The sequence below is a fragment of the Ancylobacter oerskovii genome (genome assembly GCF_018390555.1).
In the GTDB taxonomy this organism is placed as follows: Bacteria; Pseudomonadota; Alphaproteobacteria; order Rhizobiales; family Xanthobacteraceae; genus Ancylobacter; species Ancylobacter oerskovii.
Window position 1 is genome coordinate 452201 of sequence record NZ_JAHBGB010000006.1, and the last position, 102245, is coordinate 554445.

General features: G+C 67.5%; 68 protein-coding genes and 2 pseudogenes (1 of these 70 cut by a window edge). 37 read left to right on the forward strand and 33 right to left on the reverse strand.

From position 1 onward, the window contains the following. The 3 genes in view from KHC19_RS07265 to KHC19_RS07275 are tightly spaced (at most 21 nt apart) and all read right to left on the reverse strand, a layout consistent with a single transcriptional unit that may run on beyond the window. Positions 1-703, reverse strand: the 5' portion of a protein-coding gene (locus KHC19_RS07265; protein WP_281418544.1) for an amino acid ABC transporter ATP-binding protein. It extends 77 nt beyond the left edge of the window; the window shows 703 of its 780 coding nt (coding positions 1-703); its start codon is at positions 701-703; its stop codon lies beyond the left edge, outside the window. Beyond that, entirely contained in the window at positions 700-1416 is a 717-nt protein-coding gene (locus KHC19_RS07270; protein WP_213351671.1) for an amino acid ABC transporter permease, read from the reverse strand. Before KHC19_RS07270 ends, KHC19_RS07265 begins: the two co-directional genes overlap by 4 nt. A gap of 21 nt (positions 1417-1437) precedes the next feature. Beyond that, the gene (locus KHC19_RS07275) at positions 1438-2295 is read right to left on the reverse strand and encodes a substrate-binding periplasmic protein (protein WP_213351672.1); all 858 of its coding nucleotides are present in this window, start codon (positions 2293-2295) and stop codon (positions 1438-1440) included. A 368-nt stretch (positions 2296-2663) separates the two neighbouring features. Between KHC19_RS07275 and KHC19_RS07280 the strand changes: the two genes are divergently transcribed. The 3 genes from KHC19_RS07280 to KHC19_RS07290 all read left to right on the forward strand — a co-directional run bounded on the left by KHC19_RS07280 (position 2664) and on the right by KHC19_RS07290 (position 7034). Continuing rightward, positions 2664-4040 (forward strand): LLM class flavin-dependent oxidoreductase, encoded by a 1377-nt coding sequence (locus KHC19_RS07280; protein ID WP_246548334.1) that lies wholly within the window; start codon positions 2664-2666, stop codon positions 4038-4040. 144 nt (positions 4041-4184) lie between these two features. Beyond that, entirely contained in the window at positions 4185-5495 is a 1311-nt protein-coding gene (locus KHC19_RS07285; RefSeq protein ID WP_246548336.1) for an NtaA/DmoA family FMN-dependent monooxygenase, read from the forward strand. Positions 5496-5597: 102 nt separating this feature from the next. Next, the gene (locus KHC19_RS07290) at positions 5598-7034 is read left to right on the forward strand and encodes a UbiD family decarboxylase (protein ID WP_213351673.1); all 1437 of its coding nucleotides are present in this window, start codon (positions 5598-5600) and stop codon (positions 7032-7034) included. 50 nt (positions 7035-7084) lie between these two features. On the opposite strand, the gene KHC19_RS07295 is transcribed toward KHC19_RS07290, so the two are convergent. From KHC19_RS07295 to KHC19_RS26310, 3 genes are all read right to left on the reverse strand, one after another. Continuing rightward, complete coding sequence (locus tag KHC19_RS07295; RefSeq protein WP_213351674.1) at positions 7085-8563, reverse strand: phosphohexomutase domain-containing protein; 1479 nt, start codon at positions 8561-8563, stop codon at positions 7085-7087. Then, complete coding sequence (locus tag KHC19_RS07300; RefSeq protein ID WP_281418545.1) at positions 8544-10019, reverse strand: mannose-1-phosphate guanylyltransferase/mannose-6-phosphate isomerase; 1476 nt, start codon at positions 10017-10019, stop codon at positions 8544-8546. Before KHC19_RS07300 ends, KHC19_RS07295 begins: the two co-directional genes overlap by 20 nt. Positions 10020-10252: 233 nt before the next feature. Further along, the gene (locus KHC19_RS26310) at positions 10253-10798 is read right to left on the reverse strand and encodes a VanZ family protein (RefSeq protein WP_213351675.1); all 546 of its coding nucleotides are present in this window, start codon (positions 10796-10798) and stop codon (positions 10253-10255) included. 239 nt (positions 10799-11037) lie between these two features. Here KHC19_RS26310 and KHC19_RS07310 point away from each other — a divergent pair, with 239 nt between their 5' ends. Further along, entirely contained in the window at positions 11038-12930 is a 1893-nt protein-coding gene (locus KHC19_RS07310; RefSeq protein WP_213351676.1) for a GumC family protein, read from the forward strand. 519 nt (positions 12931-13449) lie between these two features. On the opposite strand, the gene rfbF is transcribed toward KHC19_RS07310, so the two are convergent. Then, on the reverse strand, positions 13450-14268 hold the full coding sequence (rfbF, locus tag KHC19_RS07315; RefSeq protein WP_213351677.1) for a glucose-1-phosphate cytidylyltransferase: 819 nt from the start codon (positions 14266-14268) through the stop codon (positions 13450-13452). 747 nt (positions 14269-15015) lie between these two features. Next, positions 15016-15819: a response regulator transcription factor gene (locus KHC19_RS07320; RefSeq protein WP_213351678.1), complete on the reverse strand. Its 804-nt coding sequence runs from the start codon at positions 15817-15819 to the stop codon at positions 15016-15018. 945 nt (positions 15820-16764) lie between these two features. Between KHC19_RS07320 and KHC19_RS07325 the strand changes: the two genes are divergently transcribed. After that, complete coding sequence (locus tag KHC19_RS07325; protein WP_213351679.1) at positions 16765-17457, forward strand: 4'-phosphopantetheinyl transferase family protein; 693 nt, start codon at positions 16765-16767, stop codon at positions 17455-17457. Here KHC19_RS07325 and KHC19_RS07330 read toward each other — a convergent pair. The 4 genes from KHC19_RS07330 to KHC19_RS07345 form a co-directional block, all read right to left on the reverse strand. Beyond that, positions 17382-18479 (reverse strand): alpha/beta hydrolase, encoded by a 1098-nt coding sequence (locus KHC19_RS07330; RefSeq protein ID WP_213351680.1) that lies wholly within the window; start codon positions 18477-18479, stop codon positions 17382-17384. The two genes, KHC19_RS07325 and KHC19_RS07330, sit on opposite strands and share 76 nt — an antisense overlap. A gap of 91 nt (positions 18480-18570) precedes the next feature. Next, the gene (locus tag KHC19_RS07335) at positions 18571-21120 is read right to left on the reverse strand and encodes a condensation domain-containing protein (protein WP_213351681.1); all 2550 of its coding nucleotides are present in this window, start codon (positions 21118-21120) and stop codon (positions 18571-18573) included. A gap of 25 nt (positions 21121-21145) precedes the next feature. Further along, entirely contained in the window at positions 21146-29218 is an 8073-nt protein-coding gene (locus KHC19_RS07340) for a non-ribosomal peptide synthetase/type I polyketide synthase (RefSeq protein ID WP_213351682.1), read from the reverse strand. Then, complete coding sequence (locus KHC19_RS07345) at positions 29215-31098, reverse strand: non-ribosomal peptide synthetase (RefSeq protein WP_213351683.1); 1884 nt, start codon at positions 31096-31098, stop codon at positions 29215-29217. Before KHC19_RS07345 ends, KHC19_RS07340 begins: the two co-directional genes overlap by 4 nt. A gap of 511 nt (positions 31099-31609) precedes the next feature. Here KHC19_RS07345 and galE point away from each other — a divergent pair. The 3 genes from galE to KHC19_RS07360 all read left to right on the forward strand — a co-directional run bounded on the left by galE (position 31610) and on the right by KHC19_RS07360 (position 34802). Continuing rightward, positions 31610-32608, forward strand: a complete 999-nt coding sequence (gene galE / locus KHC19_RS07350) for a UDP-glucose 4-epimerase GalE (RefSeq protein WP_213351684.1) — start codon at positions 31610-31612, stop codon at positions 32606-32608. Between the two features lie 161 nt (positions 32609-32769). Continuing rightward, positions 32770-33783 carry a glycosyl hydrolase gene (locus KHC19_RS07355; RefSeq protein WP_213351685.1) on the forward strand — a complete coding sequence of 338 codons (1014 nt, stop codon included), beginning with the start codon at positions 32770-32772 and terminating at the stop codon, positions 33781-33783. Positions 33784-34211: 428 nt separating this feature from the next. After that, entirely contained in the window at positions 34212-34802 is a 591-nt protein-coding gene (locus KHC19_RS07360; protein WP_213351770.1) for a sugar transferase, read from the forward strand. A gap of 27 nt (positions 34803-34829) precedes the next feature. Here the strand turns inward: KHC19_RS07360 and KHC19_RS07365 are convergent, their stop codons facing one another. Continuing rightward, a complete protein-coding gene (locus tag KHC19_RS07365) occupies positions 34830-35069 on the reverse strand; it encodes a hypothetical protein (protein ID WP_213351686.1) in 240 nt (79 codons plus the stop codon). Positions 35070-35158: 89 nt separating this feature from the next. Between KHC19_RS07365 and KHC19_RS26315 the strand changes: the two genes are divergently transcribed. From KHC19_RS26315 to KHC19_RS07380, 3 genes are all read left to right on the forward strand, one after another. Beyond that, the gene (locus KHC19_RS26315) at positions 35159-36670 is read left to right on the forward strand and encodes an O-antigen ligase family protein (protein ID WP_213351687.1); all 1512 of its coding nucleotides are present in this window, start codon (positions 35159-35161) and stop codon (positions 36668-36670) included. Next, entirely contained in the window at positions 36667-37857 is a 1191-nt protein-coding gene (locus KHC19_RS07375; protein ID WP_213351688.1) for an acyltransferase family protein, read from the forward strand. Before KHC19_RS26315 ends, KHC19_RS07375 begins: the two co-directional genes overlap by 4 nt. A 181-nt stretch (positions 37858-38038) precedes the next feature. Further along, entirely contained in the window at positions 38039-39565 is a 1527-nt protein-coding gene (locus tag KHC19_RS07380; protein ID WP_213351689.1) for a lipopolysaccharide biosynthesis protein, read from the forward strand. Between the two features lie 7 nt (positions 39566-39572). Here KHC19_RS07380 and KHC19_RS07385 read toward each other — a convergent pair whose 3' ends face one another. Next, on the reverse strand, positions 39573-40730 hold the full coding sequence (locus KHC19_RS07385; protein WP_213351690.1) for a glycosyltransferase family 4 protein: 1158 nt from the start codon (positions 40728-40730) through the stop codon (positions 39573-39575). Positions 40731-40988: 258 nt separating this feature from the next. Between KHC19_RS07385 and KHC19_RS07390 the strand changes: the two genes are divergently transcribed. After that, complete coding sequence (locus KHC19_RS07390; RefSeq protein WP_213351691.1) at positions 40989-42161, forward strand: glycosyltransferase family 4 protein; 1173 nt, start codon at positions 40989-40991, stop codon at positions 42159-42161. Between the two features lie 22 nt (positions 42162-42183). On the opposite strand, the gene KHC19_RS07395 is transcribed toward KHC19_RS07390, so the two are convergent. Further along, positions 42184-43437 carry a glycosyltransferase gene (locus KHC19_RS07395; RefSeq protein WP_213351692.1) on the reverse strand — a complete coding sequence of 418 codons (1254 nt, stop codon included), beginning with the start codon at positions 43435-43437 and terminating at the stop codon, positions 42184-42186. A 360-nt stretch (positions 43438-43797) separates the two neighbouring features. Here KHC19_RS07395 and KHC19_RS07400 point away from each other — a divergent pair, with 360 nt between their 5' ends. Together KHC19_RS07400 and KHC19_RS07405 are read left to right on the forward strand one after the other, a co-directional pair. Continuing rightward, the gene (locus KHC19_RS07400; protein WP_213351693.1) at positions 43798-44676 is read left to right on the forward strand and encodes a glycosyltransferase family 2 protein; all 879 of its coding nucleotides are present in this window, start codon (positions 43798-43800) and stop codon (positions 44674-44676) included. Between the two features lie 139 nt (positions 44677-44815). Continuing rightward, positions 44816-46123, forward strand: a complete 1308-nt coding sequence (locus tag KHC19_RS07405) for a polysaccharide biosynthesis/export family protein (RefSeq protein WP_213351694.1) — start codon at positions 44816-44818, stop codon at positions 46121-46123. A 78-nt stretch (positions 46124-46201) separates the two neighbouring features. Here KHC19_RS07405 and KHC19_RS07410 read toward each other — a convergent pair whose 3' ends face one another. Together KHC19_RS07410 and KHC19_RS07415 are read right to left on the reverse strand one after the other, a co-directional pair. Beyond that, positions 46202-46426 (reverse strand): hypothetical protein, encoded by a 225-nt coding sequence (locus KHC19_RS07410; protein ID WP_213351695.1) that lies wholly within the window; start codon positions 46424-46426, stop codon positions 46202-46204. A 100-nt stretch (positions 46427-46526) separates the two neighbouring features. Further along, positions 46527-47366: a Hint domain-containing protein gene (locus tag KHC19_RS07415; RefSeq protein WP_246548342.1), complete on the reverse strand. Its 840-nt coding sequence runs from the start codon at positions 47364-47366 to the stop codon at positions 46527-46529. A 375-nt stretch (positions 47367-47741) separates the two neighbouring features. Here KHC19_RS07415 and KHC19_RS07420 point away from each other — a divergent pair, with 375 nt between their 5' ends. The 5 genes from KHC19_RS07420 (at position 47742) to KHC19_RS07440 (ending at position 52158) form a co-directional block, all read left to right on the forward strand. Then, complete coding sequence (locus KHC19_RS07420; RefSeq protein ID WP_378296525.1) at positions 47742-48020, forward strand: DUF3302 domain-containing protein; 279 nt, start codon at positions 47742-47744, stop codon at positions 48018-48020. Further along, positions 48017-48958 (forward strand): HlyD family secretion protein, encoded by a 942-nt coding sequence (locus tag KHC19_RS07425; RefSeq protein WP_213351698.1) that lies wholly within the window; start codon positions 48017-48019, stop codon positions 48956-48958. The genes KHC19_RS07420 and KHC19_RS07425 overlap by 4 nt, the downstream gene beginning before the upstream one ends. 79 nt (positions 48959-49037) lie before the next feature. Further along, positions 49038-50642, forward strand: coding sequence for an arylsulfatase (locus KHC19_RS07430; RefSeq protein ID WP_213351699.1), 1605 nt, complete (start codon positions 49038-49040; stop codon positions 50640-50642). Between the two features lie 58 nt (positions 50643-50700). Further along, positions 50701-51663, forward strand: coding sequence for a SphA family protein (locus tag KHC19_RS07435; RefSeq protein ID WP_213351700.1), 963 nt, complete (start codon positions 50701-50703; stop codon positions 51661-51663). Between the two features lie 147 nt (positions 51664-51810). Beyond that, a complete protein-coding gene (locus KHC19_RS07440; RefSeq protein ID WP_213351701.1) occupies positions 51811-52158 on the forward strand; it encodes a hypothetical protein in 348 nt (115 codons plus the stop codon). Positions 52159-52296: 138 nt separating this feature from the next. On the opposite strand, the gene KHC19_RS26160 is transcribed toward KHC19_RS07440, so the two are convergent. After that, positions 52297-58620, reverse strand: coding sequence for a cadherin-like domain-containing protein (locus KHC19_RS26160; protein WP_213351702.1), 6324 nt, complete (start codon positions 58618-58620; stop codon positions 52297-52299). 272 nt (positions 58621-58892) lie between these two features. Between KHC19_RS26160 and cls the strand changes: the two genes are divergently transcribed. The 3 genes from cls to KHC19_RS07460 all read left to right on the forward strand — a co-directional run bounded on the left by cls (position 58893) and on the right by KHC19_RS07460 (position 66728). Then, positions 58893-60338 carry a cardiolipin synthase gene (gene cls, locus KHC19_RS07450; protein ID WP_213351703.1) on the forward strand — a complete coding sequence of 482 codons (1446 nt, stop codon included), beginning with the start codon at positions 58893-58895 and terminating at the stop codon, positions 60336-60338. 364 nt (positions 60339-60702) lie between these two features. Continuing rightward, a complete protein-coding gene (locus tag KHC19_RS07455; protein ID WP_213351704.1) occupies positions 60703-65580 on the forward strand; it encodes an ExeM/NucH family extracellular endonuclease in 4878 nt (1625 codons plus the stop codon). 209 nt (positions 65581-65789) lie between these two features. Next, a complete protein-coding gene (locus tag KHC19_RS07460; protein ID WP_213351705.1) occupies positions 65790-66728 on the forward strand; it encodes a LysR family transcriptional regulator in 939 nt (312 codons plus the stop codon). Here KHC19_RS07460 and KHC19_RS07465 read toward each other — a convergent pair. The 3 genes from KHC19_RS07465 to KHC19_RS07475 all read right to left on the reverse strand — a co-directional run bounded on the left by KHC19_RS07465 (position 66682) and on the right by KHC19_RS07475 (position 70925). Next, positions 66682-68025 carry an HlyD family type I secretion periplasmic adaptor subunit gene (locus KHC19_RS07465; protein WP_213351706.1) on the reverse strand — a complete coding sequence of 448 codons (1344 nt, stop codon included), beginning with the start codon at positions 68023-68025 and terminating at the stop codon, positions 66682-66684. The genes KHC19_RS07460 and KHC19_RS07465 overlap by 47 nt on opposite strands. Then, the gene (locus KHC19_RS07470; protein WP_213351707.1) at positions 68022-69728 is read right to left on the reverse strand and encodes a type I secretion system permease/ATPase; all 1707 of its coding nucleotides are present in this window, start codon (positions 69726-69728) and stop codon (positions 68022-68024) included. The genes KHC19_RS07465 and KHC19_RS07470 overlap by 4 nt, the downstream gene beginning before the upstream one ends. 129 nt (positions 69729-69857) lie before the next feature. Then, complete coding sequence (locus KHC19_RS07475; RefSeq protein WP_213351708.1) at positions 69858-70925, reverse strand: acyltransferase family protein; 1068 nt, start codon at positions 70923-70925, stop codon at positions 69858-69860. Positions 70926-71671: 746 nt separating this feature from the next. On the opposite strand from KHC19_RS07475, the gene KHC19_RS07480 reads away from it, so the two are divergent. Genes KHC19_RS07480 through KHC19_RS07515 form a run of 8 tightly spaced genes read left to right on the forward strand, consistent with a single transcriptional unit; the run spans position 71672 to position 82467 of the window. Then, positions 71672-73009 carry an LLM class flavin-dependent oxidoreductase gene (locus KHC19_RS07480; RefSeq protein WP_213351709.1) on the forward strand — a complete coding sequence of 446 codons (1338 nt, stop codon included), beginning with the start codon at positions 71672-71674 and terminating at the stop codon, positions 73007-73009. 57 nt (positions 73010-73066) lie between these two features. Beyond that, positions 73067-74212 (forward strand): ABC transporter ATP-binding protein, encoded by a 1146-nt coding sequence (locus tag KHC19_RS07485; RefSeq protein ID WP_343207670.1) that lies wholly within the window; start codon positions 73067-73069, stop codon positions 74210-74212. Then, the gene (locus KHC19_RS07490) at positions 74209-75945 is read left to right on the forward strand and encodes an ABC transporter permease (RefSeq protein WP_213351710.1); all 1737 of its coding nucleotides are present in this window, start codon (positions 74209-74211) and stop codon (positions 75943-75945) included. Before KHC19_RS07485 ends, KHC19_RS07490 begins: the two co-directional genes overlap by 4 nt. A gap of 13 nt (positions 75946-75958) precedes the next feature. Then, positions 75959-77521 (forward strand): FAD-dependent oxidoreductase, encoded by a 1563-nt coding sequence (locus KHC19_RS07495; RefSeq protein ID WP_213351711.1) that lies wholly within the window; start codon positions 75959-75961, stop codon positions 77519-77521. 22 nt (positions 77522-77543) lie between these two features. Then, positions 77544-78932 carry an LLM class flavin-dependent oxidoreductase gene (locus tag KHC19_RS07500; protein ID WP_213351712.1) on the forward strand — a complete coding sequence of 463 codons (1389 nt, stop codon included), beginning with the start codon at positions 77544-77546 and terminating at the stop codon, positions 78930-78932. Positions 78933-78961: 29 nt separating this feature from the next. After that, positions 78962-80032, forward strand: a complete 1071-nt coding sequence (locus KHC19_RS07505) for an ABC transporter substrate-binding protein (RefSeq protein WP_213351713.1) — start codon at positions 78962-78964, stop codon at positions 80030-80032. Positions 80033-80086: 54 nt separating this feature from the next. Beyond that, positions 80087-81682, forward strand: a complete 1596-nt coding sequence (locus KHC19_RS07510; RefSeq protein ID WP_213351714.1) for a rhodanese-like domain-containing protein — start codon at positions 80087-80089, stop codon at positions 81680-81682. Positions 81683-81702: 20 nt separating this feature from the next. After that, positions 81703-82467 (forward strand): SDR family NAD(P)-dependent oxidoreductase, encoded by a 765-nt coding sequence (locus tag KHC19_RS07515; RefSeq protein ID WP_213351715.1) that lies wholly within the window; start codon positions 81703-81705, stop codon positions 82465-82467. Between the two features lie 63 nt (positions 82468-82530). Here the strand turns inward: KHC19_RS07515 and KHC19_RS26165 are convergent, their stop codons facing one another. Then, entirely contained in the window at positions 82531-82662 is a 132-nt protein-coding gene (locus KHC19_RS26165; protein WP_281418546.1) for a hypothetical protein, read from the reverse strand. 303 nt (positions 82663-82965) lie between these two features. On the opposite strand from KHC19_RS26165, the gene KHC19_RS07520 reads away from it, so the two are divergent. Further along, positions 82966-84378, forward strand: a complete 1413-nt coding sequence (locus KHC19_RS07520) for a TolC family outer membrane protein (RefSeq protein WP_378296519.1) — start codon at positions 82966-82968, stop codon at positions 84376-84378. 414 nt (positions 84379-84792) lie between these two features. Here the strand turns inward: KHC19_RS07520 and KHC19_RS07525 are convergent, their stop codons facing one another. Next, entirely contained in the window at positions 84793-85626 is an 834-nt protein-coding gene (locus tag KHC19_RS07525; RefSeq protein WP_213351717.1) for an oxidoreductase, read from the reverse strand. 560 nt (positions 85627-86186) lie between these two features. Here KHC19_RS07525 and KHC19_RS07530 point away from each other — a divergent pair. The 3 genes from KHC19_RS07530 to KHC19_RS07540 all read left to right on the forward strand — a co-directional run bounded on the left by KHC19_RS07530 (position 86187) and on the right by KHC19_RS07540 (position 89049). Beyond that, the gene (locus tag KHC19_RS07530) at positions 86187-86429 is read left to right on the forward strand and encodes a type II toxin-antitoxin system Phd/YefM family antitoxin (protein ID WP_037068778.1); all 243 of its coding nucleotides are present in this window, start codon (positions 86187-86189) and stop codon (positions 86427-86429) included. After that, on the forward strand, positions 86429-86854 hold the full coding sequence (locus tag KHC19_RS07535; protein WP_213351718.1) for a type II toxin-antitoxin system VapC family toxin: 426 nt from the start codon (positions 86429-86431) through the stop codon (positions 86852-86854). Before KHC19_RS07530 ends, KHC19_RS07535 begins: the two co-directional genes overlap by 1 nt. Positions 86855-87207: 353 nt before the next feature. After that, entirely contained in the window at positions 87208-89049 is a 1842-nt protein-coding gene (locus KHC19_RS07540; RefSeq protein WP_213351719.1) for a calcium-binding protein, read from the forward strand. A gap of 167 nt (positions 89050-89216) precedes the next feature. Here the strand turns inward: KHC19_RS07540 and KHC19_RS07545 are convergent, their stop codons facing one another. The 5 genes from KHC19_RS07545 to guaB all read right to left on the reverse strand — a co-directional run bounded on the left by KHC19_RS07545 (position 89217) and on the right by guaB (position 94680). Next, entirely contained in the window at positions 89217-89498 is a 282-nt protein-coding gene (locus KHC19_RS07545; protein ID WP_246548348.1) for a hypothetical protein, read from the reverse strand. 232 nt (positions 89499-89730) lie between these two features. Then, entirely contained in the window at positions 89731-91302 is a 1572-nt protein-coding gene (gene guaA / locus KHC19_RS07550) for a glutamine-hydrolyzing GMP synthase (RefSeq protein ID WP_213351720.1), read from the reverse strand. A 71-nt stretch (positions 91303-91373) separates the two neighbouring features. Next, the gene (locus KHC19_RS07555) at positions 91374-92675 is read right to left on the reverse strand and encodes an RsmB/NOP family class I SAM-dependent RNA methyltransferase (RefSeq protein ID WP_213351721.1); all 1302 of its coding nucleotides are present in this window, start codon (positions 92673-92675) and stop codon (positions 91374-91376) included. Positions 92676-92690: 15 nt separating this feature from the next. Further along, positions 92691-93128, reverse strand: a complete 438-nt coding sequence (locus KHC19_RS07560; RefSeq protein ID WP_213351722.1) for an MAPEG family protein — start codon at positions 93126-93128, stop codon at positions 92691-92693. Between the two features lie 61 nt (positions 93129-93189). Next, the gene (gene guaB, locus KHC19_RS07565) at positions 93190-94680 is read right to left on the reverse strand and encodes an IMP dehydrogenase (RefSeq protein ID WP_213351723.1); all 1491 of its coding nucleotides are present in this window, start codon (positions 94678-94680) and stop codon (positions 93190-93192) included. Positions 94681-94987: 307 nt separating this feature from the next. On the opposite strand from guaB, the gene KHC19_RS07570 reads away from it, so the two are divergent. After that, positions 94988-96424 (forward strand): MFS transporter, encoded by a 1437-nt coding sequence (locus KHC19_RS07570; protein ID WP_213351724.1) that lies wholly within the window; start codon positions 94988-94990, stop codon positions 96422-96424. A gap of 11 nt (positions 96425-96435) precedes the next feature. Here the strand turns inward: KHC19_RS07570 and KHC19_RS07575 are convergent, their stop codons facing one another. Both KHC19_RS07575 and KHC19_RS07580 read right to left on the reverse strand, forming a co-directional pair. Continuing rightward, positions 96436-97185, reverse strand: coding sequence for an RlmE family RNA methyltransferase (locus tag KHC19_RS07575; protein ID WP_213351725.1), 750 nt, complete (start codon positions 97183-97185; stop codon positions 96436-96438). Further along, positions 97182-98306, reverse strand: a complete 1125-nt coding sequence (locus KHC19_RS07580) for a Ppx/GppA phosphatase family protein (RefSeq protein WP_213351726.1) — start codon at positions 98304-98306, stop codon at positions 97182-97184. The genes KHC19_RS07575 and KHC19_RS07580 overlap by 4 nt, the downstream gene beginning before the upstream one ends. A gap of 736 nt (positions 98307-99042) precedes the next feature. On the opposite strand from KHC19_RS07580, the gene KHC19_RS07585 reads away from it, so the two are divergent. Both KHC19_RS07585 and KHC19_RS25835 read left to right on the forward strand, forming a co-directional pair. Next, positions 99043-100410, forward strand: a complete 1368-nt coding sequence (locus tag KHC19_RS07585; RefSeq protein ID WP_246548350.1) for a site-specific DNA-methyltransferase — start codon at positions 99043-99045, stop codon at positions 100408-100410. Beyond that, positions 100400-100507 (forward strand): annotated as a pseudogene (locus KHC19_RS25835) (DUF5681 domain-containing protein); the annotation flags it as partial. The gene KHC19_RS07585 and the pseudogene KHC19_RS25835, both read left to right, overlap by 11 nt. Before the next feature lie 75 nt (positions 100508-100582). Here KHC19_RS25835 and KHC19_RS25840 read toward each other — a convergent pair. From KHC19_RS25840 to KHC19_RS26320, 3 genes and pseudogenes are all read right to left on the reverse strand, one after another. Beyond that, positions 100583-100819 carry a hypothetical protein gene (locus tag KHC19_RS25840; RefSeq protein ID WP_246548454.1) on the reverse strand — a complete coding sequence of 79 codons (237 nt, stop codon included), beginning with the start codon at positions 100817-100819 and terminating at the stop codon, positions 100583-100585. Beyond that, the gene (locus KHC19_RS07590) at positions 100770-101720 is read right to left on the reverse strand and encodes an MFS transporter (RefSeq protein WP_343207671.1); all 951 of its coding nucleotides are present in this window, start codon (positions 101718-101720) and stop codon (positions 100770-100772) included. The genes KHC19_RS25840 and KHC19_RS07590 overlap by 50 nt, the downstream gene beginning before the upstream one ends. An 85-nt stretch (positions 101721-101805) precedes the next feature. Then, positions 101806-102102 (reverse strand): annotated as a pseudogene (locus KHC19_RS26320) (hypothetical protein); the annotation flags it as partial. Positions 102103-102245 lie beyond the last annotated feature (143 nt).

Sequence of the window (102245 nt, forward strand, 5' to 3'; positions counted from 1 at the left end):
ATTCCACGATGGCGCCATCGGCGATGAAATGCACCACGTCGGCGAGGCGCCGGGCAAAGCCCATCTCGTGGCTGACCACGACTAGCGTCATGCCCCGCTCCGCCAAGGCGCGGATGGTATCGAGGATGCCGGCGACGAGCTCCGGGTCGAGCGCGGAGGTCGGCTCGTCGAACAGGATGAGCTTCGGTTGCATGGCGAGCGCACGGGCTATGGCGACGCGCTGCTTCTGGCCGCCCGAGAGCTCGTCCGGGTAGCGGTCGGCCTTGTCGGCCAGGCCGACCTCGGCAAGGAGCCGCTCGGCATCGGCGATCGCTTCGTCGCGGCGACGGCGCTTCACCATGACCGGGCCTTCGATAACGTTCTCGATGACCGTGCGGTGGGAGAATAGGTTGAAGTGCTGGAACACCATGGGCATTTCGCTGCGCGCGGCGCGTAGCTCGCGCTCCGGCGCCACATGGAAGACGTTCCCCTCCTCCCGGCACAGATGGCGCCCGTCGAACATGATCTCGCCGGCGCTGGGGGTTTCGAGGAAATTGATGCAGCGGATCAGGGTCGACTTGCCGCCGCCCGACGGACCGATGACGAAGGAGACCTCGCCCGGGCGCACGGTCAGATCGACGCCCTTCAGCACGTCATGGGCGCCGAACGATTTGTGCAGGGCCCGCACCTGCAGCAGGGGCTCCGGCTGGGTTTGGAGGATCATGGCATCACCGCGGGCTGGGACGCGAGAGCGCGCTGGGAACGGCGTCCCCGGCGCAGGTGACGGGGCGTCAGCCGCTGCTCGACATGCTGCACCAGCCGCGCGGCGACGAAGCTCATCACGAAATAGATGATCGCCACCATCATATAGACTTCCATGCTCTTGAACGTATTCGAGATGACGATGGTGCCGTTACGCAGAAGTTCATTGACCGAAATGAACGACACCAGCGACGAATCCTTCAGGAGCGCGATGAAGTAGCCGCCGATCGTGGGCACCGCGATGCGCAGGGCCTGCGGCAGGATGATCCGGCGATGGATCATGAAGCCGGACATGCCGATGGAGAGCCCGGCCGCGCGCTGCCCCGGATCGATCGACAGAATGGCGGCGCGGAACACTTCGGAAAGATACGCCGCGAGGTTCAGCGCGAGACCCAGCACGCCGGCCCAGAAGGCGGGCAGGAACAGGCCGATGCTGGGCAGGGTGAAGTAGATCACCAGCAGCTGCACGATCAGCGGCACGTCGCGCCAGATCTCGACATAAGCCGCCAATGGCCATTCGAGCCATTTGCGGCCGCTCAGCCGTCCCAGCGCTACCGCCAGCCCCAGCACGAGCCCGAGGGCCATGCTGAGGAAGGACAGCTCGAGGGTGACGATCGCGCCCTCGAGCAGGAAGGGAAAGTAGCGCGGGATCAGGACAAAGAAGAACTCATACATACCAGGCCTTCTCCAGTCGCCTCACTTGGTCGTCTTGGCCTGGTAGTCAGCCCATGCGCCGTACTTCTCGAGGATCTTCTTGCGGGTGCCGTCCGCATCCATCGCGGTGAGGGCATCGTTGACGGCCGCGAGCAGCTCCGGGCATTCCTTGCGGACGCCGATCGACGTGCCGCCGAGGATGTAATCCGCCTTGCTCTCGGCTTCCGCCCATTCCGGCTTGGAACGGTAGAACAGCGGCTCGCCGAGCGTGCGCAGATCGTTCATCGCCTCGATCTGCGCCTGCAGCGTCGCCTGATCCATGATCACCGCATCGACCTGGCCATTGCGCAGGGCGAGGAAGGGCGCGCCGAAATCGTTGAAGTCCTGCACCTTGGCGGCCTTGCCCTGGTCGACGAGATTGTGGGCGTTCACCGAGTCCATCGTGCCGAGCGTCGAGGCGAGCGTCTTGCCCTTCAGGTCGTCGATCGTATTGATCGGCGAGTCCTTCGGCACGATCACGTAGTCGTAAAGCAGGAAATAGGGCTTGGAGAAGGTGATCCCGGCCCCCTGGATGCGCTCCTGGGTCGCCGCCATGCCGGACAGGATGATGTCCCACCGGCCGACCTTGAGCCCCGGGATCAGCGAGGTCCATTCGGTGATCACATAGTCCTGCTTCGGCACGCCGATGCGCTTGCCGATTTCCTGCAGCAGGTCCCATTCGAAGCCGGCATAGGTGCCGTCCTCGTTCTTCCAGACGAACGGCTTGGTGCCGAGCAGGCCGTTGCCGGCGGTGAGGACGCCCGCCTTCTTGATGTCGTCAAGGCACGTGGCCCGCGCACCCGAGAGGGCCGAAACGAGGATGGCGGCCGCGAGGGCGACCTTTCCGATCGATATGCTCATGCTGCGAAACCCCTGGTTGATCTCGTTATTGCGCAGGCGTGGAGGCACCCAGCGGATGCAGAATCCATGCCGGGGTATTTCGCCGGTCCGGGGCGGTGAAGAACAATAACCCCACTTAGGTACGTCCCCTTGCGCGAGACATTCCTGGCGACGGAGTGGCGGGTTTGCCCTCGAAGCCTCGTACCGGAACGGCGCTGTTGGACCGAGTCTTGCCTAGCTTCCGTGGTGGTTGGCCGCACCGTGGAGCGGGGACGTCACGATCCGTGAACCCTCGATGCGGACCAATCTTTCGGAAGCGGTCGTGCCGAGCGCCGCCGCATGTGGAAATCCGCCCGGCGGGCGGATGTTGATCGGGGAACGGAAGCAGGATGTCGTCAGGCAAGAAGATGGTTCTCGGCGGCCTGTTCGAAGCGAACGGCTATCATTCGTCAGCCTGGCTGTTGCCGAGCGCGGTCGACACGGCGCCGACCGATGTCGAATACTTCCAGCGGATTGCCCGGCTTGCCGAGGAGGGCAAGCTGGATTTCTTCTTCCTGGCCGACACGCCGGCGGCGCGCACCGAGAACCTCGACGCCTGGACGCGCGGGCCGCTGTACATGAACATGCTGGAGCCCATCACCCTGCTGACCGCGATTGCCGGGGCGACCTCGCATATCGGGCTGGGCGCCACGGCCTCGACCAGCTTCTACGAGCCCTACAATGTGGCGCGCCTGTTCGCGTCGCTCGATCACATCAGCCATGGCCGTGCCGCCTGGAACGTCGTGACCTCGGCGAACGACTTTGCCGCCCGCAATTTCGGCCTCGACCGACTGCCGCCGCACGACAAGCGCTATGCGAAGGCACGCGAATTCTTCCAGGTGGTGCGCGCCCTCTGGGACACCTGGGAGGACGACGCCTTCATCCACGACAAGGCGAATGCGCGCATGTTCGACCCGGGCAAGTTTCACGTCCTCGACCATGAGGGCGAGTTCTTCCGGGTGCATGGCGGCCTGAACATGGCCCGCCCTCCGCAGGGCAGCCCGGTCATCTTCCAGGCAGGCGCGTCCGAAACCGGCAAGGAATTCGCCGCTGAGACGGCCGAGGTCGTCTTCGGAACGGGCGCGACGCTCGACGAGGCCGTGCAGTTCTACGGGGACCTCAAGGGGCGCATGGCGAAGTTCGGGCGCCACCCGGACGAGTTGAAGATCCTCTCGGGCGTTTCCATCGTGGTCGGCGACAACGAGCAGCACGCCCGCGAGAAATGGGCCGCCTGGCAGGACGCCGTACATATCGACATCGGCCTCATGTACCTGAAGACCGATCTCGAAACCGACCTGTCGGACCTGCCCTTGGACGAGCCGGTGCCGCCGAGCCGGATCCCCGCGGGGTCCAACCATCACCAGGTCTATTTCGAGGAGATCGTCGGGCTGATCCGGCAGGGACTGACGCTGCGCGAGGTCTGCAAGCGCTACAATCGCAGCAAGGCGATCTTCTTCGGCGACGCCGTTCAGGTCGCCGACCAGATGCAGGCCTGGGTCGAGGCCGGGGCATCCGACGGGTTCATGATGGCCTTCCCGGTGCTGCCGGACAGCCTGACCGAGTTCACCTCGCAGGTCGTGCCCGAGTTGCAGCGGCGCGGCCTGTTCCGCCGGACCTATGAGGGCGCGACCTTGCGCGACAATCTCGGCCTGCGGCGTCCGCCCAATCGCTACGCGGCGGCCCGCCACGCTGGGGTCGGCGTCCCGGTCATGGCGATCGATGACTGAGCGCGCGGGTACCGATTCGTGGGTATGGCCCGATCGATCCCGTTGATTTTACATCGGCCTCGGAATTGAGCGCCCAGGCGAGCCGGAACCTGTCCCGATTGTTCCGCCGGCGGCGCGGGCTGGCAGAGAGCGCGGGGGAATTTCATGGCGTCCACCTTCCACATGGCCTGGTTTCTTCAGGGGTCGAGCGCGCAGGCCTGGGGCGAGCCGTGGACGGGGAATATCGGCAGCGAATGGATGAGCGCGGAGCTGTTCGTGGACCTTGCCCGGTCCATCGAGCGCGCCTGCTTCGACTACCTGCTGATCGAGGATTCCATCTTCATCGGCGAGAACTGGCAGAATTCGCGCGATATCTTTCTCCGCAACGGCATCTGCGTGCCGCGCCAGGAGCCCTCGGTGGTCGCAACCCTGCTGGCGGCGGCGACGCGGCGGCTCGGCATCGTGCCGACGCTGTCGACTTTCGCCTATCACCCCTATCTGACCGCGCGCATCATCGGCTCGCTCGACCAGATCTCCGGCGGCCGTGCCGGCTGGAACCTCGTCACCGGCTTCAACGATCTCGCGGCGCAGAATTTCGGGCTGGCCGGCATGGCGGACCATGACCAGCGCTACGTCGTCGCCGAGGAATACGCCACCATCGTCAAGAAGCTGTGGGATTCCTGGGAGCCGGGAGCGATCCTCGATGATCACGAGAATGGCACGCTGATCGACCCGGCCAAGGTTCACACCATCGACTATGCCGGCACCTACTACTCCTCGCGCGGTCCGCTGAATTCCGGTCCATGCCCGCAGGGCCGGCCGGTCATCGCGCAGGCCGGTGGCTCGGCGATCGGCCGGGCCTTCGCCGCCGCGCATGCCGATACCATCGTGGCCGCCCCGACCGGCGTCGCCAGCATGAAGCGCTATCGCGAGGAAGTCCGCGCGCAAATGGCGGCGATGGGGCGCGATCCCGATAGCTGCAAGCTGCTGTTCCTGCTGTCGCCGATCGTCGCCGAGACGGAAGAACAGGCCCGCTGGCACGCCGACCAGCGCAAGATCCAGACCGCGGAGAACATCCCCGCGCGGCTCGCCCGGCTCGGCTGGGCCACCAATATCGACTTCTCGCAGTTCGACCTCGACACGCCGGTCGGCGAACTCACCACCAACGGCACCCAGTCCACGCTGCAGGCCTTCCTGGTCCGCGCCGGCAAGCAGACGCTGCGCGAGGCGATCGTCGCCCATTATGGCTCGGGCTATTGCGTCGACGTGATCGGCACGCCGGACAGCGCGGCGGCGCAGATGGAAGAAATCATGGAAGAAGTCGGCGGCGACGGCTTCCTCATCGTGCTGCCGGATGTCAGCCGTCGCTCCATCGCCACCATCACCGATGGGCTGGTGCCGGCATTGCAGCGTCGGGGACTGATGCGCAGAGCCTATGACCATCAGCATCTGCGCGACAATCTTCTCGCGTTCTGAGGCCTGTCCATCCGGCAAGAATGGCAACGGGTCGACGCATCGCGGTCGATCCGACCGCCCCGAACATGGTATGAGAGACCCCCTCCACTGGAACGGGCTACCATGGCGTATCAGGATTTCCGGGACTTCCTAGCGGCCCTGCAGGCGCAGGGGGAGTTGATAGAGGTGGAGCGCCATGTCGCCCCGGAACTGGAAGTCGCGAAAGCGCTGAGGAAGAGCGCCGCGATAGAGGGCCCGGCGGTCATATTCAAGAACAATGGCAGCAATTTCCCGCTTGTGGGCGGCATATACAATTCGCGCTCCAAGGCCCTGATCGCCTTCCAGAGCACCGAGGACAACGTCGTCCAGAACATTCTCGATGGTCTTGCACGGCGCATTCCGCCGGTCCTCACCGAGAATGCCCCCGTGCACGAGAACATCGTCCTGGGCGACGACATCGACCTGTCGGCCCTGCCGATCTGCAAGTACAGCCCCGACGATGGCGGGCCCTACATCACATCGGGCATCGTCGTGAGCAAGGATCCCGAGACCGGCGTCCCTGATATCGGCCACTACCGGTTCGAGTTGATCGACAAGAAGACGCTGTCCTTCCTCGCCCTGCCGAACCATCGGTTCGCCAAGAACATCGCCAAGGCTCTGCAAAAGGGGCAGAAAACCTTCCGTGCGTCGCTGGTGATCGGCGTGGATCCGCTGATCGCCTATACCTGCCCGATCCAGGTCTCCGACGACACCAACGACTTCGAGGTCGCCGGCGGCCTGCGCGGCGCACCGGTCGAGCTGGTGAAGTGCCGCACGAACGATGTCGAGGTGCCGGCCAGGGCCGAACTCGTCATCGAGTTCGAGGCGGATTTCGGCACCACCGTGATGGAAGGCCCGCTTGGGGAGTACACCGGCTACTATACCCCGGGCGCGGCGAAGCCCATTGCCCGCCCCACCGCGATTACCTATCGCAACGGGGCCTACTTCCAGGCGCTCCTGACGGGCGTGCCACCCACGGAAAACCACATCCTCAAGCAATTGCCGTTCGAAGCCTCGCTGCTGCAGCAGCTGCGCCAGCGCTTTCCGACCGTGCAGCGCGTCGCGGTGCCACCGTCCGGCGGGACACAGTTCTACGTGGTGCTCTCGATGAAGCCGCGCTTCGCCGGCGAAGCCCGGGCGGCGATCCTCGACGTGATGAGCAGCAACCTGCGTCCCAAACGGGTCATCGCGGTCGATCCGGACATCGATGTCCAGGATTCCAACCAGGTCGAATGGGCAACGGCCTTTCGCATGCAGCCGGCGCGAGACGTCTTCATCATGAGCGACCTTCCGGCCGGGCCGCTGGATCCCTCCAGCGATGAATCGCTTCCCAACGATCAGCGGCTGGGCTCCGCGCTCGGCATCGACGCCACCTATCCCTACGGTACCGTCATCAAGGTAGCGGGCGAGGCGTGCAGTCCCGCCCTCGCCGAACACGGCAAGGAATTTCTGGAGGTCGCGGATATCCCGGGCTGGCGCGCCTATGATTTTCCCGAGCTGCGCAAGACCGTGCCCAAGTGAGCGGCGCCGCGAAAGAGTGAGCGGCACCGCGAAAGAAAGACGATGAGCCGTCAAGCGGGTCCGGCGGGCGGCGCGGTCTCGATCCAGTGGTCGGCAACGTCCAAACCCTCCTGAAGAAGCGCCTCCGCTTCGTCGAGGCGGCGCGCCTCCACATAGACGCGCAGTTCAGGCGCATTGCCGGAAGCACGGAAATGCACGGTGGTGTCGTCTGCGAGCGTCAGCCTCAAGCCGTCACGCCGGTCCCGGGCGACGATTCCTCCATGCCCGGCGAAGGCTGCCCGGCTGGCTTGCGACGCTTCATCGTCCAATGCGGCGATCAGGATGGCGCTCTGTTCCTGCCGGACGTTCGGCAAACGGTTCGACAGGGCGACGGCGAAATCCTGCCGGATGGCGAGGGCGGCGAGCGGCTCGCCCGACTGCGCCACCATTGCGAGGACCGCCACTATGGGCAGCAACGCATCGCGCGTCGGCAGCGCCGGCAGCCGGCGCCCGTCCCGCTCGACCGTCGAGCCGAGCAGCGTGCCGCCATTAGCCTCGAAGCCGACGACGCTGCGCGCCCCTTCCGCCTCAGCCTCGGCCATGCCCGCAATGACGAAGGGCGACCCCACTTTGGTGCGCACCACCTTGTCGAACCGACCGCAGCGCTCCAGCGCCGAGTTGGACGTCACCGGCGTGACAATGGTGTCGGCCCCAAGAAACGCCGCCGTCAGCGCCCCCACGAGATCGCCGCGCAGGAAACGCCCCGTGCCGTCGGCGATCAGCGGACGATCGGCATCGCCATCCGCGGATACCAGCGCGTCGAAGCGCCCTTGCGCCGCCCATAGGCGGGCCAGTTCCTCGTCTTCCGGTCGCAGGGCTTCGGTGTCCACCGGAATGAAGTGCGCGGCACGCCCCAGAGGCACGACCTCGGCTCCCAGCGCCGCCAGCACCTCGGCGATGACATCGCGCCCTACCGTGGAATGCTGATAGACGCCGATGGTGAGCCCGCGGAGCACCTCCGGCGGGAAGAAGACCTCGTAGCGCTCGCGATAGCCGGTGAGCACATCGATGCCTTTGGCGTCGACGCGCGTCGCGGGCAGGGTCGCAAGCATGGCGGAAAGAGCGAGACGAGCATGCCATGCGAGAATACGCGCCTCGTCCGCCTTGTCGATCTCCCCGCGCGAACGGTAGAACTTCAACCCGTTGCGATCTTCGGGAATATGGCTGCCGGTCACCATGATGGCGGCGGCGCCCCTCGCCAGGGCCGCCATGGCGAGCGCCGGCGTCGGCACCTCGCCGCAATCGACCGGTTCGAGGCCGGCATCTGCAGCGGCCTGTGCGCATTGCCCCGCAATCTCCGCGCTCGAAGCGCGCAGGTCGCGCCCGATGAGAACCTCCCGGGCATCTCCCCCGGTCCGGTCCTCGGCGATCATGGCGCAAAAGGCGCGGGCATGGCTGTAGGCCGGCAGCCCGACGAGATCAGTTACGAGGCCTCGCAGGCCGGAGGTTCCGAATTTCAAACTGCTCACGTCAAACCCGCCGATACACATCCTGGAGACGGACGATGTCGTCCTCTCCGAGATAGGAGCCTACCTGCACCTCGATGATCTCCAGCGGAATCTTGCCGGGATTGGACATGCGGTGCACGCATCCGATGGGAAGATAGATGCTTTCATTTTCATGGACGAGGATGGTTTCCTCGTTGCGGGTGACTTCGGCGGTTCCGCGCACCACCACCCAATGCTCGGCCCGGTGATAATGTTTCTGCAAGGACAGCGTCCCGCCCGGCTTCACGGTGATCCGCTTGACCTGGTGACGGGAGCCACGGTCGATGGAGAGATACTTGCCCCACGGCCTGTGGATTTCCTGATGGGTCGTCGCTTCCGCATCGCCCCTGGCCGAGATCAGGCCGACCATCTCCTTGACCTGGCCGGCCCTGGACTTCGCCGTCACCAGCACCGCGTCGCGCGTGGCGATGACGGCAATGTCGTCCAGTCCGATCACCGCGACGAGAGAGCCATCGGCCGAGACGAAATTATTGGCGCCCTCGAGGATATAGCCCCTCCCCTCCACGGCGTTTCCGCTTTCGTCCTTCGGGGAAAGCTCCCAGACGGCGGGCCATCCCCCCACATCCGACCATTGAAAACCGCCGGCCACGACGGCCGCCTTGTCGGTCCGCTCCATCACCGCATAATCGATCGACACCTTCTTGGCTTTCCCGAAGGAATCCGCGTCGAGCAGCAGGCAATCCAGGTCCATCGTCGCCTGCGCCAGCGCCGTCGCCGCCGCCTCCCAGAGCGAGGGTTCGAACGTCCGCAACTCGGCGCGCATGGTCGCCGCATCGAAGATGAAGTTTCCCGAGTTCCACAAATAGCCGTCGGCCACATATTGCGCGGCGCGCGCCGCATCGGGCTTCTCGACGAAGGCCGACACGCGATAGGCGTCGGCCGCGACCTCCTCGCCCGCCCGGATATAGCCGAAGCCCGTCTCGGGGCGGGTCGGGGTAATGCCGATCGTGACGATACGCCCCTGCGCCGCAAGGGCCGCGCCTTGCCGGCAGGTTTCGATGAACGATGCCTCGTCCCGCACGACATGGTCGGCCGCGAAGACGCCCACGACGCAGGGGCCTATCTGCGACAGGGCGAACTGGGTGGCGATCGCCACGGCTGCCGACGAGTCGCGCCGACGGGGCTCGAGGATGATCTGCGCGTCGATGCCGAGCGCACCGAGCTGTTCCGCCACGATGAAGCGGTATTCGACATTGGTGACGACGATGGGTTTCGTGAACACCGACGGGTCGGAAACCAGTTTCGCCGTGGCCTGAAAGGTGGATTCCTGCCCGAACAGCGGAATGAACTGCTTCGGCATGGTATCGCGAGACACCGGCCACAGGCGCGTACCGGCGCCGCCGCACATGATGACCGGCACGATCGCCGGCGGCCGTCCAGGTTCCGCATTTTCCGCGCAGGAACGATCAAGAAAAGCCGAGTGGTTGAGTGAATTCATGACAGTTTTCCCGCGCCTGGCAGTCAAAGGCTTCCAAGAAACTTGCGGGTCAGCTTAGCGGAGTGCGGAGGACCCGAAACAGCTTCGAACTGACATCAGGGCTTGCGATCGTCTCCAAAGGTGCAAGCCGGATCATTTTCAACGGCGCAACGCACCCTCTTTTGGATATTTCCCTTCTCCATCCGAGCGATCGCGAGATCGGCGGGGCGTTGCGGTCTATCGCTTCACCTTCATTACCGGTCCGGCGCCGTGGACGCCTCCGGCGCGGCGCGCCCGGATGAGCGGGCCGCATATGCACAGCGCAAGATCGCTACGCTCATGGCGACGCCGAGAACGGCCCCGGTGGAACTTGCGATGAAATCGCTCAGATGCGGCGTTCGTCCCGGCGAGAATTGCTGCAGCAACTCCATCAGTCCGGCCAAGCCGGCGAGGCCCATGGCCACCCATGCCCTTTCGCGCCATTGCCGACAGAACGCGCCTCCCATCAGGATTCCCGCTCCCCAATAGGCAGCGAAGTGCTCGGCACCCTTGGGCGCGCCGGTGCGGTACATCTCCTGCGCCGGCAACAGGGAAAGAGCGACGATGATCAACAGGCATGCATAAGCGGCGCGGCGCAGGAAACGCTCCCATTTCGGCATCGATGATGTTCCGTCCTCGATCTCGGCAGGTCCTGCCCGGTTATCCAGATGACCGGCGCTCTCATGACGGCAATCCCCCCGATCGAACCAGGGCTCGCGCGATTGGCGACTTCCGACATTGACCGCCGACGGCGTGTTCACCGAGTTGCCGGTCTCACCTTAGCGCTCCCGACCCGCCCTGCATGAGAACGAGCCATTTCGAAAGCGCCACAAAGCATCCGTCTGCGCGAAGGGATAAGTTATAACCCGACGATAGCCATGAGTATAAAACGATATTTGCAGTTATCCTTATGGATAACCCCGATGCGCCGGAACTCCATTAAGATTTTGTGGACTTCTACCGCTCATGTGCGTCGACGCCCCGCACACGGCGCATTGCCTTGGGCGACGACGATTGCGAGCCGCAGATGTTCATTTCCTCATCGACCTCGTTCAGGAGAAGCCAGCTTTCCAGCGCGCCGACATGGCCGACGGAAACGTCGGCACAGGACCACTTCAACCTGGCCGATGTGGTTTCATTCTTCAAACGCTACTGGATAACCATCACCCTGCCCATGGTGATTACGCTGGCGGCGTGCACGCTTTATCTGAAGGTCGCCACTCCGATATTCACGGCGCGCGCTCAGGTGATCATCGATCCGCGCGTGCAGGAGCAGTGGAACGGCCAGACGGGAAATGCCGTTCTCGCGCTGGATACGGCGCAGGTGGAAAGCCAGATTGCGGTGCTGCGATCGGAACGCATCGCGAAGAGCGTCATCGCCGATCTCAATCTCGCCGATGCCGAGGATTTCCAGCCGCGACCTTCGCTCATGCGCCGGCTGCTCGCGCCGGTCTGGCCCGTTCCGCCGATCGAGATGTCCCCGGCCGCCAGATCTCGCTTCATCATGGAGTCGTTCGCCAGCAATCTCGATGTACGCCGCTCGGGGATGTCCTATGCCATCGACATAACGTTCAGTTCCCCGAGCCCGGACCGCGCGGCGCAGGTGGCCAATGCCACGGCGGAAGCCTATATCCGCTACCAGCTCGCGGCCCGGTCGGAAACCGCCCGCGTCGGCGGAGACTGGCTCGAGGCGCGGACTCTCGAACTGCGCAATCAGATGAGCGCGGCGACCCGTGCCGTCCAGGAATTCAAGGCACGCCGCGACTATCGGATCGTGCGCTCGGGCGACGGACGCCCCGGCGGCGCGCCGGATGCGGCAGCCGAAGCCGAGCCGAAGAACCCCGCCAACACGCTGGAGGAACTGGAGACCACGGCACAGATCTATCAGCGTGTGTATGAGAGCTTTCTCCAGGGCTTCACGGAAGCCGTCCAGCGCCAGTCCTTCCCGGTCGCCGATGCCCATGTGCTGACATCGGCGACGGCCCCCTTCTTCAAGACCCAGCCGCGCGGGACGATGATCCTGGCATTGGGGCTGCTCGTGAGCGGCCTCGTAGGGGGCGGCATCGCCCTGCTTCGGCACCAGCTCGACAACACGATACGTTCGGCGCGCCAGATCCGCTCGGAACTCGGCATCGAATGCATCGGCAGCTTCCCCGTGCTGGCGGTGCGGGCGCGACGCCCCCGCCCCGGCCCATCGCGTCCGCGCGGAGCGCCCGCGTCTACCCAGGTGACGACGCGTCGGCCGCTTCGATCCGATAGCGGCTATTTCACCGCGGCGTTCAGGCCATCCACGGTCCATACCCGCAACGCCCTCGTGGCGATCAGGGAACGCATAGAAATCTGCATGCGTCCTGCCGAGCGGTTCAGCTTCGGCGTCACCTCCCATAGCGAGGGCGAGGGCAAGTCGATGCTGGCGAGCAATCTTGCCAGCCTGTTCGCCCTCAGCGGCCGGCGCACCCTGATCGTCGATGCCAATCCTCAGCATCCGACCTTGAGCACCGTGGCGGGCGCCAGCCCGCGGCTCGGCCTCATGGAGGTCGTGGCGGGCCTCGCCTCGCTCGAGCAGGCCCTCAGGACGCTTCCCGATCTGTCGGTCGACGTGCTGCCGATCGGATGCACGTCGACGCTTCCCGCCATTTTCCACCAGGACGACACCACGGCCCTGAGGATGACGATCGGCAGCATGCTGAACGGCTATGACGTCGTGATCTTCGATCTTCCGCCGATGACGCCCTCGCATGGGGAAATGGCCGTGTATCTGTGCCTCGACTGCATCCTGCTGGCGGTCGAGGCGGGCAAGACCACACGCGGCATGATCGAGGAAGACATCCATTGGCTGCAGACGCTGCAGGCCAAGGTTCTCGGCGCCGTCGTCACCAAGAGCGAGCGCTGACGGCCCCGCCACCGCGGCGCCCGATAACACCCCAGCCCTCGCCTCCGCCATCCGGGCCCTGGCAGACGCGATGTCGCGCCTCCCCGCCCCAAGGAACAGGAACGTTCCGCAGCACGGCCGACCTCCCGCCGCTGCGATGGCCTGCGATCGGATGCCACGTTCGGGCCGGATCAGTGGAGGAGCGCCATGCCGCCATGGCTAGCGCGTTTCCGCGCATCGGCTCGGGGAAGAAGAAACCCTGCCTCCGACATTCACCTCGGCAGCGGCGAGCGGCGAGCGGCTTTCATCCCGGTCGCAACTCGTCCATGTCCGGGCGATCTTGCGCCGGTGGGTTTCTCCATGCCGATCATGGCGGCGAGCCGATAGGACGGCCGCCTTCACCGGGAAATCGAAACAGCGAGATGCGACCCTCGCGCGTGCATCGAGCAATGGCCTCGGGCGAAAAGGCTCCCGTCAGGCAATGGGAGCCGATCCGCAGGCGCCACGCAGTCCGGCCACACAGCCGCCGGCGCGCGTGTCTCATGACATCGCATCATGTTCGGAGGCGGCGGCGCCCTGGGCCGCGCGCAGCGCCTCGACCCGCCACGGTGCCTTGCCGCTGTTCCATATCTCCTGAAGATTGAGAATGTCGCGCAGCGTCTCCACCGGGTGCCAGAAGCCCGCGTGGCGAAAGGCGGTGAGTTGCCCCTCCTCGCCGAGCCGCTGCATCGGCGCCTGCTCCCAGACCGTCGCATCGTCATCGATGTAGGAGAGGACCTCCGGCTGCAGCACGAAGAAGCCGCCATTGACCCAGACGTCGTCGCTGCACGTCCCTTCCCGGGGATCGCCGGCCCGCGCATCGTCGCTCCGGCAGCCCACCAGGCGGCCCGGCGGCTGGACGGCAACCAGCGTAGCAAGCGTGCTGCTCGCGGTGTGGAAACGGATGAGCCGCCCGATATCGACATCGCACAGGCTGTCGCCATAGGCGCAGCAGAACGTGTCCCCGTCGAGATATTTGGCCGCGCGCTTGAGACGCCCCCCGGTCATCGTCTCCTCGCCCGTATCGACCAGCGTCACGCGCCATGGCTCGATCGCGTTGACATGATAGCCGATGGAGCCGTTCGCGAAATCGAAGGTAACATCCGCGCGCCGGAGTGCGTAATTGGCGAAAAAGTCCTTGATGGTCGAATTCTTCTGATCGCAACAAATAATAAAATCATTCAATCCATGCACGCTATATAGATTAAGTATATGCCACAATACCGGCCAACCTCCGATCTCCACCATGGATTTCGGCCTGACGCTTGTCTCCTCCGCATGGCGTATGCCCTTGCCGCCCGCCAGAATGACGACTTTCATGACCGCGAGCTCCCGGAGGTAGAGCAAGGGATATGGCGAAGGCCCGTGCATACCGTCGATGGCCCCCTGCCGATGGCCGCGTCCCTGACGGTGGTCATTTGCCGAGTGACGGATGACGAATTCCGCGGTGCAGACTGACTCATCCCTTACCCCAACGCTCTTTACGCTTGTTGTTAGTGCATGCACCGACTATGCATCGCGGCACGTAGAGCAGCGCCGTCGCATAAGGCTTAGGCCGCGTGTCCATAAGATTACCGCAGAGGCGATGCCTCCCTGCGCGCGGGCGACATGCCTCCCGGGCGGACCGGAAGCAGGGCTTCGAGCCTATCTCGCTGGAGATGTTGAGCTAATTCGCGGCCTTGGCAGTGCCGGCCATTGCATCGCCTGACACGAACACCGTCCCGGTGCTCCGGCGGAAACGCGGTCATTCGACCACGCAATCGATGCCCCCCGCGACGCCATGCCGGGCACCGCAAGTCCCGACATCAAAAAAGGCTGCGGGCCTGGCACTCCATCGCGGAGCGGCAAGACAGCGGCAGCTCCGGCAACACGCTCCGGTCAACCGGAGGACCGAAGGCGCGACGCCCATCCTCGGTCGCAAACCTTCGCCGTTGCAAAGGAGGACGCTTCCAGGGCTCAACTCTGGGCCGGTTTACGAACGAAGCGGCTACAGCCACCGGCATCGAAGGACTACGTCGGCGGCACGCTTCGAAAGGCAAGGATCAGGATGTCAATCTGAACGCAAGATCAATTATTTCCATCGTCGGGGAACATCTGCGTCGTCAGGAGGGCAACTTCCGTCCGGTTCTTCGCCTTCAACTTTTTCATTATGTTTCTGACATGCACCTTTACGGTGCTCTCGCACATGTTCAGTTGATAGGCGATGACCTTGTTGGGAGCCCCCTTCCGCAAGGCCCGCGCCACCATCAGCTGGCGCTGCGACGTAAAGATCGGGTTGTCGCTGGCTTGCGGCGTGAGGTTCGCCGAAGGCGTGCCGGCCATGGTCATCAGGCTGTTCGCCGGCACGAACGTGCCGCCAAACTTCATGAGCTGCAAAATCTGCGCAATCACTTCGATCGAGAGACTTGTCGGAATGTAGCCCTGAGCCCCGCTCTGCATGGCATTCAGCACATGCTTGGGTGACTCCCGATCCGACAGGATCGCAAATTTCATGGCGGGCTTGCACGCTTTCAGCTCGGCAAGCTCTTTCTTTATGTCGAAGCCCGAGCCGGCTTCTTCGGATTGGTCGGGAGTGGATATGATCACCAACGCGGTAGATGCCGCATCGGGAGACGCCTTCCATTCGGATACGCTGCTATAAACTTTGAATATCGTCGCCTGATCGACCGAATAGAGTGCAAGAGACAAACACTGTCCGAGAAGTCGTCTCGGCTCTATCAGGACGATAATGCTTCTGTCGCGATAAACCGACGAAATTCCGCCATCGATCATCGCCTTATCATCGCTCCCGTATCCGATGCCGGATTTCGGGCTCATGTCGATATATCTATTTATCTTAACTAAAGAAGCGTCATGGCTTCCTTTTTCCATGATTTTATGTCCCCACCGCGCACGAGACTCGATCCATACGGACCGTACCAATCCCTGAGCACCGTCATCGGGTGGACTATACGCATTACCCTCTATCCGCCCTGAAAGGTCCTGGGATCTTGACCGAAAGGCACGCCCACTTTGGAACCGTCCACGCCCCTCCTCCCGAGGTGACCGTCGTGGACAGGGAGCTCCCACAACCTTCCGCAAGGGAGGGGAGCAACTCCGGGATGTACTTATATCCGCACTTATATCGAAATTGCAACTAAATGCGAAACGATCACTTCGCCATATCCCGGCGTGCCGTCTTTCAATACGCACCAAAAAGCGTCAGGGGACAACCTCGCCGACGCGCCACCGGTGGGAACGTTCCAAAAATCCGACAGAATTACGCGAAACAGCCGCTGCACATTCGCTACGACATTGGACATAAAATGAATTCAAGCCACATATATTCATATGATTTTTTGATTTTCTTATGGTATATTTGAATATACATAATATATATGTGGATATAAAATACTCTCATGAATAAATATATATTTATATATATCGATATTATATTTCATATATTATGATTTTATATGTAAAAATTCAGAGTATATTTTCAAAATATCAATTTTGATACATCATACTCCCATATGACAAAAATATGTCACTTAATTGGTGCTCACTCGATATTATTATTATCTAAAATGGTATAGGCGGCCGGCTCCAGGCCTCGCCAACTCCTTTTGGTGGGGCGTCATGTATCTCTCGTGCCGGCAGATGCATTGCCACGCAACGGCGACCTACCACGAAAGGCGTGCCAAGCGCCAATCTCCCTCATCCACATTGCCAGGGTAGACTGACGATATCGGATACCTGCTCCATCCTGCCAGGAGACGCAACCTGAGGATGCGATCAAACTGACCTTCCGACACCCATCAATGGAAGGATCGCGACGTGGGCCATCGGATCACGATCTGGATCTTCGAGCTGGATCGTGCGGCAGAGGAACTGGCGGCCATCGAGACCTGGCTGTCGGATGACGAGCGGCAGAGGCGCTCAGGCCTTCTGCGCCCGCGGGATCGCAGCCGCTTCACAGCCGCGCATGGCATCATGCGCGGCATTCTCGGCCAGGCCATCGGAAGGGAAGCGGAAGCCCTGTCGTTCGCTCGCAATGCCTATGGCAAGCCCGCCCTGAAAGGACATGAGCGCCTCGGCTTCAATCTGAGCCATTCCGAAGGTCTCGGCGTGCTTGCGGTGGCCGACGGCATCCCCCTGGGCGTCGACGTGGAAAAGCTCGCGCCGGTCGAGCAAGCCGTCGCGGAGATAAGCTTTTCCCGCGCCGAGCGCGCCGAGCTTGCCGCGTGCGAAGAGGATCAGTGGCTGGCGAGCTTTTATCGACACTGGACGCGCAAGGAAGCCATCATCAAGGCGCTCGGGCTGGGATTGGCCGAAGCGCCCGATCTGGATGACATCACGCCGGAGGCCGGCACGGAGCGTCGCCTGTTGCGCCTGAAGGGCACGCCGGAGACAGTCCCCCTCTGGGAGCTGTTCCACTTCGTGCCCGCGGCCGGCTACATGGGAGCCCTCGCCGCGCCGGGATCCGGCCATGCGATCGTATTGAAGCGCTGGTCGCCACCGGCACGGTAGTCGCGCAGCAGGCATCCCGCCGGCGGCGTCCCGCGCAGATGATGGTCGAAGAACGCCGCGAGGCAGGCATCGATCAACGCCTTGGTGCGGACGGGGTCGACACGCGTCCAGCTCCGCCAGAAGCCGATTCCGAGTGCAAGGTCCGACAGGTTCTCGTGGACTGCTCCGGCGAGGCGCATGCCGAGACTTCCGGGCCGTTGCACCAGCCGCTGTTCTTCCGTCAGGTCGCGGCGGGTGAGGCGCGCCTCGTAGCGACGGGCCGCAACCGGATCGTCGAGATCGGCGTCGCTCGGGAAGGGGAAGTCGCTCAACAGAAGCAGATAGGGCGCCCTCACCGCCCCGATCGCCGCCTGCCCGAACAGCCAGCCATCGAGGTTGGCCACGGCAGCGATGCGGGGATCGAGCACGCTCGCCTCGGCCGAGGTCGAGCCGCCCAACGACCATCCGAACGCCCCGACACGATCGAGCGGCAGGTCGTCGAGCCAGGCAGGCCGGTCCGGGGTGCGCTGGAGCGCCATTAGCCGGTCGAGAACCTCGACGAGCCGCAGCGCTTGCCGGTGCACCTTCTCGTCCGCATGCACCAGCGTCGTGTGATAGGCCGCTTCGGAGGTGAAGTCGAAGAGCAGCGGCGTCACGCCGGCGGCTGCGGATCCGGGCATCCGCTCGATGTCGTCGAGAGCTATCACCACATAGCCGAGGCGGGCGAGCGCCGCCGCCGTGGCGGCGTTGTCGGTGCGCGCCTTTCCCGATCCCGGCGTGTAGAGCAGCAGCGCTGGCGTGCGCGAGGCGCCATCGGGCGCATGCGCGTCGATGGCGAGATGCCAGATGTCGACGGTGATCGGTTCGGCCCCCCTGCCCTGCGCCGCCCCGAGGAGAACCTGCGTCCGATGGACGGTCCCGGTCTCCGGCGCCGTCATGGCCCGGCGCAGCTGGGAGACGAGAGACGCGGCCATGGTGGTGATGCGGGTCGCCAGGGGCCGAGCCTCCCCGCCCATCGTCACCAGTGCCGCGACGATGGCCACGAGGAGCGCCAGCGCCCCTCCAGCTCGTCTCCAGGCCCGGGATCGCCGCCGATCGGGCGGGCGGCCATGCAGGGCGTCCGCCACCGGGCGGTCACTCGGCCGCCTGCCGCGAGGGCCGCAGCGGCGTCGAGAGCTCCCTGAGCCGAGGCCGCAGATGCCGGGCGATCACCTGCGCGCCATCTCCCTGGAACATTTCGGCATGCCAGCCCGGTACGGCATGGGACTCCGGCGGCAGCGGCAGAACCGTGTTCCAGCCCATGTCGTCGCCCAGCCCGTCCGTAATCATTTCGTCGCTGCGCAGCAGCACCACCCGGCCACCGAAGGGCCCGGGCCGATAGGCATCCCGCGCCCGCTCGAGGGTGGGGAGGAACCAGCGATTGCTCCAGTCATCCTGGTTGCCGGTGCGATCCTCGATCAGTCCCAGACGCGCCGCGGCCTTCAGCATTCCCGTCTTGCGGATCTTCGGATAGCTGGCGAGCACGTCGGCCAGTTCCGTCTCTCCGGCGGACAGGCGGGTATAGTGGCGCTTCAGCATGTGCCAGCGATAGGCTCGCCGGAAGGCGGCCCGCCGGCGTGGCGGCAATTCGGCGAGATAGCCCGGTCGCCACGTATCGGCCAGGATGATGAGCGGAACCGCCTCTCCCTCCGCCTCCAGCTGGCATCCGGCTTCATAGGCGATGGCGCCGGCGACGCAGAGGCCGAACAGCACATAGGGCCCGCCCGGGCGGGCCGCCCGGATCAGCCTCACATAGTCGCGGGCCACGTCGGCCAGCGGCCGCTCCTCCAGCTCGCGCGGCGCATTGGGATCGAACAGCTGGATGCCGATGAACGGCCGGTCGGTGCCGATGGCGCGGGCGACGTTGTAATAGGCCAGCGTGTTGTTGATGGCGATGATCGGCGTCTCGCTGCCATGCGGCTGGATCGGCACGACGTTCCAGGGCTCGATCAACCGTTCGTCGGCCGGCGGTTCGGGGTTGCCGACCAGGCGAGTCCCGAGGCGGCTCGCCATCTGGCGCAGCGTCGGCGCCTCGAACAGGACGAGCGGGTCGATCCGCTCGCCGAACCGCTCGCGCACCCGCGCCAGCATGCGGACGGCCAGCAGCGAATGCCCGCCGAGCGCGAAGAAATCGGCCTCCGGCGTCAGGGGGCCGGTCTGGAGCAGATCCTGCCAGATCTCCGCCAGCGCCGCCTCGATGGCGGCATCGACGGCGATCGAGGCGGTCGCGGGGGAAGGAGTAGCGCTCGCGACGTCCGCCGGCTTGGGCGCGGCCGTCACCGGCCCGCCGCGTTCCGGCGGCACCAGCGTGTCGAGCGCGAAGTCCGGCTCGGCGATCGCCCGCTCGAAGGCGCTGCGCCAGAGCGAGACGAAGGCGCGGGCCGTGTCGGCGCGGAAGATGTCGGGATTGTACTCCATGGCCATGCGCCAGCCATCCCGCCACTTCACCACGAAGAAGTTGAGATCGTAGAGCGAACCCGCCGACAGCGAGGGCACGCCCTGCAAGCGGAACCGCCCGTATTCACGGTACTGAAGAACCTCCTTCAGCATGGTGAAGTTGACGGAGATCAGCGGCGTGCGGGCCGGGTCGCGCGGCGGATTGAGGAGCTCGACCAGCCGGTGGAACGGCATCTGCTGGTGCATCAGCGCGTCCCGCACCGTCTCGTTGGTACGGGCGAGCAGCTCCGAGAAGTTGCGGACGTGGCGGGTGTCGACCCGCAGCACCAGATTGTTGATGAAGACGCCGATCAGCGGCTCCAGCTCGGTCTCGTCGCGCCCGGCGATCTGGGTGCCGAGGATGATGTCGGACCGTCCGGTCAGTCGCTTGATGAGTGCAATTGTCGCCGCACAGCCGAGCGCGAAGGGCGTCACGCCGAGCAGTCGGGCCGCCTCCTCCATCCGCGCACCGGTTTCCGGCTGCAGCATCTCGGCGAGGATGATGCCGTGATGCGAGGGGCGGGCCGGCTTCTCGAAATCGCCGGGCACCTCCAGATAGGGCGCATGGGCGAGCTGCTCGTACCAATAGCGCTCATGCTTCACTGCCTCGACGGCGAGATATTCCCTCTGCCAGCGGGCATAGTCGCCATATTGCAGCGGCAGCTCGGGGAGAGGGTGCGCCCGCTTGGCATCATAGGCGGCGGCGATCTCGCCGAACTCGTTGGCGATCACCCGGATCGACCAACCGTCGAAGACGATCTGGTGCACGGTCAGGAGGAGGCTGGCGCGCTGGTCCGCGAGCCGCAGCAGGGTGACGCGGATCAGCGGCAGCTCGTGGATGTCGAAGGGCGTCTGGGCCTCGCGCTCGGCCAGCTTGCGCGCCTCGCCGTCCCTGGCCTCTTCCGGCAAATGCCTGAGGTCGACGACCGAGAGTTTCAGCCGAAGCGCCGGCGCCACTTCCTGCACGGGTTCGCCGTCGATTTCGAGGAACCGCGTGCGCAGCACCTCGTGACGCTCGACGATGGTGTTGAACGCGTGCTCGACCGTGTCGTCGGCGATGATGCCGGTGATCTCCCAGCGCAACGCGACATTGAGCGCCGCGCTGCCGGGATCGAGCGCATCGATGAACCAGCAGCGCTGCTGCGACGACGAGCACGGGAAGCGGAGCGGTTCCGATCCGCCGGCCGCCATCGCCGCAACCTGTTCCATGGCCTTTGTCTCCACGGCGGCCCCCTCAGCTGACGTCGGGGGCCGCGTGCGCGGCGTTGCGGCGGAAGCTGCTGAGCTTGGGCGGGGCCGCCGACACCACGCCGCTGCGCGCGATCTCCTCGGCGACTTCCGCGAGCCCGGCGATGGTGGGATGCAGCATCAGGTGCCGGGCTTCCAGCCCCAGCCCCTTGCCGAGCATGCGCGCCGCGATGCGGAACACCTGGATCGAGTCGGCACCGAGGGTGAAGAGATTGTCCTCGATGCCGATATCCTCGGTCTGCAGCACCTCGGCCCAGATCTCGGCCAGCGTCTGCTCGGTGGCGTTGCGGGGCTTCAGCACGGCCCGCTCCGCTGCCCCGCCCGCTTCCGGTCTGGGCAGCGCCTTGCGGTCGAGCTTGGCATTCGGCGTGAGCGGCAGGGCGTCGAGCCGCATCCACAGCGCCGGCCGCATATAGTCCGGTACCGACTGGCTCATATGCTGCTGCAGGTCGCCGACCGGCACCGTCTCGCCCGGCTGCTCGACATAGTAGCCGACCAGCCGCGCGCTCACCCCTTCGCCGGCGAGGGCGACCGCCGCCGCCGCGACGCCCCGGCAGTTGCGGGCGGCGCTCTCGATGTCCTCCAGCTCGATGCGGAAGCCTCTCAGCTTGATCTGCAGGTCGCGGCGGCCGAGATGCTGGATGCGCCCGTCCGGCAGCCGCCGGGCGAGATCGCCGGTGTGATAGAAGGTCGCCGGCAGGCCACCTGCCGGGCTCCCGGCGCGGAAGGCCGCGGCGGTGAGCACCGGCTCGCCGAAATAGCCCTTGGCGAGGCCCAGGCCGCCGATCACCAGCTCGCCGGCGACGCCGACCGGCGCCACCTGGCCGCTCGCATCGACGACATGCAGCTGCGTGTTGAGCACCGGCTCGCCGATGGTGATGGCCCCCTCGCCCCGGGCGATCCGGCCGGCGCTGGACCAGATGGTGGTCTCGGTCGGCCCGTAGACGTTCCAGAGCTCCCCGTCGCCCCCCGCCAGCTGCTCGGCGAGGTCGCGCGGCAGCGGCTCGCCGCCGCAGAGCATGGTCAGGCCGTCATAGGGCCGGAAGCCGGCCTCCAGCAGCATGCGCCACAGCGAGGGCGTCGCCTGGATATGGCTCGGCCGCTCGGCGTCGATCAGCGCCTTCAGGCCGAAGCCTCCCCTCACCTGCTCGCGGTCGGCGATCAGCACCGTGCCGCCGGTGACGAGCGGCAGGAACAGTTCGAGGATGGCGATGTCGAAGGACACGGTGGTCACTGCCAGCAGCGTCTGCCCGGCGGTGAAGCCGGGACGCTCGGCGAAGGACCACAGCACGTTGGCCAGCGCCTCGTGGCTGATCTCCACGCCCTTGGGCGTGCCGGTCGAGCCGGAGGTGAAGATCACATAGGCGCTGTCCTGCGGCCAGATCGGCGGGAACGCGCCGATCTCCGCCTCGTCCACCGGCACCGCGACCGACAGGTCGATCGACGGCAGGCCCGGCACCAGTTCCGCCGCCCGGACATCGTCGCTGAGCAGGGCGTCGAGCCCGGCCTTGTCGGCGATCAGCCGCAGCCGTGCCTCGGGATGTTCGGGATCGAGCGGCACGAAGGCATGGCCCGCCTTCATGATGGCGAGCAGGCCGGCCACGAGGTCGGGCGAGCGCTTCACCAGGAGGCCGACCCGGCCGCCGGCCTTCCGCACCAGCCGTTGCAGCCGTTCGGCCAGCATGTCGGAGGCCCGGTCGAGCTCGGCATAGGACAGCGCGCGCTCGTGCCAGCGCACCGCTGTGGCATCGGGCGTGCGCGCCGCCTGTGCCCGGAACAGCTCCGGCAGCGGCCGCAGGTCGATATCGTCGCGCCGGCCGGCATTGAGCGTCTGGGCAAGCCAATGGAGACTGTCGGCATCGAGGATCGGCAGGTCGCGCACCGGGCGTGCCGCATCCTCCACCAGCGCGCGCAGCACCTGCTCGAAATGCGACAGCCAGCGGGCGATGGTCGGCTCGTCGAACAGGTCGGTATTGTAGTCGCAATCGAGCCGCAGCCCGTCCGGCCCCTCGATGACGTTCAGGAAGATGTCGAAATTGGTGAAGGCCTTGGCGTTGGGGACGACGCGGGCCTCGAGCTCGCCGAATTTCAGCGCGTCGCCCAGCCGCTCCAGGTTGAACTGCACCTGGGTCAGCGGCAGCCGCGAGGGATTGCGGGGCAGGCGCAGCTCGCGCACCAGCGTGCCGAAGGTGAAGTCCTGGTGCTCGTTGAGCTCCAGCATCGCCTTCTGCACCGATGCCAGCAGCTCGCGCGCCGGCACGGCGCCACCGACAAGGGTGCGCAACGGCAGGAAGTTGACGCAGTGTCCCACCAGCGGCCCCTCGTCCACGAGGCTCTGGCCGGCAGTGGGAATGGCGGCCACCTGGTCCGCCTCGCCGGTCAGCCGCCACATGACGATCTGGAACGCGCTGGCGAGGGTGGTGAACAGCGTCGCTCCCTGCCGGGCGCCGGCCTTCTTGGCGGCACGGTAAAGATCGGCATCGATGGCGGTGCGATAGGTGTCGCCGTTGAAGCTCTTCATGGCCGCGCGCGGGCGGTCCGAGGGCAGCTCGGCATCCGGCGGCAGCGTGTCGAAGCGGCGGAGCCAGTAGGACCTGTTGTCCTCGCGGCCGCCGCTCGGCGCCGCCTGCTGCACGGCATAGCGCCGGAACGGCATCGGCGCCGGCAGGTCGGGCGCGCCCGGCCTGTCGCCATGCGTGTAGTGGCGGGCGAGCTCGTCGAGAATGATGTTCATCGACCAGCCGTCGCAGACGATGTGATGCGCGGTCAGCACCAGCACCTGCGCGTCCGGCGCCAGCTTCACCAGTTGCGCCCGCACCAGCGGGCCGGCGACGAGATCGAACGGCGTCGCCGCGTCGTCGGCGAGGATCCCCGCCAGCTCGGCCTCGGGAGCCGCGGCGGCGCTGGCGTCGAGCCGATGCAGCGGCACGGCGAGCTCGTCGTCGACGATGAAGTGCTCGCCGCTCGCCTCAAAGCGGCCGCGCAGGGCATCGTGACGCGCCACCACCGCCTGCAGGGCGCGTTCGAGGCGATCGGCGTCCAGCGCGCCCCCGAAGCGCAGGCTTACCGATTCATTGAAGGCGCAGGAGGCGGCGTCGCCGGCCTGCGCGGCGAGCCAGATCTCGCGCTGCGGCTCGGTCGGCGCGATCCGCTCCGGCAGCGGCTCGGGCGCCGGCGCGGCGGGAGCAGCGGGCGCGGCCGCGGCCGGGCGTACGGCGTCGTCCGGCCGGCCCTTGCCGGGCAGGATGCCGACCGATTGCAGCGCATCGAGGCTCGCGGTGAAGACGCGCTCGATCTCGGCGATCTCCGCCTCGCCATGCGTGGTGGTGAGGAATTTCGGGAAGCCGTCCTGGATGTGCAGGCCGATCGAGCGGGCATGGGGGAAGAACAGCGAGCCGAAGCGGTCTTCCTCGTGGAAGTTCAGGTAGAACCAGCTGCTGTAGGTTTCCGCCCGGGTGGCGATGCCGCGCCGTTCCAGATCGGCATTGATCCGCCCGACCAGCGCGGCGGTCTTCTGGGCAAGCCCCTGCTGCAGCGCCGGCCCGGCCTCGCGCAGATGCAGGAGGACGGCGCGCGCGGCCGCCAGCGCCAGCGGATGGCGCACGAAGGTGCCGGCGAAGAAGGTCGGCGCGATCTCCGGGACCGAGGCGTCGCCATAGCGCCACTGGCCGCCGTCGAGCGCATCCATGAAGCGCGCGGAGCCGGCCAGTATGCCGATGGGCAGGCCGCCGCCGACCACCTTGCCATAGGTCGCCATGTCGGCGCGGATGCCGAGCACCGCCTGCATGCCGCCGGGATGGGTGCGGAAGCCGGTCACCACCTCGTCGAGCACGAAGGCGGTGCCGGAGGCCTCGGTGATCTCGCGCAGCTCGCGCAGGAAATCGACCGGCACCAGGCCGGGATGCCGGCTCTGCACCGGCTCGGTGATCACCGCCGCGATGGAGTCGGCATTGGCGCGGATCCAGGAGACGCTGTCGGGATTGGCATAGGGCAGCACCACCATGTTGCCGACCGAGCCGGTGGGGATGCCCGGCGCCACGGGCAGCGCGCGCGGCGGCGCGGTCAGGCTGCCGCCCTTCACCAGCACCTCGTCGAACTGCCCGTGATAGCCGCCGGCGAACAGCACCACCCGGTTACGGCCGGTGACGGTGCGCGCGACGCGCATCGCCGCCATCACCGCTTCCGAGCCGGTGTTGCAGAAGGTCACGCGCTCATTGCCGGTGAGCTCGCGCACGAGATCGGCGACCTCGCCGGCGAGCGGCGATTGCGGGCCGATGGCGAAGCCCTCCGCCATCTGCCGGGCGACCGCCTCCAGCACGAAGTCGGGCGCGTGGCCGAAGGCGGTCTGCCCATAGCCGTTGACGAGGTCGACATATTCGTTGCCGTCGACGTCCCAGATGCGCGGGCCCTTGGAGCGCGCGCAGACGATGGGGAAGACGAGTTCCTTCCACTCGGCGCGGAAGCCGGCCGCCGCGCGCGGATCGGCCAGCCCCGCGCGATGCTGCTGGGTATAGGCCTTGGAGCCGGCGGCGCGCCGGCCGAAGCGCTCCGACAGGTCGGCGATGAAGTCCGTCTGGGCATTGGTCAGCGCCGCCGGCGCCGCCTTCGCCGCGCGATAGACCTGGAAGCGCATCGGCTGCCCTTCCTCGGCCTCCGGGGCCGGGGGCGCCGGCTGGGTCGCGGCGGGCGCCGGGGATGCGGCGACCGGTGCTGCGGCGATCGATGCTGCGACGACCGGGGGCGCCAGCGGCGTCGCGGCGCTCGCGGGAGCAGCCGCCTGCATCGCGGCGATCTGCTGGTTGATCACCTGCTGCATGGCGTCGAGCTGGAGACGGAACAGGTCGGCCACCTCGGTTGCTCCCGCCGCCGCACCGATGCCCGACGCGCGTGGCGCGGGCGGGGCTACCTGAGCCGGCAGGGGATCGGCTGCGGGGAGCGGTGTTGACGGTGCGGCGGCGGGTACCGCCATCGCCGCGGCTGGCGCGGATGCCGGGGTCGGGACCGGCATACTGGACGCAACATGGCGCGCCAGATCGGCGATGGTCGGAAGGTCGGCAAGCAATTGCCGGAACGTGACCGGCACCTTGAAGGTCTGCTGCACCCGCGTCGCCACCTGGGCGAGGAACAGCGAGTCGAAGCCGAGCTCCAGGAAGGAGGCATGGCGTTCCGAGGCGGCGATCTTCTCCCCGGACAGATCCTCGAGAACGGCGATCAGCTCGCCCTCCACCTCGGTGGCCCGGCTGGTATCGGCACTAAGCGGCGCGGGGGTATCGGCCATGGGGAGGTTTCCGTCCTGAGGATCGTTGATGTGTTGGGGGACGGCGCTCGGCGGCGCCTCCTGCGATGTCGGCGGCGACGACGCGGCGATGGCGGGGGCCGGCGGCTCCACCCAGTGCCGCTCGCGCTGGAAGCGGTAGGTCGGCAGCGAGACCCGGCGGCACCCCGGCCCGGTCACGGCCGCCCAATCCGGCGGCACGCCACGGCTCCATAGCGCGGCGACGAGCTCGCGCAGCGTGGTGGCTTCCTCGCCGGCGGCACCGAAGCTGGTGAGCAGCGCGGCGTAACCGTCCTTGGCGAGCGTCTGCCGCGCGAAGGTGGTCAGCACGCGGCCAGCCCCGATCTCGACGAGAACGGGCTGGCCGAGCCCGGCGACGGTCTCCAGCGCGCGGGCGAACATCACCGGCGCGCGGCACTGGCGTCCCCAATATTCCGCGGCGACCGGTCGGGTGGTGTCGACCCAGCTGCCGGTCACGCACGAGACATAGGGGATCTCGGGTGCGCGGGCCGGCATGGCGGCGAACCACCGGACCAGCGGCTCCATCACCGGCTCCATCATCGGCGAATGGAAGGCGTGGCTGGTCCTGAGCCTCTGGAAGGCGATGCCCTGCCCTTCCAGTATCGCCTGCAGCGCGTCCATCGCCTCGGCACGGCCGGAAGCGACCGTCTGCCGCGGGCCGTTCGCCGCCGCGATGGCGGCTCCCTCTGGCAGCAGCGGCTCGAGCTCCTCCACCGCCAGCCGTACAGAGAGCATGACGCCGGGCGGCTGGGCATAGATGAGCCGGCCACGCTCGGCGATGGCACGGGCGGCATCCTCGAAGCTGTAGACGCCGGCGAGCACCGCGCTCACCAGCTCGCCGAGGCTGTGGCCGACCATGGCGTCGGGCTGGATCCCCCAGCTCATCAGCAGCCGCGCGGTCGCATACTGGATGAGGAACAGCGCCGGCTGGGTATTGACCGTGGCATCGAGCGGGTTCGGGTCGCCCGGCTCCACCGCCGCGAACAAGAGGTCGCGGATGTCGGTGCCGGTGACCTCGTGCACGCAGGCGGCGCCGCGATCGACCAGCTCGCGGAACAGCGGCTCGGTATCGTAGAGGCCCCGGCCCATGTTCCAGCTCTGCGATCCCTGCCCGGGGAACATGAAGACGACGGGCCGCGTGTCGCCGGCCTTGCCGCCATTCGCCTCGCCGCGCAGCTTCTGCGCGAGCTCCTCGCGCGAGCGGGCGACGACGGCGGCGCGATGGTCGAAGGCGCGCCGGCCCTGCTGCAGCGTGTGGGCGATGTCGTCCAGGCGCAGCTCGGGCCTGTTCGCGACATGGTCGGCCAGCGCCGCCCTCGCCTGTGCCAGCGCCGCCTCGCTGCGCGCCGAGAGCGGGAACACGAAGGCCCGCCCTTCGCAATCCGCGCGGGCGCGGGGCCGGGGTGCCTCCTCCATCACCACATGCACATTGGTGCCGCCGACGCCGAAGGCGCTGGTGCCGGTGCGTCGCGGCGCGTCGCCTGCCGGCCAGGCCGTCGCCTCCCGGTGGACGAGGAACGGGCTGGAGCCGAGGTCGATCTCGGGATTGGGCCGCTCGAAATGCAGCAGCGGCGGGATTTCCCCGTTGCGCAGCACCAGCGCCGTCTTGATCAGGCCGGTCGCGCCGGCGGCGGCATCGAGATGGCCGACATTCGCCTTGACCGAGCCGAGGGCGCAGTAGCCGCTGCGGTCGGTGGTGGCGCGGAATGCCTTGGTGAGGCCGGAAAACTCGATCGGATCGCCGAGCGGCGTGGCGGTACCGTGTGCCTCCACATAGCCGACGGTGTCGGCGGTGATGCCGGCCTGCTGATGCGCGGCAGCGATGGCACGGGCCTGCCATTCCGGGCTCGGCGAGGTGAAGCCCACCTTGCCGGCGCCGTCATTGTTCACGCCGCAGCCGCGAATGACGGAATAGATCTGGTCGCCATCGGCCAGAGCATCCTCCAGCCGCCGCAGCACCACCAGCGCGACGCCGCTGCCGAACACCGTGCCGCCGGCCGCCGCGTCGAAGGGGCGGCAACGACCGTCCGGCGATACCATGCCTCCCGCCTGGTGCAGGTAGCCGCGCTGCTGCGGCAACGAGATCGACGCCCCGCCCGCCAGCGCCATGTCGCATTGAAAGGTCTGCAGGCTCTGCACCGCCTGCGCCACCGCCAGCAGCGAGGTCGAGCAGGCGCTGGCCACCGTCATGGCGGGCCCGTGCAGGCCGAGCTTGTAGGCGATGCGGGTGGCGAGGAAATCATGGCCCGCGCCGACCAGCAGCGGATATTGTCCCACCTGGAACTCGTCGGTGAAGCCCTCGATCACCCGCCGGTCGGCACAGACATGGCGCAGGAAATAGGTGTTGAGCGAGCAGCCGGCGAACACGCCGATGGCGCCGGAAAAGGCCGCCGGATCGTGGCCGGCATCCTCGAGCCCCTCCCAGGCGCACTCCAGCAGCAGGCGATGCTGGGGATCGGTCAGCGCCGCCTCCCGCGCATGCATGCCGAAGAACGGCGCGTCGAACCGGTCGATATCCGGCAGGATCGGCCGGGCAGCCACGTAGTTCGGGTCCCGGTGCACCGCGTCGCCGAAGCTGTCGTCGATCTCGTTCGCCGCGAAATGGGTGATGCCGTCGACGCCGCGCCGCAGGTTCTCCCAGAACTCCCCGACCGAGCCGGCGCCGGGAAACCGCCCGGCGACGCCGACGATGGCGACGGCGCCGAGATCGAGCAGTTCGCGCAGGGCGTCCTCGGCCGCCGGATCGAAGCTGTGCATGTTCATGACGCCCTCCCCAGCCGGGTGTCGCGCAGGCGCCGCAGCGCGGCCTGCCGCGAGCCGGCGCGCGCCGCCGCCTCGACATCGAGCCGGGCATCGGAGGCCGAGCCGGCCTCCAGCCGGGCAGCGAGGCTCGCCACGGTCGGATGGTCGAACAGTTCGACCAGCGTCAGCGGCGACCAACCGAGACCGCCCAGCCGCGCATGCAGGCTCATCAGCCGCAGCGAGGTGCCGCCGAGTTCGAAGAAGCTGACGTCGCGCGGCACATGGGACAGGCCCAGCACCTCGCCCCAGATCCGCGCCACCGTCGCCTCTATTCCCGTTCCGGGCGCGGCCACCGGCGCCAGCGAGGCCGCGACCGGCGGCGCCGTAACGGTCAGCGCCGCGAGCTGCGCCCGGTCGATCTTGCCGTTGGCCGTCAGCGGCAGCGCGTCGACGACATGAAAGCCCGACGGCACCATGTAGGCGGGCAGCACGCGGCGCAGCCTCTCGCCCATCGTGCGGACCAGCCCCTCATGCGAGGCCTGCGGCGCCGGCTTCATGAAGGCCAGCAGGCGCTTGTTCCCCGCCGCGGTGTCGCCGCACGCCACCACCGCCACGTCGGCGACATCGGGCTCGTTGCGCAGCGCGGTCTCGATCTCCTCGATCTCGATCCGCTTGCCGTCGATCTTCACCTGCTGGTCCATGCGGCCGAGGAACTCGTACACCCCGTCGGGCCGGCAGCGTGCGACATCGCCGGTGAGGTAGAGGCGCTCGCCGACCGACGGCACGAAGCGGAATTTCCCGGCCGTCAGCTCGGGAGCATTGAGATAGCCGATGGCCAGCCCCTCGCCGCCGACGCAGAGCTGCCCCGTCTCGCCGGCGGCGACCGGCCGCAGTTCCTCGTCGAGCACATGCGCCGTGCTGTGGGCGATCGGCCGGCCGATCGGCAGCGGCCGGTCCTCGTCGGTCTCGATCGGATGGCAGGTCGAGAAGGTGGTGTTCTCGGTGGGGCCGTAGCCGTTGACGAAGCGGCAGCCGGGCAGCGCCTGCCGCGCCCGCCGCACATGGGTGGGCGACACCACGTCGCCGCCGGTCAGGATCTGGCGCAGCGGCCGCAACCCTTCGAGCCGCTGGTCGACGAGCAGATGGAACAGCCCCGCGGTGAACCAGGCGGTCGTGACGCCATGGGCGGCGACCGCTCCCACGATGTCGTCCAGCGAAGGCTGGGCGCCCGGCACCACGGCGAGCCGGGCGCCGTTGAGCAGCGCGCCCCAGATCTCGAAGGTGCTGGCGTCGAAGGCGAGCGGCGCGAGATGGAGGATCACCTCGTCCGGCGCGAAGCGCGCATAGTTCTGCTCGCTGACCAGCCGCACGATGGCGCGATGCGGCACCACCACGCCCTTGGGGCGCCCGGTGGAGCCGGACGTGTACATCACATAGGCGGGATCGCCGGCCTCGGCCCGCTCCGGCAGGGCCTCGGCCGGGAACGCGTCCGCCGCCGCGAGAGCGCTCGCCTGCTCGACGAAGCGATCCACCGCCGCCTCGGCGATATCCGGTGCCAGCGCCGCGCGCCCGATCACCAGCGCCGGCGCCGCGTCGTGCAGCATCCCGGCGAGGCGCGCCGGCGGATAGGCCGGATCGAGCGGCACGAAGGCGGCGCCCACCTTCAGAATGGCGAGCATGGCGACGACGGTGTCGGCCGACCGCTGCGTCAGCAGCGCGACGCGCTCGCCGCGCCGGATGCCGCGCGCCTCCAGATAGCGTGCCAGCCGGTTGGATCGCCGCTCGAGGGCGTCATAGCTGTGGGTGGCGCCGGCCTCGGCTATCGCGATGGCGAAGGGAGCGGCGAAGGTACGTCGCGCAAAGGCACCGTGAACCGTGGCGTCGCGATTGAATGCAGGCATGGGAAACCTGTCTGTGGCAGAGGATCCTCCGGCAAAGGCGTCGTGCCTCGACAAATGCATGGCATGCCCCGACCGATGCCCGATTGTCCTTGTGCCGCGAGCCGTGGCACTGCCGGAAATCGGCGCAGGGGCTACCTCTTTCGGAGAGGATCACGCCGCGAAAGGATGCGATGCGGGCCCTACCGGCGATTCCGCGGTGGCGGCGCGCAAGCCTTCCGCCGTGCCGGAAAGAGGCGCTTCCCTCGCATCGGGCGCTGCGCCCTCGCGCCGGAAGCGCGCCGCAGGACGGCACGGACGGATATTGCGCCCGGCATCGCCCGATTGGCCGAACGGCGTAAGGACGCTTCGGACGGATAGGCGCCGGCACCCGCTCTCCACCTCGATAGCAATAATACGCGATTGAACGCGATCCTCCGCTGCCCTTCCATTGCAGAACGACAGAAATCCAAGTCGATATGCGTATTAAATCCAGAAAATCGTAGATCTAACGATTAGAGACAGCGGATCTTCCATGACGAAGAATGTTCTGGTCACGGGTGGCGCAGGATATATCGGCTCGCATTGCTGCAAGGCGCTGCAACTCGCCGGGTACAGGCCGGTAACCTTCGACAGCCTGACCACCGGCTGGGCGCAGGCCGTCAGATACGGCCCCTTCGAAAGAGGCGACCTGCGCGACCGCGCGCGGCTCGACGAGGTGTTCGCGCGATGGCGGCCGGAGGCGGTGATGCATTTCGCCGCCCTCAGCCAGGTCGGCGAGGCGATGCGCGATCCCGGCCGCTACTGGCGGGACAATGTGAATGCCTCGCTCACGCTGATCGAGGCCGCCACCGCCGCCGGATGCCTCGACTTCATCTTCTCGTCGACCTGCGCCACCTATGGCGACCAGGACGGCGTGCTGCTCGACGAGGATTCGCCGCAAAGCCCGATCAACGCCTATGGCGCATCGAAGCGGGCCATAGAGGACATGCTGCGGGACTTCGGCAATGCGCATGGCCTGCGTTCGGTGATCTTCCGCTACTTCAACGTCGCCGGCGCCGATCCCGAGGCCGAGTGCGGGGAGTTCCACGATCCCGAAACCCACCTGATCCCGATCATCCTCGAGGTCGCCTCCGGCGAGCGCCCGACGCTGACCGTGTTCGGCGAGGACTACCCGACCCCGGACGGCACCTGCATCCGCGATTTCGTCCATGTCAGCGATCTGGTGGATGCCCACCTACTCGGCCTCAAATGGCTGGAAGCCGGGCGCGGCAACCGCATCTTCTGCCTGGGCAGCGGACAGGGTTTCTCGGTGCGCGAGGTGATCGAGCGGGCGCGCCGCCTCACCAATCGCCCGATCCCGGTGGTGGTCGGGCCGCGGCGGCGCGGAGATGCCGCCAAGCTGGTCTCGGGAAGCGCCCGCGCCACCGCCGAACTCGGCTGGACCCCGACGCGCTCCTCGCTGGAGGCGATGATCACCGATGCCTGGCGGGCCTATTCCAGCCTCGACTGGCCGGCCGCCAACCCCGACTAGCCCCTGTCGCGGCGGCGGCCGAATGGCCGAATGACGGTCTTGACGCGCCGCGTGACGACGGATTCCGGCGCGTTCGTCCGAACACGGCACACAAGTATAGTCTTCCCCGATCCGGCTCTCGCATACCGTGTTTCCATGATCGGCGCGCATGGAGACCGCGTATGTACACGTCCGATTCAATTCATCGGCTGCTGCTGGCCGTCTTCCTCTCCCTCGGCTTCGCAGGCCCGGGCCTGGCGAAGATCGAATGGGGCGTGAACGGGCACCCCATCGTTTCCTATTCGGGCGTGACCGTCGACGAGCAGCTGGATCTCGTCGGGAAGCTGGGGATGCGCTCCTATCGCGTGGACGTCTATTCGACCGAACAGATGGACAGCCTCGCCGCGCTGGTCGAGGCCGGCGGCACGCGCGGCATCGCCATCCTGCCGGTGCTCATTCCGCCGACCAAGTTCGACGAGCAGGACGCGACGGAGCTGTACAAGGCGGCCTTCGCCCTCGCCTCGACCTTCTCGCGGCGCTTCGGCTCCAGGGTCGAGGTATGGGAACTCGGCAACGAGATGGAAAACTACGCGCTGATCCGCCCCTGCGAGATGCGCGACGACGGCACGCAATATCCCTGCGAGTGGGGCATTGCCGGCGGCGTCGGGCCGCTCGATTATTTCGGCCCGCGCTACCTGAAGGTGGCCGCGGTGCTGCGCGGACTCTCCGATGGCGTGCGGGCGGGCAATCCGTCGGCCCGCCGCGCCATCGGCACCGCCGGCTGGGGCCATCTCGGCTTTTTCGACCGGCTCGCCAAGGATGGCATCGGCTGGGACATCTCCGTCTGGCACATGTATGGCGAGGATCCCGAGCCGGCCTTCAAGCATCTCGCCACCTTCGGCAAGCCGATCTGGGTCACCGAATTCAACCAGCCCTATGGCAGCGAGCGCGGCGCGGAGGAACAGACCCAGGGCCTCCTGAACTGGATGAAGCGGCTGGACGAACTGAGCGGCCCCTACAAGGTCGAGGCCGCCCATATCTACGAGTTGTTCGACGAGCCCTATTGGGCGCCCAGCTACGAGGCCTTCATGGGCCTCCACGGCCTCACGCCGCGGCCGGGCGGCGGCTGGCAACCCTCGGAGCCCAAGCCGGCCTTCCTGGCGGTGCAGGCCTTCATCGCCGGCGAGGGAAGATAGGCCCCACGCCTTCCGATACGACGCCCTGCACCTGCCCGGCACCGCCAGCGCCGAAAGGACATGCCCGATCGATGGGAACACCGCCTCCTACGCCTTAATAGCTTATTTACGAAAATACCGATTCCGCCTGAAATAATAATTGTAAAATCGAAGCTTCGGACAACGAAGAAATACTCACTGACTACGTGAAATAAAAACAACAATAGACATGACATCTCGACATCCCGTCGAGCATTGTCCCTGCATGACAGTACAATCCGAGAAGAAACGCCTCTCGCCAGGAGGGTTGGCGAATCATGGACGCGCATATCAACCTCGACACGCTTGCCCTCGTAAAACACGACCTGCCCGGCGCCGACGGACGGCCTGCCACCCGGATCGCCGACCAGGCGGGCGGGTGCCCTTGCACGGGAGGACGGGTGAAGCGGATGATCGACGTCTCCCTCGCCCTCCTCGGCCTTATGGTGCTCGCCCTGCCGATGCTGGCGGTCGCGCTGCTCATATGGATGACGATGGGCGGCCCGGTCATTTTCAGGCATGTCCGCGTCGGCTTCGGCGGCCTTGCCTTCGAATGCCTGAAGTTCCGCACCATGGTCGCCGACGGCGACAAGGTGCTCGCGCGTCATCTCGCGGAGAACGCCGATGCCGCGGAGGAATGGAAGCAGACCCGCAAGCTCAGGAACGATCCGCGCATCACTTGGCTGGGCCGGGCGCTGCGCCTGTCGAGCCTCGACGAGCTCCCCCAGCTGTTCAATGTGCTGAGGGGCGAGATGAGCTGCGTCGGCCCGCGCCCGATCGTCGTCGACGAGCTCGATCTCTATGGCGCGGAAGCCGAGAAATACCTCAAGGCCAGGCCGGGCCTGACCGGCCTCTGGCAGGTCAGCGGGCGCAGCACGCTTGCCTATTCGGAGCGCGTCGCCCTCGATGCCGCCTATGTGAGCGACTGGTCGCTGTTGAAAGACCTGGAGATCATCGCGCGGACGGTTCCGGCGATGCTGAAGTCGCACCAGACCTCCTGAGCCGGGAGCCGGCTTTCCGGCACCCGGCTAGTCGTGCCGCAGCAGCGCGTCGGCGATGGCGCCCAGGAGATAGGCCAGCTGATAGATGGCCATCAGGATCAGGCCGGACCAGAACCCTCCCAAGGCCCCCTGCCCATCGGCAACGCCGAATAGAAATCCACCCAGCAAAATCAATACGCTCAAGACGACCAACAAATAGGCGCGAAAAACGAACCCGGAAATAACGCCGATTATAAATACGTATAACTCCGGCATAAACCTTGTCATGTTGCGCGCTCGGGCGTTCGACCTGCACCTATCATATACCCGCGACACGCATCGCGGAAACGCAAAATACAATCAAGGTCATGTAGATCGTGCAGACAATATTGATAGGTCTGGCCATTTGCCTGGCGCTGCTGTTTGCCGGGCGAACGCGGGGGGCGTCGCTGATCGTCGCCCTGATCGCCTCCGTCGCGTTCGGCAGCACCTCCATCGCCTCGCTGGGCGGGCTCGGCACGCCGCTGATCTACGTGGTCTTCGAGCTGGCGCTCATCGTGTCCGTCCTCACCCGGCGACGCTTCGTGGACGATCTGGCGCGGCTGTTCCGGCTCCGTCCCGTCGCCTGGATCGTGCTGGCGCTGCTGGTCTATGCCTCCGGCTCCGCGATCGTCCTGCCCCGGCTGTTCGCCGGCATGACCGGAGCCTTCGTGCCGGTCGACGGGCTGGTGTCGGAAGTGCCGCTGGCGCCGGTGTCCGGCAACATCGCGCAGAGCGGATATTTCGTGCTGGGAGGCTGTGCCTTCTTCGCCCTCAGCCTCCTGCTGCTGGCGGCATCGGCGGCGGCACCGGCGAAGGGCGCCTCCCCCTCCTCCCGGGAGCCGGGCAGCGGCGAAGCCCTGCTGCTACGCGCCATCGGCAAGGGTTTCTTCTTCTGGATAGGGCTCAATGCCGCCAGCGGCGCCATCGACCTCGCGGGCAAGATGGCGGGCGCCGGCGACGTCCTGTTTCCGCTGCGCACGGCGGGCTATGCCCTGCTCACGGAGACCGAGCATGCCGGCTTCTGGCGCGTGGCCGGCCTTCACCCGGAGGCATCGGCCTTCGGGGCGGCCGCGCTCGCGGGGCTGGCGTTCTCCTTCACCTATTGGAGGGCCTCGCGGTCGCGCAGCGCTTTGGCGCTGACCATCCTCCTTTTGTCGCTGACGCTGCTGTCGACGTCGAGCACCGCCTATGGCGGCCTCGTCGTGCTCATGCTCGCCGCCCTGCTGGCCGCGGCCCGCTCCCTGCTGCGCGGGCGCCCGCTGCGCACCGACGCGATCTGGCTGGGGGCGGCGCTCGTCGCCGCGACGGTCGTGCTCGCCATGCTGCTGGTCGACGACGAGGCCTTCGCCAAGGTGGAGACGCTGCTGCGCGCGACCATTTTCGAGAAGTCGACCTCGGCTTCCGGCGTCGAGCGCGCCTATTGGAACCAGCGCAGCCTCGATTCCTTCTTCACCACCTCCATGCTCGGAATCGGCCTCGGCAGCTCGCGCTCGTCGAGCTGGGTCATTGCGGTGCTGTCGCAACTGGGGCTGATCGGCTCGGTGCTGCTCGGCCTGCTGGTGGGCCTCATCGCCTGGCCGGGACGGCGGCGCGCGTGGGGCGACCCGCCCGTCGGCTCGCAAGCCCGCCGGGTGATCGCGCTCCATGACGGCGTGCGCGCCGCCGCCCTGACCCTGCTGCTGGCGGCAACCATCGGCGGCGGCAGCGCCGATCCCGGCGTCCTGTTCTTCATCTCGCTGGCGACGGTGCTCGGCTGCCGGCACTACCTCGACCGCTACGCGCGGCCCTCGCCCGTCCGGCGGCCCGTCCGTTCCCCCTGGCCTCACCCCGAAGGACAACCGGCATGACCTCCGCCCGGGCGGTGCCGCTTCCCGCCGACCGGCGGCTCGACGAGATCGACGGCCTGCGTGCGCTGGCCATGACGATGGTGATCGCGCAGCATTGCGGCCTCGCCCCGTTCGGCTGGACCGGCGTCTGGCTGTTCTACTGCATCTCCGGCTTCGTCATCACGCGCCGGCTCGTCCAGGACGACCCGGCGGCGGGCAAGGGGTCCGGGGGCAGCCGCTACCTGGCCTTCGTCTATCGGCGCTTCTTCCGCATCGTCCCGGTCTATCTCCTGTATCTCTGCCTGGGCTCCAGCCTGCTGCTGCTCGCCGGGCAAACCGAGACCACGAGGAACATTCCGTTTCTCCTGACCTTCACCTTCAACTGGCAGGCGATCTTCCGGTTCTGGCCGGCTCCCGACGGCCCGTTCGGGCCGCTCTGGACGCTCAGCGTCGAGGAGCAGTTCTATCTGGTGTTTCCGCTGCTGTTCCTGTTTCTGCCGCGCCGCCGGTTCCTCGCCGTCGCCACCGCGCTGGTCGTCGCCGGCCCGCTGATCCGCCTCCTGACGTCGGGGGCGCTCTACGGGATCTCGCCCGATCCGGGCTTCGTCGCCTTCGGGGTGTATGCGAGCTCGTTCACCCAGTTCGACGCCTTCCTGATGGGCGCGCTGGTCGCCTGCCACGAGCCGTGGCTGCGGGCGCACCCGCAAGCGGTGCGACGCTTCTCGGCGGCGGCGGCCATGGCGATGCTGGCCTATGTCGCCACCTACGCCCTCATCAACGCCGCGAAGGGCGCCGAAGGCATCGACATCCTGCGCAACATCGTCTCCGGCATACTCTGGGGCCAGGGCCGCGAGGTCGTGCTCTACTCGGTGCTGGATCTCGTCTGGATCAGCGTCATCATGTGGACGCTGGCGAGGCCGCGGCAATTGCGCCTCCTCGCATGGCCGCCGGTGGTGCTGGTGGGGCGGATCTCCTATGGCGGCTATCTCTACCACGCCCTGGTGCTGTGGGTGCTGTTCACTGCCGTGATCCCCGCCGAGACCGGTCTCGGCCTCTCCTCGCGACTGCTTCTGTTCGCCGTCGTCTGGTGCGCGACGGTCACGCTCGCCGGCCTCACCTATCACTGGTTCGAAATGCCGATCATGGGCTGGGCGAACCGGCGGCTGCGGCAGCGGGGCCCGCTCGGCCGCATGGGTGACGCGGCCTAAGCCTTCCGGCGATGCCGCGTCTCCAAGGAGACGGCGCTACGCCCTTCGGACGGCAGGCGCCGCAGTCGATGCGCGCTGGCGTTGTATCCGGGAATGCTAGCCTTTTCCCGACAGCATCCGCCGCCCGCCATGGCGTGCCGCCGATGTCCACGCAGCCATACGAGACGGGAACGAGGATTTCATGATCGGGCTTCGACGGGCGCTGCTCTTTTCGGTCACCGAACGCTACGTCGCCCTTACGCTGAACTTCGTCACGGTCGCGACGCTCGCCCGCCTGCTGACGCCGGAGGAGTTCGGCTATTCGGTCATCGGCGCGGCCGCCATCGGATTTGCGGAGTGCCTGAGGGATTTCGGCACCAGCGGCTTCCTCGTCCAGACCCGGGTGGCCACCCGCCATGCGTCGCGCACGGCGTTCACCGTGATGCTGATGCTGACGCTCATGGTCGCGGCCACGCTGTGGGCGGCGGCGGGGCCCATCGCCGGCTTCTACGAGAAGGAGGGCCTGACGGCCTATCTCCACGTCATCGCCTTCGGCCTGCTGATGGGCCCCTTCGCGGCGCCGCCGCTGGCGCTGCTGCGGCGGGACATGCAGTTCAAGGCGGTGGCGATCATCAACATCTCCAGTGCCGTCAGCATCGCCCTGGTGACGGTATCGCTGGCGGTGATGGGCGCCAGCTATATGAGCTTCGCCTGGGGCATATTGGCGGGGGCCACCGTGACCGCGGTCCTCGCCGTGTTGTCCCATGGCGACATGCGCATATTCCGGCCCAGCGTCGCCGAATGGCGGGCGGTGCTGTCGTTCGGCGGCTATTCCAGCGCGGCGGGCATGTTCTGGAAGCTGCAGGAATTCGCGCCCTCGCTGATCATCGGCCGGCTCATGGATTTCGGCGCCGTCGGCCTGTTCAGCCGCGCGGTCATGGTCTGCCAGCTGCCCGACAAATGCCTGCTCAACGGGCTCATGCCGGTCGCCCTCCCCGCTCTCGCCAACGAAGCGCGGGCCGGCCGCAGCCTGGCGAGCGCCTATCTCACGGCGACGGCCTACATCACCGCCGTGCAATGGCCCTCGCTGCTCCTGCTGGCGTGCCTCGCGCATCCGGCCGTGCTGATCCTGCTCGGCGGCCAGTGGGTCAGCATCGTGCCGCTGGTGCAGATCATCTCGCTCGGCCTGCTCGCCTGCTTCCCGACGGTCCTCGCCTATCCGCTGCTGGCGGCGGCGGGCGGCATCCGCCATGCGATGATCGCCGCGCTGTTCGGGCTCGTCACCAGCGTGAGCCTCGCCCTGTTCGCCTCCCAATGGGGATTGACCGGCCTGGCGTTCGGCATGGTGGCGACCGTGAGCCTCCAGGCCTGCCTGTCGCTCTACCTGATCCGGCTCTATGCGCCGTTCAGGCTGGGCGAGCTCGCCAGGGCGCTGCGCCGGAGCGCGGTGGCCGCCGCGGCGAGCGGCGCGGTCCCGGCGGCGGCGGTGGCGCTCAACGGATTCGACTTCGCCTTCTCCATTCCCGAGGGCATCGCCATCGGCATCGGCGCGGTGATCGCCTGGATCGCCGCCATACGCTGGAGCGGACACGCCCTCGCCGCCGAGATCGACCTCGTCGTCGAGATGGCGGGAAGAGCCGGGCGGATGCTGCGCGAAGACATCCGGGCGCGCAACGAGATCCGCGCGCGCGGCGCGGCCGCCAGCGGCTCGCGCGCCGAGGGAACCTGATGCCCGCTCACCCGGGACGGTCGATAGCGGCCATCAGCGTCAGATAGGTGAGAGCGATGCGGCGCCAGCTGAACATCTCGGCGCGCTCGCGGCCGGCCGCGGACAGAAGCCGGCGCCGTTCGGGCGAAGCGAGCAGCTGGCCGATCGCCGCGATCCAGCCGGCATCGTCGTCGGGATCGGCGAACAGGGCGGCATCGCCGCAGATCTCGGGCAGGCATGGGGCGCTGGAGGCGATGACCGGGCATCCCCACCGCATCGCCTCCACCGCCGGCAGGCCGAAGCCCTCCATCCGCGACGGGAAGAGAAAGCACAGCGCCCGCGACAGCGCGGCGGCGAAATCGTCGTCGCTGATCCGGCCGAGGACATGCACGTTGCGCGCGCCCATGCCGCCAAGACGCGCCGCCAGCTCGGCATCGAGCTCGCCCATCACCATCATGTCCACGCCGATCGCCTCCAGCGGGCGGGCGAGACGCAGCAGCAGCTCCGGGTTCTTGTGCGCCTGGTTGCGCAGCAGGCACAGCACGAAGGGCCGGGCCGTCGCGACGTCGAGGCGGGAGCGTTGCGGCCGCCAGTTCAGCGCATGGTCGCTGCCGTTGTAGGTGACGACGATCTTCTCCGCCGGAGCGACGCCATGGCGGACCAGCTCGTCGCGCGACAGCTCGGAGACGGTGGTGATGGCGGCGGCGCGCCGGCCGAGCAGCGGCAGGATCACCCGATGCGCCAGCCGGAAGCCGCGCGAATAGCTCTGCGGCGAGTTGAAGGTCTGCAAATCGTGGATGCAGGCGACCTGCCGGCGCACCGCGACCGGCGCGAGATTGCAGAAGCTGAGCAGGCCGCCGCTTACCTGCCTCGGCAGCTGCATCTGCACCCAGAATTGCGGCAGCCTCGGCCGGGAATATTCCGGCACGACCCGGAGGGCGATGGCCTGCAGGGGCAAGGGCATCGCGGGCGGGCGCGGCACCACGAGTTCTAGAGCGAGGTCCTGCGTCAGCGGATGCCGCTCGGCCACGAGCGCATCCAGCGCCCGCGTCACCTCGCGCGCATAGCGCGCGACGCCCGTCGGATTGAGGGTGGTGAAATCGCCGTTCACGGTCCAGCGGCGGGTCGCGGCGGCGGGGGATGGCCGAAACGGCCGGTCGTGCGGATCTCGGTCGGGGCGGAACATGGATCGTGCCGTTGCGCTGCCTTGGGATCGAGGTCCAGGCGCCCCGTTGCCGGCACGATCCTCACCGTTCGGATCATCCGCCCCGCCGGCGCATTCAGCCAGGCGACCCGCGAAAAGCGGCAGCGGGCCTCGCCGAAAGACGGCCGGTACCACCTTCGGCCATGCCCGCGCCCCTTCGTTGCGCACCGGCGCACGCCGCCCGCCGGCACAATGCCGGAAAGGCCGGCCGGGAAGCATCGGCGGCCCGGAGCCCCGAACATGGCCGTCTCGCGCCGCTGGGCCATCAATGGCCGCTTCCTGACCCAGAAGATCACCGGCGTGCAGCGCTACGCCAGCGAGATCGTGCAGGCGCTGGACCGCCGGATCGTCGCGGGCGATCCGCTTGCGCGCGGGCTCGATGTCGAGCTGGTCGTCCCCGCCGGCACGACGGCATCGCTGGAGCTGTCGGCCATCCGGCTGCGCCATGTCGGGCCGGCGCACGGACCCGCCGCCTCCGGCCATCTCTGGGAGCAGCTCACGCTGCCGTGGGAATTGCGGGGCGGCCTGCTCAGCCTGGGCAATAGCGGCCCGATCCGCCACCGCGAGCAGATCGTCTGCATCCACGACCTGAACACCCGCCGGTTTCCCGCCAGCTACTCGCTGCCGTTCCGGCTCCTGCAAGGGATCATGGTGCCGCTCCTCGGCCGGTCGGCGGCGCGGATCGCGACGGTATCGCACCATTCGGCCGACGATCTGGCCTATTTCGGATTATGCGCCTCCTCCAGGATCGTCGTCGCCCCGAACGGCCATGAGCACGCGCTGCGGTGGCGGGCGCGGCACAGCGACGCCACCCGCGCGGTCGCCGGGCCGGACACCATCGTCCTCGTCGGCAGCCCGGCGCCGCACAAGAACATGGCCCTGCTGCTCGGCCTCGCCGACCGGCTGGCGGCCGAGGGCCTGCGCATCGCCATCGTCGGCCATGTCGATCCGCACGTCCTTCGCCATGACGGCCTGTCGCGCGCGGCGGGCAATGTCCATTGGCTCGGGCGACTGCCGGACGAGGCGCTCACCGCGCTGCTGCAGGAATCGCTGTGCCTGGCCTTCCCCTCCTTCGTCGAGGGTTTCGGCCTTCCCCCGCTGGAGGCGATGGCGGTCGGCTGCCCGGTGGTGACGTCGGACCGGGCGAGCATGCCCGAAGTATGCGGGCACGCCGCGCTCTATGCGTCGCCCGCCGATCCCGATGCCTGGCTGGACCGGCTGGGACGCCTGAAGCGGGAGAACGGGCTGCGTGCCCGGCTGATCGCCGCCGGAAAGCGCCGTGCCGCCTGTTTTTCGTGGGACGAATCCGCCCGCGTCTATATGCGGGAGATGGCGGCGATGGACGGCGTGCTCGAGCCGGACGGGCAACCGGCCCCCTCGCCGCACCGGGCGGAGCGGACGGCGCCGGCCTGATGCCTCGCCGCCTGCGGCACGTTCAGCGCCGCAGGGCCCCCGCCCGCTCGAAGGCTTCCCCGAGGGCCTGGTCGATCTGGAGCCGGAAGCGCTCCGGCGAGAAGCGGGTGGCGTTCAGCCAGCAGGCCGCCGGGGATATCTCGCGCTCATGGCTTTCGAACTGCTCCACCGCCGCCCGCACCGCCTCGACGGTCTGCCGGTGGAAGAGCAGCCCCGTCGGCTCGCAGGCGGAGCCGAGCGGCTGCACGATGTCGCGCGCGCCGCCGCGCCCGAAGGCGATCACCGGGGTGCCGTAGGCCTGGGCCTCGGCCATCGCGATGCCGAAATCCTCGCAGCCCGCGAAGAGCAGCGCCCGGGCCCGGCCGACGGCGGCGACATAGTCGCGACGCGGCAGGTAGCCGGCGAATTCGATATTGGCGCCGGTGGCCAGGGAGCGCAGGGAGCGCGCCTGCTGGCCGTCGCCGACCACCAGCAGGCGCCGCGACGGCATCTCGTTGAAGGCGCGGATCACCAGGTCGGTCCGCTTGTACGGCGCCAGAAACGACGCGGTCACATAGTAATCGTCCTTGTTCGGCACGTATTCGCTGCCGGACGGATCGATGGGGACGGGAGGATGCACCACCTGCGCCTCGCGCCCGTAGATGCGGCGGATGCGGTCCCGCACATAGCAGGAATTCGCCAGCATCACGTCCGGCCCGTGCGCCGTGCGGGTGTCCCAGATCCGCAGATTGTGCAGCATGTGCCGGAACAGCAGACCCTTCGGGCCATAGCCTAGCCGCCCCTCGCTCAAATAGGAGAACTGCTCGTCCCAGGCATAGCGCACCGGACTGTGCACGTAGCACAGATGCGGCTGGTCGGGCCGGGTCAGCACGCCGCGGGCGAAGGCCGCCGACGAGGTGACGACCGCGTCGTGCCGGGTCAGGTCGAACTGCTCGATGAGGAAGGGACAGAGGAAGAACAGCGACCGGTAATATTTGTGCACGAGCGGCAGCCGGTCGGCGATCGAGGTGTGGAAGGCCACGTCGGGAAAGAACTCGTCCTTCACCTCCGCCGGCAGGAAATCGAACAGCGTGTAGACGTCGGCGCCGCCAGTGATCTTGCAGAGCTCGGCCAGCACGCGCTCGCCGCCGCGGAAGGACGGGCACCAGTCGTGTACGATGCCGATGCTGCCGCCCCCCGAGCGCGCCGGCACGGCACGGGGGCCGGCCGCCTGCGTCGCCTCGGCGAGGCCTGGCGCCAATGTCGAGACCGTGTCGTCGACCGCTGCGTCGCTCATGGTCGTCCATCCGTCCGGGAGTCCCGATGACCTGCATCGTCCGCCCGGAACCTTCCATCCGGCCGCCGGCGGCGAAAGGACGAAGTCAGCCGCCGGGCCGGCAATTTCGTTGCATCGGCGGCGGGCGGCGGGGCACGGCCTACGCCTTTCGAGAGGGGATGCCCCTTTGGGCGGCGAGGCTCCGCCGCAATGATACCGGCGGCATCGCCTGACGCCATCCATGCGGGCGGCGGCGCTGCCTATCCTGCCCGGCGGGCTTCGACATCGGAGCCTCCACATCGGAGCCTCCATGTCTGAGCCTTCACGTCCGAGCCTCCACGTCGCCGGCCCGGGAACGGGCGCCAATCGCGAGAGCACCGCATGAAGCTTGCCGTGGTCATTCCGACGCTGGGCCGCAAGGCGGTGGCGCATCGCCTTCTCGCCCATCTCGAAGAGCAGAGCCGGCTGCCGGACCATGTTTTCGTGACCGCGCCGGATGCGAGCCATGTCGAGGAGGAGGAGGCGCCCCGCCGCTACCCGGTCTCGATGGTGTTCGGCGGCCGCGGCCTGTGCGCCCAGCGCAACCGCGCCCTGGCGCAGGCGCTCGGCCGCTTCGACGTCATCACCTTCTTCGACGACGATTTCCTGCCGGCCGGCGACTATCTCGAACAGGTCGTCCACGCCTTCACCCATCATGCCGACTTTGCCGTGCTGATGGGCGACGTGCTGCGCGACGGCGCGCACGATACCGGCTGCTCCCTCGAGGAGGGCCTCGCCATCCTGCGGCAGGCGGCCCGCACCCCTCCCCCCCATCATCCCCCGGTCGATCATCCCGGTGCCTATGGATGCAACATGTCGATCCGCGCGGGCGTCATCGGCCCGGTGCGTTTCGACGAGAAGCTCGCCCTGTACGGCTGGCAGGAAGACATCGACTTCACCGCCCAGATGCGCCGGCACGGCCGCGTGGTCCGGCTGGCGTCGCTGCTGGGGGTTCACCTGGGGATAAAGAGCGGCCGCGTGAACGGCGTGCGGCTGGGTTATTCGCAGGTGGTGAACCCGGTCTATCTGGTGCGCAAGGGTACCATGCCGGTCGGCTTCGCCGCGGATCTCATTTTCCGCAACCTCGCCGCCAACCTGGCCAAGAGCCTGTTTCCCGAACCCCATGTCGATCGGCGCGGCCGCCTCAAGGGCAACCTGATCGGCGCCCGGCATCTGATCGCCGGGCGGGTCGAGCCGGAATACGTCCTGGAATTGAAGTGAGATGCGGGAGCTGAGTGAGATGGCCAAGCGATATCCTGCAGGCGGACCCTCGGCGCGGCCGTCGCGGACGCCCCCTTCCCGGCCCATGCCGGGCCACCTCTCCCGTCTCGCCGCGTGGCGATCGGCCGGCCTTGCCGCCGTGCTGCTTCTCCTCTCCGCCGGCGCCGCGCTGGCGACCGATCCCCCGACCACTCCCCCGGCCGCCGCCGGGACGGGCGAATACCGGCTGGGGCCGCAGGACAAGATCCGGCTCAAGGTGCTGGAATGGCGGGCCACGCGGGACGAGATCTTCGAGTGGAGCCCGATGGCGGGGGAATTCGCCGTCAACCCCGAGGGCCGGCTCGATGTCCCCCTCATCGGCTCCGTCGAGGCCAGCGGCCGCACCTCCGCCGAGATCGGGCGCGAGATCGGCGAAGGCCTGCAGCAGCTCATGGGCTTGGCCGAGATCCCGCGCGTGGCGGTGGAGGTCTCCGAGTTCCGCCCGTTCTACGCCGCCGGCGACGTGATGCGGCCGGGGCCCTATCCCTATCGCCCGAAGCTCACGGTGCTGCAGGCGATCGCGATCGCCGGCGGCATCCAGCGCCCCCTCGATCCCGGCCTGCTCCGGCTGGGCCGCGACGTCATAGCCGGCCAGGGCGAGCTCGCCCTGCTGGGACAGGAGCGCGACGCGCTGCGTGCCCGGCTCGGGCGCCTGCAATCCGAGCTCGACGGCCTGGAGGATATTTCCTTCCCGGCGGAAGTCGGCAAGCGGGCCGAGGACCGGGCCATCGCCCTGCTGATACGACAGGAGCGGCAGATCTTCGTCGGCCGCCGCGATGCCCTGGTGGCGCAGACCAACGCCCTCGTGCAGCTCAAGTCGTTCCTCGAGAAGGAAGCCCAGACGCTGCAAGGCCAGATCGCGGCGCAGGACAAGCAGATGGCGCTGGTGAACCAGGAATTGCAGGCGATCACCGGCCTGGTCGAGAAAGGCTATGCCGTGTCCTCGCGGCAGCTCGGGCTGGAGCGCACCATCGCGCAGATCCAGGGCGACAAGCTGCGGCTGGAGACGGAGCTCCTGCGCGTCCGGCAGGATGCCAGCCGCGCCGACATCTCCATGATCGACCTGAAGAACACGCGTACCAACGAGCTGACCGCGGAGCTGCGCACCACCCAGGCGAAGCTGGACGACACGCTGCAGAAGATGAAGACGGCGCAGCAATTGCTGTATGAGGCCGGAGTCTCGGCGCCGCACCGCTACATAGAGCGCAGCCGGGCGCTGCGCGTCGAGCCGAGCTATGTCATCGTCCGCACCAGCGACGGCGAGATCGCCGAGATCGATGCCACGGAAACCACCCCGGTCGAGCCGGGCGATACGTTGAAGGTGAGCCTGCCGCTTCCCGAGGAGCCGGAGGACACCGTCCTCAACGGCGAGGCCGCCGGCATCGAAGCGGCGGCGAACCAGCCCTAGCAATGCGGGCCCTCGCCCCGGCGAAGCCGGCCGGGCAAGCCGCCGCCGCGTCGAGCCGGCGCGGCGGCGCGCGTTCTCTCATCCGTTGCAGATCGGACAGGGCACGCCGCGCGCGATGGCGCTGGGCGTCAGGCCGAAGGCGCGGCCGCTCACATGGCCGCATTGATGGCAGCGAAAGCGGATGTCGGCACCGCCGCCGAAGGGGCTGCGCCGCGCCATGTCCGGCACGCGCGCGCAGTCGAACCGCATGATCACCGTCCGTTTGCGCAGCATGGGCGGGGACCTTCTGGGCGTGATGTTCACGCCGGATCTCGATTGCTCCGACATCGCAATCCTCCTCCGCATATGAATCCCGGAGGCGTCGCCGAACGGCCCGGCGGGCCGCCCGGCAGGCCGCCTCCGTTCACGCCGCGATGGGCGTCGACAGGCGGGCGCGGATCCGCCCCGGCAATTGGCGCGCCGACTTCACCCGCGGCAGGTCGAGCTCGGCGACGGGGGCTTCCGGGGCCTCCTGCCAGTTGTCGAACCAGCGGCGCGCGACATTGTCGACGAAGCTCTCCGCCGGCACGCCCTCGGCAAGGATCAGCGAGTGGTCGTCGAGCTCGACATGGTAATAGGTGAAGGTCTGCGGCATGACAGTCTGGCGGATGATCGTCGTGCCGTTGATCAGGGCGCCCGCCTGGACCAGCATCCCGTCGATCAGCAGCGCGTGGTCGGGCGACACGAAGAGATCGCGCGCCGGCAGATCATCCCCGAGCGCCCCCGCGGCGATACGGATCGGCAGCACCCGCAGCGGGTCGGCGAAAACGGTGGAAACGGTCTGCCGGGCCAGCCAGCGCACCGGCTTGGTGGCGCCTTCGGCGGTCAGGACCAGATCGCCCGCCCGCAAGGTTTCGATGCGGGCTTCCCCCGTGGGGGTGGCGATCAGCGTTCCCGGCAGGAAGCAGACGACGAACGGATCCGTTGTATTGACGCAGATGACGTCGCCCGGATGATAGGCCGCCGTCGGCGTGTTGATGCCGTATGTTCCCTTGTAGACGGTAAAGATGCCGAATTCCGCATATCCGAGATAGGTCTCGTGATAGCCGTCGACCAGCAACTTTTCTCCCGGGCAGAAGACCGAGTCCTGCTCCTGGTCGTCATAGGTCGCCGTCCAGGGTATCGGCTCGCTGGTCACCGTCAGCGTGTTTGTACTTTCGTCATAGGTGACGTAATTCCAATAATTTACCGTATAGGTCGCCATTTTCTTGTCCCGCATCCCATCGACGATAAAAAAGGGGTGACAGGATTATTGTGCGGGCCATCGGATTTTATTTAAAAATTCGACGTAAAATTTACATACATTCGGATAGCGACCTCGGCGGGCGATCGTGACTTTCGGCGCGGCCTAGCCGAAAGGCGTATCCCTGGCCGCCGCGAATGCAGCCCAAGGACTCGCTCGCCTCCTCCCGTCGGCACCTCCGCCAGTCCTGACGGTTCAAAAGCGGGAAAGCCGGAACATCGCAAAGAATTTGCTTCGAAAATACCGCCGGACATTCCGAGGTCATGGAATTTGCAAGACGTTCAGGCTGCCATCCCGTAATATTCCCCGCGGGTTTATTTCATACGAAAATTACCTATGATCGTACCGCTGGGGAGAAGATTCGTGGCCTTCATCGACGCCTTCGCGATTCTCGTCCTTGCCGTGGCGATCGCTTCGGCAATCGGCGTCTTCGTCTTGCTCGGCGCCGCTCCCGGCCATGTCGCCCGGCGGCGCGGGCATCCCTGGGCGCAGGCGGTGGCGGTCGCCGGGTGGATCACGCTGGTCTTCGGCTTCGTTCTCTGGCCGCTGGCGTTCATCTGGGCCTATGTCGACGTGCCCGCCAGACCCGCCGAAAAGCGGACGTCGCCCCCATGATCGTCTTCCTGCTGAACGGCTATATCGCGATCCTCGTCGCGCTGATCTGGCTGAAGGTGGTTCCGGCCAACCTGTTCTGGAAGATCTCGCCGCTTCTCGTGCTGCTGCTCCTCCTGGTGGGGCTGTTCATTCCCATGGGCTGGGGCGCGCCCTCCGGTCCCGTCGTGATTGGCCGGCAATCGGTCGCCATCGTCCCCGATGTCGCCGGCGAGGTGATCGACGTTCCCGTCCAGCCCAACGTGCCGCTCAAGGCCGGCGACGTGCTGTTCCGCATCGATCCCACGCCCTATGAGGCGCAGCTCGAGGCGTTGCAGGCGCAGCTCACCCTGGCGGAGACCCGGCTGCGGCAGATGACGGAGCTGGCGCAGAAGCAGGCCTCGCCGGAGTTCAATGTCGAGCAGCGCCGGTCCGAGGTCGACCAGCTGCGGGCGCAGCTCGAAGGGGCGAGGTGGAACCTCGACAAGACCACCGTGCGCGCGCCGGCCGACGGGTTCGTCACCAATCTCGCGCTGCGCAAGGGCGCGCGGGTGTCCACCCTCTCGCTCTCGCCGGTCATGGCGTTCATCGACACCTCCGAGACGCTGACGCTGGCCGAGATCCCCCAGATCTATGCCCGCTACGTCGAGCCGGGACAGAAGGTGGAGCTGACGTTCAAATACCTGCCCGGTCAGGTCTTCACCGGCTCGGTCGAGACGATCCTGCAGGCCATCGCCAGCGGACAGGCCGCGGTGTCCGGCACCGCCGTCGCGCCGAAGCAGATCGAGGCGGCACCCTTCCTGGTCCGTGTCCGGCTGGACGATCCGGCGCTCGGCGCCCGGCTGCCGGCCGGCAGCGTCGGCACGGCGGCCATCTACACCGATCACGTCAGGCCGAGCCACATCATCCGCCAGGTGGTGCTGCGGCAGGAGGCGATAATGAACTACGTGGTGCCGTTCTGACGGCACGTTCGGAAGGCTCGTGCCGGAGGGCCGGCCACCGAGGCTTCGGCGCAGCACGCGGCGCATCCGGGAGGAAACGATGAGACTGAAAGACTTGCTGGCCTCGGCCGCATTGATCGTCGCCGGCCTGACCGGGGCGGCGGGCGTCGGATCCGCCCAGCAACCCGCGCCGCAGGCGGCGAAACCCAACATCCTGGTCATCTTCGGCGACGATGTCGGCCAGACCAATATCAGCGCCTATTCCTTCGGCCTGATGGGCTACCAGACGCCGAATATCGACCGCCTCGCCACCGAGGGCATGAAGTTCACCGATTATTATGCGGAGAACAGCTGCACCGCGGGGCGCTCCTCCTTCATCACCGGCCAGACACCCAAGCGCACCGGATTGACCAAGGTCGGCGTGCCCGGCGCGAGCGTCGGCCTGCAGGAGCGCGACGTCACCATCGCTCAGGCCCTGAAGCCGCTCGGCTACGCCACCGGCCAGTTCGGCAAGAACCATCTCGGCGACCGCGACGAGTACCTGCCGACCAATCACGGCTTCGACGAGTTCTTCGGCAATCTCTACCATCTGAACGCCGAGGAGGAGCCGGAGCGGCCCTATTGGCCGAAGGACGATGCCGCCTGGGTGAAGGCCAATGCCCCGCGCGGCGTGCTGAAGAGCTCCGCCGACGGCAAGATCGAGGATACCGGCCCGCTCGACAGCAAGCGGATGGAGACCATCGACGACGAGACGACCAACGCCGCCGCGGACTTCATCGAGCGGCAGGTCAAGGCGGGCAAGCCGTTCTTCACCTGGATGAACGCCACCCGCATGCACGTCTTCACCCATATCCGCCCCTCCATGCAGGGGCAGAGCGGCATGCCGGGCAACGACTATGCCGATGGCATGATCGAGCATGACGGCCATGTCGGGCAGCTTCTGAAGAAGCTCGACGAGCTCGGCATCGCCGACAACACCATCGTCGTCTACACGACCGACAACGGCCCCAACCAGTGGTCGTGGCCGGACGCCGCGACCACGCCGTTCCGCAACGAGAAGGATTCCAACTGGGAGGGCGCCTTCCGCGTGCCGGCGCTGGTCCGCTGGCCGGGCAGGATCAAGCCCGGCTCGGTGGCGATCGATATGTTCTCCGGTCTCGACTGGTTCCCGACGCTGCTCGCCGCCGCCGGCGAGGCGGACATCAAGGAAAAGCTGCTGCAGGGCACCAGCATCGGCGGCAAGACCTTCAAGGTGCATCTCGACGGCTACAACCAGCTGCCCTACCTCACCGGCCGGCAGCCGCACGGCAACCGCAACGAATTCGCCTATTTCAACGATGACGGCCTGATGGTCGCCTATCGCAACGGGCCGTGGAAGGCGGTGTTCTGCGAGATGCGCGCCCCCGGCGGCTTCCGCGTGTGGTCCGAGCCGTTCACCTGCATGCGGGTGCCCAAGCTGTTCAACCTGCGCATGGATCCCTATGAGCGGGCGGACATCGTCTCCGACCAGTATGACGACTGGCGGTCCAAGAACGCCTATCTGATCGCCTACATGTCCGGGAAGGCCGGCGCGTTCCTGCAGAGCTTCATCGACTACCCGCCGAGCCAGGTTCCCGCCAGCTTCACCATCGACCAGGTGTCGCGCGACATCGAGGAGCGGGTGAAGGCCAATGCCGCCAAGGCCGGCGCAGGGGCGCCGAACTGACGAATCGCGCATATTCCGGCGGGGGTCATGCCCCGCCGGCTCATCTGGGAGGCGCATCATGTTCCGGGGACTGCATCTTGCGCTGGCCGCCGCCACGGCCGGCGCGGCGCTCGCCGGCACGGCGGAGGCCGCCGAGAACGGCGTCGGCTTCTATCTGCTGGGCGGGCGCGGCCCGATGGCCGGCTACCTTCCCCCGCCCGGCCTCTACATCCAGAACGACGTCTATTACTACAGCGGCACCGGCGGCGGCGGTAAGCGCTTTCCCACCGGCGGGCAAATCATCGCCGATGTCGACGCCACCATCTGGGCGGATTTCGTCACCGGCAGCTGGGTGCTGCCGCAGGAGGTGCTGGGCGGCAACCTCGCGCTCGGCGTCATCGTGCCGTTCGGCCGGCCGGACGTGACGGCGGATGTGCTGCTGTCGCCGGCCCGCTTCGCGCCGATCGAGCGTAGCGTGACCGACGATGCCTTCGTGTTCGGCGATCCCGTGGCGTCGGCGGCGCTCGGCTGGCACGCCGGCAACTGGCACTGGAACGTCACCGGTCTCTTGAACATTCCGGTCGGCGACTATCGCGAGGGCGCCCTCGCCAACCTGTCGTTCAACCGCTGGGCCGGCGACATTTCCGCCGCGGTGACGTGGCTGAACCCGGAAAGCGGCATCGAGCTTTCCGCCGCGGCCGGCTTCACCTTCAACGGCACCAACGAGGTCACCGACTACACCACCGGCACGGAGTTCCATGTCGAGTGGGCGGCGACCAAGATGCTCACCAAGCAGCTCTCGATCGGGCTGGTCGGCTATTATTACGACCAGGTCACCGGCGACAGCGGGCCCGGCGCGCGCCTCGGCGACTATGAGGGCCGCGTCACGGCGCTGGGCGGCACCGTCGCCTATAATTTCGAGCTGGGCCAGACACCCGTCTCGGCCCGCCTGAAGGTCTACCGGGAATTCGATGCCGTGAACCGGCTCGAAGGCACGGCGGGCTATGTCACCGTCGCCTTTCCGCTGTCGGCCGCCAAATAGCGGCCGACATACGCATTCGGGGAGCCCGGGAGCCCCGGCGGGCCGCTTCCGGGACGGACGATCAGGGCCGAAATCGGCAAGGGCGATCGCGACGCGGCCAGCTTCCGCCGCGCCCTGGCGAACATCGATGACGGAGGCTGGCGGCACATGCGGCAGGGCAAGCCTGCAAGGAACAGGGCCTCCCGCTCCGGCGTCGTCCTCTACGGGCTGGCGCTGGCCGCGATCCTGTCATGGGCGCTGTTCCCGGTCGCCGCGGTCGCCCTCTCCTCCGCCATCGCGGCGATGGCGGGCTGCACCCTCGACGAGAGCGGCGCCCATCCCTGCACCGTTCTCGGCCGGGAGGCGGGAGGATGGCTCGTCACCCTGTTCACCCTCGGCTGGCTCGCGCTGGTCACGCTTCCCACCGGAGCGGCCGCGCTGCTGCTCTGGTGCGCGGTGGTCGCCGTGCACCTTCTTGTCCTTCTGTGGAGACGGCGGGGCACCGGGCGGTCGTGAAGCCCCGGCGCCCAGGGGGGGCGGCGACGCGCTCGCCCGGATCCATCGGCCCGATGACGGCTGGAAATCGTCCGGCCGGGCCGAAGGTCTCCCGCTCGATTGCCGCCGGCCCGATCGGAGCCGGCGGCAATCCGGGCTTCAGGCGAAGGAGAAGTCGTCGGCGGTGAAGCGGGCCTTGGTCATGTCCTCGACCAGGACGAGGTTGTCGCCGCTGTCGTCGAGCTGGATGACCACGCCCTCGGCGGTGTCGAGCATCGCCGCCACCACCTCGTCGAAGCTGGCGAAGTCGAGGCCGCTGAAGGCGATCAGGTCCTCGCCGGCGGTGAAGTCGGTGACGATGTCCGCGCCGGCGCCGGGCTGGAACACGAAGCTGTCGGCGCCGAGGCCGCCGGTGAGCAGGTCGTCGCCGGCACCGCCCTTGAGGGTGTCGTTGCCGATGCCGCCTTCCAGCACGTCGTCGCCTTCGCCGCCCCAGAGCCGGTCGTCGCCGAGGCCGCCGACGAGCACGTCGGAACCCTCGCCGCCGGCCAGCTGGTCGTTGCCGATGCCGCCCTCGAGAAGGTCGTCGCCGTCGCCGCCCGACAGCCGGTCATTGCCGTTGCCGCCGATCAGCTGGTCGGCGCCCTGGCCGCCCAGCAGATGGTCGTTGCCGTTGCCGCCCTCGAGGAGGTCGTCGCCCTCATTGCCGTTGAGGGTATCGTTGCCCTGGCCGCCGAGCAGATGGTCGTCGCCGGCCTGGCCGAGCAGCGTGTCGTCGCCGGCCTGGCCTTCGAGGAGATCGGCACCGGCGCCGCCGTCGAGGCGGTCGTCGCCGAGCCCGCCGGCCAGCCGGTCGGCGCCCGCGCCGCCCTTGAGCAGGTCGTTGCCCACGCCGCCGTCCAGCAGGTCGTCGCCGTCCTCGCCGAACAGCTTGTCGTCGCCCGCCCCGCCCGACAGCACGTCGTCGCCGCGCCCGCCTTCGAGGCGGTCGTCGCCGGGCGTGCCCTGCGTGCCCGCGGTGACGTCGAGCGCCACCGTCGCGGTGGAGGTGCCGCCCTTGCCGTCGGAGACGGTGTAGGTGAAGGACGCCGCCCCCTGGAAGCCGTCCGCCGGGGTGAACAGCACATTGCCGGCCGCGTCGAGGCTCACCGTGCCGCCTACCGCCTCGGCGACCGACAGGATGTGCAGCGCGTCGGCATTGGCATCGGTGTCGTTGGCGAGCAGCAGCGCCGCCGCCAGCGTCAGCACCTGTCCGGCGCGGGTGGTGAAGCCTTCGTCGTCGGCCGCCACCGGCGCCGCGTTCTCCGGCTCCTCGGCATCGAGCGAGATGACGGTGACGTTGTCATAGATAACGCCCTCGCCCGCCCGCCAATTATAGAGGCCGAAGGTGCCCTTCTCGGTGTCGTGGATCTCGATCGGCTGGGTAAACAGCGCGGTGCCGTTCAGCCAGACCTGCAGCTTGCCGTCGACGATGTCGGCGCGCAGCGTGTTGGTGCCGGCGGTGTCGTAGCGCATCGGGCCCTGCCAGAGGGTCTGCTCGATGCCGTCCTTCAGGCTGAACAGCTGTGGCAGGCCGGTCTGGTTGTCGAGCTCGAACTTGTAGTAGTTGTCGGCGTCCTGATAGTGCAGCAGCAGGCCGACGCCACCACCCGAGGTCGAGGTGAAGCTGGTCTCGACGCTGTAATTCTCCCAGTCCTTGGCGCCCTCGCCCTCATAGACGGCGTAGGTGCCCTTGCGCAGCGCGTAGATGCCGTCGCCGAGCGGGCTCCAGTTGAGGCTCCACTGCGAGGAGGGCGCGGTGTCGCCGGTGCCGCCGAGCTCGCGGCTGTAGCGGTTGGAGGTCTGCTGCAGCACGCCGTCGACCACCGACCAGCTGGCGGCGTTGCCGAGCTCGCCCTCGTCGACGAAGCGGAAGCCCTGGGCGAGGCCGTCGGAGAAGTCCTCGTTCACCAGCACCTTGTCGGCGGCGACGATCTCCACCTTCACGGTGTCGCTGGAGCTGCCGGCGGCATTGGCGAGATCGAGGCGGATGAGATGCTCGCCGGTGCCGAGGCTGACGGTGCCCTCGGCGTCGGGGGCGAGCGCTTCGCCGTCCTCGCTCCAGCCGACCGTGGTCTCGCCGGTCAGGCCGTTGCTGGACAGCGCCGACAGGTCGATGTCCACCTTGCCGTCGCCATCGGTGTCGATGACGCGGATGGCCTTGCCGGCATCGGCGATCAGCGTGCCCTTCTGCACCTGGATGTCGTCGAAGAACACCTGCCGCTGGCCTTCCGACCAGACGCCGACCGTGCCGCCCGCGAGCGGGCTGTCGTCGGTGACGGCGCCGCCGAACAGCGCCTCGCCGTCCACGGTGGCGTAGAGCGTGCCGTCTTCCACCGCGAGCTCCACCGCGAAGGCGCGGTCGAACGGGGTGGTCGCCGCCTCGCTGGCGAGCACCGTCTCGACGCCGCCCTGCACGCGGATGAGCTTGTGGGCGTTCTCGGCGATGTCGAAGGACAAGAGGTAGTAGTTCTGCGCGTCGGTGTAGTAGGCGACGACACCGAGGCCGAGCTGGTCCTCGGCGGTCAGCGTGGCGGAGACGGTGTAGCCGCTCCACTCGGCGCTGCCGGCGCCGGCCCAGGCCATGATGCCCGAGGCGTTGTCATAGGCGCGCAGCGCGCCCTCGGCGGCGGCGATGCCTTCCACTTCCGTGCCGCGCGACTGCACCGAGCCGGCGACCTGCCAGCGGGCGCCGGGCGCCGTCCAGCCATCGGCATTGCCGTCGTCGAAAGTCTCCGACAGCAGCGTGTCGTCATTGGTGACGGTGACGCGCAGCGTGTCGGTGGAGACGGTACCGTCGGCGGCGGTGGCGCGCAGCGTCAGCTGGTGCACGCCGACGCCGAGCGCGACATCGGCCGCGGCGGTGGTGGCGATCACCTCGCCATCGGCGTTCAGCCACTCGTAGAAGGCGATCTTGCCGAGCTTGTCGACCGAGCCGGAGGCGTCGAGGCTGACCGTGGCGGTGGCGGCGTCGCCGGCCGAGACGGTCTGGCCGTCGCCGGCCTCGGCGCGGAACTGCGCCACCGGGGTGCCGAGATCGGCGTCGATCTCTTCCTCATGCTCGCGCAGCTCGCCGGTCAGCTGGGTGCCGGAGCCGTCGCCGATCTGCTGCGAGAGGGTGCCCGCGCCGAGATTGGCGGTGAGGTTGCCGTCGGTGAAGTCGAACTGCACCATGTTGACGCCGGGCAGCAGCGAGGTGAACGGGCCTGAGGCGGTCGGGCCACCCAGCGCGGCGACGTCCTCGGCACTGAGCGCCTCTTCGACGAAGGCAAAGGACGACAGCGAGAACTCGACCGTCTCGAAGCTGTCGTCGGCGAAGATCAGGAAGCCGTTCGGGCCGATGTTGAAGGCCGAGCCGACGGTCTGGGTGCCCTGCAATTCGCCATTGACGTATTTGTTCATGGTGTAGGTCGAGCCGCCTTCGCCGACCTGCTCCAGCGTGATGGCGACGCGGATATATTCGCCGAGCGGCAGGTGCCCCTCGTCCTGGCCGTTGGTGCCGATCACCGCATAGCCGTCGCGGTAGTTCAGCCAGAGGTCGCCGTCTGTGATGTTGTTGAGGTCGCTCTGGAAGATCGACGACAGGCCGCCGCTCTCCGGCAGCTTCACGTCATAGACCAGCGTGTAGCTGGAATAGGTGCTGTCGCCGTCGGAGGGCGCGAAGCCGGGCGTGACCTTCAGGCCGTTGGCCGGGTCGAATTTCGGGGCGGTGATCACGCCGCTGTCGCCGTCCGGCAGCGCCTCGGTGCCGAAGGAGACCGGCTGCGTCACCTCGGTCGGACTGCTGCTGCCGTCGCCGCCGCTGCCGTCGCGCGAGGGCTCCGCGTCGCCGCGCGAGCCGGTGACGTACTCGTCCTTCGCCGAGAGATAGGTCTCGGTATAGACCTTGCCGGTGTCGGGATCGATGGTGATCAGGCGGATGGCGCCGTTGCCGCCATTGCCGCCCTCGGCGGCCTCGCCATTGCCGGTCGCCTCCAGCGAGACGCCGTTCTGGTAGTTGACGAACATCTGGTAGACCGGCTGGCCGGCCTCGTTATAGCTGACGATGGTCTCCGCGCCGTCACCGAAGACGTGGCCGGAGAACACGAAGGACACGTTGGTGTGGCTGTAGATCAGGTCCTGCCACATGTCCTCGCCGTCATTGGCGTTCTCGGCGCTGCCGCCGATGCCGTAATCCTTGCCGGTGCCCTCGCCGAACAGCGGGCCGGAGTAGTTGTCCGCCCTTGTGCCCATGTTGGTGTAGTGGTGGGTGGTGACGATGGCGCGGTAGTCGGCATGCGCGTCGAGCACCTCGCCGGCCCAGCGCAGCACGTCGTCGCGGGCGCCGAATTCGAGCGAGAGGTTGATCCACTTGGTGCCGTCGGCGCCTTCGAAGGTGTACCAGGCGTTCTTGGTCTCGCCGGCCTCCTGGTCGTAGACGCCGCCGAGCGTCGAATGCTCCTGCATGTAGGCGACGTCGAAATACTGGCTCTGCAGGGAGGAATAGTCGCTGGCGCCGCCGCCCTGGTCATGGTTGCCCGGCAGCATGGCATAGGGCACCACGCCGTTGAGCTTCTCGAAGGCTTCCTTGGCGATCGCCCATTCGCTGGCGGTGTTGCCGGAGGTGACGTCGCCGACGCTGGTGACGAAGCGCAGGTTCAGCGTCTCGGCATTGTCGGCGAGCCACTGGGTCATGCCGTTGAAGGTCTGCTGGCCGAGCCCGGGGAAGGTATAGTCCTGGGTGTCGGGCAGCACGGCGATGGTGTAGGCGTTCTCGCTGGCGACGCGGACGCGGAAATCGTCGGTATAGACCTGGCCGGCGGCGTCCACCGCCTCGACATGCACGTCGGAACGGCCGAACGCCTTGGCGTCGATCTCCAGCTTGTTGCCGTCGATCAGGCGGGCGCCGACCGCCTCGCCATCGGAGTTGGTGAGGGTGAAGGTCAGGCCCTCGGCGGTGAAATGCGCGCCGAGATCGATGACCACGGTGTCGGCATCCGGGGTGAGCATCATGTCGGCGATGGAACGCAGCTGGATCGGCTCGCCCTCGCCGCCGTCCACCGGCGGGAGGCTCACGGCCGGGATGCCGGCTTCGAGCGGGCTCTCGACGGTCGGCTCGGCGTTCTCGGGCTCGAGCGTGCCGGTGCCGAGGGTGGCGTCGAGCGTGCCGTCGGTGAAGCGGAACTCGGTGCCGTTGGCGGCGAGGAAGTCCGGCTCCAGGATCGCCGGCACGATGCCGTCGGCGCTGGGGCCGCCGATCGCCTTCATCTGGGTGTCGTTCAGCGCCACCTCTACATAGGCGATGTTGGAAACGTGGACCGGCGAGGTCTCGCCGTCCTCGTCGGTGAACACCAGGAAGCCGGCCGCCTTGTCGATGGTGTAGCGGGCGAGGTCGGTGCTGGTCTGGGTGCCGACCAGGTCGCCGTTGACGTACTTGCTGATCTGGACCTCGCCGTCCTTCTGCTCGACGGTGAAGGCGATGCGGTTCCAGCTGTCGAGCTTGGCCTCGCCCTGATAGTTGCCGCCGATGCCGATGCCGTAGCTGTCGCCGCTCACCTTGCCGAACAGGTCGCTGTCGCTGCCATTGGTGGCGTCGCTCTGGAAGAACGGGATCCAGCCATTATTGCCCTCGGAGGACACGTAGACGTCGAAGGCGAGGGTGAACTCGGTGGCGGTGCCGGTGCCGCCGGGGGTGAGGCGGATGGTCTGCTCGGGCGTGCCGGCCGGAACCGACAGCAGCTGGTCGGCGGCCGGCGCGGCGGGAATGCCGGCGTCCTCGGCGGTCTCGACCACGACGTCGGTCTCGACGGGGGTGAGGGTCGCCGCGCCGAAGCTGGCCTCCAGCGTGCCGTCGTTGAAGCGGAATTCCGAGCCGTTGGCGGCGAGGAAGCTGTCATTGGCGGCGGAGACGATGCCCTCGCCATTGGCGGTGCCGAGCGCGGCGATCTGCGCCTCGGTGAGCACCGTCTCGGCATAGGCGAAATTGCTCAGATGGACCGGCGAGGTCTCGCCGTCCTCGTCGGAGAGGATCAGGAAGCCGGCCGCCTTGTCGATGGCGTAGCGGTCGAGGCCGGTCGAGCTCTGCTCGCCGACCAGCTCACCATTGATGTACTTCTTGATGGTGACTTCGGTGTCGCTGGTCTCGACGGTGAAGGCGATGCGGTTCCAGGTGTCGAGCTTGGCCTCGCCCTGGTAGTTGCCGCCGATGCCGATGCCGAAGGCGTCGCCCTCGACGCGGCCGAACAGGTCGGCGTCGTTGCCGTTGTTCACGTCGCCCTGGAAGAAGGGAACCCAGCTGCCCGCCGTCGCGGAAGGCACGTAGACATCGTAGATGAGCGTGTAGCTGGTCGCGGTGCCCGTGCCGCCGGGAACGACGAGAAGGCGCTGGTTCTGCGCGGCGTTCGGAACACTCAGCAGCTGGTCCGTGCCGGCTTCGATCAGGTCGGCAGAGGTCGAGACAGCCATACGTCGCTCCTATTCAGCAGGATCTCAATCCCGGCAAATCCGGGTCTGGGAGCGCGTCGTAAGGGCAGCCGCCAACGTGGCTGTGACATTTGGCTGAAAAGCTTGCCGTTGCTCGATCTCTTCTTGCAATACCCGCTATTCGCCCTGCCAATGACGAAGCGGAAACGCCGTATCCATGCGGGCTTGCCGCCGGGCACCGCCGTCGCGCTCCCGCCCTGCCGGCCGGCATGATTTAATGGGCGACCACGCCTCTCGAGTCACCGTGCCATCCCATGCATGATTCCGCCGTTATCGCCTGGCTGCTGTTCCTCGCGCAGGCCAGCGTCCAGCTGGTCTTCATCATGCGGGCGCTGCTGCGTCCGCACCGCGAGCCGTCCTCGCGCTTCGCCTGGGTGCTGGTGATCGCCGTGGCGCCGGTGATCGGCGTGCTGGCCTATGTGCTGTTCGGCGAGGTCAATCTGGGCCGCAAGCGCGTCGAGCGGCTGCGCGCGGCGTTCGGTGCCCTGCCGGCCGCCGAGGCGGTCGCCGGCCCCTCGGCGCAGGCGGAAATTCCCGAGCGCTTCGGGCCGCTGTTCCGGGTCGGCTATTCGGTCAACAACTACCTGCCGGTCGGCGGCAACCAGGCGAGACTGCTGCCGGATTCCGCCGCCGCCATCGCGGCGATGGTCGCGGATATCGATGCCGCCCGCCACAGCGTGCATGTGCTGTTCTACATCTGGCTGACCGACGAGAGCGGCCGGCAGGTGGTGGAGGCGCTGAAGCGCGCTGCCGCCCGCGGCGTGGTCTGCCGGGCGATGGCGGACGATCTCGGCTCGCGGACCCTGATCCGTTCCGCCCATTGGCGCGACATGGCGGCGAGCGGGGTGCGGCTCGCGGTGGCGCTGCCGGTCGGCAACCCGCTGCTGCGTCCGTTGAAGGGCCGGATCGACATGCGCAACCACCGCAAGATCGTGGTGATCGACAATGCCGTCACCTATTGCGGCAGCCAGAACTGCGCCGACGCCGCCTTCGCGGTGAAGCCGGCCTTCGCGCCCTGGGTGGATGTGATGGCGCGGTTCGAGGGGCCGGTGGTGCGCCAGAACCAGCACCTCTTCGCCAGCAGCTGGATGGCCGAGACCAACGAGGATCTCGGCGCGCTGTTCGCCGACCCGCTCCCCGCCGCCGGGCCGGGATTCGTCGCGCAGGTGATCGGCTCCGGGGCCGGCGTGCGCTATTCGGCGATGCCGGAGACCTTCATCGCGATGATGAGCGCGGCGCGGCGGGAACTGGTGATCACCACCCCCTATTACGTGCCCGACGAGCCGATCCAGGCCGCGCTGTGCGCGAGCGCGCGGCGCGGGGTCGCCACCACCATCGTGTTTCCCCGGCGCAACGATTCCTGGATCGTGGCGGCGGCGAGCCGCAGCTATTACCGTGACCTGCTGGAGGCGGGAGTCGAGATCCGCGAATATGTCGGCGGCCTCCTGCACGCCAAGACGCTGACCCTCGACGGCGAGATGACGCTGATCGGCTCGGCCAATATCGACCGCCGCAGCTTCGAGCTGAACGCCGAGAACAACATCCTCCTGCACGACGCCGCCTTCACCCGCGCGGTGCGGGCGCGCCAGCAGCTTTTCCTCGATGCCGGGACGCCGGTGTCGATGGCGCATGTGGACGCCTATAGCCGCTGGCGGCGGCTGTGGAACAACGCCATCGCCATGCTCGGCCCGGTGTTGTGAAGCCGTCGGCCGGACGCGCTCCCGGCCCTGCCGCGGCAATATCCCAGGCGGTCCAGATCCTATATGTTCCCGTATAGTCCGCATCGGGTGGAATAGGCGCTGGTCGTTCCGGTGTGGTTCAGGTATTTGGATTTTTGATAGAGCTATTTATTCAAGACGATAGCGGTATTTTCCGCGCATGACCGTTGGTCACATTTCTGTAGCTCAGCTCACCTAGCGTTCGCGCACCATTTCAATTGGCCCGCTCCGCCGCGCCGACGTGTCCTCCTTTGCGTTCGTCTGCCGCGCCAGTTTCCTGGTCTTGCGGGTGAAGACGATTTGTTCGGACGCAACGCGGATCGGGCCCTTTCGGGGAAACGCCCAGATGACCGCGACACCCACCCTTTCCGGCCGCAGCGACCTGCTTCAGGACGCCGCCCCCGATGTCACCCTGATCTCGCAGATTCAGGGCAGCGGCGCCGAAAGCGGCCTGGTCGGGCAGACCGTGACCGTCGAGGCCATCGTGGTCGGCGATTTCCAGGACGGCGATGCCGATGACAGCCGCAACCTCGGCGGCTTCTACCTGCAGGAGGAAGTCACCGATTCCGACGGCAACGTCCTGACCTCCGAAGGCATCTTCGTCTATGGCGACGTCGCCGATCTCGACATCGGCGACCGCGTGCGCGTCACCGGCACGGTCGACGAATATTTCGGCTTCACCCAGCTGGAGGCCGGCGCCGTCACCCTGGTCGAGGCCGGCGCGGTCGCGGATGTGAACAGCATGGCGGCGGTGGTGGACCTGCCGGCCGCCGGCGTCACCCAGAACCAGAACGGCGCCTACCAGCCGGACCTCGAAGCCTATGAGGGCATGCTGGTCACCATCCCGCAGACGCTGACCATCTCCGAGCAGTTCAACCTCGACCGCTTCAACGAGATCAAGCTGGTCGCCGGCGAGCGCGAAGCGCAGTTCACCCACGACAATCTGCCGAGCGTCGAGGGCTACGAGCAGCACCGGCAGGAGCTCGGCGCCCGCACCATCACCTATGACGACGGCCTCAACGCCCAGAACCAGCCGATCGGCAATCTCGACGGCTTCGGCCCGGACTACGACACCGGGACCGCCCCGCGCATGGGCGACACGGTGACCGGGCTGACCGGCGTGCTCGACCATCAGTGGGCCGGTTCCTCCTCCTCGGGCTCCACCTGGCGGGTGCGCGCCGTCGAGAGCGGCGCCAACAGCTTCGAGAGCGTCAACGAGCGGCCCGAGGAGCCGGCGGATGTCGGCGGGCGGCTGCAGGTCGGCAGTTTCAACGTGCTCAACTTCTTCGCCACGCTCGAGGGCGACACCGCGATCGGCATGGACCCGCGCGGCGCCGGCAGCGCCGAGGAATTCGCCCGCCAGACCGAGAAGCTGGTCGAGGTCATCGCCGAGCTGGACGCCGACGTGCTCGGCCTGCTGGAGATCGAGAACGACTTCCTCGCCGGCTCCGACGGCAATGCGCTGGAATATCTCTGCGACCAGCTCAACGCCAAGCTGGGCGAGGGCACCTATGCGTGGATCGACCCCGGCCAGCAATTCGTCGGCGGCGACGCCATCGCGGTGGCCTGCATCTACAAGCCGTCCGAGGTGCGCGTCGCCTACGGCACCACCATCGAGATGCTCGACGACAGCGACCTGAGCCCCGACTTGCTGGCGCAGAGCGAGATCGGCGCCGTCTTCAACGGCGTCAACACCAGCCGCGCCGCGCTGACCGTCACCTTCGAGGAGATCGCCACCGGCTACGACTTCACCGCCTCGATCAACCACTTCAAGTCGAAGAGCGTGTCCGCCGACGCGCCGCCGACCGGCGCCGACCTCGACGCGCTGGACGGACAGAGCGCCTGGCAGAACCAGCGCGAGCTGGCGGCCGAAGCGCTGACCAGCTGGCTGGCCACCGATCCCACCGGGTCGAACGACAGCGACGTCATGCTGCTCGGCGATTTCAACGCCTACTTCATGGAAGAATCGACCGGCATCATCGAGAACGCCGGCTACGAGAACCTGCAACTGCGCCTCGACGATCCGTATTCCTACGTGTTCGACGGCCAGACCGGCTCGCTCGACTACATCTTCGCCAATGAAAGCCTGGCCGGGCAGGTGACGGGCGTCACCGAGTGGCACGTCAACGCCGACGAGGCGGATGCGCTCGACTACAACCTCGATTTCGGGCGGGACCCGAACATCTTCGATGCCGGGACGCCGGTACGCGTCTCCGACCACGATCCCCTTCTCATTGGACTGGACCTGACCGAGGAACCTCCCATGGCTGCCTACACGCTTCAGCTGATGCATCTGTCCGACGGCGAAGCCGGCCTGCTCGCCGGCGACACCGCGCCGAACCTGGCGGCGCTGGTCGATGCCTTCGACGATGCCTATGCCAACACGCTGATCCTCTCCGGCGGCGACAACTACATCCCCGGCCCGTTCCTCAATGCCGGCGCCGATTCCTCGCTGAACGCCGTCATCGGCGCCACCGCCGCCGGCCGCCCGGACATCGCCATGCTCAACGCCATCGGCGTCGAGGTGTCGGCGATCGGCAACCATGAATGGGATCTCGGCTCCAGCATGTTCGCCGACGCCATCCGTGCCTCCGGCGCGTGGACCGGCGCCGACTTCGCCTATGTCTCCGCCAATCTCGACTTCGCCAACGATTCGGCGATGAAGGGCCTCGCCGACAATTCGCTCGGCGGCACCGCCGGCGACCTCGCCGGCCAGGAAGCCTCCAGCGTGAAGGGCAAGGTCGCGCCGTGGGTCACCGTGACCGAAGGCGGCGAGAAGATCGGCATCCTCGGCGCCACCACCCAGATCCTCGAGCGCATCTCCTCGCCGAGCGGCACCGAGGTGAACGGCTTCCCGAAGGCCGGCGAGGCCGGCGACGGCACCACCGAGATCGACGACATGGAGCTGCTCGCCGCGCAGCTGCAGCCGATCATCGACGAGATGATCGCCAGCGGCATCAACAAGATCATCCTGCAGTCGCATCTGCAGCAGCTCGACAATGAGAAGCAGCTCGCCACCCTGCTGGAAGGCGTCGACATCATCCTCTCGGCCGGCTCGCACACCCGCCTCGGCGATGCCGACGACGAGGCCGTCGCCTTCCCCGGCCACGACGCCAACTTCGCCGACACCTATCCGCTGCCGGTCGAGAACGCCGAAGGCAAGACGACGCTGATCGTCAACACCGACAGCGAGTACACCTATCTCGGCCGCCTCGTGGTCGATTTCGACGAGAATGGCGACATCATCGCCGACAGCCTGACGGCCAACCAGTCGATCAACGGCGCCTATGCCTCGACCGACGAGAACGTCGCCGAAGCCTGGGGCACCACCGTCGAGAACCTGGAAGAGACCGCCTTCGCCGAGGGCACCAAGGGCGACCAGGTGCAGGACGTCGCCGAGGCGGTCGATGCGGTCATCGCCTCGAAGGACGGCAACGTCTTCGGCTACACCGACGTGTATCTGGAAGGCGAGCGCACCTTCGTGCGCAACCAGGAGACCAATCTCGGCAACCTCACCGCCGACGCCAACGCCCATGCGGCGCGCGAGGCGGTGGGCGACGAGCCCTTCATCGTGTCGCTGAAGAATGGCGGCGGCATCCGCTCGCAGATCGGCACCGTGGAGCCGGCCACCGGCGACAAGGTGCCGCCGGCCGCCAACCCGGATGCCGACAAGCCGGCCGGCGCGGTGTCCGAGCTCGACACCGAGAACGCGCTGCGCTTCGACAACAAGCTGATGATGTTCGACACCACGCCGGAAGGCCTGCTCAACATCCTCAACTGGGGCGCCGGCCTGTCGGCGAACAATGGCGGCTTCCCGCAGATCGGCGGCGTGCGCTTCTCCTTCAACCCGGACCTGCCGGGCAATGACGGCACCACGCCGGGCTCGCGCATCCAGGACATCGCGCTGATCGACGAGAACGGCAACTTCCTGGCGCTGATCGTCGATGACGGCGTGGTGGTGGAAGGCGCGCCGGAGGTCATCAGCGTGGTGACGCTGAGCTTCACCGCCAATGGCGGCGACGGCTACCCGGTCAAGCAGAACGCCGAGAACTTCCGCTACCTGCTGGACGACGGCACGCTCTCGGCGCCGGTCGACCCGACGCTCGACTTCACCCTGCCGGCCAATACGCCCACCAACACCATGGGCGAGCAGCAGGCCTTCGAAGACTATATGCGCGAGTTCCACGGCACGCCGGACACCGCCTATGACGAGGCGGATACCACGATCGCGCTCGACGAGCGCATCCAGAACCTCGACTATCGCGAGGACACCGTCTCCGACGGCGCGCCGATCGCCGGCACGCCGGGCGACGACGTGCTGGTCGGCAGCGACGAGGCCGAATACATCGTCGGCGGTGCGGGCGACGACGCTCTGAGCGGGCTTGGCGGCGACGACCGGCTCGAAGGCGGGCGCGGCGACGACGTGCTGTCGGGCGGGGCGGGCGACGACAAGCTGTTCGGCGAGGACGGCGACGACCTGCTGGACGGCGGCGTGGGCAACGACCTGCTCAAGGGCGGCGCGGGGGCCGACCGGCTGGCCGGCGGGCTCGGCGACGACCGCCTCGACGGCGGCGCCGGTGCCGATCTCCTCGAAGGCCAGGCCGGCGACGACACGCTGCTCGGCCAGGCCGGCGACGACCATCTGCTCGGCGGCCAGGGCAACGACACCCTCAACGGCAATGAGGGCGACGACCTCCTCGAGGGCGGCAACGGCAATGACCATCTGCTGGGCGGCCAGGGCGCCGACCAGCTGATCGGCGGCAACGGCAATGACCGGCTGTCGGGCGGCGACGGCGACGACCTTCTCGAGGGCGGCATCGGCAACGACCAGCTGGCCGGCGGCGAGGGTTCCGACGTGCTCGTCGGTGGCCTCGGCGACGATCGGCTCTGGGGCGGCGAAGGCGACGACGTGCTGGAAGGCGGCATCGGCAACGACACCCTCAAGGGCGGTGCCGGCGACGACCTGCTCACCGGCGGCCTCGGCGCCGACAGCTTCGTGTTCCAGCCCGGCGCCGGCACGGACATCGTCACCGACTTCACCGCCGGCGAGGACCTGATCGCCTTCAGCGGCCTCGACTTCGCCAGCTTCGACGAGGTGGTGGCGGCGATGCTCGACACCGCCGAGGGCGTGGTCATCCAGCTCGACGACAGCGGCGACAATCTCGTCCTGGTCGAGGACATGACCAAGGCCCGCTTCACCGCCGACGACTTCTCCTTCGTCTGATCCGCGACCGCAGCCGGCCCCGCCAGCAAGGGGGCCGGCTGCACCTCCTCCCCCTCCCCGATCCACAGGCCGGGAAGCTGTCATAAACGCGTCCGCCCAAGGCCGGTATAGGGACGTCCTCGCATGACGGCGGCAAGCCGGGCGCTCGGGGACGGCAGCCAGGCTCCGCATGCGATGGTCGGGCATTGACCGGCGGTATCGGAGGCGACATGTCGATCACGCAGCTTCGGGCCTTCCACCATGTCGCCGCCGCCGGCGGCTATTCCCAGGCGGCCCGCGAGACGGCCATCAGCCAGTCCAATCTCTCCAATCAGGTGCGCCAGCTCGAGGCGGCGTCCGGCCTGTCGCTGTTCGAGCGCGGGCCGCGCGGCGTCACCCTCACCGACGACGGCGCGCGGCTCTATCAGGTGACGTCGCGGCTGTTCGCCACCCTGGCCGAGGCGGCCGCCATCCTCAAGAGCCGCAAGATCGACGGCGGGCAGCTGCGCGTCGCCGCCGACGGCGTGGTGCATTCGCTGCCGATCCTGCGGGCGCTGCGCCGGCGCCGGCCCAACCTGGTCTTCTCGCTGCAGGTGCACAATTCCGACAACGTCATCGAGCAACTGCTGCAGTTCCGCGCCGATGTCGGCATCACCGCCGAGCTGCCGAAGGACGAGCGCCTCAGGGTGCAGCCGCTCGCCAGCATGAAGCTGGGCCTGATGGTGCCGGTGGAGCATCACTGGGCCGGACAGGGCAGCCTCGCCATGCGCGATCTCGCGGGGGTAAATTTCGTGCTGCGCGAGCGCGGCTCGCGCACCCGCGCGGTGTTTGAGCAGAATCTCGCCGAGAGCGGCGCCGGCCTCGGCTCGGTGCTGGAGGTGTCGACGCGCGAGGGCGTGCGCGAGGCGGTGGCCGCCGGCTTCGGCCTCGGCGTCATCGCCGATCTCGAATTCGGCTACGACACGCGGCTGCGCTTCGTGCCGATCCGCGACGCCGCCGTCACCATCGACGAATATGTCGTCTGCATGGAGGAGCGGCGCCGCCTGCCGCTCATCGACGACTTCTTCGCCTGCGCGCAGGAGGCCTTCGTGCCGGCCTTCGCCCCCGCCGGCTCGCCGGCGCTCACTCCTCGCGCATCGCGCGGGCGATCTGGTCCCGAAGCGGCTTGACGAGGTAGCTGAGCGCGGTGCGCTCGCCGGTCTGGAGGAACACCTCGGCCGGCATGCCCGGTATCAGCTTCAGGCCGCCCAGCCGCTCGGTCTGCGCCGGCGGCAGGGTGATCTGGGCGACGTAGTAGCTCAGCCCCGTCTTCTCGTCCCTGGTCAGGTCGGCCGACACCCGCGACACCACCCCCTCGATCTCCGGCGTGGTCTTCTGATTGAAGGCGGCGAGGCGGATCTCGGCGATCTGGCCCACCAGCACCTGGTCGATATCGGCCGGGGAGATCTTCGCCTCGATCACCAGCGCGTCGCCTCCGGGCACGATCATCATCACCGTCTGGCCCGGCGAGATGACGCCGCCGACGGTGTGGACGTCGAGCTGGTGCACGATGCCGGCCACCGGCGCGCGCAGCTCGACGCGGGTCAGCTTGTCCTGCGCGGCGATCCGGCGCTCCTGCAGCTCCGCCCATTTGCCTTCGATCTCGCGCAATTGCTCGATGACCTCGGCGCGGCGGTCCTGGTCCAGCTGCAGGATCTGCAGCTCGGTCTCGCTGATGCGCCCGCGGGTCCGCGCGAGGTCGGCCTGCAGCTGGCCGCGCTCGCCGGAGATGCGGGCCTTGTCGCGCTGCAGCGACCGCAGGCGGGTGAGTGGCGCCAGCCCCTTCCTGTAGAGCTCGTCGGTGCCGGCGATCTCTTCCTTGATGAAACCGATCTCGACGCTCTTGGCGGCGATCTGGGCGTTGAGCCCCTCCACCTCGTCGCCGAGCTGGCCGATGCGGGTGCGCAGCTGCGAGACCTGCCCGTCCATCGCCGTGCGGCGCGAGGTGAACAGGCTGATCTCGCCGTCGATCGCCCGCGCCACATTCGCCTCCTCGCGCCGGGCGACGAGGTCGGGCGCGTGGCTCACCGCGTCGCGGCCGTCGCGCTCGGCCTCCAGTCGGGCCCGGCGGGCCGACAATTCGACCAGCTGGGTGTCGACCACCATGAGATTGGCGAGGGTGACGGTGTCGTCGAGCCGCAGCAGCCTCTCGCCGGCGCCGACATGCTGGCCTTCCTTCACCGCGATGGTGCCGACGACGCCGCCCTCCGGGTGCTGGATGCGCTTGCCGGAGCTTTCCACCACCACCGTGCCGGCGGCGACCACCGCGCCGTTGAGCGCCGCCATCGCCGCCCAGCCGCCGCCGCCCAGCACCAGCACCAGCACGGTGACGGCGCCGATCGCGAGATGGCGCTCGATGCCGTCCTCGCCCGAGCGGGCGGCGAAGCGGGCGCGCAGCCGCCCGAGAAACGTGCCGGCCGCGCTCATGCCGCCACCGGCTGCTTGAGCACGCGCCCCAGCACCTCCGCCTTCGGCCCGAAGGCCTGCTGGCGTCCTTCCGCCAGCATCAGCACCAGGTCGACGGCGGCGAGCGCGCTCGGGCGATGCGCGATGACCACCACGACGCGCTTTGTCTCGCGCGCCCAGCGTATCGCCTGGGTCAGCGCCGCCTCGCCCTCGGCGTCGAGATTGGAATTGGGCTCGTCCAGCACGATGAGGAAGGGCTCGCCATAGAGCGCCCGGGCCAGCGCCACGCGCTGGCGCTCGCCGCCGGACAGGGCGATGCCGCCCTCCCCCAGCCGCGTGTCGTAGCCGGCCGGCAGCCGCAGGATCATGTCGTGCACGCCGGCGCGGGTGGCGGCGGCGATGATGGCGGCGGGGTCGGGATCGGGGCGGAAGCGGGCGATGTTCTCCGCCACCGTGCCGTCGAACAATTCGATGTCCTGCGGCAGATAGCCGATATGCCTGCCGAGCGCGTCGCGCTCCCATTGCTCCAGCGTCGCGCCGTCGAGCCGCACGCCTCCCTTGGAGCCCGGCCACGCGCCGACCAGCCCGCGGGCCAGGGTCGACTTGCCCGAGCCGCTGGCGCCGATCACCCCGACCGCGCTGCCAGCCGGCACCGAGAATGTGAGGCCGGCGATGATCGGCCGGGTCTGCCCGGGCGCCGCCACCGCCAGCGCCTCGACGTCGAGGTGGCTCGCCGGCGCCGGCAGCGCCATCGGCGTCGCGCTGGGCGGCAGCTCGCGCACCAGCGCCGAGAGCCGCTCATAGCCCTGGCGGGCGGCGACGAAGCCGCGCCAGTTGGCAATGGCGAGCTCGACCGGCGCGAGGGCGCGCGAGGAGATGATGGAGGCGGCGATCATCACGCCGCCGGAGGCCTCGCCGTCGATCACCAGGAAGGCGCCGGCCGCCAGCATCAGCGATTGCAGCAGGAAGCGGAACGACTTGCTGGTGGCGACGAGATCGCCGGACACATAGGTCGCCCGGCGATTGTCGGCGAGATAGGCCGCGTGCGCCTGCTCCCAGCGCGCCCGCATGGTGCCGCCCATGCCGAGCGCGCCGATGGTCTCGATGTTGCGCGAATAGGAATCGGCGAGCGCGTTGCGGGCCGAGCTGCGCTTGGCGACCTCGCGCTGCGGCGCCTTGGTGGCGACCTCCGTCACCACCATGAAGCCGCACAGCACGAGGATGCCGCCGAGGCCGACTAGGCCGAGCAGCGGATGGAACAGGAACAGCAGCCCGAGATAGAGCGGCACCCAGGGCAGGTCGCATAGGGCGATCGGCCCCTGCCCGGACAGGAACTGCCGCAACTGGTCGAGATCGCGCAGCGGCTGCTGGCTGTTGCCCTCCCGCCCGCGGCGCAGCGCCAGCCCGGCCATCAGGTCGAAGGCGAGGCCGCGCAGATTGGCGTCGAGCCGGGTCCCCAGCCCCACCAGCACGCGGGCGCGGATCAGGTCCAGCACGCCCTGGAAGGCGTAGAGCACCACGGCGAGGACCAGCAGCGCCACCAGGGTCGGCACGCTGCGGCTGGCCAGCACGCGGTCATAGACCTGCAGCATGAAGAACGGGCCGGTGAGCATCAGCAGATTGATGACGCAGCTGAACAGGGCGATGCCCGTCAGCGCCCGGCGACAGGAGCGGAACAGGGTGCCGAGCGCGAGCACGGGCGGGCGATGGGCCGGGGCGTTCATCAGGTCACTGCCGGGTCGTGGGTCCGCAAGGGAAGGTTGCCGGGGTAGCCGATGCCTCTGACATCTGCATGACCGTTCCGCCCGTCGCCGCCATGCATGTGGAAACCGGTGAGACCGCCGGCTCCCCGATCAGGCGAGCACCGGCGCGCGACGCCCCATCGCCATCCCCGGCACCTCGACGAAGCGATGCAGCAGCGCCGAACCGGCGATGATGACCGGCAGCGAGGCGAGCATCGAGGCCAGCAGCATGCCGCTCGACATCGAGGGGACGAGGCTCGCGGCCAGTCCCATGACGAGACCGATGACGATGATGTGCAGGAGGTAGATCGAATAGGAGATCCGCCCCAGCCACAGCATGGCCGGGTGGCACAGCACCGCGTCCCCCGCGCCCGTCACCAGCAGCGGAAAGAACACCGCCCACACCAGCAGGGCGACGGCCGCCGGCGCCAGCATGGCCAGCGCGCCCGCCAGCAGCACCAGCGCGACACCGGCTCCCGCCTTCCCCTGAATGGCGGGCCATGCCAGGCGGGAGCCGATCCCCACGAGGAAATAGGGGGTGGCGGCGAAGAGCAGCGAATCCCGCGCGAAGGTGCCGAAGAGCCCGCCCGCCGCCGCGGTCCAGAGCACCACGCAAAGCGCCACCACCGCCACCGCGCCCCGCACGGTGCCGAGCGCCGCCACGACGAACGGCGCCACCAGATAGAACTGCCATTCGAGCGAGACCGACCATCCGGTTCCGAGGAAAACCCCGTCCGCGTAGGGCAGCACCTCTTTCGGCAACATGCCGTGCAGCATGGTCATCTGCGCGAGGAAGTAGGCGACAGGGGCGCCCGCCACGGCATCGGCTCGCCCTTGATAGAGCGCGACGAGAGACGGGCCGGCAAACGTCTCCAGGCCGTGGATGAACCAGCCATAGCTCGCCCACCCCAGGCCCACGCACACCGCGAAGGCGGGAAACAGCCGGAGGAACCGCCGGCACAGATAGGGGACGTAGGCTTCGCGCTTCCCGAGGACGAGATGGGTGATCACGAAGCCGCTGATGATCATGAAGACATGCACGGCATGGGTCGCCCCATTGACCAGCCATTGCGCGGCCCAGCCGGGCACGGCCACGCCGGAATAGGCGATCATGTGGTTCAACGCGGCCCACAGTGCCAGAATTCCGCGAAGGCCCTCTATGGCGCCCCATCGCTGCATCGTTCACGCCCCGCTTCCAGCCACACGTCCCCTCACCCTGCATAGGACAGTCGTCACGGCCGAGGTAGTGCCCCCGGGGCATTGAGTGCCGGTGGCGAAGGCGATCGGTCGCGCGATGGCGGCATGGGCGATGGCGGCATGGGCAATCGCGCCGCCCGTCTCCTGCCTCCCTGCCCTCGATGAAAGTGCTGAGATGACGGGCCTCGGGGAGAGCGGCCGGAGCCGGTCGTGTGCAACTCGCCGCAGGGAGGATGAAGGGGATGGATGGTTTCCCGATCCGATCCCGCGACCGCCCCTCCCCGGACCCGCCGCCGATCCATGGCGGAGATCGGGCGGGGCTTCTGAAAATGGGCCGTCATGGAGCGATCGGCATAGGGGCATGGCGACGATCCGGCATCGGCATCGCCTCCCCCCGATCCCGGCCCCGCCCCGGCCCCGCCCCTGCCCGCGGCGGCGCGACGAGCGTCGGCAAGGCGGGCATCGAACCGCCAGGATGCGGCCGCTCCGCGAAGCGGCGTCCGTGGAATTTTCTTCTGTTTTTGCCGGGGCTTCCGGCGCAAGCATCGGTACAACCAGAGATAATATATATTTTCTATAGACAAAAAATCCAACGCGCCTATGTTGGCCCGAACCCGCGCGGACACGTTCCGCATCCCTCGCCACCCGAAACAGGGGAGCCCGTCCGCCTCGGCACCCTCGTGCATGCCCGCAGGTTCAGCCGTCGCCGCGACGCCTCGATCAGTTCGATGTCCAGCACGTCCCGCATCCACCTCAACGTCTTCGTGCCCACCACCGGGCATCACGAGGCTTCCTGGCTGCATCCGGGCACCCGGCCCGAGCGCCTCACCGATATCGCCTATTATCGCGAGACCGCCGCCATCGCCGAGCGCGGCAGGTTCGATTCGCTGTTCCTCGCCGACCAGCTCGCCATCGGGCGCAGCGTGAAGCATGTGGCGCAGGGCAAGCTGGAGCCGCTGACCCTGCTCTCCGCGCTGGCCGGCGCCACCGAGCGGATCGGGCTGATCGCCACCGCCTCCACCACCTATTCCGAGCCCTACAACCTCGCCCGCCAGTTCGCCTCGCTGGATCACATCAGCGGCGGCCGCGCCGGCTGGAACATCGTCACCTCCTGGTCGGCGGAGGCGGCCGGCAATTTCGGCCTCGCCCAGCGCAACTCGCATGCCGACCGCTACCGCCGCGCCACCGAATATGTCGAGGTGGTCCGCAAGCTGTGGGACAGCTGGGAGGACGATGCCCGCCGCCACGACCGGACGAGCGGCATCTATGCCGACACCGACCGCATCCACGCCATCGATCACCAGGGCGAGGCATTCCGGGTGCGCGGCCCGCTCGACCTGCCGCGCCCGCCGCAGGGCCATCCCGTGCTGGTGCAGGCCGGTTCCTCCGACGAGGGGCGCGCCTTCGCCGCCCGCTATGCCGAGGCGATCTTCACCGCCCAGCAGGAGCTCGCCGACGCGCAGGCCTTCTATGCCGACGTGAAAAGCCGCGCCGCCGGCTTCGGCCGCGACCCGGACGGCATCAAGATCCTGCCCGGCCTGTCCCCCATCCTCGGCTCCACCGAGGCGGAAGCGCGCCGGAACGAGGAGGAGCTGAACGACCTCACCATCCCGGCGGTCGGCCTCAAGCACCTCTCGCAGCGCTTCGACGGCTTCGACTTCACCGTCTTCCCGCTGGACGAGCCGATCCCCGTCGAGGCCTTCCCCCGCCCGGCCACCGTGCAGGGCGCGCAGAGCCGCTCGCAGGTGATCCTCGACATCGTCGCTCGCGAGCGCCCCACCCTGCGCGGCCTGCTGCGCCGCCTCGCCGGCGGGCGCGGCCACAAGGTGCTGGCCGGCACCCCGGCCGCCATCGCCGACCACATCCAGCTCTGGGTCGAGCAGCGCGCCGCCGACGGCTTCAACATCATGCCCGCCACCGTGCCGGCCGGGCTCGCGGATTTCGTCGACGAGGTGGTGCCGATCCTGCGCCGGCGCGGCCTGTTCCGCACCGAATATGCCGGCCGCACGCTGCGCGAGCATTACGGCCTCGTCCGGCCGGCGAGCCGCTATGCCCGGTCGGCCTGACCGGCCGGCCGTCGCACTGACCCTACACCTCACCGTACTGACCGACCGGAGCCTGACGTGAGCCTGCCGTCCCCCGCCCCCCGCTTCGCCCCGCCGTCGCCGCAGACGGCCGACCGGCCCCGGCTGGAGCTGCGCAACCTGCGCAAGCGGCTCGGCGACACCGCCGCCGTGAACGGCATCGACCTCAAGGTCGCGCCGGGAGAAAGCGTGGTTCTTCTAGGCCCTAGCGGCTGCGGCAAGACCACCACCCTGCGCATGATCGCCGGCTTCCTGCAGCCGGATGGCGGCGAGATCCATCTCGACGGCGTGGTGGCCTCCACCGCCGCCTTCGCCCTGCCGCCGGAGAAGCGCCAGCTCGGCATGGTGTTCCAGTCCTACGCCGTGTGGCCACACAGGACCGTCGCCGAGAATGTCGGCTACGGCCTTGAAGTTGCTGGGAAAAAGAAGAAGGAAATCGAGGCGGGCGTCGCCGAGGTGCTGGATCTGGTGCAGCTCTCGGCGCTGGCGAAGCGCTACCCGGCGGAGCTCTCCGGCGGCCAGCAGCAGCGCGTCGCCCTCGCCCGCGCGCTGGCGACCAAGCCGTCGCTACTGCTGCTCGACGAGCCGCTCTCCAATCTCGATGCCTCCCTGCGCGAGGAGATGCGCTTCGAGCTGCGCGCCCTCCAGAAAAACATCGGCCTGACAACGCTTTACGTCACCCACGACCAGGACGAGGCCCTCGTCCTCGCCGACCGCATCGTGGTGATGAACAAGGGCCGCATCGAGCAGGTGGGCACGCCGGAGGAGGTCTATCGCACCCCGGCCAGCCGCTTCGTCGGCAGCTTCATCGGCATCGCCAACCTGATCGAGGGCGAGGTCGATGCCGTCGATCGCGGCGCCGGCAAGGTCCGCATCGCGCTCGACGGCGGCGACCGTCTGTGGAGCCGGGCGCCCGCGCGCTGGCTTGCCGACGCGGCCCCGGGCAGCCGCGCCACCGTGCTGCTGCGGCCGGAGGATTTGCGCCTCGAGCAGCCGCAAACCCCTGATCAGGAACGCGGAATCGAGGCGTCGTTCCTCGCGGAATCCTTCCTCGGCAATCGCTATGAGCTGAAGTTCCGCGCCGGCACGACACCGCTGCGGGTGCAGACGCGCCGCCGCGGCACCTTCGTCGATGGCCGCGCCCGGCTCTGGGTCCGGCCAGGCAGCGCGTGGGTGGTGGCATGAGCGAGATCACCGCCTCCCACCGGCTGGTCGGCGACAGCCCCGCGACCAGCCTGCCGCTGCTGCGGCGGCTGTCGACGCTCCAGCCGGTCCGCTTCCTCGTCATCGGCGGCTCCATCGCTATCCTCTTGGCATTGATCGCTTATCCGCTGGCGCTGCTCGCCGGCTACAGCTTCGTCGATGCCCATGGCAACGTGACCTTCGACACCTTCGAGAAGGCCTTCGCCCGTCGCGGCATGTGGCAGGCGACGGTGAATTCCGGCTGGCTTGTGCTGTTCGTGACCGTCGGCGCCTGCGCGCTCGGCGTGCCGCTCGCCTGGATCGTCGCCCGCACCGACGCGCCGGGCAAGGCGCTGGTGACGTTGTCGGCCGGCATCTCCTTCGTGATCCCGACCTTCATCTCGGTGATCTCGTGGATCTTCCTCGCCGCCCCGAACTCGGGCTATCTCAACAGGTTGGCGGTGGAATATCTCGGTTTCAGCACCGCGCCGCTCAACATCATGAGCTTCGGCGGCCTGGTCTTCATCGAGATCGTCGGCGTCTATCCGCTGGTGTTCTTCGCGGTCAGCGCCGCCCTGCACAATATCGATGCCAGCCACGAGCAGGCGGCCCGCGTGCTCGGCGCCAGCCGGCTGCGCACCACGCTGACGGTAACGCTGCCGCTGGTGCGCCCGGCCATCCTCTCCGCGGTGATCCTCGTCATGCTGGACGCGCTGTCCTCCTTCGGCGCGCCGGCGGCGATCGGCACCATGGCGAATTTCTCGGTCATCACCACCAAGATCTACGACTTGCTGAAGTTTCCGCCGCAGTTCAACTACGCGGCGGCGGTGGCGATGCCGATCCTGATCGTCACCGCGCTCAGCCTGCTGATCCAGAAATACGCCATCCGCACCGAGAATTTCCGCACTCTCACCGGCAAGGCGAGCGCCGACCAGATCACCACGCTCGGCCGCTGGCGCTGGCTGGCAGGCGGCTTCTGCCTGCTCGTCGCCTTCGGCACCGCCGTGCTGCCGGTCGGCGCGCTGGTGCTGCTGTCGCTGCTCTCCTCCTTCGGCGCGCCGATCAGCCTCGATAACCTCGTGACCAAGCATTACGGGCTGATCTTCGACGAGGATTTCGTCGCCCGCGCCTCGATCATCCATTCGATGCTGCTGGCGCTGGCCACCGCCACGGTCTGCGCGACGCTCGGGCTGGTGCTCGGCTGGGTGGTGGAGCGCTTCCGCTTCTTCGGCCGCGAGGTGATCTCCTTCCTCGTCATGATCGCCTATGGCTTCCCCTCCATCGCCTATGCGGTGGGGATCCTGATGGGCTATGTCGACCTGTTCTACGGCACGCTGACGCTGATCCTCATCGCCTATGCCGGCAAGCTGCTGCCAATCGCCTTCGTGCTGGTGAGGAACGGCATCCAGCAGCTCTCCACCGATCTGGAGGAAGCCGCGCGCATCTCCGGCGCCGGCTGGCTGCGCTCGATCCGGGACGTGACCTTCCCGCTGGTGCGCGGCGCGGTCGGCATCGCCTGGGTGCTGATGTTCTCGCTCAGCCTGCGCGAGCTCTCCATGTCGGCGATCCTCGCCCAGTCGGACACCCAGGTGATGCCGACCGTGGTGTTGCAGTTCATCGAGGACGGCGCCGTCGAGCTCGCCGCCGCGCTCGCCGTGATCATCGTCGCGGTCAGCCTGACCATGCTCGGCCTCATCCGCCTCTTCACCCGCAAGAAGACGGCCGTCGTCAGCTAGCGGAGAAATCTCCATGACCCTGCACACCCCCGCCTCCGAACGCTTCGACGAAGCGTTCGACGTCCTCGTCGTCGGCTTCGGCTTCGCCGGCGGCGCCTCCGCCATCGCCGCCCACGATGCCGGCGCTCGCGTGCTGCTAATCGAGAAGCAGCCCGATCCCGGCGGCATCTCGATCTGCGCCGGCGGCGGCATCCGCACCGTCGTCGAGCCGGAGGGCGCGCGCACCTATCTGCGTCACACCGTCGGGCCGGATGTGCCGGACGATGTGCTCGACACCGTCGCCGGCGGCATGGCGGAGCTGGAGCCCTATTTCCGCGGCCTCGCCAAGGTGAACGGCGCGCAGATCGAGGTGCACCGGCGCGTCGCCAACTACCCCTTCCCCGGCCACGACGCCTTCGGCACCGTCGAGGTGCTGTCGATCCCCGGCTTCGACGCGCGCACCGAATATCCGCATGTGCGCGGACGGCTGCGCGGGCCGAACGTGTTCAAGCTGGTGCACGACAATGTCCGCGCCCGCGGCATCGAGGTGCGGCTGAACACGGCGGCGGAACGGCTGATCCTCGGCCCGGATGGCGGCGTGCTTGGCGCCGAGATCCGTGAGGACGGCCAGTTGAAGCGCATTGCCGCCCGGCGCGGCGTCATCCTCGCCTCCGGCGGCTTCGAGGCGGCACCGGAAATCCAGCGCAAATACTGGCAGATCCGCCCGGTTCTGCCGGTGGCCACGCGCAGTAATACCGGCGACGGGCTGCGCATGGCGCAGGCGGCCGGCGCCGACCTCTGGCACATGTGGCACTTCCACGGTTCCTACGGCTTCCGCCACCCAGACCCGGCCTATCCCTACGGCCTGCGCGTCAAGAAGGTGCCGGACTGGACGCCGCAGCTGCAGGAGCCGGATGTACGCCTGTCCTGGATCGTGCTCGACCGCCAGGGCCGGCGCTTCATGAACGAATACCAGCCCTATCTGCAGGACACCGGCCACCGTCCGCTCGACCAGTACGATGCGCAGACGCAGCGTTTCCCGCGCATCCCGGCCTTCCTGGTCGTCGACGAGGAGGGGCGCAAGCTCTACCCGCTCGGCCAGACCGTACTGAACGACCGCACGGTGGAGCCCTATGAGTGGAGCGACGACAATCTGAAGGAGGTCGGCAACGGCATCCTCAAGCGGGCCGACAGCGTCAAGGAGCTCGCCGTGCTCATCGGCGCCGATCCCGCGGCGGTCGCCGAAAGCCTCGCGCGCTGGAACGCCGCGGTGGAGGACGGCCGCGACGGCGATCACAACCGCCCCGCCGGGACGCTGTTCCCGGTGAAGAACCCGCCCTTCTATGTCGGCGAGCTGTGGCCGGTGGTCAGCAACACCCAGGGCGGCCCGGCGCATGATGCGCGCCAGCGCGTCGTCACCCCGCACGGCACGCCGATCCCCCGCCTCTACGAGGCCGGCGAGATCGGATCCATCTGGGGCTTCCTCTATCTCGGCGCCGGCAACCTCGCGGAGTGTTTCGTCACCGGCCGGATCGCCGGCCGCGAAGCGGCGAGCGAACGTCCCTGGGCCAGTTCCCCCGAGCTGACCACCGCCTGACGCGACTTCAAGGATCCTGTGAATGACTGCCCGCAAGCATATGGCGCTCGGCGCCTTTCTCTATCCCACCGGCCACCATGCCGCCGCCTGGCGCCACCCGCAGGCGCAGGCCGATGCCGGCATCAACTTCAGGCACTACGCCCAGATCGCGCAGCAGGCCGAGGCGGCGAAATTCGACCTGCTGTTCCTGGCCGACAGCGCCGGGGCGCGCGGCGAGGATTGGGGGGCGCTCGCCCGCTTCTCCACCCATTATGTCGCGCAGTTCGAGCCGCTGACCCTGCTCGGGGCGCTGGCGGCGGTCACCGAGCGCATCGGCCTCGTCGCCACCGCCTCCACCACCTATAACGAACCCTATGTCCTGGCGCGGAAATTCGCCTCGATCGACCATATCAGCGGCGGCCGCGCGGGGTGGAACCTCGTCACCTCCGGCAATGAGGGCGAGGCCTATAATTTCGGCCGCGACACGCATCCCCCGCATGACGAGCGCTACCGCCGCGCCACCGAATTCCTCGCCGTGGCGGAGGGATTGTGGGACAGCTGGGAGGACGACGCCTTCTCCCGCGACAAGGAAAGCGGCGTCTTCTTCGATCCCGAGAAGGTCTACAGCCTCGATCATCGCGGCGAATTCTTCGCGGTGCGCGGCCCGCTGAACATTCCCCGCTCGCCGCAGGGCTGGCCGGTGCTGGTGCAGGCCGGCTCGTCCGAGGCCGGCAAGGAACTCGCCGCCGCGTCGGCCGAGGTGGTGTTCACCGCCCAGCAGACGCTCGCCGCCGCCCAGGCCTTCTATCGCGACGTGAAGGCGCGCGCCCTCGCCCATGGCCGCGCGCCGGACGAGGTGAAGATCCTGCCGGGTATCTTTCCAGTGGTCGGCCGCACCGAGGCGGAAGCGAAGGCGAAATTCGAGGAACTGCAGAACCTCATCCACCCGGATGTCGCGCTGTCGATCCTCGAACACCGGCTCGGCATCCCGCTGCGCCATTTGCCGCTCGACGGACCGCTGCCGAAGGACATCCCGCTCACCAATGCGGCGCAAAGCCGGCAGGCGCTGCTGCTGGAACTCGCCGAGCGCGAGGGCCTGTCGATCCTGCAGCTCGGCCTGCGGGTCGCCGGCGCGCGCGGCCACTGGCAGGTGGTCGGCACGCCCGAGCAGATCGTCGACGTGATGGAGGAGCGCTTCCTCAACGAGGGCGCCGACGGCTTCAACGTCATGCCGCCTTATCTTCCCGGCGGGCTCACCGACTTCATCGAGCTGGTGATCCCCGAACTGCGCCGCCGCGGCCTGTTCCGCACCGATTATGAAGGCCGCACGCTGCGCGAGCATCTCGGCCTGAAGCGCCCGGCGCGCCACCACAAGCACAACAAGGCGATCGAGAGCATCGGCCACGCCGCCGATGCGCCGGCCGCCGCCTGACAGACATCACCCGTTTCGGAGAATTAGAGATGCTCATCGACAAGCGCAGCCTCATCAAGGGTGCCGCCGCCCTCGCTTTCGCCGCCGGCCTCGCCGCGCCGCTCACGTCTGCACGCGCGGACACGCTGCCCGAGCGCTTCGCCAACCTCTACGAGGCGGCGAAGAAGGAAGGCCAGGTGGTCTTCTATACTTCCTACCGGCAGGAGACGAGCACGGCGGTCCTGGAGTTCTGGCGCAAGAACTTCCCCGATGTGAAGCTGAACATCGTCCAGAAGCAGACGCTCGACCTCATCCCCACCATCGAGGCGGAAAAGGCGGCCGGCCGCACCAACCCGGACGTGGTGTTCATCTCCCAGCGCTTCATCCTCGACGACTGGAAGAAGCGCGGCTACCTGACGCCCTACAAGGTGCGCGACTTCGACAAGATCGGCGGCAACTACAGGGATGCCGACGGCAACTACCTCGCCACCGCCGCCACCCTGCTCTCCGCCGCCTACAACCCGAAGGTCTTCCCCGATCCGTCGGTGCTGCCGAAGAAGATCACCGACTTCCTCGATCCCAAGTGGAAGGGCAAGATCGTCTTCTCCGATCCGCGCTCGGCCGCCTCGCAGCTCACCTGGTTCCAGACGCTGCTCGCGCACAACATCATCACCTGGGACACCATCAAGGGCTTTGCGGCGCAGGACTTCCTGTTCACCCGCGGCAATGCGGAATCGGTGCGCCTGCTGGTCGCCGGCGAGCGCGATCTGTCGCCGCTGATCTCCTCGCAGAACGTCGTCACCGCCAAGGAGCGCGGCCAGAGCATCGAGGCCTATATCCTCGACGAGGGCGTCGTCACCAACGAGAACTACCTGTCGATCTTCAAGGGCGGCCCGAACCCCGAAGCCGCCAAGCTGCTGATCGAGGTGCTCACCAGCGCCGAGGGGCAGGAGATCGTGGCCAATGCCGGCTCCTACATCCCCACCCACCCGGACGCCAAGACCCCGGCCGGCCTGCCCAAGCTGGCCGACATCAAGGTGATCGTCGCGGATCAGGACATCGGCGGCGACGCCTCGCAGAAGTTCCTCGAGCAGTTCGACGCGGTGTTCAACCGCCAGTGACGCGTTCCGGCCCTCCCGTCCTGGGGAGGGCCGCTTTTCCTGCAGGTTCCCGACATGCCCCGCGCCTTCCCGCGCCTCGACGCCGCCGCCCTCCATGCCCGCCTGAAAAGGGAGGCCGAAATCGCCCTCCTCGACGTGCGCGAGGAAGGCATTTTCGGCCAGCGCCACCTTCTCGCCGCCTCGAACGCGCCGCTCTCGCGCCTGGAGCGAATCGTGCCGCCGCTGGTGCCGCGCCTCGCCACTCCCATCGTGCTGGTCGACGACGACGAGACGCTCGCCGAGCGTGCCGCGCTCCTCCTTGCGCAGGCCGGCTATGGCGACGTCGCGATCCTCGCCGGCGGTGTGTCCGCCTGGGCATCGGCCGGCTTCGAACTGTTCGGCGGGGTGTATGTGCCCAGCAAGGCCTTCGGCGAATTCGTCGAAATCACCTACAACACCCCGCACATCGACGCGCAGGAGTTCGAGGCCCGCCGCAAGGCCGGCGAGGACATCGTGCTGCTCGATAGCCGCCCCTTCGACGAGTACAGCTGGATCACCATTCCCGGCGCCATCGATTGCCCCGGCGGCGAGCTCGTGCTGCGGGTGCGCGAGAGCGTGCCGAGCGACGACACGCTGATGGTGGTCAATTGCGGCGGCCGCACCCGTTCGATCATCGGGGCGCAGGTGCTGATCGATGCCGGGCTGCCCAACAAGGTGGTGTCGCTGAAGAACGGCACGCAGGGCTGGCATCTCGCCGGCCTGGAGGTCGAGCGCGGCGCCAGCACCGTGGCGCCGCTGCCGGCGCCGGCGGCGCAGGACTGGGCGCGCGAGGCGGCGGCGCGGCTCGTCGAGCGCTATCGGATCCCGGTGATCGACACGGCCACGCTCGCCGGCTTCGAAGCGGAGCGGGAGGCCGTCACCCTCTACCTCTTCGACGTGCGCGACCCGGCGGAATACCGCGCCGGCCACCGCCCCGGCTTCCTGCCGGCCCCCGGCGGCCAGCTGGTGCAGGCGACGGACACGTTCATCGCCGTCCGCCGCGCGCGCATCGTGCTCGCCGACACCGATGGCGTGCGGGCCCGGACCACCGCGGCCTGGCTCGTGCGCATGGGCTTCGATCATGTCTTCGTGCTGGACGAGGCCGCCGGCACCGGCGCGGTGGAAACCGGCGAGGCCCCGGACGCGCTCCTCGGCCTCCCGGCCGCCCGCGTCGAGGAACTCGCGCCGGCCGACCTCGCCGGGCTGCTCGAAGGCGCGCAGGCCGTGGTGGTCGACCTCGGTTCGACGCGCGACTATCGGGCCGGCCACATTCCCGGCGCGTGGTTCGCCATCCGTGCCCGCCTCGGCGAGGACGCCGCGAAGCTGCCGCCGGCGTCCCTCTGCGTGCTGACCTCGCCCGACGGCCTGTTCGCCCGGCTTGCTGCCGCCGAACTCGCCGCCGCGACCGGCACCCCGGTGAAGGCGCTCGCCGGCGGCACAGCGGCATGGAAGGCGGCCGGCTTCCCGCTGGAGAGCCAGCCGGAATACCTCGCCTCGGCGCCCGACGACGTGTTCCTCAAGGCCTTCGAGCGCCGCGACAGGCGCGAGGAGGCCATGCGCGACTACCTGCAATGGGAGCTGGACCTCGTCGAGCAGGTACGGCGCGACGGCACCCTCTCCTTCCGCCTCTGACCGATACCAGGGATCATCACATGAGTTCTGCCGATAGCCGCCCGCTCGCCGGAAAAGTCGCACTGGTTACCGGATCGGCCCGACGCATCGGCCGCGAAAGTGCCCTGCTGCTGGCGCGGGAGGGCGCGCATGTCGTCGTCCACGCGCGGTCCTCGCGCGAGGAGATCGAAGCGGTCGCCGCCGAGATCCGCGCCGGGGGCGGACGGGCCACCGCGCTCCTCGCCGACATCACCGTGGAAGCCGAGGCGCAGGGGCTGGTCGACGCCATCCTCGGCGAGACCGGACGCCTCGATATCCTGGTGAACAATGCCGCGATACGCGGCGAGAAACCGTTCACCGAGCTGGATCTTGCGGCGTTCCGCGCCGTCTATTCCGTCATCGTGGAAGGCGCCTTCCTCGTCACCCGGGCCGCGGTCCCGGCCATGCTGAAGAACGGCTTCGGCCGCATCGTCACCATCGGCGGGGTGAGCGCGCATAGCGGCGTGTCCCACCGCGTGCATGTGGCCACCGCCAAGGCGGCGCTGGTCGGCTTCACCAAGGCGCTGGCGATCGAGTTCGGCGCGCAGGGCATCACCGCCAACATCGTGGTGCCCGGCCGCATCGGGGGGACGCGCTCCAGGACCTCCGGCGCCGGCGGTGCCTTTCCCGGCGGCGGCTATTTGCCGGTCGGCCATGAAGGCGCGCCGCGCAACGTCGCAGAGATCGTCCGCACACTGGCATTGCCGTCCGGCGATTTCATCACCGGGCAGACCATCCATGTGAATGGCGGCATGTACCTGCCATAGGCGCGACGGTGGAAGCCGCTTGCGGCGGGCTGCCCTTCCCGCCGATCGGCAGGCCGCGCCCGTTCAGTCGTTGCCCTTGAGCGCCCACCAGACGCCGCTCACGCCGACGATCAGCAGATAGAGCAGCACGGCCGCCAGCGCGACCAGCGGAACGGACAGCAACCCGATCAATATCAGCGACATCGTTTCGATCATCGAATCCACCCTGCACATTCGGGACATGGCAGGCAAGCGCGACGAGCGTCCCCAGATCACCACGCCCGCCCGGCGGGAAGGACGACCTGCCCGACGGCGACAGACCCGCGCCCCTATTGGAAAACCGACCCGCTCCCGCGTTGCCAAAATTAAAGGTACTATGAAGTTTCTCAATTCGCTGTCAGTATGCCCGGGCATTTGAGGATCTGGGATGGAGTGACGGCTCCATGTCAGCACGGGCCAGGCCATTGCTCCCACCCCCTGCGGAGCGATGCGTCTGGCCCGACTTTTCAGTAGGTGATGATGATGCGTTCCGGTTCTGGATGGCAGCATTGCTGGGTGGTTCTGCTCCTTGTCGGCTATGCCGCCACCGCATCCGCCGCTCGCTCGCAAACGCTCGATCAGGCGCTCGTCTCGGCCTACGACGCCAACCCGTCATTGAACTCCCAGCGCGCGGCCACCCGCGCCACCGACGAATATGTGCCGATCGCGCTGGGCGGCTACCGGCCGCAGGTATTCGGCAGCGCGTCGATCGGCACGCAATGGGTGGAGGGGCGCTACAACACCGGGACCGGGAACGGCTCCGTCACCTCCCACTACAAGACGGATCCCTCGAGCATCGGCATCACCATCAGCCAGACCATCTATGACGGGCTGAAAACCGCCAATTCCGTCCGCGGCGCCGAATCCCAGGTGAAGGGTCAGCGCGAGCTGCTGCGCAACACCGAGCAGACGGTGCTGCTGGATGCCGCCACCGCCTATATGAACGTGCTTCAGAACTCCGCCCTCGTCGACCTGCGCAAGCAGAACCTCGCGGCCTTCCAGGAAGAATTGCGGTCGGCACGCGAACGCTTCGCTGTCGGCGAGATCACCCGCACCGATGTCGCCCAGGCGGAAGCCAGCGTCGCCAATGCGCAGAGCACGCTGGCCGAGGCCACCGCCAACCTCAACACCGCCGGCGCGGTATTTTTCCAGGTCACCAGGCTGAAGGCGAGCAAGCTGGCGCCCGGCCGGCCGATCGACCCGATGCTGCCGAAATCTCTCGATGCGGCCGTGGCCATGGGCCTGTCGCGGCACCCCGCCATTCTGGCCGCGCAATATGCGGTGGATCAGGGGCAGGCCAATGTGAAGGTGTCCGAGGCGGCGCTGTCGCCGACCCTCACGCTCAATGGAGAGGCCGCCTCGCAATATAATTACTACGACGACGGCGACCCGGTCGCGCGCGGCACCAGCGCCGCGGCGACGCTGAACCTCTCCGTGCCGATCTACCAGGGCGGTTCGGAATTCGCCAATATCCGCGAGAGCAAGGAACTGCTCAGCCAGTCGCGCATCGAGGTCGACGTGAACCGCGATCAGGTGCGGGCAAACGTCGTGCAGTACTGGGGTGCGCTGGTGGCGGCAAAGGACGCCATCGAATCGGCGCAGGCCTCGGTGGCCGCCAACGAGATCGCGCTGCGCGGCGTGCGCCAGGAATGGCGGGTCGGCCAGCGCACCACGCTCGACGTGCTGAACGCCCAGACCGCGCTGTTCGACGCGCGGGCCAGCCTCGTCACCGCCCAGCGCGACCGGGTGGTCGCCTCCTATGCGGTGCTGTCCTCGGTAGGCGAACTCAGCGCGACCCGGCTGAAGCTGAAGGTCGCGACCTACAATCCGAAGATCCACTACAACCAGGTGCGCGACGCCTGGATCGGCGTGCGCACTCCCGGCGGACAGTAATGCGGGAAGGCGGCGCCCCGTGTCGGATTTCCCTTCCCCCCGCGACAGGACGTGTCTCGCCTGATGACCATCGCCATCCCAGCCTGCTGCAAGCGACATGACGCCTGATCCCGCGACCTCGCCACGCAAGCGGCGGGTGATGATGCGCCCGGCCCCCGAAGCCTGCCGCTACCGGACCGGGGGCGGTGCGGCGATCGATGGCCACGACGCGCGGTTCTGCTGCCGGCGATGCGGGCATGTCAGCCCGCTCATATGTGGGCTGAGCGCGACGGAGATCGCCCGCGGAATGCCCTGCCCGCTCTGCAACCCGTAAGCACCGCAAGCCGCCGAAACGACTGCGGAACGCATGCCGACGGGGTCGGCATACCCACTCGGCGACCCCGCAGATCCGGCCGGCACATGCTGGACCGGGTCTCAATCCGAAGTGAAATCGGTGGACGTGCTGAGGTCTCGCCAGCGCTGCACTTCCTCCAGCCGGACGCGATCGGCCTCGACGAGGGCGCGGAAGGCATCGCTGCCGAGCGCCAGCCGAAGCGGCGGCCTGTCCATGGCGGCGAGTTGCAGCACCGCGGCGGCGGCTCGCCGCGGATCGCCCGGCTGACGACCGTTGAAATCCCGTTGCATGCGCGCGGCCGCGCCGACCACCGCGTCATATTCGGGGCGCCCCTCCCGGATGGTGGTGGACGAGCCGGCGAAGTCGGTTCGAAATCCCCCCGGCTCCAGAATGGTGACGGCGACGCCGATCAGTGCCATCTCGCGGGCCAGCACCTCGGAAAACCCTTCCACTCCCCATTTCGCCGCCGAATATGCCGCCCGCCCGGGAGCGCCGATCCGGCCTCCCACCGAGGAAAACTGGATGATGTGGCCGGCACGCTGGGCACGAAGGACGGGTATCGCCGCCTTGGTGACGATGATCGTCCCGAACAGGTTGGTGTCGATCTGCTGCCGGAAGTCGGCCAGATCGGTGTCTTCGACGGATCCGATATTGCCGTAGCCGGCATTGTTCACGACGATGTCCAGGCGACCGAACGCGGCCACGGCCGCTGCGACCGCGGCCTTTGCCGCGCCGTCGTCGGTGACATCCAGCGGGACGGGCAGGATGGCTTTCCCGTGGATGTCCACGAGATCGCGCAGGCCCGCGGGATCGCGAGCGGTGGCCACGACGCGATGCCCGTTCTCCAGGGCGGCCTCCACGATGGCGCGCCCCAGCCCCCGCGTGCTGCCGGTAACGAACCAGACCTTCGACATGACGACCTCTCCCTGTCGCGGGCGCACGCCCCGACCGACAGGACATCATCGCCGCCCGGGCATCTCGCCCGCAGCGGCAGCCGTCGTCTTTCACCGATGCCCGGCACACCGCCGGATGAGGGGAGGACGATCAGCGAGGTTGCCCATCGATGATCGTCGACAAGCAACCAGGCGAGCGGGACCAAAGCTGACCATGATGCTCTATGACAACGTCACCAGGATGCACCCGCGCAGCGCCAATCGGGGTGGCAATCAGGGACGTGCCATTGGATGCAGGCTCACCCGACATCTGAAGTTGCACCCAATCCGGGATGGGAGACCCGTCATTGATCCAATTGCGAACGTCTGCGAGCTCAAAGCGTTTTTGATGAAGTATCATTTCCATATCTCCTGAAAGGCCCGCGAGCACCACGCTGGCGAGCGATCAGGGCGTGCCTCCCGAACGTGCGATCTGGATGACCTGTGGCCGCGGATCACGACGGAAGGAGGCGGAACGAGCTGATGCTGGAAATCATAAGCTCGACGCGCTATATGACTATCTACATGGTCAGGAACGTGACATGGATGCGATCAATCTGGCGGACGCCAAAGCCCATCTGAGCGAACTGGTCGACCGGGTCGAGGCAGGCGATTCGATCGACATTACCCGTCGCGGCAAGCCGGTCGCGCGGCTCACCGCCGTGGCAAGGCCACGCAAGCCGATCGATGCCGCGCTGCTTCAATCGCTGACGGCAGCGATGCCGCCACAGTCCCAGAGTGCTGCCGATCTCGTGCGGTCGATGCGGGATGGCGATCGCTACTGATGCTGTATCTCGACACGTCGCTGATCGTTGCGGCGCTCTCCAATGAAGCGATGACGCCGCGCGTTCAGACTTGGCTGGCGGAACAGGACCCGGCGCAGTTCCTGATCAGCGACTGGACCGTCACCGAGATGTCGTCGGCCATGGCGATCAAGCTGCGGACCGGACAGATCAACCTGGAGCAACGCGCCGCGGCGCTCGCCATGTTCAACAAGCTGGTCGCCGAGAGCTTCACCGTGCTGCCCGTGACGGGTGGGCATTTCCGGGCGGCGGCGAGGTTTGCCGATCAGCATGCCCTTGGGCTTCGTGCGGGAGACGCGCTGCATCTTGCTGTCGCCTCGGAGCATGGCGCCACAGTGCACACGCTCGACCAACGGCTTGCCGACGCCGGACCGGCGCTCGGTGTGCCGGCGCAATTGCTGGCATGATCCGGGCCTTCCCCATCTTGGCCGGTCCCTTCGGAAGTCGCCATGGCCGGGGACTGGTCCAATGCCGGTCTCCTTCGCCAACCGCCTGGTGAGCTTGCGGGTCTGTCCCGACCGGAGCGTCGTCGAGGGGCAGGTGATCTGCGAGCATCAAAGGTGTTCGCGCACTCTCCCATGATTGCCAGAGTCGCACCGGCCGGAATAGCGAGGCCACGGATCGGCCGCCGGAAAATGGCGTCAGACCTTTGGCGACGAGAGGCTTCCGCGGAACTCGCCTCTTACGTTGGGTCAAAAAAATGTGTATTTTCTGATCGCTTTTCAGAGACCGCCCATCCACGCGACGAAAGGGCAGCTCCATGGCGATCAGCTATGTCTATACCGGCCAACCGATGAACGGGACGGCCAATGATGATTTCGTCATCGGCTTCAAGGGATCGACCGGCACCGACAACAATACGATCAACGGAAACGGCGGTGACGACTGGGTGATGGCCGATAGCAGCGACACCTGGATTCCGAACGCCTCCTATCTCAACGGTTCCATCGCCAACGCCTTCAATCTCGAAACGCTGACCAGCACGTGGACGACCAGCGAAAATCCGCTGATCGGAAACAGTACCATTCCACACACCACGGTGATCGCCGAGGCGACGATCGGCCAGAGCGAATTCTACCGGGTTGCGGTTGGCGCCGGCCAGACCATCACGATCGACATCGATTTTGGCAGCCAGACGTCGATCGGCGTGACGCGCGATCTGGTGATCGAGCTTCAAGACAGTCTGGGCAATATCATCGCCACGGCGGACGACAGCCTGGTCACGGATGGCGGGCTGGGTTCCTTCCCGTCCACGGCCGGCAGCATATCGTCCTACGATCCCTATCTTTCCTACACTCTGGCCAATGCCGGCATCTATTACATCAATATCCGGCCCTTCGGCGGCGGGCCCGGCTCGACCTTTACCGAAAACAACACTTTCCTGATGAACCTATCGGTGACTGGCCACGCGGCCAGCGCGACGAACCCGGTCATGGGCAGCGACATCGTTAATGGCGGTGCCGGCAATGATTCGCTGTTCGGCCAGGGCGGCGGCGACACCATCAATGGCGGCACGGGCGACGACTTCATTGATGGCGGCAGCGGCATCGACACCATCAGCGGCGGCGACAACAACGACACGATCTATGGCGGTAACGGCAGCGAGGAGAATGTGCATGGTGACAATGGCGATGACATTCTCTATTCGGGCGGGGAAGGTCATTACTACGGAGACGCCGGAAACGACAGAATCTATGCTGGTGAGACCCAGGGAATAAACGAATTCCTTGATGGCGGCACGGGCGTCGATACGCTCGATACCACCAGCTGGAACGGCCTCTATGTGATCGATATGGTGACCGGCGCGACCAATTTCGGCGAAAGCTTCACCAATTTCGAAAACCTGATTGCCGGCAACGGCAGCGACACGATCACCGGCACCTCGGCGGCCAATATCATCAAGGCCGGCGGCGGCACGGACACGGTCCTCGCCGGCGCGGGCGATGACGAGGTCGCGGGCGGCGCGGGCGACGATACCCTCGATGGCGGAGATGGGAGTGACACGCTGGACTATTCGGCCAGCAACGCCGCCGTCACGATATCGCTTGCCATCGAAACGGCAAGCGGCGGCCACGCCCAGGGAGACACGTTCGCCAATTTCGAGAATGTGATCGGCAGCGTTCTCGGCGACATCTTGTCCGGCGATGTCGGCAGCAATGTCCTCACCGGCGTGGAAGGCAACGACATTCTCTATGGCGATGCGGGCAACGACATGCTGAACGGCGGTCTCGGCAACGACGTCCTCTATGGCGGCATCGGCCGGGACGGGCTCAATGGCAATAGCGGCGCCGACCGCTTCGTCTTCAAGTCCGTCAGCGAGATGAGCACCTCTTCGGCGCTGCGGGACTATATCGCCGACTTTTCCCATGCCGAGGCCGACAAGATCGATCTGTCCGGGATCGATGCCAACACCGCTGCTTCCGGCAACCAGGCCTTTACCTTCATCGGCCCGGCGGGCTTCCACGGCGTCATTGGCGAGTTGCGCACCGCGACCACCAGTGCCGGCACCGAGGTCTATGGCGACATCAATGGCGATGCGGTGGCCGATTTCGACATCCACCTCAAGCCGATGGCCCTGGTCGCCAGCGATTTCATCCTGTGAGGTCTCGACAGGAGGCGGCCTGCTTCGCCCCCTCCCTCCGCTCGATCCAGCCCCGGCTTGTCAGCCGGTGCGCCTCATGACGGCATGTGAAACGGCCGTTCGCCGTGCCGAAGGGGCGAGCCGGCCAACATATGGCTGGCTCGACAGGTCGCGCTACTCGGCGGCGGTCATCCGGCTGCGCGTGGCCATGAGCGGGTCGGCCACCGTGCCGGTCTCCTCCATGTCCTTCTCGAGGCGACGAACTCGTCGTTCATGATCGCCCGGACATTGAAGTCCTCATGGGCGATGATGCCGTGGACGCGCCGGCGCTGCATGCCCATATTGCCGCCGTCATAGATCGGCAGCACCGAGGCCTCGCGCAGATATTTGCCGAACTTGTGCTCGGTGCTGAGGCTGTTGACATCCACCACCTGGACGCGGACGAAATCGGTGCCCCAGACGCTGCACATGATACCGCAAACATGCCGCTTGATCGCGAACCTCAGCAGGTACTCGTGGATCTGGACGACCTCAAGGCGCCCCTCCACCGAGCGAATAGGTAATGCAGCGTTAGTTCACTATGGAATATAGGTCACGGCTCTAGAGTGCAAAGTAATATTCGGTATATATCGTAGACAATTGCAAATATGATACCAAAATAGATACTCTACGCTACGCTTATATACGCCACAACACTACCCCTCATTCCCACTCGATGGTCCCGGGTGGCTTCGACGTCACATCGTAGACCACGCGGTTCACGCCCTTCACCTCGTTGACGATGCGCGTCGCCACGCGGCCGAGGAAAGCCATGTCGAACGGGTAGAAATCCGCCGTCATGCCGTCCACCGAGGTCACCGCGCGCAGGCCCACCACATAGTCATAGGTGCGGTAGTCGCCCATCACGCCCACCGTCTTCACCGGCAGGATCACCGCGAAGGCCTGCCAGATGGCGTCATAGAGCCCGGCGCGACGGATCTCCTCCAGATACACCTCGTCGGCGAGACGCAATATGTCGAGCTTCTCGCGGGTGATCTCGCCCGGGCAGCGGATCGCCAGACCCGGCCCCGGGAAGGGATGGCGGCCGACGAACACTTCCGGCAGGCCGAGCTCGCGGCCGAGCGCGCGCACCTCGTCCTTGAACAGCTCGCGGAGCGGCTCGACGAGCTTCATGTTCATCCGCTCGGGAAGGCCGCCGACATTGTGGTGGCTCTTGATCGTCACCGACGGGCCGCCGGTGAACGACACGCTCTCGATCACGTCCGGATAGAGCGTGCCCTGGGCGAGGAACGCTGCGCCGCCGATCTTCTTCGCCTCGTCCTCGAACACGTCGATGAACAGCTTGCCGATGGTCTTGCGCTTCACCTCGGGGTCGGTGACGCCCTCGAGTGCCTTGAGGAACAGCTCCTCGGCGTCCACATGCACCAGCGGGATGTTGTAGCTGTCGCGGAACAGCGTCACCACCTTCTGCGCCTCGCCGAGACGCAACAGGCCGTGGTCGACGAAGACGCAGGTGAGCTGGTCGCCGATCGCCTCATGGATCAGCACCGCCGCGACGGAGGAGTCCACGCCGCCGGACAGGCCGCAGATCACCTTTTCGGTGCCCACCTGCTCGCGGATGCGCTTGATCGCCTCCTCGCGGAAGGCCTTCATCGTCCAGTCCGACTTCAGCCCGACGATGTTGTGCACGAAATTGGCGAGCAGCTTGCCGCCATCCGGCGTGTGCACCACCTCGGGATGGAACATGGTGGTGTAGTACTGCCGGCCCTCATCGGCGGCGATGGCGAAGGGCGCGTTCTCCGAGGTGGCGATGACGCTGAAGCCCTCGGGCAGCTGCGTCACCCGGTCGCCATGGCTCATCCACACCGGGTAGCGCTTGCCGACTTCCCACACACCGTCGAAGAGCGGGCTCGCCGCCCTGATCTCGACATCGGCGCGGCCGAACTCGGCGGCGTGGCCGCCCTCGACGACACCGCCGAGCTGGGTGGCGAGGGTCTGCTGGCCATAGCAGATGCCGAGGATCGGCACGCCGCTGTCGAACACCGCCTGCGGGGCGCGGGGGCTGCCCTCGCGGGTCACCGAATCCGGGCCGCCGGAGAAGATCACCCCCTTCGGCTTCAGCCGCTCGAACGCCTCGGCGGCGTTCTGGAAGGGATGGATCTCGCAATAGACGCCGGTCTCGCGCACGCGCCGCGCGATGAGCTGCGTGACCTGCGAGCCGAAGTCGATGATGAGCAGGGTGTCGTGGGTGGGGGTGTCAGCGGTCTGGGTCATGGCGGGCTTCTAATCGCTGTCCTGTGTCACGTCCACAATCAAAGGCACTTCTGCAAAAGGCACGTTCGCCGTCACGCCGCGCGGGCGAGCAGGCTGACGAAGAAGCCGTCGGTGCCGGTGCGCCGCGGAGTCAGCAGCAGGCCCTCCGCGCTGGCGAGCGCCGCCTGCTTCAGCCGGATGCCGCGCTCGCCGAGCGCCAGCACGGTGTCGTCCGGCGGCACGACGGCAAAATCAGGGTGGCGGGCGAGGAATGCCCGCACCTGCCCGCCATTCTCCTCGTCCAGCAGCGAGCAGGTGACATAGGCGATGCGCCCGCCGGGCTTCACGAAGCGGACGGCGGCGTCCAGCACCTCGGCCTGGTCCTTCTGCCGCTCGGCGAGGGCGCCGGGGCGCATGCGCCACTTGGCGTCCGGGTTGCGGCGCCAGGTGCCGGTGCCGGTACAGGGTGCGTCGACCAGCACGAGGTCCATGCGCGCTTCGAGATCGGCGAGCACGTCGGTGGCACCGCGCGGGGTGCGCACCTGCACGTTGCGCACCCCGGCGCGCTGCAGCCGCTCATGGATCGGGGCGAGCCGGCGCATGTCGCTGTCATAGGCGTAGAGCTGGCCGGCATTGTCCATCAGCGCCGCGAGTTCCAGCGTCTTGCCGCCGCCGCCGGCGCACAGGTCCAGCACCTGCCCACCGCGCGGCGGCGCGGCGAGGATGGCGGCGATCTGCGAGCCCTCGTCCTGGATTTCCACCTGCCCCTTGATGAAGGCTGGCTCGGCGGTCAGCGCATGCGCCTTGCCGTCCGCCTCGAAGCCGATGCGCAGGGTTAGCGGCGACCAGTCGGTGGTGGCCGGGTTGAGGTGCGCCAGCGCCTCGGTCGCCTTCTCCGGCGCGGCCTTCAGCGTATTGATGCGCAAATCGAGCGGCGCCCGCTCGGCGAGCGCCTGTCCCTCGGCCGCCCGGGCCTCGCCGAACACCGCGGCGAGCGAGGCGTCGAGCCATTCGGGATAGTCGCCGGCGACCGGCGCCGGGGCGCCGTCGAGGCTGCCGGCCTCCAGCTTGCCGCGCTCCTCCTCGGTGAGCGGCGCCGGTCCGAAGCGCGAGCCGTCGCACAGCGCGGCAATGGCATCCACATCGAGCCCGCGCGCGAGCTTCAGAGCGCCCAGCGCCAGCGCCCGCCCCTCCTCCGCGCCCATCAGATAGGCGGCGGAGGCCTTGCGGCGCTCCACGTCATAAACCAGCGCCGCAATGGCCGCCCGATCGCCGGAGCCGGCGAAGCGATGGCCGCGGCCCCACTCCTTCAGCACCTCGGAAGCGGGGCGCCGATCGGCGGCGATGGCATTGACGATGTCGATGGCAGCGGCAAGCCGCGCGGAAGGGGTCATGTTACGATCCGACAATCACGGCACGATCGGCGCGAAGAGGATGGAGAGGGCGAAGAGGAGCCACATCGCCATCAGCGCCAGCACGCCGATGAAAAACAGCGAGAAGCGCGGCCCGATGGCATTCGGACCGCAATGAATGCCGGCATGGATCCAGCGGCTGGCCACGAAGATCCAGGCGAGGACGATATAGAGAAAGTCCGCCTTGCGCGTCACCAGCACCAGCCCGCTCAGCACATAGAACAGAACCGGCACCTCGAACTGGTTGCGCAGGCAGTTCGAGGCCTGCCGCACCTTGAGCGGCCAGACCTTTTCCTCGCCTGCCGCCGCCCCGTCACGATCGGTGACCTGCCCGCTCTTCACGGCCTGCAAGCGCAGCCACCCCAGCCGCAGCAGCACCGCGAAGGTGAGCAGCACCATCGCGAAGACCGGCAGCAGGATGGTGGTGTAGGTCATGGTCCCGAAGCCCCGAGGAGGGAGCGTGCCGCCGGGAACCCGATCCCCGGCGGCATCCTTGTCAGGTCCGCGAGGGGTAGTTCGGGCTCTCGCGGGTGATGGTCACGTCGTGGACATGGCTCTCGCGCAGGCTGGCGCCGGAGATGCGCACGAACTGCGCCTTCTCGCGGAACTCGGCCAGATCGGCGCCGCCGACATAGCCCATGGCGGCGCGCAGGCCGCCGGCGAGCTGGTGCAGCACGCCGGATGCCGGCCCCTTGTAGGGAACCTGGCCTTCGATGCCTTCCGGCACCAGCTTCAGCGTGTCCTTCACTTCCGCCTGGAAGTAGCGGTCCGCCGAGCCGCGCGCCATGGCGCCGACCGAGCCCATGCCGCGATAGGACTTATAGGAGCGCCCCTGGTACAGATAGACCTCGCCCGGGCTCTCGTCGGTGCCGGCGAGCAGCGAGCCGATCATCGCGCATTCGGCGCCGGCGGCCAGCGCCTTGGCGAGATCGCCGGAGAACTTGATGCCGCCATCGGCGATCACCGGTGTGTCGAGCTTGCTGGCTTCTTCCACCGCGCCGAGGATGGCGGTGAACTGCGGCACGCCGACGCCGGCAACGATGCGGGTGGTGCAGATCGAGCCCGGCCCGATGCCGACCTTCACCGCATCCGCCCCGGAATCGATCAGCGCGCGGGCGCCCTCGCCGGTGGCGACGTTGCCGGCCAGGATCTGCACCTTGTTGGAAAGCTGCTTGATGCGGCTCACCTGGTCGAGAACCTTGCGGGAATGTCCGTGGGCGGTGTCGACCACCACGAGGTCGACGCCGGCATCGACCAGCAGTTCGGTGCGGCGGAAGCCGTCCTCGCCCACCGTGGTGGCGGCGGCGACGCGCAGGCGCCCCTGCTCGTCCTTGGTGGCGTTGGGGTTGGCGACCGCCTTCTCGATGTCCTTCACGGTGATCAGGCCGACGCAGCGATAGTCGCCGTCCACCACCAGCAGCTTCTCGATGCGGAACTGGTGCAGCAGCTTCTTGGCTTCCGCCTGCTCGACACCCTCATTGACGGTGATGAGCCGGTCCTTGGTCATCAGCTCGGCGACCGGCTGGTCGGGATGGGTGGCGAAGCGCACGTCGCGATTGGTGAGGATGCCGACCAGCTTGCCGCCGCGCCCGTTCGGGCCGCGCTCGACCACCGGGATGCCGGAGATGGAATGCAGCTTCATCAGCGCCAGCGCGTCGGCCAGCGTCTGGTCGGGGTGGATGGTAACGGGATTCACCACCATGCCGCTCTCGAACTTCTTCACCTGCCGCACATGCTCGGCCTGCACCTCGGGATCGAGGTTGCGGTGGACGACGCCGAGGCCGCCGGCCTGCGCCATGGCGATGGCCATGCGCGACTCGGTCACGGTGTCCATGGCCGAGGACAGGATCGGCAGGTTGAGCTGGATGGTGCGGGTGACCCGCGAGCCGATATTGACCTGACCAGGCATCACATCGGACAGGCCGGGCTTCAGCAGGACATCGTCGAATGTAAGCGCTTCCCGCGCGAGGCCGTCGATCACCGGCATCGCCAACTCCCGATTTGGGGCAGGCGGGGACGACCCGCATGTGCCCGATGAATGGAATGGTCAAAGCGACACGGGCAGCAAGATCGCCCGCTCTCTTCGAGTTGGCGAGGGCTCATACCATGGCCCGGCCGCCATTCCTAGCGGTCTCGCTCTGTGCGAAACGCATTGCCGCCCCGCGTCTGGCCGCCCTTGCGAATTGCAATGACGAAGACGCGAGATGACGGAGCGACACGCTCGCGATGCGCCGGCCATATGGCTATAGAGACCTGCCGCCCTTCCGATCCGGCGATCAAGACGGATACAGCCCGTGCGCCCCGAACGTCTCGTTCCGCTCATCGTCGCCTGCGCCCTGTTCATGGAGCAGCTCGATTCGACGGTGATCTCTACCTCGCTCCCGGCGATCGCCGTCGATCTTCATGAAGATCCGATCGCACTGAAGCTGGCCCTCACCTCCTACCTGCTCAGCCTGGCCGTCTTCATCCCGGCAAGCGGCTGGTTCGCCGATCGTTTCGGCTCGCGCACGGTGTTCCGCGCCGCCATCGTCGTCTTCACCATCGGATCGCTGCTCTGCGGGCTCGCCACCTCGCTGACGGATTTCGTGATCTACCGCATCATCCAGGGCATGGGCGGGGCGATGATGGTACCGGTCGGGCGGCTGGTGATTCTGCGCACCGTCCCCAAGGGCGAACTCGTGTCGGCGCTGGCCTGGCTGACCGTCCCGGCCCTGCTCGGCCCGGTGCTCGGGCCGCCGATCGGCGGCTTCATCACCACCTACTTCGACTGGCGCCTGATCTTCTTCCTCAACATCCCCATCGGCATCGTCGGCGTGGTCCTCGCCAGCCTGTTCATCCCGGATATCCGCGAGGAGGACGTGGCCCCGTTCGACCTGCACGGCATGCTGCTCTCGAGCGTCGGCCTCGCCGGCCTCGTCTTCGGCTTCGCGCTGCTGGGGCAGCACGCGGTGGCTCCCTGGATCGCGCTGTCGGTGATCGCCGTCGGCGCCGTCGCCATGACCTTCTATGTGCGCCACGCGCGGCACACCGACCGGCCGATCCTCGATCTGACGCTGTTGAAGGTACCGACCTTCTTCGCCGGCGTGGTCGGCGCCTCGCTGTTCCGCATCGGCATCGGCGCCCTGCCCTTCCTGCTGCCGCTGATGCTGCAGCTGGGCTTCGGCATGACGCCCTTCGCCTCGGGCCTGATCACCTTCGCCTCGGCGGCCGGCGCCATGACGATGAAGCTCACGGCGGCCCCGATCATCCGCGCCTTCGGCTTCCGCCGCGTGCTGATCGTCAATTGCGTGATCGCCTCGGCCTTCATCGGCGTCTCCGCCTTCTTCCGGCCGGACATGCCGCATCTGGTCCTGATCGGCGCGCTGCTGTTCGGCGGCTTCTTCCGCTCGCTGCAATTCACCAGCACCAACGCGCTGTCCTATGCCGACATCTCCAACGAAGCGATGAGCCGCGCCACCAGCTTCGCCAGCGTGGCGCAGCAGGTGTCGATCTCCACCGGCGTCGCGGTAGCGGCGCTGATCCTCGACGGCATGCGGAGCTGGCGCGGCGACGGCACCATCCAGCTCGAGGACTTCAGCGTCGCCTTCACGGCGGTCGCGCTGATCGCCGTCTGCTCGGTGTTCTTCTATCTGCGCCTGCCGGACGACGCCGGCGCCGAACTTGCCCGCAAGCCGGGCAGCAAGCCGGCCGCGCCGACCGAGGCGCCGGGCGAGATGGGCAGCACCGCCTGATCGCGGCGGCGTCAGCCCTCGCTGTCCTCGTCGCTGGAGGTGTCCCTGTTCTGGCGCCCGCGAAAGCCGGTCGCCACCACATAGAGCTCGGCCGAATCTGCCCGGCTCGCCTGCGGCTTCACATGGCGCACGGTGGCGAAGTCGCGCTTGAGCTCGGCGAGCAGCGCGTTCTCGGTGCCGCCCTGGAACACCTTGGCGACGAAGCCGCCGCCGGGGGCCAGCACCTGCCGGGCGAAGTCGATGGCGAGCTCGACCAGCCCGACGATGCGCAGATGGTCGGTCGCCCGGTGCCCGGTGGTGTTGGCGGCCATGTCGGACAAAACGAGATCGGCCTCGCCGCCCAGCATCTGCTTCAACGTGGCGGGAGCATCGTCCTTGAGGAAATCCAGCTGGGCGAAGTCGACGCCCGGAATGGGGTCGATCTCCAAAAGATCGATCGCCACCACCTTGCCGCGGCCTTCCTCGGCCTTCACCGCCTTCGCCGCCACCTGGCTCCAGCCGCCCGGCGCCGCGCCGAGATCGACCACCCGCAGGCCGGGGCGCAGCAGCTTCACCTTCTCGTCGATCTCGATGATCTTGAAGGCCGCGCGCGAGCGCCAGCCCTCGCGCTTGGCACGGGCGACATAGGGGTCGTTCAACTGCCGCTGCAGCCATTTCTGCGACGACGAGGACAGCGAACGCGCCTTCTTCAGCCGCACCTTCAGCGGCCGCGCCTCGCCGCGGCCCGCGCCCGGCCCCTTGCCCGGTACCCGCTCATTCATCGATAGGCTCCGCTGCGCCAGACACGATCGGCGCGCATCAGTTCGACCAGAATACCCTCGCGCAGCCCGCGATCCGCGACGCGAAGACGGTCACAGGGAAAGGCGCGGCGCACGGCTTCGAGAATCGCACAGCCCGCCAGCACCAGATCCGCCCGCTCCGCGCCGATGCACGGATTGGCGACCCGCTCGGAGAACGGCATGGCGAGAAGGCGATCCACCACGCCGCAGACCTGCGGCGCATCCAGCCAGGCACCGTCGACCTGGGAGCGGTCATAACGGGGCAGATCGAGATGCACGCCGGCAATGGTGGTGACGGTCCCGGACGTGCCGAGCAGATGCAGCCGGCCGCAATCATGCGGTCCCACCGCGCTGACGAAGCTGTCGAGGTGCGGGCGAAACTCGTTCACCATCGCTTCGAAACCATCGCGCGTCACCAGCACCCCGCCATGGCGCTCCGCCACGGTGACGACGCCGAGCGGCACCGATACCCAGGCACGAATGACCGCCGCCGGCGGGCCGCCATCGCGCGTTTCGAGCCGATCCAGCCAGACGACCTCGGTCGATCCGCCGCCGATATCGAACAGCAGCGCCCCTTCGGACGAGGGGTCGACCAGCGGCGTGCAGCCGGCGGCGGCGAGGCGCGCCTCGGTCTCGCGATCGACGATCTCCAGCTGGAGGCCGGTCTCCGCCTCGACCCGGGCGATGAACGCGTCACCATTGACCGCCGAGCGGCAGGCCTCGGTGGCAATGAGCCGCTGGCCGGCGATGCGCCGCGCCGACAGCTTCGAGGCACATACGCCCAGCGCCTCGATCGCCCGGCTCATCGCCATCTCGCCGAGACGGCCGGAGCCGATCAGCCCCTCCCCCAGACGCACGATTCGTGAAAAGGCATCCACGACGCGGAAGCCGCCCGCCGTCGGGCGTGCGACGAGCAGGCGGCAATTATTGGTGCCGAGATCAAGCGCCGCGTAGCAGGAATCACCCTGCGGGCGGTCGGCCGCGGCACCGTCGCCGCGCCGGCCATGCCAATGGCGCGAACGATGGCGCGTCTGCGGCGGCTCCTCCCTGCACGGCCACGCGGCCGGCCGGAGATCTGCCGGTTTATGGGTCTCATCGACCATTATTCTGTCCCCGGCCGAAGCCGATCGAACCGATCACCAGCGCGAGGCGGCGACGCGGCTCCGTTTCATGTGTTGCATGAAATGTAACATCGGTGCCGACTTGTGCAATGAGCTTGATGCGGGGGCACGACGAACCGCGGGGACGAAAGCGACGCCGGCCGTTATCCGGCAGTTAGCTTGAGGCAAATGGAAAAAATCGTCACGCCGCATGTGGGCGAGGCCGCCGTGTGGCGAGAACCGTTCTCCACCTGCATTTCCCTGTTTTCTCGGAAATCTGGCGACTTCCGGTGCGGACAGCCCTCGCCGCGGGGCGCTAAGCGCCTAACATACCGTCGCTTCTAGCTATTCTCGTCCGCTCGACCCGCACGGATGAACAGAGAATTCGCCCACGAAAAACAGGGAATTTGTGTTCGGTAGAACAGGGAATTTGGCAGCGGACGGCGGCTCAGAGCACTCCACTCGTATGACTCGTCCAATTCGCGCCGCGACCACCCTTGGTGACTTGAGCGCAAGAGGGACATCCAAGCTATCATGGTAGCCGGTAGCGAGATAGTAAGCACGCCATACCCTTAGGAGTTGCGCGAACTCGTTTTGTTCTCGCAACCTAAAATGGTCCGTATGAGTCGCGGAGAGCGATGAACCGGACATCCGAAGGCCTACGACTGGATGGGAGATCAGTCATGAGCACGACGCCGTTCCGCCACGCCATGACCCCTGACCTTTTCGGAGAGACCCTTTGTCAAAATCATCTGCCCGCGCGGCGTCTGCCCTGCATGCGCTCGTCGAGCGCCCCATCGCCTCGCTAAAACCCTACGCGCGGAACGCACGTACCCATTCGGAGAAGCAGATCCGCCAGATCGCGGCGAGCATCGAGCGCTTCGGCTTCGTCAATCCGGTGTTTATCAGCGATTCTGGTGAGATCGTCGCCGGCCATGGTCGCGTCGAGGCCGCCAAGCGGCTCGGACGATCCAGTGTCCCGACGCTGACGCTCTCCCATCTGAGCACGGCCGAGCTGCGCGCCTATGTGCTGGCCGACAACAAGCTCGCCCTCAATGCCGGCTGGGATCGCGAACTGCTGGCGATCGAGTTGCAGGGGCTCATCGACCTTCAGTTCGAAGTCGAACTCACCGGCTTCAGTCTGGCCGAGATCGATCTGGTGCTGGATGAGGCGCGCGAGGCCAAGCCGGATGGCAAGGATGTCCCGGAGGACGATGTTCCCATCGTCGGTGGCGCGGCGGTCAGTGCTCTCGGCGACATCTGGCATTTGGGACGTCACCGGCTGATCTGCGGCGACGCCCAGAATCCAGACACTTTCCGCGCGTTGATGGGCGAGGAGAGGGCCGATCTCGTCTTCACCGATCCGCCGTACAACGTGAAGATCGACGGCAATGTCTGCGGGCTTGGCAGCGTGCGGCACCGCGAATTCGCCTTCGCCAGCGGCGAGATGAGCGAGGATCAGTTCACGAGCTTCCTCGCCACCACGCTCGGCAACACCGCTTCCGTCATGCGCGATGGCGCCATCGCCTTCGTGTGCATGGACTGGCGGCATATGGGCGAGATGCTGACGGCAGGACGAGCCTGTTTCACCGAGCTGAAGAACCTCGTCGTGTGGAACAAGACCAATGGCGGCATGGGCAGCTTCTACCGCTCCAAGCATGAGCTGATCTTCGTGTTCAAGAAGGGCGATGCTGCGCATACCAACAGTTTTGGACTGGGCGGAACCGGCCGGCACCGGACCAATGTGTGGGACTATCCGGGGATCACCAGTCCCGGCAAAGCGCGCGGCGAGGAACTCGCCATGCATCCGACGGTCAAGCCGGTCGCCTTGATCGCCGACGCTATCCGCGACTGTTCACGACGTGGCGAGATTGTCGTCGATGGGTTTGGCGGCTCGGGCTCGCCCCTGATCGCCGCGGAGAAGACCGGACGGCTGGCCCGGTTGATCGAGTACGATCCCTTGTACTGCGACACCATTGTGCGGCGCTGGGAGCGGGTGACGGGCAAGCGAGCACGTCATGGTTCCAGCGGCCTTGGTTTTGAAGAGCATGAGGAGAGGATGCTCGCCGCCCCCGCGCACGCCGGAGGCGCGGCCCATGAGTGCTGATTGGGACGACAAGCCGCTTGGTTATGGGAATCCTCCCGTCTGGACGCAGTTCCAGAAGGGGCAATCGGGCAACCCGCGTGGCCGACCTCGCAAACAGAAGCCGTCCGGCTCTTCACTCGAATGGAGCCGCGTCATTGGCAATAGACGCCTCTGGGCATGCGCCGTGGAGGGGTCAAACCTGCCTCTCTGCCTTGTCGTGCGGAGGAGGCGCCAGCCGGACGAGGGTGATACTCAGAGCCGCGCTTCCAGCGAGACAGAAGGCAATGCAAAGGACGGCGACGATGAGCGCCTGAGTGATGGCGGCCGGATCGGTTCGCGCGCCCAGTACTTCGTAGAAGATCCCACCGATCACGGCGATGCTAAGCGCGGTGCTGACCTGGAGAGTCGAGCTGGCCATCCCGGCGATCATGCCGGAAAGTCCGGCGCGACCCGGCCGTCACCATCGCCATCAGGGTCGGCAGCGCGAGCCCTTGCCCAAAACCGATGACGAACAGGAGGGCGGCAAGCGGCATTGGCGCGGGATGCACGCCGGTCAGTGTCGCCGCAATGAGCCCGGCCAGCCCCAGGAACCCGACAACTTCCAGCCCCATGCCGATCGCATTGACATAGGCGCCGAAGAGCCGCCGGCAAAATGGCGTCGACAGTGGTCCGAACAGGAAGCCGGCCCCAAACGGCAGGAAGGCAAGGCCGGTCTGCAGCGGGGTTACCTGTAATGCGCCCTGTAGATAGACCGAGAACAGCAGGAAAAAGCTGCCGATCGAATAGAACAACAGCGCGATCAGCAGCGCGCGGCCCAGTCCCGGCACCCGCAAGGCGCTCGGATCGAGCAGAGGGGCGCCGCCCGCACCTGCGAGCCGGGTCTCATAACGCCAGAAGAGCCACGCCAGCAGCGGCGCCCCGACGAGCAAGACCCAGGACCAGAGCGGCCAGCCAGCTTCGCGCCCCTCGATCAGCGGCACAAGCAGCGCACCAAGCGTCAGCATCGACAGCGCCATGCCGCCGAGATCCAGCCGGTGTGCGTCGCGCGCGCGTGTCTCTTTCAGCAGAGGAATGCCGAACAGCAGGACGAGCATCGCCACCGGCAGGTTGATCAGGAAGATCGCCCGCCACCCCAGCCCCATGAGATCTAGTGAGATCAGGACGCCGCCGGATGCTTGCCCGACCACCGCGGCCAGACCGAAGATCGCACCATAGATGCTGAGGGCGAGCGGCTTCTCCCCCTCCGGGAAAATCGCCTGCACCGAAGCGAGCGCCTGGGGCGCCATCACGGCGGCCGTTACGCCCTGCAATGCGCGCCCGGCGACCAGCACCCAGGACGACCAGGCGAAGCCGCAGCATCGAGGCGGCGGCAAAACCGATCAGGCCGAGAAAGAACACACGGCCGCGACCGAACAGATCGCCGAGCCGCCCACCGGTCGTCAGCGTCACGGCATAGAGCGCGGCATAGGAAGAAATGACGAGCTGCTCGGCCGACGAGGAGGCGCCCAATTCTCCCCGGATCGAGGGGAGCGCCACATTGACGATGAAGAAGTCGAGCGGCGGCAGGAACGCACCGACCAGCAGGATCACGAACATCGTCCAGCGCCGCGGCTCGAGCAGGGCATCACCGTCCCGGACCATAGCGGCCGTAAGGGCCGCAGCTCCACATGTTGTCACGCGCATGAGTGTATTTCCGTTCTTGAACCTAGACATCGCTGCCGACGATCAATTCAGGCCGTCCTGTCCAGCATCGAGTGCCGAATCCCGGGCGTGCGTGTCGAAATCGGTGGCAATGGAGATGTCGCGCCAGGCGGCGATGTCGGCCCGGAAGGCGTCCAGCTTCCTTTCCGCTACCG

Bases quoted from the DNA above. Each gene is read 5' to 3' on its own strand.
- KHC19_RS07270 (WP_213351671.1), bottom strand. From the start codon at position 1,416: ATGTATGAGTTCTTCTTTGTCCTGATCCCGCGCTACTTTCCCTTCCTG.
- KHC19_RS07275 (WP_213351672.1), bottom strand. From the start codon at position 2,295: ATGAGCATATCGATCGGAAAGGTCGCCCTCGCGGCCGCCATCCTCGTT.
- KHC19_RS07280 (WP_246548334.1), top strand. From the start codon at position 2,664: ATGTCGTCAGGCAAGAAGATGGTTCTCGGCGGCCTGTTCGAAGCGAAC.
- KHC19_RS07285 (WP_246548336.1), top strand. From the start codon at position 4,185: ATGGCGTCCACCTTCCACATGGCCTGGTTTCTTCAGGGGTCGAGCGCG.
- KHC19_RS07290 (WP_213351673.1), top strand. From the start codon at position 5,598: ATGGCGTATCAGGATTTCCGGGACTTCCTAGCGGCCCTGCAGGCGCAG.
- KHC19_RS07295 (WP_213351674.1), bottom strand. From the start codon at position 8,563: ATGTGTATCGGCGGGTTTGACGTGAGCAGTTTGAAATTCGGAACCTCC.
- KHC19_RS07300 (WP_281418545.1), bottom strand. From the start codon at position 10,019: ATGAATTCACTCAACCACTCGGCTTTTCTTGATCGTTCCTGCGCGGAA.
- rfbF (WP_213351677.1), bottom strand. From the start codon at position 14,268: ATGAAAGTCGTCATTCTGGCGGGCGGCAAGGGCATACGCCATGCGGAG.
- KHC19_RS07320 (WP_213351678.1), bottom strand. From the start codon at position 15,819: ATGGAAAAAGGAAGCCATGACGCTTCTTTAGTTAAGATAAATAGATAT.
- KHC19_RS07335 (WP_213351681.1), bottom strand. From the start codon at position 21,120: ATGGAACAGGTTGCGGCGATGGCGGCCGGCGGATCGGAACCGCTCCGC.
- KHC19_RS07340 (WP_213351682.1), bottom strand. From the start codon at position 29,218: ATGAACATGCACAGCTTCGATCCGGCGGCCGAGGACGCCCTGCGCGAA.
- KHC19_RS07345 (WP_213351683.1), bottom strand. From the start codon at position 31,098: ATGCCTGCATTCAATCGCGACGCCACGGTTCACGGTGCCTTTGCGCGA.
- galE (WP_213351684.1), top strand. From the start codon at position 31,610: ATGACGAAGAATGTTCTGGTCACGGGTGGCGCAGGATATATCGGCTCG.
- KHC19_RS07355 (WP_213351685.1), top strand. From the start codon at position 32,770: ATGTACACGTCCGATTCAATTCATCGGCTGCTGCTGGCCGTCTTCCTC.
- KHC19_RS07360 (WP_213351770.1), top strand. From the start codon at position 34,212: ATGATCGACGTCTCCCTCGCCCTCCTCGGCCTTATGGTGCTCGCCCTG.
- KHC19_RS07365 (WP_213351686.1), bottom strand. From the start codon at position 35,069: ATGACAAGGTTTATGCCGGAGTTATACGTATTTATAATCGGCGTTATT.
- KHC19_RS07375 (WP_213351688.1), top strand. From the start codon at position 36,667: ATGACCTCCGCCCGGGCGGTGCCGCTTCCCGCCGACCGGCGGCTCGAC.
- KHC19_RS07380 (WP_213351689.1), top strand. From the start codon at position 38,039: ATGATCGGGCTTCGACGGGCGCTGCTCTTTTCGGTCACCGAACGCTAC.
- KHC19_RS07385 (WP_213351690.1), bottom strand. From the start codon at position 40,730: ATGTTCCGCCCCGACCGAGATCCGCACGACCGGCCGTTTCGGCCATCC.
- KHC19_RS07390 (WP_213351691.1), top strand. From the start codon at position 40,989: ATGGCCGTCTCGCGCCGCTGGGCCATCAATGGCCGCTTCCTGACCCAG.
- KHC19_RS07395 (WP_213351692.1), bottom strand. From the start codon at position 43,437: ATGAGCGACGCAGCGGTCGACGACACGGTCTCGACATTGGCGCCAGGC.
- KHC19_RS07400 (WP_213351693.1), top strand. From the start codon at position 43,798: ATGAAGCTTGCCGTGGTCATTCCGACGCTGGGCCGCAAGGCGGTGGCG.
- KHC19_RS07415 (WP_246548342.1), bottom strand. From the start codon at position 47,366: ATGGCGACCTATACGGTAAATTATTGGAATTACGTCACCTATGACGAA.
- KHC19_RS07420 (WP_378296525.1), top strand. From the start codon at position 47,742: ATGATCGTACCGCTGGGGAGAAGATTCGTGGCCTTCATCGACGCCTTC.
- KHC19_RS07425 (WP_213351698.1), top strand. From the start codon at position 48,017: ATGATCGTCTTCCTGCTGAACGGCTATATCGCGATCCTCGTCGCGCTG.
- KHC19_RS07430 (WP_213351699.1), top strand. From the start codon at position 49,038: ATGAGACTGAAAGACTTGCTGGCCTCGGCCGCATTGATCGTCGCCGGC.
- KHC19_RS07435 (WP_213351700.1), top strand. From the start codon at position 50,701: ATGTTCCGGGGACTGCATCTTGCGCTGGCCGCCGCCACGGCCGGCGCG.
- KHC19_RS07440 (WP_213351701.1), top strand. From the start codon at position 51,811: ATGCGGCAGGGCAAGCCTGCAAGGAACAGGGCCTCCCGCTCCGGCGTC.
- KHC19_RS26160 (WP_213351702.1), bottom strand. From the start codon at position 58,620: ATGGCTGTCTCGACCTCTGCCGACCTGATCGAAGCCGGCACGGACCAG.
- cls (WP_213351703.1), top strand. From the start codon at position 58,893: ATGCATGATTCCGCCGTTATCGCCTGGCTGCTGTTCCTCGCGCAGGCC.
- KHC19_RS07455 (WP_213351704.1), top strand. From the start codon at position 60,703: ATGACCGCGACACCCACCCTTTCCGGCCGCAGCGACCTGCTTCAGGAC.
- KHC19_RS07460 (WP_213351705.1), top strand. From the start codon at position 65,790: ATGTCGATCACGCAGCTTCGGGCCTTCCACCATGTCGCCGCCGCCGGC.
- KHC19_RS07465 (WP_213351706.1), bottom strand. From the start codon at position 68,025: ATGAGCGCGGCCGGCACGTTTCTCGGGCGGCTGCGCGCCCGCTTCGCC.
- KHC19_RS07470 (WP_213351707.1), bottom strand. From the start codon at position 69,728: ATGAACGCCCCGGCCCATCGCCCGCCCGTGCTCGCGCTCGGCACCCTG.
- KHC19_RS07475 (WP_213351708.1), bottom strand. From the start codon at position 70,925: ATGCAGCGATGGGGCGCCATAGAGGGCCTTCGCGGAATTCTGGCACTG.
- KHC19_RS07480 (WP_213351709.1), top strand. From the start codon at position 71,672: ATGTCCAGCACGTCCCGCATCCACCTCAACGTCTTCGTGCCCACCACC.
- KHC19_RS07490 (WP_213351710.1), top strand. From the start codon at position 74,209: ATGAGCGAGATCACCGCCTCCCACCGGCTGGTCGGCGACAGCCCCGCG.
- KHC19_RS07495 (WP_213351711.1), top strand. From the start codon at position 75,959: ATGACCCTGCACACCCCCGCCTCCGAACGCTTCGACGAAGCGTTCGAC.
- KHC19_RS07500 (WP_213351712.1), top strand. From the start codon at position 77,544: ATGACTGCCCGCAAGCATATGGCGCTCGGCGCCTTTCTCTATCCCACC.
- KHC19_RS07505 (WP_213351713.1), top strand. From the start codon at position 78,962: ATGCTCATCGACAAGCGCAGCCTCATCAAGGGTGCCGCCGCCCTCGCT.
- KHC19_RS07510 (WP_213351714.1), top strand. From the start codon at position 80,087: ATGCCCCGCGCCTTCCCGCGCCTCGACGCCGCCGCCCTCCATGCCCGC.
- KHC19_RS07515 (WP_213351715.1), top strand. From the start codon at position 81,703: ATGAGTTCTGCCGATAGCCGCCCGCTCGCCGGAAAAGTCGCACTGGTT.
- KHC19_RS26165 (WP_281418546.1), bottom strand. From the start codon at position 82,662: ATGATCGAAACGATGTCGCTGATATTGATCGGGTTGCTGTCCGTTCCG.
- KHC19_RS07520 (WP_378296519.1), top strand. From the start codon at position 82,966: ATGATGCGTTCCGGTTCTGGATGGCAGCATTGCTGGGTGGTTCTGCTC.
- KHC19_RS07525 (WP_213351717.1), bottom strand. From the start codon at position 85,626: ATGTCGAAGGTCTGGTTCGTTACCGGCAGCACGCGGGGGCTGGGGCGC.
- KHC19_RS07530 (WP_037068778.1), top strand. From the start codon at position 86,187: ATGGATGCGATCAATCTGGCGGACGCCAAAGCCCATCTGAGCGAACTG.
- KHC19_RS07535 (WP_213351718.1), top strand. From the start codon at position 86,429: ATGCTGTATCTCGACACGTCGCTGATCGTTGCGGCGCTCTCCAATGAA.
- KHC19_RS07540 (WP_213351719.1), top strand. From the start codon at position 87,208: ATGGCGATCAGCTATGTCTATACCGGCCAACCGATGAACGGGACGGCC.
- KHC19_RS07545 (WP_246548348.1), bottom strand. From the start codon at position 89,498: ATGTGCAGCGTCTGGGGCACCGATTTCGTCCGCGTCCAGGTGGTGGAT.
- guaA (WP_213351720.1), bottom strand. From the start codon at position 91,302: ATGACCCAGACCGCTGACACCCCCACCCACGACACCCTGCTCATCATC.
- KHC19_RS07555 (WP_213351721.1), bottom strand. From the start codon at position 92,675: ATGACCCCTTCCGCGCGGCTTGCCGCTGCCATCGACATCGTCAATGCC.
- KHC19_RS07560 (WP_213351722.1), bottom strand. From the start codon at position 93,128: ATGACCTACACCACCATCCTGCTGCCGGTCTTCGCGATGGTGCTGCTC.
- guaB (WP_213351723.1), bottom strand. From the start codon at position 94,680: ATGCCGGTGATCGACGGCCTCGCGCGGGAAGCGCTTACATTCGACGAT.
- KHC19_RS07575 (WP_213351725.1), bottom strand. From the start codon at position 97,185: ATGAATGAGCGGGTACCGGGCAAGGGGCCGGGCGCGGGCCGCGGCGAG.
- KHC19_RS07580 (WP_213351726.1), bottom strand. From the start codon at position 98,306: ATGGTCGATGAGACCCATAAACCGGCAGATCTCCGGCCGGCCGCGTGG.
- KHC19_RS25840 (WP_246548454.1), bottom strand. From the start codon at position 100,819: ATGATCGCCGGGATGGCCAGCTCGACTCTCCAGGTCAGCACCGCGCTT.